This window comes from Micromonospora sp. NPDC023956, from assembly GCF_040639195.1.
GTDB lineage: Bacteria > Actinomycetota > Actinomycetes > Mycobacteriales > Micromonosporaceae > Micromonospora.
Genome location: NZ_JBEZZN010000002.1, coordinates 341396 through 451521, shown reverse-complemented (window position 1 = coordinate 451521; position 110126 = coordinate 341396). Strand labels below are relative to the sequence as shown.

The window sequence follows — 110126 nt, the reverse complement described above, 5'->3', positions numbered from 1 at the left end:
GATCCTGGCCGGCGCGGGGGCGACCCACCGGTTGCCGGCACTGGTCGGCGAGGCGCGGGCCAAGGAGCTGCTCTTCACCGGCCGTCGGGTGGACGCCGAGGAGGCCCTGCGGATCGGGTTGGTCAACCGGGTGGTGGCGGAGCCGGACGGGCTGCTGGCCGACGCGCACGAGCTGCTCGACGAGATGGCGAAGGGCTCGGCGCTGGCGCTGCGGCTGACCAAGCTGGCGGTCGACGCGCCGGCTGCGGCCCACCCGCATCTGGACCTGGTCAGTCAGGCGGTGCTCTTCGAGGACGACGAGAAGTACCGGCGGATGACCGACTTCCTGGAGCGGCGGCGACCGCGGTAGCCGTGGAGGTGGGGGCGGACACCCGCCCCCACCGTCGTCACTGCTGGATCCGGACGCCCGCCTCGTCGAGGGCGACGATCACCGCTGCCGACTCGGCGTAGCCGATGAGCAGGACGGCGTCCGCGCCGAACTTCTTGATCTCCCGGGCACCCGCGCTGAAGTCCACCGGCGGGGCGTCGGCGTCCGCCGGGGGCTCGTAGGTGAGCAGCTTGACCTTGTCGCCGCCGAGACCGGCCCGCTCCAGCTCGGTACGGACGTAGCCCTGGAGGCCCTCGCCGTAGGAGTCCTTCCGGGCGACCAGGGCGACCTTGCGCGGCCCGTCGCGCAGGATCACGTCGGCGAGTGCCCGCCCCTGGAGGCTGTCCGGCGGGGCGGTGCGGAAGTACAGGCCGTTGTCCTCGATCGTGGTCAGGCTGGCGTCGGTGTTCGCGGGGGAGAACATCACCAGCCCGGCCGCCACCACGTCCGGCAGCACCGCCTTGGAGACGCCGGACGCGCCCGCGCCGATGATGACGTGCACGTTCTTCCGGACGTGCGAGGCCAGCGTCGCCTTGGCGACGGCCGGGTTGGTGCCGTCGTCGCCCGGGATCCAGACCATCGGTTCGCCGAGCACGCCACCCGCGGCGTTGATCTCCTTCAGCGCCAGCGCGGCTGCGGCGGCCTGCGGCGGGTAGGCCAGCGAGAGCGCCCCGGTACGCGGCATCAGGCCGCCCAGGGTCAGCGGTGCGCCGGCGTCCCCGCTGGGCTTGCGCGCCTTCGGCGGGGCCTTGGTGCTCGCCTGGGAGTCGTCACCGGCCCCGACGAACTCGGTCTTGGCGTCGTTGAGCTTCTGGTCGTCGAAGTGCAGCGTTCCGTAGCTGGCGGTGGCCGGCTCACCGGCCTCGGTGAACCCGGCCCGGGTCAGCGAGACGCCCCGGTACTCGATGTCCTGCCCGGCTCGGGCGAGCTTCAGGCAGCCGACCGCGTTCTCGCAGCGCTGGCCCTCGTTGGTCACGCCGATGATCTGCTTGGCGATGGCGGTGGGAGCCGTGGTGCCAGCGAGCTGGGCGGCGAGTGCGGTGATCATCACCGCGTCGTACGTCTCGGCGGCGTAGAGGTAGTCCCGCAGGTCCGGGTCGACGGCGCGGAGCCGCGACTTGAAGTCCTCCGGCAACGGGGTCATCGGGGTCGTGCCCTTCATCCCGTCGACGAGGTGGGCACGATCCTTCAGCTCACGGGGGAACGTGTTGAGCATGTTGCCGTCGTTGCCGTAGAGCCGCACCTGCTGACTCTCGTTCTGGGCTTCCTCGGGCTGCTCCGTCCCGCAGGCGCCGGTGGAGAGCAGGAGCGCCACGCAGGCCGCCAGCGTGGCGACTCGCGAGCCGCGTGATACGCGCATGATCGTCGTTCCCCTCAGGCGAAGGTTCGCTGCGCACATTAGCGTGCGTTCCCGATCGGCGGGACCGTGAGGGCGGATCGACGTGAAGGTCGACGGCGGCGACTACCTAAAGTGGTCGACCGGTCGGCGCTGAGTGGTGATCACTTGACGCAGTCCCGTACTCTTCGCCGCGTGACCGACTTGCCCCAACAGACGCGTGACGACGCGGCCGCCGTCCTGCACTCCGCCCTCGCCGGGGACGGCGACGCCGTGGTGGGAACCTTCGACGCCGTGGTCGACCGGTCCGGGGTGGCCGGGGCGTACGGGGTCGCCTGGTGTCTCGCCGCCACAATGGTCGGGGACGACGTGCCTGCCGGAACCGCCGCCCTCGACTTCCCCGGCATCGACCAGGCCAACTACGACACCCGCTGGGTGGCCCGCTTCCTCAGCGCGTACGCCAACCGCGACCCGGAGACCGGCGAGGCGCTCTTCGGTGCCGCGATCGCCGACGGGCTGCTCCCCGACTGCCTGCTCACCCTGGCCGGTTCGGCGGTGGCCACCCTCTACGGGCCGAAGAGCCCGTCCGCCGCTCAGTAGGCGTGGTAGGCCACCAGCGGTTCGTACTGGTAGTAGCTGTTCGAGAAGCGGACCTTGAAGTTGACCCCGTCCCGGACGTTGGTGGCGATCGTCGTCCAGCCGGAGTTGGCCGGTAGGTACGTCCAGTAGTTGCAGTTGCTGGTCTGGTCGATGAAGATCACGCAGGCCTGGGTACTGAAGGCGCTGGCGTTGCGGACGTTGATGTCGAGGCACCGGCTGCTGGTCCGGTACGGGCCGGCCTGCCCGCCCCAGCCGCCGGTCTGGAAGTAGGACCGGCTCGTGGTGCCGTAACAGGTCGACTGGCTGCCGAGGTTGGTGACGGAGGTGCCCTGCGTGCCGGCGACGACGGCCTGGGCGGGCGCGGCGACGGCCAGCAGCGCGACCGTGGTCGCGGTGGTCAGCAGGGGAGCGACCGGGAGTTTCATGGGCTTCTCCAACCGTGGACTGACCGCTGACGGTCGATCCTTCACGAACCGTGCCGATGGTACTGATCAATGTCGTGGTCCGCTGTCCCCGCTGGCCACCCGAGATGCCCGGTCCGCCCGCCCCGCCGTCGGTTGACGCGCTCCGGTCCGCCCGCCCGTGGCCCGGTCCGCCCGTGGTGCCGTCCGGTGCGGTCGGTACACCTGCCGGAGGGTGTGGTAGCTGTGGTGCCATGTCCGACGCCATGCTCAGCAAGGTGCGCAAGCTGCTCGCCAAGGCGGAGGATCCGGCCTGCACCCCCGCCGAGTCGGCCGCCCTGACCGCCAAGGCGACCGAGTTGATCGCCCGTTACGGGGTGGACCGGGCGCTGCTCGCCGCCCGGGACCCGGCCACCGACCCGGTGGGCGACCGGGTGGTGGACGTGGTCGCTCCGTACGCCCGGGACAAGGCCGGTCTGCTCGCGGCGGTGGCCGACCCGCTCCGGTGCCGCTGCGTGCGGCGACGCGACGGCAGCGGCTTCACCATGCACCTGTTCGGGTTCACCAGCGACCTGGAGCGGGTCGACCTGCTCTTCACGTCGCTGCTGGTGCAGGCCGCGCACGGGCTGGCCGGTACGGCGGTGCCGCCCGACGCGCACCCGGCCGCCTTCCGCCGTTCCTGGCTGGCCGGATTCGCGCAGGTCGTCGGGGAGCGGTTGCGGGTGGCCGAGGCGGCGGCGGTGGAGGGCGCCGAGGCGGGCGGGCCCTCGGTGGCGCTGGTGCTCGTCGACCGGTCGGAGCGGGTGCGACGGCGGCTCGACGAGGTGTACCCCCGGCTGCGTACCGCCGCGCCCCGGCGGTTGGCCGGCACCGGTTACTCCGTCGGTGCGGACGCGGGTCGTCGGGCCGACCTGGGTGGACGGACCGTCGGCGGGCCGTCCCGTCCCGCGCTCGGGGACCGCTGAGCCGAGCCTCAGGCCGAGTGCGGGCGGCGGCGGACGGAGTGGAGGTAGCGGGTGAGCATGTCCTGCCACCCCTCGGTCATCGCCTGCCGGTAGCCCTCGGCGGCGGTGCCGTGCCGGTCGAACTTCCGGTGCTCGACGGTGACCCGGGTCAGTCCCGGCCCGTCGGCCTCGACGACCACCTCGACCTCGCTGGCCCGGGACGGGTCCGGCACGGGCACCCGGTCCGGGCCGATCTGCCAGACGAACACCAGCCGGTGAGGTGGCTCCCAGGTGAGGACCCGGCCCCAGTCGGAACGGAAGCCGTGCGGGCCGATCTCGTAGAGCATGCCGCCGGGGCGGGGCTCGATGCCCAGGTCGGCGAGGAAGTCCGGCCCCGACCAGGTGTACTCGGCGACCCACCAACTGGTCAGGTGGGTGAAGGCGGTGAACGCCTCCTCCGGGGAGGCGGGGACGAGAAGAGTGCTGCGAAGGGAGAAACGGTCGACGTCCTGGTGGACGGCGTCCGGCTCGGCGATCTCCTGCCCCATAGGCCCGGACCCTACCGGCTGGTGCCGGGACGTGCAGCGACCTTTGTCCCTGGGACAGCGCGGAGCGACCTCGCGAAATCCGGATAAACAGCATCAGAAATCGTCGCTCCACGCTGTCCCGAAGGTGATCACCGCCGTCGATCACAAGTGCGTAAACCACCGCCCGGAGGGCGCGGCCCGTCCGGCGGGACGGGAACTCCACGGGTGTCTCCCGCCCGGTGGAGGCCCGGCGGTCGGTCCACCGTCGGGGCACTCTCTAGTACATTGGTACATGTACGTTAGTACCAGTACCAGCGGAGGGGCACACCGGTGGCATATCTCTTCCTCCTCGGCGCGATTCTGGCCGAGGTGCTCGGCACGAGCCTGTTGAAGGCGACGCACGGCTTCACCCGGCTGTGGCCCACCCTCGGGTTGCTGACCGCCTACGTCACGGCGTTCCTGCTGCTCGCGCAGGCGGTGAAGACCATCCCGGTCGGGATCGCCTACGCGATGTGGTCGGGGCTCGGCACCACCGCGATCGTCGCCATCGGGGCGGCCTTCCTCGGTGAACCGCTCAGCCTGACCAAGGTCCTCGGCGTCGGGCTGGTTGTCGCCGGTGTGGTCATCCTCAACCTGGGCGGTGCGCACTGAGCGCCGGAGGAATCCGCCGACCCGCCCGTGCCCGCGATCCGGAGGGCCGTCGTCGCGCGTTGACCGCCGCGGTCGTCGAGGTGATCGCGGAGGTCGGGATCGGCCGTACCACCCACCGGGCGGTGGCCGCCCGTGCCGGGGTGCCCCTCGGCGCGACCACCTACTACTTTCCCACCCTGGCCGACCTGGTCGCCGCCGGGCTGGCCCGGGCCGGCGCGGATCTCGACGCCGAGCTGGTGCGGTGGGCCGACCACCTGGGCGACGGCCTCGACCTGCCGGCTCGGCTCACCCGCCTGACCTGCGAGTATCTCGCGAACCGGAGCCGGGCGCTCACCGAGTTCGAGCTGTACCTCGCCGCCGCCCGGAGCCCGGAGCTACGTCCCCTCGCCCGGTCCTGGCGGGACCAGGTCCGCCGGCTCCTGACCCCGATGGTCGGTGACCGGGCCGCCGTCGCGGTCGCCGCCCTCCTGGACGGCGTCGCGGTGCAGAGCATCGCCACCGGCGAGCCGGTCGACCCGGCGGCCGTCGAGTCGGCGATCACCGCGCTGGTGTCGGGCGGGCCGCTCAGGTGACGGTGGGACTGCGGCGCTCGATCAGCGTGACGTCCCGCCAGCGGCCATGGTGGCGACCGATGCGCTGACGGGTGCCGACGGTACGGAAGCCGCAGGCCGCGTGCAGGGTGAGGCTGGCGGTGTTCTCCGGGAACACGCCGGACTGGATGGTCCAGATCCCGCCCTGCTCGGTCGAGGCGATCAGGGCGCGGAGCAGAGCCCGGCCGACGCCCCGACCCCGTGCGTCGGGGTGGACGTAGACGGAGTGCTCGACCACCCCGGCGTAGACGCACCGGTCGGACACCGCCGAGCAGGCGACCCAGCCCAGCACGGTGTCGTCCCGGTCGACGGCTACCCACCGGTGCTGCGGCATCCGGCTGGCGGTGAAGCTCTCCCAGCTGGGCGGCTCGGTCTCGAAGGTCGCGTTCCCGGTGGCGATGCCGAGGCGGTAGACCTCCAGGACCGCCCGGCGGTGCCGGTCGCCCATGGCCGTGACCGTGACGTCCCCGGTGGGGCGGGGCGGGGGTGCGGCGGTCACGCGAGGGCCCTGGCGGGGATGTCCAGCAGTGCGCCGAGTTGGCGGAACGCCTCAGGCCGCACCCGGTACCACACCCAGGTGCCGCGTCGGTCGGCGTCGACCAGCCCCGCCTCGCGGAGCACCCTGAGGTGGTGGGAGATGGTCGGCCCGGACAGCTCGAAGGCGGGGGTCAGGTCGCAGACGCAGATCTCGGGCACCGAGGCGATCATCGACATCAGCCGCAGCCGGACCGGGTCGCCCAGGGCCTTGAACATCGGCGCGACGGTTTCCGCCTCGTCGGCGTCGAGCGGGCGGGCAGCGAGCGGCGGGCAGCAGGCGACCGCGTGCAGATCCACCCCCGGCGGCGCTTGTTTCGACATCTGGCTAGGTTGACAGATGTCGAAACAGGGTGCAACGGTTGGGCTGCTTCGAAAAGCATCTAGGCAAGGCGCGGCGATGGTCGGCTGCCCGTACCACCGCCGTGCGTGAGCGCGCCCACGTCGCCGGGTCGGCCCGGCGCGTCCACCCGACCGGCCCAGGAGGAGAACCATGTCCCGCGTCCAACTCGCCCTGCGCGTCTCCGACCTCGAAGGCTCCATCGCCTTCTACTCCCGACTGTTCGACACCGAACCGGCCAAGCGCCGACCCGGCTACGCCAACTTCGCCATCGAGAACCCGCCGTTGAAGCTCGTGCTGCTCGAAGGCGGAGCCGACCAGCCGACCGCCCTGGACCACCTGGGTGTGGAGGTCTTCAGCACCGACGAGGTCGACGCGGCGACCCGGCGTCTCACCGACGCCGGCCTCGTCACCCTGGAGGAGAACAGCACGGAATGCTGCTACGCCCTCCAGGACAAGGTCTGGGTACGCGGGCCCGGCAACGAGCCGTGGGAGGTCTACACCGTCAGGGCCGACTCGCCCCGGGGAGAGAAGGCCATCCCGGACGCCTGCTGCACCCCGCCCACCGAGCGGGAACCGGCCCCCGGCGGTGCCGCCGGGAACTGCTGCTGACCGTCGTCGCACGCCCGCCCCCGGCCGGAGGCGACGGCCGGCCGGACGACGACTCAGCCGGCCGGACTGTCGGCCACCGTCACGGGGCCACGATCAGCGGCTCTTATTGCCGATGAGTGGCAACTGCGAAAAGATGGCAGATGGTGAACGGGTAGGTCACCCACCACGGGGGGTGGACGCCTCCGCGCCGCGATGATCCTGCGGAGGCGTTTCCCCCGGACCCGTCCCGGGCCGGCGCTCCCGGCGTGCCGGGCCTGCTCACTCTCCGCGCGGGGCGTACATGATGACCGCGACACCGACGAGGCAGATGGCCGCGCCGACGAGGTCGTAGCGGTCGGGGCGGAACTTGTCGACGACCATGCCCCAGGCGAGGGAGCCGGCCACGAAGATGCCGCCGTAGGCGGCCAGGATTCGGCCGAAGTTCGGATCGGGCTGGAAGGTGGCGACGAAGCCGTAGAACCCGAGCGCGATGACTCCCGCCGCTATCCACAGCAGGCCCCGGTTCTCCCGCCACCCCTGCCACACCAGCCAGGCGCCGCCGATCTCGGCGAGCGCGGCGAGCAGGAACAACAGGATCGACCGGGCAACCATCATGCGTCGGACCCTAGCGACACACCTCGTACCGAGGGCTGGTCGTCGCACCGCCTTCGACGTGGCCGGGCTGCCAAAAGCAAGATCCCCACCGACGTTTCCGCAGGTGGGGACCTCTGTAGCCCGGCGAAAGGCTATGTGGCCAGGGGCGGGGTCGAACCGCCGACCTTCCGATTTTCAGTCGGACGCTCGTACCAACTGAGCTACCTGGCCGTACCCGGGTGACTTTACCCCCCGGACGCAGAACGCCGCGCGGTGAGACGCGGCGTCAGCGTTGGCGGTCCTGACGGGACTTGAACCCGCGACCTCCGCCTTGACAGGGCGGCGAGCACTCCAACTGCTCCACAGGACCTAGCTCGTACTGCCTCCGGCTGGGCCGGATCGTGCCCCCAACGGGATTCGAACCCGTGCTACCGCCTTGAAAGGGCGGCGTCCTGGGCCGCTAGACGATGAGGGCGGCCCCGCCATCATTGCACACTCGCAACTTCTAGCGGACTTGCTCCCATCCGGCCCCGCCGGAGGCCTGCAAAGCATACGTGATGAGCCGCCGGCCAACAAAATCGGTATCGGCCCGACCGGAGTTCCCGCCGGAACCGCAGGTCAACGGGATTCAGCGCAGCTTGGCCACGCCGTACCGCCGCTTGCTCTCCGCGATCACCCCGGCGCAGGCGGCCACCGTGGCGGCCCGGTTTCCGCCCCCGTCGTGCAGCAGCACCACCGAGCCGGGGCGGAGCGCGTCCCGGACCCGCGCCACGATCGTCGCGGCCGGCGGCTTCGCCCAGTCCCTCGGGTCGACGTTCCAGTGCAGCGGGGTCATGCCGAGTTCCCGGGCCACCGCCACCACCTCGGGCGTCCACCGGCCGCCCGGCTGGCGGTAGAAGGGGACCTTCGCGCCGGGCACCGCCGCCCGGATCGCCCGGGTGGTGCGGTCCAGATCGGTGTGGATCTCGGACCGGGGACGCCCGCCCAGGTCCACGTCGTGCCGCCAACTGTGGTTGCAGAGCTGGTGCCCCTCACGCACGATCTGGGCCACCAGGCCGGGATGTTTGCGGACCCGGGTGCCGACCACGCAGAAGGTGGCGGTGACCCGGTGCCGACGCAACTGTTCCAGCACCTTCGGCGTCCAGACCGGGTCCGGACCGTCGTCGAAGGTGAGCGCCACCCCCCGGGTGCCGGTGCTCCGGCGCAGCCCTGCCGGCAGGGCGGTACGGGTCGGCTTCGGGGCGGCCTTCGAGGTGGACGGCGTGGGAGCCGGTGTGTCGGACGGCGCCGGAGTCCCGGGCGGTTCGGCGGACGGCGTCGCCGCCGGGTGGGAGAAGACCGGGGCGGTCGGGCCGTCGGTGCGGACCCCGGTCTCCCCACCGCAGCCGGAGAGGAGAACCAGCAGGGCGGCACCGGTCGCGGCCAGGGCGCGTGGCGTCATCGTCGTCGCTCCCGAGAGGGGGTCGGGGTCACGGAGGCCCCGACGTTACGCCCCGCTCCGTGCCGGTGACACCCCCGGTCAGCCGGGCGGTGACCCGTCCAACGAGTCCCGTACCGCGAGGGCCAGCGAGACCGCCTCGGCCAGCGACACCGGCCGGACCACCCCGGCGGGGAGGGTGTCGTCCCACCAGCCGGGGCCGGCGGCGAGCACCAGCAGGGGCCGGTTGGGGACCGCGAGCACTGCGGTGAGCTGGGCCGGGTTGGCGGTCGTCCGGAGGTGCGACCAGAGCACCACGGCGGCCGGGGCGGTCCGGGTCACCGCGGCCACCAGCGACGCCACCGGGACCCGCGCGCCGAGCATGCGGCAGCCGACGCCCGCCTCGGCGAGCGCGGCGGCGAGCGCCTCCAGGGGCAGGGTGTGCTGTTCGTCGTTGGTGCAGGAGAGCAGGATGCGGGGCAGGCCGCCGGTCGGGTTGGCCCGGGTGACCACCGCGAACGCCTCCGTCACGCAGCGCGAGAAGAGGTGCTCGACCTCGATCAGCGCGGCGGTCGCGGCGTGCCGCTCGCCGATGCCGGTGAGCACCGGCCGCAGCAGTTTTTCCCAGGTGGCGACGACCCCCCCGGTGGCGATCGACTCCTCGATCGTCCGGCCGACGCTGACCGAATCCAGCCGCATCGCGGCACGGGCCAGCCCTCGGGCGACCGGACCGGCCCGGCCGACCGGGATGGTCGCCCCGCCGCCGTCGCGCGCGGCAGTGGCGTCCCGGCCTGCCGTCGGCGGGACGTCGACCGGGGACTGCCGGGCCCAGCGGGCCGCCTCCGCCGGGGTGACCCCCTCGGCGGTGAGCCGGCGCATGACCTCCAGCCGGGCCAGGTCGGCCGGGGTGTAACGGCGGTGGTGGCCGGGGACGTGCTCGCCCGGCCCGAGTCCGTAGCGCTGGTGCCAGGTCCGCAGCGTGGTCACCGCGACCCCGAGCCGCCGCGCGACGGCTCCCGCGCTCAGCGCCTCATCGGCCACCCGACCGCTCCGACGCGTCGTCCGCCGGCGTACCGGACGGAGGTCCGGCCCGGTCGGGTCCGGACCCGCTGGGACGCAGCAGGCGGTTCACCACCCCGCCGAGCCACGGTGCGTACAGGCGGGGGTCGTCGTCGAGTTCCGCCTCCAGGTCGAGCGGGTCGACCCAGCGCAGCTCGGCGACCTCGGCGGTGTCCGGCCGGAGTACGAGGTCGGCGGGCACCTCGGCGCGCAGCACGTGGTCGTACTCGAACTCGACCCGACCGGTGGCCGGGTCCTCGGCGTAGTAGACGTAGACGCCGACCTCGGTCAGCTCGACCGGGCCGGTGCCGAGCTCCTCGCCGAGCCGCCTGTTGGCGGCCTCGGCCGGCGACTCGCCCGGAGCCGGGTGGCCGCAGCAGGAGTTCGCCCAGCGCAGCGGGAAGCGGGTCTTCGCGGCGGCCCGCCGTTGCAGCAGCACCCGGCCGGCCGGATCGACCAGCAGCACCGAGAAGGCCCGGTGCAGCCGCCCCGGCGGCTGGTGCGCCTCGGCCACGGTGGTCCTGCCGACGGCGGTTCCGTCGTCGTGGACCAGTTCGACCAGGTGGGCCTCACGGGAGGTCACGGGAGGCACCTTTCGGTGATGCGGCGGGCGGCGAGCTTGCCGGAGATCAGCACCATCGGCACTCCGACGCCCGGTTGGGTGCCTGATCCTACAAAAACGACGTTGGACAGTGTGCGGTGCAGGTTCGACGGCCGGAACGGGCCGGTCTGGAAGAGGCTGTGTGCTGCGGCGAAGGGCGTGCCGGCGGCCATGCCCTGCGCGGCCCACTCGGCGGGGGTGACCACCTCGCGCACCTCGACACCGTCGGCGAAGCCCACGTAGCCCCGCCCCTCCAGGGTCGCCATCAGCTCGTCGGCGTAGCGGCGGGACAGACCGCCCCGCCAGTCGAAGGGCGCCCGGTCGAGGTTCGGCACCGGGGCGAGCACGTAGTAGGTGTGCCGGCCGGCGGGGGCGACGGAGGGGTCGGTGCGGCTCGGGTTGGTGACCAGCAGGGACGGGTCGGTCATCAGCTCGCCCCGCCGGATCACCTCGTCGAAGGTGCCCTTCCAGGCCCGACCGAAGTGGATGTTGTGGTGCGCGATCCTCGAGTAACCCTGCGTCGAGCCGACGTGCAGCACCACGCAGGAGGGCGAGTAGGTGAGCCGGCGCTGACGGGCCGGGGGGAGCAGGTCGCGGTACGCCACCGGGAGGTCCGGGTTGAGCACCACCACGTCGGCCGGGACCCGCTCACCGTCGCTGGTCAGCACGCCGGTGGCCCGGCCCCCGGCGGTCTCCACCCGCTCGACCGTGGTGCCGTAGCGGATCTGGACGCCGTGCTTCTCGGCCGCGCCGGCCAGGCCCCGGGAGACCGCGTGCATGCCGCCACGGGGGAAGTACACCCCGGCCACCGAGTCGAGGTACGCGATGACCGCGTAGATGGCCAGCGCGTCGTGCGGGGCGAGGCCGGCGTACATCGCCTGGAAGGAGAAGATCCGCTGGGTACGGGGATCCCGGAAGAACTGGTTGATCTTCGTCTGGAGTCGGCGGAACGCCCCGCCGGCCAGCAGTTTCAGCAGGTTGCCGGTGAGCAGGTCGGTCGGCGCGTCGAGGTTGCGGTCGATGAAGTCGGCCCGCTCCAGCCGCCACAGCTCGCGGGCGTAGTCGACGAAGCGCAGGTACCCGTCGGCCTCCCGGGGCCCGCAGACCCGCGAGATCTCCGCCGCCATCCGGGCGGTGTCGGTGATCACGTCCAGCGTCGAGCCGTCCGGGTAGTACGCCCGGTACGCCGGGTCGAGCGGGGTCAGTTCCATCCAGTCGGACAGTTCCTCGCCGACCGCGCCGAGCGCCTCGGCGATCAGCTCGGGCATGGTGAGCACCGTCGGGCCGGTGTCGAACTCGTACCCCCCGACGCCGAGCCGGCCGGCCCGCCCGCCGGGCACCGGCTCACGTTCCAGCACGGTCACCTGCCGGCCGCTGCCCGCCAGGTGCAGGGCGCAGGCCAGCCCGCCAAGCCCCGCGCCGACCACCACGACCCGGTCGGTACGTCCGTCAACGGTCCGCACGCGGACCCCCTCCCTGGGTAAGAAGACTGCCTGTCACGCCCACCGGTGGGTGCTGGTGGCGGCGAGCCCGGTGAGCGCGGACCGCGCCGTCTCGTCGAGGTCGACGAGGTCGAGCGCGGCCAGCGCCTCGGCCACCCGCTCGGAGATCATCTGTTCCACCCGCCCCACCGCGCCGGTCGCCGCGACCAGCCCGGCCAGCTCGGCGACGTCGTCGGCGTCCAGATCGGTGCCGACCCGGTCGAGACGGGCGCGCCGGGCCGGGCCGGCGAGTTGCCGGGCGAGCATGAGCAGCACCGTCGGTTTGCCGCTGCGCAGGTCGTCCCCGGCCGGCTTGCCGGTGAGATCGGGATCGCCGTAGACGCCGAGCAGGTCGTCGCGGAGCTGGAACGCCTCGCCGACCGCCAGTCCGTACCGGGTGTACGCGGCGACCAGCGGCGCGTCCGCACCGATGCCGCCGAGGGCGGCCCCGTACAGCATCGGGTGCTGCACGGTGTAGCTGGCGGTCTTGTAGCGGGCGACGCGCAGCGCCCGCTCCAGCGACCAGTTCGTCGGGTCGTTCTCGCCGAGCACGTCGAGATACTGCCCGGCGATCGTCTCCACCCGCATCTGGTCGTAGCAGCGCCGGGTCTCCAACAGCCGGGCCGGCGGGAGCGCGGCGCGGGAGAGCAGGCGGTCCGCCCAGACCAGGCAGAGGTCGCCGACCAGCACGGCCGCCGCCTCGCCGAAGCGGTCGGGGTCGCCCCGGTGCCCGGCCGACCGGTGCCGGGCGGCCAGTGCGCGGTGCGCGGTCGGCAGGCCCCGGCGGGTGTCCGACGCGTCCATCACGTCGTCGTGGACCAGGGCGAAGGTGTGCAGCAGCTCCAACGCGGAGAGCGCGGGGAGCACCGGGGAGAGAGCGGCCTCGGGGCCGGCCACGCCGCGCCAGCCCCAGTAGGCGAACGTCGGGCGGACCCGTTTGCCCCCGGCCAGGACGTGATCACGGGCCGTGGTGGCGAAGTCGCCCATTGCCGCGTCGATTTCGGCGAGTGCGTCGATCTCCCCGGTCAGGAACGCGGCGAGGCTCTCCTCCACGGCCGTGACCAGGTCTCTCGTGCAGGCGGCGAGAACCGCAGTGACCGGATCGTCGTCCCCGGTCGGCCGGATCGTCGCCGTACGGGCTGCGTTGCCGGCTACTGCGTCGTTGGCCATGTGGGCGAGCGTACCCTAGGGTTACGAGTTGCGTCGATTGGTGCGTCGATTTCAAGGAGGGGCCGGTGGACACGGATCTCACCGCTGCCTACGACCGGTGCCGTGAGCTGCACAGACGTCACGGTCGCACCTACTATCTCGCCACCCGCCTGCTCCCCGCGTGGAAACGGCGGCATGTACACGCTTTGTATGGCTTCACCAGGTACGCCGACGAGATCGTCGACCGCACCGAGGAACTACCCCCCGCCGAACGCGCCACACGCCTCGAGGAGTGGTCCGCCCGCTTCCTCGCCGGTCTGCACGGGGAACCGGTGGACGACCCGCTGCTGCCGGCGGTCCTGCACACCATCGCCGTCTTCGACCTGGACCGGGCCGACTTCGTGTCGTTCCTGCGCAGCATGACGATGGACCTGACCGTCACCTCGTACCGCACCTACGACGACCTGCTCGACTACATGGAGGGCTCGGCCGCCGTCATCGGCACGATGATGCTGCCGATCCTCGGCAGCACCGACCCGGCCGCCGCCCGGGAACCGGCCCGGCAGCTCGGCCTGGCCTTCCAGCTCACCAACTTCGTCCGGGACGTCGCCGAGGATCTCGACCGGGGCCGCACCTACCTACCCGACGAGGACCTGGCGAAGTTCGACGTCACCCGGGACGACCTGCTCGCGGCGCGGGCCCGGGGCCGGAGCACGCCGAGGATCCGGGACCTCGTCGAGTACGAGGTGAGCCGCGCCCAGGCCCACTACGAGGCCGCCGCACCCGGGGTCGTCCTGCTCCACCCCGGCTCGCAGGCGTGCATGCGGACCGCGTACGCCCTCTACGGCGGCATCCTCGACGAGGTGGCCGGCCAGGGGTACGACGTGTTCGTCCGCCGGGCGCTCGTACCCCGGCGGCAGCGGCTGTCGGTGGCGGCGGGGGCGCTGCTCACCCCGACCGGCACCCCGGTCACCGTCCCCGGCCCCCGGACGGAGTCCGGGTGAACGGCCGTACCGCGATCGTGCTGTTCACCCGCGACCTGCGGGTGCACGACCACCCGGCGCTCGCCACCGCCGCCGCGGCGTTCGACCGGGTCGTCCCCCTGTACGTGCTCGACCCGGCCCTGGCCGACCTCTCCGCCAACCGGACCCGCTTCCTGCACCAGTGCCTCGCCGACCTGCGTGCATCGCTGCGCCGGCTCGGAGGCGACCTGGTGCTCCGGCACGGCGACCCGGTGGCGGAGACGATCAGGCTGGCCGGTGAGGTGGGCGCCGAGGCCGTCGGGCTCTCCGCCGACGTCAGCCGGTACGCCCGTCGCCGGGAACGCCGGCTGGGGGTCGAATGCGAGCGGCACCGGCTGCATCTTCGGCTCTTTCCCGGCCTCACCGTCGTCGAGCCCGGGGCGCTGCGACCGGCCGGCGGCGGCGACCACTACCGGGTGTTCAGCCCGTACCACCGGGCCTGGCTCGGCCTCGCCCGCCGCGCGGAACTCGCCGTGCCGCACCGGATCACGCTCCCCACCGGGGTACCCGTCGGTCGGCTCCCCGCGCTCCCGGCCGGCGAGTCGCCCGACGCCGCGCCCGGCGGGGAGAGCGTGGGCCGCCGCCGGCTCGGCGACTGGCTGCCGACCCTCGACCGGTACGACGACCTGCACGACGACCTGGCCGCCGACGGGACCAGCCGGCTCAGCCCCTACCTGCGCTTCGGCTGCGTCTCCCCGCTGGCCGTGGCGAACCGCGCCGGGGGCCCGACCGGGCCGTTCGTCCGGCAGCTCTGCTGGCGGGACTTCTTCTACCAGGCCACCGCCGCCTTCCCGGACATGGCGCACCGGGCGTACCGGCGGGGCGCGATCGAGGCCTGGCGGGACCAGCCGGAGGCCCTGGCCGCGTGGACCGAGGGCCGCACCGGCATGCCGATCGTGGACGCCGGCATGCGGCAACTGCGCGCCGAGGGGTGGATGCACAACCGGGCCCGGCTGATCACCGCGTCCTACCTGACCAAGCAGCTCGGCCTCGACTGGCGGGCCGGGCTGGCGGTCTTCCACCGCTGGCTGCTCGACGGGGACATCGCCAACAACGCCGGCAACTGGCAGTGGGTGGCCGGCACCGGCAGCGACACCAAGCCGTACCGCCGGTTCAACCCGGTGCGCCAGGCCGAACGGTACGACCCGCACGGCGTCTACGTCCGTCGCTGGCTGCCCGAACTGGCAGCCGTTCCGGACCGGGCCGTACACCACCCCGCCCCTCCGCCCGACTGAGAACGGGGCCGAGGCGGAGGTGCGTCAGCCCAGCGGCGCTGCCGGTGTGTCTCGGGCAGGCCGGGGCGTGGTGCCGCTCCGGCGTCGGCGGGGCACCTCTCCGGCGTCTTCGCGCCGGGCTACAGGCAGGAGTGCAGGGCGTCGACGAGCGCCTCGACCCGGTCGAACCCGGCCAGTCGCGCGGTGGTGTACGCCAGCGTGTAGCCCCGGACCGGGTCGGCCCAGGCGCAACTGCCACCGATCCCGCCCATGCCCCAGCTCCCGTCCTCCTCGTACTGCATGCCGAGGGTCCACCGGGTACGGCTCTCCAGGAGCAGGTCCGGGCCGTCGTACTGCACCCGGGTCGCCTCGGTCACCAGGTCGGGGGTGAACAGGCGTACCCCGTCGAGGGTGCCGCCGGCCAGCAACCCGTCGTAGAGCCGGGCCAGGCCGGTCGAGGTGGCGTGCAGGTTCACCGCCGGGATCTCCGCGCCGCGCCAGAGTGGGCTGTTCAGCACCGCCAGGTCGAGGCAACCGGCGGGGTTGGCCAGCGCCCGTTCCCGCAGCGATCCGGTCCCGCCCAGCGTGGTCACCGGCCAGCCCGGCACCCCGTACGAGAGGTCGGCGCAGCGCCGCTGGTCGGCGGCGTCCAGCCCGAAGCCGAGGTCGAGACGCCACGGCCCGGCGATCTCCTCGGCGAGGAACCGGCCGACCGACCGGCCGTCGACCCGGCGGACCAGTTCGCCGACGAGGTGCCCGTACGTCAGCGCGTGCTCGCCGGCGACGGTGCCCGGCTCCCACTCCGGCTCGGCGGCGGCGAGGTCGCCGGTGAGCAGTGCCCAGTCGCCCAGCGCGGCGGCCGGCCGGGGCACCGGGAAGACCGGCAGGCCGGCGGTGTGGGCGAGCACCTGCCGGACGGTGGCCGGGGTCCGGAACTCCGGCCAGTGCCGGGTCACCGGGTCGTCCAGGTCGACCCGGCCCCGGTCGACCAGGAGCAGCAGGCAGAGGGCGGCCACCGGCTTGCCGACGGAGTACACGTTGACCAGGGTGTCCGGTCGCCACCCGGAGGCACCGGCACCGGCGGCGGCCAGGTCGATCACCGGCTGGCCGTCGTACCGCACGGTCAGTGCCGCGCCGGTCTCCCGGCCGGAGTCGAACAGATCCCGGAAGCAGTCGTGGACCGCCGCGAAGCGTGCGCGCATCGAGCCACGGTAGGGCGTGCCGCGGCGGTTCCGCGCGGGTATTACCGGTGCGGCCCGGATCCGGTCGCACCGGGACCGCCGGGCCGGTCCGACGTGCGCCCTCCCGGTGGTCCGCCGCGATGGCTGGGGGATGCTGTCGGGATGACGCAGCCGCAGCAGGTGGACGTGGTCGTGATCGGGCTCGGGGTGGGCGGCGAGGAGGTGGCCGGGCGGCTCGCCGAGGCGGGTCTCGACGTCGTCGGCGTCGAGCGGGGGCTGGTCGGTGGCGAGTGCCCGTACTGGGGCTGCATTCCGAGCAAGATGATGATCCGGGCGGCGAACGCGCTGGCCGAGGCGCGGCGGGTCGACGGGCTGGCCGGGTCGGCCGAGGTCCGGCCGGACTGGGCCCCGGTGGCCCGCCGGATCCGCGAGGAGGCGACCGCCGACTGGGACGACACCGCCGCCGTCGCGCGCTTCACCGGTAAGGGCGGCCGTTTCGTCCGGGGCACCGGACGGCTGGCCGGCCCGGGGCGGGTCGCCGTCGGCGACCAGGTCTTCCGGGCCCGGTACGGGATCGTGGTGGGGGTCGGTACCCGGCCGTCGGTGCCACCGGTCGACGGATTGGCCGGGACGCCGTACTGGACCAACCGGGAGGCGATCGAGGTGGCCGAGCTGCCGGCGTCGCTGCTGGTGCTGGGGGGCGGCGCGATCGGGCTGGAGCTGGCCCAGGTGTTCGCCCGGTTCGGGGTGCGGGTGACCGTGGTCGAGGCGTCCGACCGGGTGCTCGCCGTCGAGGAGCCGGAGGCGTCCGAGGTGGCCGCCGCCGCCCTGCGCGCCGACGGGGTGGAGATCCACACCGGCGTCCGGGTGGAGCGGATCGACCACGACGAGGCGACCGGGTTCGCGCTGCGGGCCGGTGACGGTGCCCGGTTCACCGCCGAGCGGCTGCTGGTGGTCACCGGCCGGCGGGCCCACCTGGACGAGGTGGGGCTGGACACCGTCGGCCTCGACGGCGGGCAGCGCTACCTGCCGGTCGACGACCGGATGCGGGCCGGCGACGGGATCTGGGCGGTCGGCGACGTCACCGGCGAGGGGGCGTTCACGCACATCGCGATGTACCAGGCGGAGATCGTCGTCCGCGACCTGCTCGACCGGGTCGGCCGGGTCCCGGGCGCGCCGGACGCCAGCGGCACCGCCGGCGCGGACGGCGTCGCCCCGGAGGCGGCCGGTGGCGTGCCCCGGGCGGACTACCGGGCGCTGCCCCGGGTCACCTTCACCGACCCGGAGGTGGGGGCGGTCGGGTTGACCGAACGGCAGGCCCGGGACCGGGGGTTCGACGTCCGGGTCGGCTTCGCGCCGCTCTCCTCGTCCACCCGGGGCTGGATCCACCGGGTCGGCGACGACGGGTTCGTCAAGCTCGTCGCGGACGCCGAACGGGGCGTACTGATCGGCGCCACGTCGGTGGGCCCGGCCGGCGGGGAGGTGCTGTCCGCGCTGGTGGTGGCGGTGCACGCGGCCGTTCCGGTGGACCGGCTCCGGCACATGATCTACGCGTACCCGACCTTCCACCGCGCCATCCTGACCGCCCTGGCCGACCTGGCCTGACCCGGCCCGGAGGTGGGACGTGCCGCCGCTGGAGGGCCGGCTAGCCTTGCGCGGTGCCGAAGAACCCTCTCTCCCTCCGGCGGTTCCCCGGTCCGGTGCGGACACTGCTGAGTTGCCTCACCGCAGTGGCGTTGGCCGCCACCGGGATCTACCTGGTGGGTCCGTGGTCGAGCGGGTCGCCCGTGCCGACCGGTCGGCCCCGGCCGGTGGGTGCTCCGGTCGAGGTGCCCGGCCGTACGGTCACCGTGCTCGGCGCGGGTGACATCCTCGTCCACCCGGAGTTGTGGGACCAGGCCCGGCGGGACGGCCGCGGGCAGTTGGACTTCGCGCCGATGCTGGCACCGGTCCGCTCGGCGGTGGAGAGCGCGGACCTGGCGCTGTGCCACCTGGAGACCCCGGTCGCGCCGCCCGGCGGCCCGTACATCGGCTTTCCGCGGTTCAGCGTGCCCCGGGAGGTGGCGCAGGGCATCAGGGCCGTGGGGTACGACGGCTGCTCGACCGCCTCGAACCACAGCATCGACCAGGGCTACGACGGGGTGAAGCGCACCCTGGACGCGTTGGACGGCGCCGGGCTGGGGCACACCGGCACGTACCGCACCGCCCGTGACGCCACCCGGCCCCGGATCTATCCGGTGGACGGGGTGCGGATCGCGCACCTGAGCTACACCAAGAGCTTCAACGGGCTGCGCCCGGCGTCCGGGCAGGCCTGGATCGCCAACCTGATCGACACCGACAAGATCAAGAAGGACGCCGCGCGGGCCCGCGCGGCCGGTGCGGAGATCGTCCTGGTCAGCCTGCACTGGGGCACCGAGTACGAGCACGAGCCCGACGCCGACCAGCAGACCTGGGCCCGGGAGGTGGCGGAGCTGCGCAACGTGGACCTCGTCTTCGGTCACCACGCGCACGTCGTCCAGCCGGTCGAGCGGATCGGCGACAAGTGGATCGTCTACGGGATGGGCAACCAGCTCGCCCGGCACGCGGAGCCGGTCAACGCCAACCGCGACGGGGTCATGGTTCGGGTGACGTTCGGACCGGCCACGGCGACGAAACGGTGGAAAGTGGTGGCCGTCGAGGCACTACCCACGTTTGTGGACCTGAACCCCGACATCCGTCTGATCGACCTGGAACGGGCCTTGGCCGATCCCGCCCTGCCCCCGGGGCGTCGGCGGATCTACGAGGCGGCCGTCGAGCGTATCCAGGGGAATCTGCTGACGCGGGCGGCCGGCGAGGCCGGTCTGGTGGTGCGCGGAACGGGAGGATGAGCGACCTGCCCCGCCCGTCCCGGGGGCCCGGAGCGGCGCCCGACCCACGTCTCGTTGTCCGCGAGTATTGCTAACATTCGGCCCGCCGTCTGCTGTCCCAGGTCAGTGGCCTACGGCTGAGGTACGGGTGGATGTCACGGGGGAAGGCGAACGGTCGTGTCAGTGATGCCTGGGCACTTTCCGCACCCGCGCGGCGGTGGCGGACCGGACGACCGGGAGCAGCTCCTGCTCTGGCGGCGTCGGGCCCTGGAACAGCAGCTCCCGGCGGCGGCCTTCCCGGCCGGCAGCGGCGCGCCGTCCCTGATCTACCTCTGGGCCTCGATGTTCGTCGTCGTCGCGGTGGTGCTCGGGTTCGCGCTCAACGCCCAGCGGGGCGTCCTGCCCGCGGTGATCGACTCGCAGCGCGACGTGGTCACCAAGCTGGCGTCCACCATCTCGGTGGCCACCCGCGCCTGGTCCGACGAGCTGGACCGTGCGGTGGCCGGTCGGGGGACCGGCACCGACGCCGAACTGCTGGCGCGGGTGGTCGGCGACGGCACCTCGGTCAGCGGCGCCGCCGTGCTGGACACGGCGTCCCGGCGGTCGCTCGCCGCCAAGGGCACCGCCGTACCCGCCGACCTGCTCCCCGCCGAGATCCCGCTCGACTCGGCGTTCGGGGTGACCATGCCGGACGGGCCGGTGGTGCTGCGCGCGTACCGGCTGGACGGGACCCGGACGCTGGTGGCACTGCGCCCGCTCACCCTGCGCAACCTGCGGCTGAACCCCGACGCGGGGCACGGCGTCCACGTGCTCACCCGCGACGGCAGGACGAGCCTGATGCAGGGGGCCAACGCGGTCGGTGAGGAGCACCTGCCTGTCGTCTTCGAGGGCCTGGCCGAGACCACCTCGCGGCAGAGCCGCGAGGTGGTGATCAAGGAGTGGCCGGACCGGAGGCTGATCGTGTCCTCCGCGCCGGTCGGCGACACCGGCCTGGTCGTGGTCTCGCTGCTGGCCGCAGAGGTCACCGGGGGCGCCTCGCTGCGCACCGGGCTGCTGCTGGGGCTCACCCTGCTGATGTTCGCGGTGCCGAGCTTCCTGCTCATGCGGGTGTCGCTGGTCCGTCCGATCCGGGTCCTGCTCGCGCAGGCCAAGGCGGACGCCTGCGGCGGCCTCACCCCGCACCGCCGACCGGCCCGGATCGCCGAGGCGCACCGGATCGCCCGGGCCCTCGCGCTGACCTCGGGGGACCGGCCGCCCGCCGCGCGCCGGTGGCGGCCCACCGTCCTACAGGGGCTGACCGTCGCGATGGTGGTCGCGCTGCTCTGGCCGGCCGGGGCCGTGCTGCTGGCGCTCCAGACCCCCGCTCCCACGGTGCCGACGCAGCTCGTCCGGGACCAGGAGAACCGGGCGGAGGAAGCGGCCGTCGCGTTGGGCAGCGCCCTCGACGCCGGGCTGGGGACGGTGTCCCGGACCTCCCGGTCGGTCGACCCCGACGACCGGGAGCGGACCGCCGGGGCGCTGCGCCGGGAACTCGCCGAGGAGAGCCGGCTCCGGGCGCTCTACCTGGTGGACCGGGACGGGAAGGTCGTGGTCTCGGTGGGACGGGAACCGCTGCGTACGGCCGAGCCGCTCCCCGGCGAGGTGGGCGTCCACCTCGACGAGGCCGTCTCCCGACTGCCCGTGGTGTTCGCCTACAACCTGCGCTCCGACGGCTTCGCGGTGGTGGGCGAGTTCGACCCGGACCGCCTGGTCGGGCTGGTCCGGCGGGTCGACGGCCGGGTCCGGGTGGTGGACGCCGAACTGCGCACCATCCTCGACTCGGAGGGCTTCCGGGCGTACCAGCCGATCGGGGAGGACCTGGTCGCCTCGGCGGCGGTCGAGGCGCTGCCCGGCAACACCGTCGGCCGCTCGACGACCGCCGACGGGGCTCCCGCCCTGGTGGCCGCGTCCGGACTGACCGCACCGGCGACCGTGGCCCACCTGGAGTGGTCGGTGGTCGTGGAGCAGGACATCGCCGCCCTGCGCCTGCCGGAGATGGTGGAACGGCGGTGGACGCTGCTGGTGGCCGCCGCGATGGTGGGGATCATCCTGCTCACCCACATGTGGCAGCTCTACATCTACGTCCGGCCGCTACAGCGGCTGGCCCGCTTCGCCAACCGGATGAGCCGGGGCGAGATCGACGTGCCGGTGCCGCCGCAGCGCCACGACGACATCGGCGCGGTGGCGATGTGCCTGGAGATCTGCCGGCAGGTCCGGCACACCGGCTCCGCCCGGTTCGGTGGCGCCATCCGGATGCGCGGTTCGGAGCTGAACCGGACGACGGTCCTGCCCCGGGTCCGGCGGCCGCTCCCCGCTCGGGCGAAGAAGGGCTGAGATGTTCTACCTCTACACCGTCTACGCGCTCTGCTGTCTGTCGCTGCTCGTCGCCGGGGTCATCGAGCAGCGCAACCACTACCGCAACCTCGACCGCATCCCGCACCGGGTGCTGGTGAACGGGATCCGGGGCAAGAGCTCGATCACCCGGCTCTGCGCCGGTGCGCTGCGCGGTGGCGGCAAGGTGGTGGTCGCCAAGACCACGGGCACCGCCGCCCGGTTCATCTTCCCGGACGCCAGCGAGGAGCCGGTGCACCGGAAGTTCGGCATCGCCAACGTGGTCGAGCAGATCGGCATCGTCCGCCGGGCCGCCGTCTATCACCCCGACTCGCTGGTCATCGAGTGCATGGCGGTGATGCCCGCACTCCAGGAGATCAACCAGAGCAAGCTGATCCGGTCGAACATCGGGGTGCTCTGCAACGTCCGGGAGGACCACCTCGCCGAGATGGGACCGACCCTGGACGACGTGGCCCGGTCGCTGAGCCGGTCGATGCCGGTGGGCGGGATCTGCATCACCGCGGAGCGGGACCGGCTGGCGATCCTCGAACAGGAGGCCGCCCGACGCGACTGCCGGTTGATCGCGGTCGACCCGGAGTCGGTCAGCGACCGGGAGATGGCCGGCTTCGGCTGGATCACCTTCAAGGAGAACGTGGCGATCGCGCTCGCCGTGGCCGAACAGCTCGGCGTCGACCGGCGCAGCGCGCTCGCCGGGATGTGGTCGGCTCCCCCGGATCCGGGTGTCCTCTCGGTGGCCCGGGTGCTGTACGAGGGTAAGCGGGTCCGCTTCGCCAACATCTTCGCCGCCAACGACCCCGAGTCCACCTTCATGAACATCGAGCAGCTCGAGCGGCAGCGGCTGATCGGACGGCCGCTCACCATGGTGATCAACTGCCGCCCGGACCGGGTGGAACGCAACGGCCAGATGGGCGCGCTCTCCGGCCGCATCAAGCCGCAGCGCATCGTGCTGATCGGTGAGATGACCCGCAGCGCCCGGGTGACCGTGCCCCCGGATCTCCAGGAACGGGTGGTCGACCTCGGCGGGAAGCTGCCCCCGGAGCGGTTGCTCGCCGACGTGATGACCGCCACCTCGGCGGACGCGTCGATCGTCGCGGTGGGCAACATCCACGGTCAGGGCGAGGTGCTGCTGCACGAGCTGGCCGCACTGCCCAGCTGGAGTCCGCAGGGACAGGCCGGGTCCGAATCGATGCTGCGGACGCCGACCGTGCCGGGGTTCGACAACGATGACGAGACCGTGCTGTTGGAAAGGATCCGTCGGTGACCTTCGGAGGAGAGCTCAGCGCGCAACTCGCCACCGCCTGCCTCGGCATCGGACTGGTCTTCGCGCTGCTCTGCTATCTGACCACCAACCTCTCGCCGGGCGGCATGATCACGCCGGGCTGGATCGCGTTGGCGTTGATCGAGGACCCGCTCCAGGCGGGCGTGATCGTGGTGATGACCGTGGTCACGTACGGGCTGACGCTGCTGATGCAGCGGGTGGTGATCCTCTACGGCAAGCGGCTCTTCGCCGCGATCGTGCTGCTGAGCGTCTTCCTCCAACTGACGCTCTTCGTGATCGTGCAGAAGGACCTGCCGCTCCTCTTCGCCCACCAGACCCTGGGCTTCGTCGCGCCGGGGCTGATCGCCTACCAGCTCGTCCGACAGCCACCGAAGGCAACCGTCGTGGCCACCGCGATCGTCACCGCGATCACCTACGGCGTCGCGTTCAGCGGCGTCGTCGCCGGCCTCGTCCCGGTCACCTGACCGGCCGAAACCGAGGAACAGCCGATGAACTACCGGACCTACTCCCGGACCCAGGCCGCCCTGGTCACCCTCGCCGCGTTCGCACTGCTGACCGGGGCCGGCTTCGTCACCTACCTCGTCGCCCGCCCCTCCACCGACCGGATCGTGCTGTCGCTCGGAGCCGCCGCCGTGCCGCAGAGCGTGGTCCGGGCCGACACCGGGCACAGCTACCGTCGGCTGAGCGCTCCCGACCGGACCCAGATCGTCGACGCCTCGGGGCAGGTTCTCGCCACCATGACCGACGGAGCCCGGACGGTGCACCTGCACGGGCCGGAGCGCACCTTCGCGGAACCCCGGTTCACCAAGGCCAGGGTGCACACCGACCTGTGGGTGCGGCTCGCCCCGAAGGAGTGGTACGCCGGCGCGGAGCAGGACGCCTGGTTCACCACCTGGTTCACCAGGGCGCGCGCCGACCGCTCTCCGGACGTGCTCGGGGTGGCCATGGAGTACACCTACGTCTCGTCGCCGAAAAAGGACGATCAGGGCCTGCAGTACTCCGGCGACGCCGCCTTCGGACCCCTCTCCGACAAGGATCCGGACGGCCGGGCGGAGAACTCCGACTTCTACGACTACCTCGGGATCCCCTGGACCTTCCCCGACAAGAAGGAGAAGCCGGCCGCCGCGCACATCCGTAGCCTCGACTGCTCGGGGTTCCTGCGGATGGTCTACGGCTACCGGCTCGGCTACCCGCTGCGCGGGACGAACGAGGCGGGCCCGGGGCTGCCCCGGCGGGCGTACGCCATGGCCTCGGTGGGCCCCGGCGCCCAACTGATGCCGAACACCGGCAGACGGGCCCGGGAACTGGACCGGTTGCTCCCCGGGGACCTGCTGTTCTTCAACGCGGGGCCGGTGCAGGGGACGCACATCGAGCACTCCGGCATGTACCTCGGCGTGGACGACCGGGGGCACCACCGGTTCATCTCCAGCCGTACCACCGCCAACGGGCCGACCATGGGCGACCTGGGCGGCGAGTCGACGCTCGACGGCACCGGTTACTGGGCGACCCGGTTCCGTACCGCCCGGCGGGTCTGACCGAGGTCCGGGGCCGCCGGTCCGGTCGGGAGAGGTCGCCGGCCGGCGTGCTCCGGCGGGGCGGGACGATCTGCCCGCCGGCAGGACTCGGCGGGGCGGGGTGGACCGCCGGCCGGGAGGACTCGGCGGAGCGGGACGGTCAGCCCCGCAGCCGCTCCGCGAGCACCTGGGCGACCATGTCCCGGGCGACCGCGTCCCGGCGCACCGACCAGCTCAGTTCCAGGTGGACGAAGGCACCGTCCAACCCGTCGCTGGCCCGGCCCTGCACGTTCCGGGTGCCCTCCAGCTGACCGCACTTCTGCGACCAGGCCCGGCAGGTGTTCAGCCCGCTGCGGCTCAGTCCGTCGGCGATCCGGCGGGCCACCTGGCTGCGCGGTGCCGAACCGGTCGACACGACGGCGTCGGCCCCTTCCAGGTTCCGGTCGGCGAAACCGTGCAGCTGGATCTGGTCCAGCCCGCGTCGGGCGAACTCGACCGCCAGGGTGTGGAAGAGCGAGTCGCTGTTGTGCGCCACGTCCGCCGTCCCGCCGGCCGCCTCCCGGTGCGCGCCGGCCACCAGCAGCACGCTGCCCGGCAGTCGCCGGTGCAGGGCGAGCCCGAGCTTCTCCGTGTCCAGGTCGAATGCCGGGTGCGGGACCTGGACCACCTGCCGCGATGCCGCCGACCGGTCGAGCACCAGCGCCCCCCAGGTGCGCTCGTCCGAGCCGTCGGCGAGAAAGACGGTGACCGGGCGTCCGGTGGCCGGGTCGGTGCTCTGCCGCGCCGCGAAGCCCAGACCGGCGAGGAGTTCCTCCTGGCCGGCGTGGTCGTCGGGGTTGTCGATCAACAGCCGGGCCGCCCGGCGGGCCCGGGACCGTTCGTCCGCGTCCGGATCCCGGTACGGGCCGGTCCGGGACAGGCCGGCGGTCAACTCGTCGACGACCTGTGCCGGGTCGAGGTCCGGAAGCGCCGCCGGCGCCGCCGGCTCGTCCCGACCCCACCCGGCGGCGGTGGCGGCGGCGGTGGCGGCAGCCGCTGCTGCGGCGGCGGCGAGGATGACCGTTCGTCTGGTCGGACCGACGACGGAAGCGGATCTTGGCACGTGTGCAGGCTAACCGAACCGGGTCGGGTCGACGGGGCGGGCGTGCCGGCCGGCGCCGGCGGTGAAGGCAGCGACACCGGCCGCCGCCTCGGTCAGCGAATCGAGGCCGTAGGCCAGCTCGACGGCGATCGCCTCCGCCTCCGGGCGACCCGCGCCGGCCCGCACCGCGGCCCGGTCGTTGCGCAGGCAGCGCTGCGGCGCGCGGGCGATCTCGGCGGCCAGCCGCTCGGCCTCCGCGCGGGCCGTACCGGGCTCGACCAGCCGGTTGACCAGACCCATCGCGTACGCCTCGTCCGCCGGCACGGGTCGGCCGGTGAGGATCAGGTCCATCGCCCGACTCTCGCCGATCAGCCGGGGCAGGCGTACCGTGCCGCCGTCGACCAGCGGCACCCCCCAGCGCCGACAGAGGACACCGAGCACCGCGTCCGCCTCGGCGACCCGCAGGTCGCACCAGAGGGCCAGCTCCAGACCGCCGGCCACGGCGTACCCGGAGATCGCGGCGACGACCGGCTTGGTCAGCGACATCCGGGTCGGCCCCATCGGGCCGTCCCCCTCCGACTCCACGCGGTTGCCGCTCGGCGTACCGATGGCCTTGAGGTCGGCACCGGCGCAGAAGCTGCCGCCCGCGCCCCAGAGCACGGCAACAGCGGCGGCCGGGTCGGCCTCGAAGGCGCGGAACGCGTCGGCGAGCGCCCGCGCGGTCGGGCCGTCGACGGCGTTGCGGGCCGCCGGTCGGTCCAGGATCACCGTGGTCACCGGTCCGTCGCGTTCGACCCGCACACCCATCGGACCAGGATGCCCGGCACCGCCCCGCCGCGCCAGACGCCCGGCACCGTCGGCTCCCGGGCCCGTCGTGCCGTGCCGGTCGGATCCCGAGCCCACCGGCCCGGCCGGGGTCACCGCCATCCGGGCCCGCCGGCTTCCAGGGGCCGTCAGGTTCCGGGCCTGTCGGATCCAGGTTCCGGGCCGCCGGTTCAGGTCCGGTCGGGGCGGACCAGGGTGGCGCCGAGTGCGGCACCGACCACGCAGCCCACGCCGAGGAACTGCGGCCAGGTGAGCAGTTCGCCGAGGAGGACCAGACCGACCAGCGCGCCGATCGCCGGTTCGAGACTCAGCAGCACCGCGAAGACCCGGGCCGGCATCCGGCGCAGAGCGGACATCTCCGCCGAGTACGGCAGTACCGACGACAGCAGCGCCACGCCGACGCCGAGGAGCAGGATCCCCGGGTCGAGCAGTGCGCTGCCGCTCCCCGCGACGCCGAACGGCAGCACGGCGAGCGCGCCGACGGCCATGCCGAGGGCCAGCCCCCGGGTGCCGGGTACCCGCTTGCTGACCGCCCCGCCGAACACCACGTAGCCGGCCCAGCCGATCGCGGTGCAGACGCAGAAGAGCAGCCCGAGGCCGTCGACCGCCGTCCCGCCCAGGCCGCTGATCAGCAGGACGCCACCGCCGGCCAGCACCGCCCAGAGCACGTCGAGCAGTCGACGGCTGCCGGCCAGCCCCACCAGCAGCGGCCCGGCGAACCCGATGGTCACCGCCACGCCGAGCGGCACCCGGTGCAGGGCGGCGTAGAAGCTGAGGTTCATCAACGCGAGCATCAGGCCGAACCCGACCACCAGCCCGGCGGTACGCCAACCCAGCCGTAGTCCGGGACGGGCGATCGCGAGCAGGATCAGCGCGGCGAAGCCGAGCCGCAGCGTGGTGGTGCCACCGGGGCTGGTGGTGCCGAACAGGTGCTTGGCCACGGCCGCGCCGAGCTGGGTGGAGAACATCCCGAGCAGCATCAGCAGCGGCGGCGGTACGGCGTCCGGTCGACCGACCACACCGACGAGCCGGGCGACGGCGGTGGTGGGAGGCGGTTGCGGATGACGGAGGGCGTGCGCGTACATGGGTGCAGCATGCCGGCCGACCCGATCGGAGGGCGACCGTAATCCCGTCCTCCGGCTACCATGCTGGCGGCACGACACAGTGAGGTGCCCCGCGTGAGCGGGGAGAATCGGGAAGCCGGTGCGAATCCGGCACGGGCCCGCCGCGGTGACCGGGGAGCCACCGTCCACGCGCGAGCAGCGCAGCCACTGGTCCGGAAGGGCTGGGAAGGCGGACGGCACGGCGTCGATCCGGGAGTCCGAAGACCGGCCTCGCGTCACGCGCCCACCCCTGCCCGGGTGGGCCGAGCGCAGCGGGAGCCTGCCATGGACCTGTACGACGTCATCCACCGCCGTCGGGACGTACGCGCCCAGTTCACCGGGGAGCCGGTGCCCGACGAGGCCCTGCACCGGGTGCTGACCGCGGCGCACGCCGCACCGAGCGTCGGCTACTCCCAGCCCTGGGACTTCGTCGTGGTGCGCGACGACGACACCCGACGCCGGTTCCACGAGCACGTCCGGACCGAGCGGGACGTCTTCGCCGCCACCCTGACGGGGGAGGCGGCCGAACGGTTCGCCCGGATCAAGATCGACGGCGTGTTGGAGTCGAGCCTGTCGATCGTGGTCACCCACGACCAGTCGCGGGGCGGGCCGGCGGTGCTCGGCCGGCACGCCATCGCCGACACCGGCCTCTACTCGACCTGCCTGGCCATCCAGAACCTCTGGCTCGCCGCCACCGCCGAGGGGCTCGGCGTCGGCTGGGTCTCCTTCTACCGGGAACCCTGGCTGGCCGACCTGCTCGACATCCCGCCCGGCATCCGGCCGGTCGCCTGGCTCTGCCTCGGGCCGGTGACCCACTTCGAGGCGGTGCCGGACCTGGCCCGGCACGGCTGGCGGCAGGCCCGTCCGCTGGCCGAGGCGGTCCACCGGGATCGGTGGACGCCGCGCCCCTGAGGCGGTGACGCGGATGTGACCACGTCCGTCGGGTGGGGGCGGCCCGAGCAGGGAGCCGCCCCCCACCCCGGACCCGCTCGTGGCCAGTCGGTCACGGCGCCGGATCCCGGCCCCGTCCGCACGTGCGTCAGGCGGTGGGGAGTTCGTCACCGCCGCCCGGTTTGCGGGCCCCCGGACCGGGAAGTCGGTACGGGTGCGAGCACTCTTGATGAAGATCGAGCAGGCGACGGGGCTGGACCGGGTCGGCGACCGCCTCCAGCGGGCGGTGCAGGCCACCCTCCGCCCACAGCGCGTCCGTGACCTGCTGCACGGCGTGTGGCTGGGGCATCCGCTGCATCCGGCGCTGGTGCAGGTGCCGGTCGGGGCGTGGATCAGCGCCGCCGTTCTCGACGCCATGCCCGGCCAGCGCCGGGCGGCGACCGCGCTGGTGGCCGTCGGTACGGCCAGCGCCCTGCCGGCCGCCGTCACCGGACTCAACGACTGGGCGTCCCTGGACCGAGAGCAGCGCCGGGTGGGGCTGGTGCACGCCGCCTCGAACACCGTCGGGCTGGCCTGCTACGCCGGCTCGCTGGCCGCCCGGTTGACCGGTCGGCACAACCTCGGGCGGACGCTGGCCTACCTCGGCCTCGGCGCGGCGGGTGCCGGGGCGTACCTCGGCGGGCACCTGGCGTACAAGCAGGCAGCACAGGTCAACCAGAGCGTCTCCGAGGCGCACCGGATCCGGGAAGGCTGGCACCCGGTGGCCGACATGGCCACCCTGCCGGACCGGGAGATGGTCACCCGCGAGATCGAGGACGTCTCGGTGATCCTCTACCGGCACGGCGACGACGTCACCGTCATGCTGGAACGCTGCCCGCACCAGAGCGGGCCGCTCGGCCAGGGCGAGGTTCGGGAGATCGACGGTCACCCGTGCGTCGTCTGCCCCTGGCACGGCAGCGCCTTCCAGCTCAACAGCGGCGGCAAGGTCGTCCACGGGCCGGCCGCCAACGACCAGCAGGTCCTCGCCACCCGGGTCGTCGACGGCGTCCTCCAGACCCGCCTCGCCTGACCCGCGCCGAACGGCCCGGTGCTCCGGAGCCGGCGCGGGTCAGAGCCCGAGCAGGACGGGCACCGCGTTGATCGCGCCGTGCACGACGAGCAACGGCCACATCCGCCGGTACCGGGACCACAGGTAACCGAGGAAGAGGCCGGTCACGCCCTGGTTGACCGCGACCGACGCCAGGTCGTCCCCGACCCGGCCGGTGCCCTGGATGCCGACGTGCCAGGCCGCCCAGCACAGCGACGCCAGCACGATCGCCGGCCAGCGCCCCAGGATCGACTCCCAGCGGGTCTGCAACCACCGCCGGTAGAAGACCTCCTCGAGCAGCGCGTTGACCAGGAAGGCCACCACCAGCGTGCCGACCAGCACGGCGGTGTCGACGGTCCGGCCGTAGTCGCTGGTCGGGCGGGCCAGCGGGGTGGCGTAGCTGAGCACGAACCACACCGCCACCGGCAGCACCGGCCCGTACCGGTGGGCCGCGTCGCCGGGCGCTGGCGACGGCCGCCACGTCGGCCGCGACAGCCGGAAGACCAGCACCGGTACGCCGAACAGCAGCGTCACCTTCAGCAGCGTGTACCACGGTTCACCACCGAGCAGCGGCAGGGCGGTGGCGAAGACGACGCCGGCCACCAGCAGCGGCACAGCCTCGCGGTACGGGGCGGCGACCCGGTCCGGCCAGGCCGGCGAGGCGGCCGGCGGAACGAGCCGGACCGCCACGATGCCGACCAGCGCGGGCACCCATCCGGTCCACATCGGTACCGTGCCGTCGTGGTCAGCGGTGTACCGGATACCGCTCTGGCCGGTCGCGACCAGCCAGAGCGCAGCGCCGAGGATCAGGATCCCGCCGAGCAGGAGGACGGTCCGTCCCGCTCCGGGGCGTCGACCCGGTTCCGCCTCGGCCAGCATTGCCGGCACGGTACCAACCGGTTGCGACGGGCGGAGCTAGTCGCGGCGGTGCCGGCCGTTGCCGAGGGCGCGGGTGCCCGCCGACGGGGCCGGCCGACGGCGCAGGCCGAGCACCGCCCCGATCTGCGCGCCGATGATGCTCGCCACGGCCACCACGGCGGAGACGGCCAGCGGCCGGTTGACCCGGTCGTCCTGGCCCGGACGGGCCGCCCCGACGGTCATCGGCGGGGCCTCCTCCTGCGGCCAGTCGGTGGTCGGCGGCTCCGGCGTGACCTGGCGTGGACCCTGGTCAGGGGCCTGCTGGGGAGCCTGGTCCGGCACCTCGTCCGGAACCGGGGAGGCTGGCGGCGGGGTCGGACGCGGGGACGGCTTCTGCACCAGCCGACCGCTGGCGTGCGGTCGGGCACCGCCGTCGTCGGCCTGGTGGGGCAGCCTGATCAACTGTCCCGGGTGGATCCGGTCCGGATCGCCGAGCTTGTTCAGCTTGACCAGCACCCGGTAGCTCTGGAAGTCCTCCAGGTAGCGCTCGGCGACCTCGCCCAGGTAGTCGCCCTTGGCCACCCGGTACACCTGGGTCTGGTCGGTGGTCGTGGTCCGCTCCACCGCGCCGACCACCGGGGCCACGCCCCGGGCCACCGTGGCGGTGGTGACGGGACCCGTCGCCGGCCCCGATGCGGACACGGCGTAGGTGGTGGTGGGGGCCGACATGCCGTAGGTGGCGGTCGCCGCGGTCGCCGCCGGGCTGGCCGCGATGATCAGGGCCACCGAGCCGACCAGCGCCGCCGCCGCCCGTTGCTGGCTGCGCATGCCGGGCAGCGCCGGCGTCGGCCGGCGCAGTACCTGGGAGAAGAGTTCCACCAGGACGGAGAAGGCGAAGGTCGCCCACCCGAACCAGCCGAGCACCGCCAGCGCCCGGAGGAAGAGCTGCCCGTCGTCCCGACTGGTCAGGGCCGTGCCGACGGCGTCCAGCGTGGGCACCTCGGCGGGCAGTGGGTTACCGGCGAGGGCGACGAGGGCGACGGGACCCCCGACCAGTACCGTGCCGAGCACGACGAGCGCGCCGAAGCCGGTGAGGACCTGGCCGGTCCGCCGGGCGGAACGGGATGCGGCCATAACGGCCTTCCTCTCTACGGTCCGGTGATGGCGCGCGCGGTCGCCTCGCCGGAGACGGTCACGGAGTCGGTGAGGTCGAACAAGCCGAGCAGGTACCTGTCGTAGGTGATGCTGAGTCGGACGGTGATGCGCTTCTCGCCGTCGACGACGGGGAAGCTGACCGTGTGGTCGGTGACGCCGGCGGCGGAGAGGTAGTGCCGGACCGCGACGGTGGCGGCGGCCTCGTCGATCTCCTTCTTGCCGCCGTTGATCGCCTGCGCGCGGTCGATGGCCTGGCCGCCGGTGCGGGCCGCCTCGGCGGCGAGGTTGTCCGCCCGGTGCATGGTGCGCAGCTGTCCGGCGCCGTCGAAGGCGAGCCCGATGATCATGAGTACGCCGATCATGCTCACCGCGAGGAAGAGGCTGACCCGCCCCTCGTCCGCCCGGATCGACCACCCGGGCAACCCTTGCGGCGGCGACCGTCGGCTGCTCGGCCTCGGCCCCGGGTGCCGTCGGCGGCTCATTCCCGGCTCCGGTAGCTGTCCAAGGGCGAGGTGAAACGCGCCGACACCAGCCGGCCGGCCGGCATCCCGGGCAGACTCGACAGGTGGATGTCGGCGAACGAGACAGTGCAGCTGACCTGCACGGAGACTGCGGCCGGTTCCCCGGGGGCGGCCTGGTAGGCCGCCCCGAAGCTGGTTGCCCTGCCACCGACCGAGCCGGTGAAGCGGAACGACGGCGGGCCGACGCAGTCCAGTCCCTGCCAGTCGAGCTGTCTCCCGGCGGCGGCGACGGCGGCGTCCCGGCCGGTGCCGGCGTCCCGGGAGATCGAGGCGGCGCGGGCCGCGTCGTGTGCGGCGGCCTGGATCGCCTCCGCTCCCACGGCGGTACGCCCGGCGACCCCGGCGAGCACCATCAGCGCGATGAAGGCCGGGGCGAGGACGGCCACCTCCACCGACACGGATCCCCGCTCGGTGTCCCGTCCGCCCCGCCGACGGCCGGGGAACCGGCGCCCGGCGAACCCCCGGCTCACGGGTCGCCCGCCGTGGTCCAGCGCTCCACCGTGCCGTGGGCGGTCTGCGACACCGACAGGTGCACGCCGGGGACCACGGAGATCGATTTTCCGGTCACCGTGCAGGTGACCTCGGTGGCCGTGGTGACACAGCTCAGTTCCGGCTTGGCCAGCCAGTCCCCGGCGGCGGCGAGGAAGGCGTTGCCCCGCTCCACGCCCGCCCCGGCGGGCGCCTGGTGGACGCGTTGCGCGGTCACCCCGCTCTGGGCGGCGTGCATGGCGGTGCTCCGGGCCAGGAACCAGGCGGCGACCTGGATCGAGCCGAAGAGGAGCAGCAGGATCGCCGGCATCACCACGGCCAGCTCGACCGGGTTGGCCCCCCGGTCGACCCCGCCGGACACGAGCCGGAGCCGGGTGGCGGCGACCACCCGGCGACCGGGGAGAGAGAGGCGTAGGAGCACGTCGGTCAGGGCGTCGACCCGGGGCCCTCGATGGCGTTCATCCAGCCCTCGGCCTTGGTGGCGACGATCGCGGTGACGGTTGCGGCGGCGGCGACCAGGCCGAAGATGATCACTGCGGTGGGGACCGGGCTGTCGCCGCGTTCGCCGTCGCGGCGCAACTCGGCCAGGCGTGTGCTGACCGCCACGTGCAGGTAGGTGAAGAAGGCCATGACGTTCTCCTTGTCGTCGGGATGGCTCACAGTCGGGCGACGAACGGGTAGGCGATGAAGCCGAGCAGCACGAACACCAGCAGCGAGCCGGGGATGTCGAGCCGGCTGGTGATGCCCTCGGCGTGGGCCAGGTTGTCGGTGCGGATCTGGTCGCGCAGCGCGTCGGCGCGACTGCGCAGGGTCTCGTGCACCTGCGCGCCCTCACTGCCGGAGGAACGCATGATCGCGCCCACGTCGCCCAGCTCCGGGATGCCGATCTTGTCGGCGAGGTCGCGCAGCTCGTCCCAGGGTGAGTGCATCTGCATCTGGGCGATCCGCAACGCCTCGCGGATCCGGTCGAAGACCCAGCCGTCGCAGACCTCCGCCGCCCGCTCCAGGGACTGCACCGGCCCGTGCGCGGCGGAGAGTTGCAGGGCGACCAGGTCGAGGTAGGTGCAGACCGCCTGGCGGAACTCCGCCCGCGCCTTGTCCGCCTTCTCCAGTACCGTGCGGTGGGCGAGCAGCGCGGCGAGGAACGCGCCGCCCAGGCTGCCCAGCACCGGGACGACGAACGGCAGCCCCATCCCGAACGTGGACAGCGCGACGGCCAACATGGTCGGCGAGGCCAGCCCGATCAGCGCGGAGAGCAGCACCGAGAGGGCGTACTGCTCGGGGGTCTGGCCGATCAGCGCGAGCTGCCGGTGCGGCGGGCGCAGCCAGCGGGCCGCCCCGGTCAGCCACTCCGGGTTCCGGTCGGCGGACGCGGTCACCGGCCGGGCGGCGGCCGGCGGTTGGTGCAGCCGACGCAACGCCGGTCCCAGCGCCGGGGTGGCCGGCAACAGCTCCCGCACCACCAGGAACACGCCCAGCCCGACGGCCGTGCCGCCGACGACGGCCAGGGTGAGCTGCCAGTTGAGGATCATGCGAGCGCGTCCTCCGGGTCGGGGGCGGGCAGGAAGCGCGCCGGACGCGGAGGCTGGCTCATCGACCGTACCCAGGCCAGCAGGGCGACGAAGAGGCCACCGAGCACCACCATCACCACCTGCCCGGTCGGGGTGCCGTACGGGCGGATGTAGTCGGTGTTCAGCAGCCCGTACGCGATGGTGGCCAGGGTCATCCCGGTGAGGAAGCGGACCGCGAACCGGGGCTGGGTGCGTTTCGCCTCGATCTCCCGGCGGGTCGCCACCTCGGCCGCCGCCGCCCCGGCGATCGACCCGAGCACGTCGCCGAGGCGCTCGCCCCGGTCGGTGAGGTGCAGGATCAGCGCCGCCACCACCTGGTCGGCGACCGGGTCGCCGATGTCGTCGGCGAAGGCGAGCAGCGCGGGACGGGCCACCCAGCCGGCCTGGAGCCGGGCGGCGAGCAGCCGTACCTCCTCCTCGATCTCCGGGGGCGCGGTGGCGATGGTGCCGACGATGGCCTGCTGGAGGCCCTGGCCGGTGGCGGAGATGTCCTTGAGCCGACGGGTCCACTCGCCGACCGCCTCGATCCGGGCGATGGCCCGCTGTTCGGCCTGACCGACCGAGAAGAGCCACGGCGCGCCGGGCACCGCCACGGCGACCAGCAACCCGACCACGGGCAGTCCGGTGAGCAGGAACGCCAGCGCGCCGGCGACCAACGCCCCCACCAGCAGGGCCTGGTGACGCTGCCGCTCCCGGCGGCTGGTGCCGGAGCCCAGCCAGAGTCGGCGCAGCCCTCTCCCGCCACCCGGTCCGGGGCCCGGCGGGCGGGTGGTGCCGACCAGGGCGACCACCGCCAGCACCAGCCCGGCCACGCAGGCCGCCCCGGAGACCATGGCGATCAGTTCGACGTTGGCGATCACGGGACCACCCCCGGCCCCGTCCGGTGCCCGACCGGTCCGGCCACCGCGATCACCGCCGACCCAGCCGCGTCTGCACGGGCCGTCGCCACGCCCCGGTGCCCACCTCGATGTACGGGCTGAGCAGCCGGGCGTCGTAGCCGACCCGGAGGAGCTGTTGACGGATCCGCTCGGGCAGGTGCTTCGGCACCGCCCGGCCGTCCGGTCCGGGGCCGAAGACCTCGGTGGTGGTGATCCGGCTGCCCTCGCCGGCCCCGATCACCTCCTCCACGTGCGAGACGAAGCGGTGCTTGCGCCCGCCGATCGCGGTCTCGTCCTCGACGTTCACGTAGACGATCAGGTCCAGCGCGTTGCCGGCCATCCGGCGGGCCTGGTCGACGGTCATCTCCCGGCCGTGCGCGAGCGCCAGCTCGATGATCCGTTCGGTCACCCCGGCGGGGGTCCGGGCGTGGATGGTGCACATCGAGCCCCGGCTGGTCGTCATCGCCTGGAGCATCGGCACGATCTCCCGGGAGCGCACCTCGCCGACGACGATCCGCAGCACACCCATCCGGAGCGACACCGGGATCAGGTCGGCGATGGTCACCTCACCGGCCGGTCGGCCGTCCAGGCCGCGTTCGCCGTGCCCCTCCCGGGACTCGAAGCTCATCACCGCCCGGTGCCGGAGCTGGCGACGGGCCGGCAGCAGCTCCCGGCTCTCCTCCAGCAGCACGAACGGCTCGTCCGGTGGGATCTCGTCCATCAGCGCCCGGACCACGGTGGTCTTCCCCGCCCCGGCCAGCCCGGCGACCATGATGTTCAGCCCGGCGCGCATGGCCGCCCGGAGGAAGTCCCGGAGCAGCACGTCGACCATCTCGTCGAGGTCGGCGCGGAAGCCGGCGATGTCGTCCAGGCTGACGTCGAGGGTGTTGTGCTTCCGGATCACCGCGTACGGGCGGCTGCTGACCAGGTAGACGGCGGCGAGCCGGCTGCCGTCGGGCAGTTGCAGGTCCAGGGTGGGCTTGGCGGTGGAGAGGGACCGCTCCGTCGCCCCGGACCGGCGGGCGGCGGCCTGGAGGATCTCCACCAGTTCCTCGTCGCTGTCGGCGATCGGGTCGGCCCAGTCCACGCCGCCGCCGCGCCGGGTGACGCGCACCTGGTCGCAGCCGAGGATGTGCACCTCCTCGATGGTCTGGTCGACCAGCAGGGTCTGGAGCCGGCCGAGTCCGACCAGTTCGGCGGTCACCTGGTGGAGCAGCTGTCGTTCCTCGTCCGCCGGCATCGGCGTGCCGGCGCGGCGCACCGCGTCGGCGTACTCGGCGACCACGTCCACGGCGATCCGGGCCCGCTCGACGTCCTCCTCGTCGACGGTGAAGTCCCGGCCGCGTTGCCAGAGGGTGAGGCGTTCGCTCAGTTCCCGGCGCAGCTCCCGGACGACGGTGAAGTCGATCCGGGGGCGCGGCGGCGGGGTGGACGCGGGAGCCGGTGCCAGGGCCACTCCGCTGCCGCCACCGGGATGGTGGCCGTGCGGCCCGGCCGGATGCCCGTTCGGCCCGGCCGGGTGGGGGTGCCCGTTCGTCGGGCGACGGCCCGGCTGGTCCCGCGCCGCCGACGGGGGCTGCGGCGGCCCGTGCGGGCCGGGCGGGTGGCGGTGTCCGTTGGCGGGGGCCAGCGGCGGGGTGACCGAGGTCGCCGAGGCGGCGCGCGGGTCGTGCTGGACCGGTTCAAACCGCATGGGGCACCCCCTGGCCGGTGGGCCAGCCCAGGCGGGCCCGCCGCCGGTCGAGCAGCGCGCCGACCGGCACCTCCAGCGCGCCCGCCGCACGCATCAGCGGCCGTCCGGCGCGGACCGTGCCGCCGAGGCCGAGCACCCCGGCGGTACGCGGGTCGTCCGGCAGCCGGGCGATCACCGGCAGCCCGAGCGCCTTGCTGATGTCGCTGGTGGGGTGCCCGTCACCGACCACCAGCAGGCGCAGCGAGCCGGGGGCCACCCGGTGCTCGGTGAAGTCCCGCCCGATGGTCCGGACGAGCGACCGGGTCGCCGAGATGGCGGGCAGGGTGGCCCGGGTCACCACCAGCACGACCGCGGCGGCGCGCAGCACCGGCCAGGGCGGGCCGACCACGGCCAGCCGGCCGCAGTCGACGAGCACGTCGTACCCGGGGGTGCCGTTCTCCAGGGTGCCGAAGAAGTCCGCGAACCGCTGCCAGAGCGGGGTCACACTGCCGGCCTGGACCGGGTCGACCACGCCGGGCAGGAGCAGTCGCTCCCGCTTGGGCGCGTCCAGGTCGACCAGCTGCGACCAGAACGACGCCTCCAGGTTGCCGTCGCGCAGTTCCCCGACGGCCAGCTCGCCGAGGCCCCGGGGCCCGTCGAGCACCCCGCCCAGGTAGCCGGCGAGCACCGACCCGCCGGCCGGGTCGCACTCGGCCAGCACCAGCCGGCGGTGCCAGCTCAGCGTGCAGGCCAGCGCCGAGGTGGTCACCCCGGGCGAGCCCTTCGCCGAGACCAGCGCGATGACCGCCATGCTCAGACCGACCCGGTCAGCACGAGGGCGATCCGTTGTTCGGCGGCGAGCGCCACCACCGCCGGCACGTCCCGGACGGACACCGCCAGGTAGACCACGACGGTGCTGGTCTCCGGGGTGTCGCTGTCGATGACGGTGGCGGTGAACCGGGTGGCGGAATTCGTCGTCCGGCCGTCGCTGGTCTTCACCGGGGTGCTCACCAGCAGCACCCGGTCACCGGGGCGCAGCGTGCGGGCCGGCACCTCGCTGGGCTTGAGGCCGAGGGCGAGCTGCTGCTGGTCGGGACCGAGCAGCGGCTTGTCGGTGAGCTGGGCCTCGGTGACCAGGGTGCCCGGGGTGAGGGTGACCGCCGCCCGCTTGCCGATCACGTCGTCGATGTCGGCGGCTGGCACCGGCTTCAGGCCCTGACCGCCGGCCACCTGCACCGACGTCAGGTCGTCCGCGCTGAGCACGGTGCCCACCGCGACCGGGCGGGCGACGGCGAGGTACGTGCCGGTGGCCCGGACCGAGGTGACCGCGAAGGCCGCGCCGAGGCCGCCCAGCGCGATCAGGAGCACCGCCAGGCCGAGCAGGCCGGGTCGCATCCGTCGCTGCCGGACCACCCTCGGCGGGGCGACCGGGGCGTCCACCGGCCCCGGCCCGTTGCGCGTCGCCAGGCTCACTGGGTCACCACCTGAAGCTCGTTGATCTGGATCTCTAGGTTGCGGCTGGTCCGGGTGACCGGGATGGTGCCGCTCTCGTCACCGCCGTTCCACTCCACGACCCAGTGGGTGGTGGCGTTCACCTGGTACGTGCCCGCCTTGCGGTACCCGCGGTAGCCGCAGTCGGGCGACTCCTGACCGGCGCGCGGGCCGGAGGTCGAGTAGGGCGTGCCCGGCCCGGTGCACTCGACCGTCTCGCCGTCGCCCATGGCCCAGACGACCCGCTTCACCTTGGCCGTGATGGTCACGGTCAGGCCGCGTTCCGAGGCGGACGCGGACAGCTCGCCGAAGTAGTTCGGACCGGGGCTGGCCCACATCCAGACCGGGAGCCCGACCAGCCCCGGCCCCTGGCTCTTGCGCGGAGCCACCGAGATGCCCGGCGGGAGCAGGTCGATCGAGGCGAGCGCCCGGAACGCCAGCTCCTCCGGATCCGGCGGCGCACCGAATCCGGGCGGCGGGGCAGGCAGCTGAATGGTGACTGTCGAAGACAGGTCACCGCCCGGGTTGTAGCAGGTCTTGGCGTACCACTGCATGCCCTCGTCGGCCGGCGGCGAATTCGTGGCGAGCTTGTAGTAGCAGCCGTCGCTGTTGTTGAACCAACCCAGGACGTCGTCGTAGCAGGCGACGGGCTTGCCCTTCCACTGGCACTTGGCCGGGCCGCCACCGCCACCGTCGCCACCGCCGTCGCCACCGCCGGGGCCGCCCGGACCGCCCGGGGTGCCCGGTTCCTCGTCCCAGACGCTGCAGTCGGTCTGCCCCACCGGGCACTCGGCCCCCGGGTCGGCGACGGCGGGCGCGGGAGCGGTCAGGGTCATGGCCAGTCCGGTGAGGGTGGCGAGCAGAGCGGCGACCAGTCGACCGACCGGTGCGCGGCCGGTCCCGGTGCCCTCCCGGCGGTCCGTGGTCGCCTCCCGGGTCAGCACGGCTGGTCCTCGTGGGCGACCCCGGCGCTGATCAGCCAGCGCCCGTCGGAAGAGCGGGTCGCGGTCGCCGTGGCGAGGTGGCGTCCCGCCCCGGTGCCCGGGACGACCTTGCGGGTCTTCGCGTAGACCAGCTTGTAGTCCGTCGCGTCGAGACAGTCCTGGATCTCCACGGTGGCCGGGACGGTGTCCAGGCTGACCACGGTGACGGTCGGGTCGGAAACGAGCTTTCCGGTACGCATGGCACCGTGCTCCTTCGTCTCGCGAATGACCAGCCGAACCCTGGTCAGAAGGGGATCTGCCAGGTATTTGGCCAGCTCGGGATGATGTGGATCACTACGTGCACTGGCTGTCCGGGACGCCGTCAGATATCCGGCGTACGCCGCGAGAGCCGCCTTTCGGGCCGCCGTTTCCTCCGCTTTCCGGTCCTCGGGGATGCGGGGCTCCTGTTCCGCCGTGATCCGGCCGGGCCGCTCGGGATCCGCCCCGCAGGCGGCACCGGTGCCGAGAATCAGGAGCGCGACGAGGTAGGCCGTCCAACGCCGGGGATGCCGTGCTCGCAACGCCGCCCTCCTCGATGCGGAGCCCGTCCAGCCGGTTTCCGGGTATGCGGCAGCGCCTCCGGATGCCCCGGTCCGGATGATTCGATCTTCTATCTGTATTTACTGTTGCTGATATATGCCGATTTCTGCGTCGGGTCTCTGCCCGATCACTGGTCGACCTGTTCCGTCGACCGTTGCGTCCCACCCAAGGGGCGAGCATAGGCTGACGACGGCCGATGCAACAGAGGCAATTGGTGTGAATACTCTCCGTGGTCGGGGGTGGTGGGATGCAGCGGTCAGGTCGTCGCCTGTCGGGGTGCGTCGCCCGGCTCGTGCCGCCACCACGTGACGTGTCGGCCGGCCGGCCGGGCGCTCCGCGGCAGATTCCGGTGCGCGGCAACGGATCCGCTCGTCGGCGCGCTCGTCGGCGGCCCGGACGGTGGGTGGCGCCGGTCGACCGGTAGACCCGGTCGCGGATCGGCGCGCGGGGTTGCCCCCACGTCCGGACATGGCGCTCCGCCGATGATGAAACTACTTTGCGTGTTCGCCGTTCCGGTCCAACCCCAGGAGATCCACATGACGCTGACCCGACCGTCGGCCATCCGCCCGGTCTGGCTGCGCCTCGCCGCCGGCCTCGCCCTCACCCCGCTCCTGCGCCTGGCCGTGCTGCGGCACGCCGTACCGCCGGAGACGCCGCGCCGGAGTGGCTGCGTCGCCTGCGCCGCTCCGATCGGCCTGGACCAGCCGGTGCCGGCGCTCACTCCGCTGGCCCGCTGCCCGCGCTGCCGGGCCCGGGTGGGACCGCCGCCCGGCAGTGTCGAGGTGGCCGTACTCGCCGCGCTGGCGCTGCTGGTGACGCTGGACGCGCCCCCGTTCGTCCTGCTCGCCACGGGCTGGTGGCTGGGCTGGGCGGTGCCGCTGGCCCTGGTGGACGCGGCGGTGCACCGGCTGCCGGACCGGCTGACCGGTCCGGCAGCCGCCGGCACCTGGCTGCTGCTCGGGGTAGCCGCGCTGACCGGCCCCGGGCCGGGCCCCTGGCTCCGGGCCACCGTCTGCGGCCTGGCCCTGGCCGCCGGCTTCGCCGCCACCACGCTGCTGCTCGGGCGGCGCGGCTTCGGCCTGGGGGACGCCAAGCTGGCACTCGGTACGGGCGCGTTGCTCGGCTGGTACGGCTGGCCCGCACTGGTGCTCGGGCTGATGCTGACCTTCCTGCTCTCCGCGCTGGTGAGCGGGATCCTGTTGGCCGCCCGACGGGTCCGCTGGACCAGTCACCTCCCGTTCGGGCCGTTCCTGATCCTCGGCACCGCCCTCACCCTGGCGCTGCTCGGCTGAACCGACCCGTCCCGGCGGGGCGGAATCCGGATCGGCCGTCGGATCACCGGGCCCCGGTGGAGGTGGTCACCGGGCCCCGGTGGGGGTGCGCGTCTGCGTTGGCGGGCCGGTGCGGCGACGGTCCAGCAGGCGGGCGGCCGGTCCGGTCAGGGTCATCAGCAGTACGGTGCCGACCAGCGCGCCGAGCAGCACCCCGGCGACCACGTCGTGCGGGTAGTGCACCCCGACGAAGGTGCGGGAGAACGCGGCCAGCAGGGCGAGCGGGACGGCCAGCAGCCCCAGCCGGGGGCCGAGCACGAGGGTGGTGGCCGCCAGCGCCCCGGCGATCGTCGAGTGGTTGCTCGGGAAGGACCAGTCCCCGGTCGGGGGACAGTGCCCGGCCACGATGGTCAGGTCGGTCAGGGCGCGGCACGGCCGTTCCTGGTCGACGAGGGTCTTGATCCACTCACTCAGGCCGTAGGCGAGGACCACCGCCACCGGGGCGACCAGCACCGCCGCCCGGTCGCGGGACGTCCCGCCGAACCGCCGCCAGGCCGCCAGCAGGAAGAGCAGGCCGAGCAGGACGACCGAGCCCTCGGTGAAGTGCGCGGCGAACCACTGCACCGGCTCCGGGGTGCGGTCGGCGAACTCGACGGTGTCCCGGTACCAGTCCCTGCTGAACGGCGGCACGTCCGCCTGCGGGTCGACCAGCTGTAACGTCATCAATTGCTCATACCCCTTCCAGTTCGTACAGACTGTAGGAACAGGTGGTTTCCGGCACAGTGTGCGAAGGTTGGAGCTCACTCCTGACTTTCGTCTCAGCCGCCGCACAGGCGGGTACTGGACGATGGTCAGCGCACCTGAACACGGGGAGGCCGTGTGCCCGACACGACCATCAGCGACCAGCCGGAAGACCGCCGCGTCGAGGACGACGGCTGGCGGATCCGACGGACCGAGGCGGACGCCGACCGCCTCGCCGAGACCGAGTCGGTCTTCGCGCTGAGCAACGGCTGGCTGGGCTGGCGCGGCAACCTCGACGAGGGCGAGCCGTACGGCATGCCGGGCAGCTACCTCAACGGCTTCCACGAGCGGCGGGAACTGAGCTACCCCGAGGACGGGTACGCCTTCCCGCAGCTCAGCGACACGGTGGTCAGCACGCCGAACGCCGCGCTGATCCGCCTCTGGGTCGACGGCGAGCCGCTGGACGTGCGTACCGGCACGCTGCACGAGCACGAGCGGGTGCTCGACCTGCGCAACGGCCTGGTGGAGCGGCACACCGAGTGGACGTCCCCCGGCGGGCACCGGGTCCGCGTGCGCAGCACCCGGCTGGTCTCGCTCGCCCACCACTGCGTCGCCGCCGTGCGGTGGGAGGTGGAGGCGCTGGACGCGCCGGTCGACGTGCGGGTCTGCTCCGACCTCGTGGCCAACCAGCGGGTCCCGGAGCGCTCCGACGACCCCCGGGCCGCCACCGTCCTGGACGAGCCGTTGGTCGCCGAGTACCGCCGGTCCGACGGGCCGGACGGGGTGCTGGTGCACCGAACCGGCCGCAGCGGGCAGCGGGTGGCCGTTGCCGTCGCGCACCTCGTCGACGCCCCCGACACCACCGCCACCGACACCGACTGCCGGCCCGACCGGATCCGGCTCGCCCTCAGCGGTCCGCTCCGTCCCGGGCAGCGGCTCCGGCTGACCAAGTTCGCGGCGTACGAGTGCACCCGTACCGATGTCGTCGACGACCCGACGGAGACGGCGGACCGGTCGCCGGACGACCCGGGGGGAACCGGGGCGGAGATCCCGACGGAGCTGGCCTCCCGGGCGGTGCACGCCGCCACCGAGGCCCGTGCGGTCGGCTGGGACGCCCTCCTCGTCGAGCAGCGCACCTGGCTCGACGCCGCCTGGACCACCGCCGACGTGGTCCTCGACGGCGACCCGGAACTCCAGCAGGCGACCCGGTTCGCCCTGTTCCATCTCATCCAGGCGGGACGGGCCGAGAGCAACCGGACCATTCCCGCCAAGGGCCTCACCGGCAACGGCTACGACGGCCACGTGCTCTGGGACACCGAGGGATACGTGCTGCCGGTGCTCACCTACGTCGCCCCGGCCATGGCCCGGTCGGCGCTGTACTGGCGGCACACCCACCTGCCCGAGGCGCGGGAACGCGCGGCCGAGTTGCGGTTACCCGGCGCGAGCTACCCGTGGCGGACGATCGGCGGCCGGGAGTGCTCCGGCTACTGGCCGGCGGGCACGGCCGGGCTGCACATCAACGCCGACGTCGCCGACGCGGTGCTGCGCTACGTGGCGGCCACCGGCGACGAGGAGTTCCTCGTCGACGCCGGACTGGAGATGCTGGTGGAGACCGCCCGGCTCTGGCACGGCTTCGGGCACTGGTCCGACACCGGCTCGTTCCACCTGCGCGGGGTGACCGGCCCGGACGAGTACACCGCCCTGGTCGACGACAACGTCTTCACCAATTTGATGGCCCGGCGGAACCTGCGGGGTGCCGCCGACGCCGCCGAGGCCCACCCGGAGGTGGCCGCCCGGTTCGGGGTGGACGCCGCCGAGGTGGCCGCCTGGCGGGCCGCCGCCGACGCGGTGCACCTGCCGTACGACTCGAAGCGTGGGGTGCACCAGCAGTCGGCCGGTTTCACCGACCTCCCCGAGTGGGACTTCGACAGCACCGACGAGGACGACTACCCGCTGCTGCTGCACTTCCCGTACCTGGAGCTGTACCGCAAGCAGGTGGTCAAGCAGGCCGACCTGGTGCTGGCCATGCTGCGCAGCCCGGGGGACTTCTCCGCCGAGGAGAAGGCCCGTAACTTCGCGTACTACGAGGCCCGCACTGTCCGCGACTCGTCGCTCTCCTCGCCCGGCCAGGCGGTGCTGGCCGCCGAGGTCGGCCACCTGGACCTGGCGTACGACCACTTCGCCGAGTCGGTCCTCCAGGATCTGGAGGACCTCGGCGACAAGACCGCCGACGGGCTGCACCTCGCCGCGCTGGCCGGGGCGTGGATCGCCCTGGTGCAGGGGTTCGGTGGGCTGCGCGACGACCGGGGCGAACTCTCCTTCGTGCCCCGGCTGCCCCGGCGGCTCACCCGGCTCGCGTTCAGCCTGCTCTGGCGGGGGCAGCGGCTCCGGGTCACCGTCACCCCCGACGAGGTCCGCTACGACCTGCCCGGGGCCGGTCCGGAGGTGGAGATCCACCTCTGGCACGACGGTGAACACGTCCGGGTGACCGGGGGGAACCCCTGTGTCCGCCCGCTGCCCACCCCGCCGGACCCGGGCCCGGAGCCGTCCACGCCGTCCGGCCGCCGTCCGGCCCGCCGCTCAGCAGGCTGAGTCGACCGACGGGCCGGGCCCGTCGCGGTCCGCCCGACCGGCCGGTGACGGACTATCCGGACGTCTGCCAGGTGGCGGCGGCCCGCCGCAGCCGGTCGTTGATCGCCCGGCCGAGGCCGGTGTCCGGCACCCGCTCGGCGACGATCTCGGTCACCCCGGTCGCGTCGAGCCGGTGCAGGGCGTCGAAGAGCCGGGCTGCCGCCCCGGTCAGGTCGCCGTCGGGGGCGAGCACCTCCACCGCCCCGTACGCCCCCGGCGGCACCTCGCGCAGGGCAAGGTAGCCGCGCGTACCGTCGCCCGGCCGGGTCGGCACCGGGGCGTCGACCACCCGCAGCGGGGTGCGGGGCGCGTAGTGCGCGGCCAGGGTGCCGGGCGCGACCGGCTGGCCGGAGCTGCCCGGCCGGACGCTGACCGGGCCGACCGCCTCGACCAGCGCCTCCACCGGCAGCGAGCCGAGCCGCAGCACGACCGGCTGGTCGCCGCGCGCGTCGACGATGGTGGACTCGATGCCGCACCGGGTCGGCCCGCCGTCGAGGACCAGGTCCACCGCGTCGCCCAACCCGGCCACCACGTGCTCGGCCCGGGTCGGGCTGAGCATGCCGAACCGGTTCGCGCTCGGCGCGGCCACCGGCAGCCCGGCCTGCCGGATCAGCTCCCGGGCGACCGGGTGGTCCGGCACCCGGACGGCCATCGTCGCCAGCCCGGAGGTGACGATCGGCGGTACGGCCGGCGGCCGGTCCACGATCAGCGTCAGGGGGCCCGGCCAGAACCGCTCGGCGAGGGCCGCCACGGTCGGCGGCAGCGCACCGACCAGCGCGGTCAGGTCCTCGACGTCGGCGAGGTGGGTGATCAGCGGGTCGAAGCTGGGCCGGGCCTTGGCCGCGAAGATCCGGGCCGCCGCCCGTGCGTCGAGCGCGTTCGCGCCCAGGCCGTACACCGTCTCGGTGGGGAAGGCGACCAGCCCGCCGGACCGCAGGACGGCGGCGGCCTCGGCCACCCCGCTGGCCGCCGGCAGCACCGGCGCGGACTTCGCGCTCATGCCCCGACGCTAACGTCCCGGGCGGGACGGGCCGCACGCGGGCGGTCTCTTGAACCGGGGGGTGCGCCGTGGTCCGATGGGAGGTGCCGGACGAGGGAACCGCGAGGTGCCCGTCCGACTGTTACTGACGCGAACCACCGACGCCCGAGGAGGCCGGGATGATCCCGACTCTGCTTCTGGTCGGCCTCCTCCTGGGACGGTGGTGGAAGACGACCCTGCTCCTCGCGGCGGTGGGTTGGCCGACTCTCCTCGTCGCCACCGGGGTGCTGGACGTCGGCCGGGACCTGGGGATCGCGTCCGCCCTGGCAGTCGTGAACGCCGGGGTCGGCGTGCTGGTCGCGCAGGGCCTCTACCGGGCGTTCCGGGAACTGCGGAAGCCGGCCGCGACGGAATGACGCGCTGACGCCACGGTTCCTGCCGGTCGCGCTGGCGGTACGCGTCCCGTGCCCACCTGACCGGCCCGTCCGACGCGTCGGACGGGCCGGCGTCACGGGATCGGAGGCGGCGTCCAGTCGGCGTGCCGGCTCATCGACCGCAGGGCGACCCGGGGCGGAGTCAGCCGCATGGCCGCATTGCGCAGACCGACGGCAACGGGATGGCGCAACTGCTGTCCGAAGCGGGCCACCTGGAGGGCGGCCCGGGCGACCTGCTGGGCGCGGGGCCGGCGTTCCCGGTCGTACGCGGCCAACGCGGCGTCCACGTCGCCGCCGGGCGTGCAGCGTGCGGCCAGCACCACGGCGTCCTCGATCGCCTGGTTGGCGCCCTGGCCGAGGTGGGGGGTCATCGCGTGCGCGGCGTCGCCGAGCACCGCGACCGCCCCGCGCCGGAACGAGGGCAGCGGGGTGTCGAGGTGGTACAGGTCGGTCCGGATCACCGTCGCCGGGTCGGTGGCGTCCAGGACGTCCGGGACGGGTGCGTGCCAGGTGCCGAAGCGGGCCCGGACCACGCTCATCCCGTCCCCCTCGGGGAAGTCCTGATCCGGGCCGGCGGTGACGGCCCCGTACCAGTACACCCGGCCGTCCCCGAGCGGTACGACGCCGAACTCGCTCCCGTGGCCCCAGGTGACGGCGGTGGGGATCTCCCCGTCCGGAGCGCCGGTGGTCACCCCGCGCCACGCGGTCGAGCCGACGTGGCGGGGGCGCGGATGGTCGGGCCACAGTCGGGAACGGACCAGGCTGTCGATGCCGTCGGCGGCGACGACCAGGTCGCATCGTTCGGTGGTCTCCTGCCCGTCGCGGCGGTACCGCAGCTGCGGCGGTGGACCGGGCGTGACGTCGACGACCTCGGCCCCACCGACCAGCACCGCAGCGGGCAACGCGTCCCGCAGGACCCGGTGCAGGTGCGCCCGGTGGATGCCGACGGCGGCCGTGCCGAGGACCCGGGTCATCGCCCGGCCGTCGACGCGGGAGATCCACCGTCCACTCGGTGTCCGTACACCGCCGGGCGCGTCGGCGTGACCCGCCCGGTGTACGGCGGTGCCGACGCCGAGGGCGTCCAGCCCGCGCAGTCCGTTCGCCATCAGGGTGAGGCCGGCGCCCACCTCGGCGAAGGCCGGGGCGCGCTCCAGCACGGTCACGTCCCACCCGCGACGGCGGAGCCCGATGGCCGCACAGAGCCCACCGATCCCCGCCCCGATCACCACGGCCCTGGCGCCGTCCATGCCCCCACCCTCTTCTTCTACAGATGTAGAAGTCGATACTACGACAACCGGAGGGAGACAGGCATGTCACGATTCGCCGTGATCACGGACGCCGCCATCGCGGTCGTCGCCGACCTCGGCATGCGCGGGCTGACGCATCGCGCCGTGGACGCCCGCGCCGGCCTCCCGCTGGGCACCACGTCCGCCTACTACCGGACGCGCAGGGCACTCATCGAGGCGCTCGTCCAACGGATCGCCGACCTGGACCGTGTCGACCTGGCGGAGAACTCGCTGCCGGCGGGCGACACCCCGGCTCTCGGGCCCGGACGACGCCTCGGCCCGTCCGACCTCGACCAGCTGGCCACGCAGATCGCCGCACTCGTCGACCGGTGGCTCACCGCCGGCCGCAGCCGCATGCTCGCCCGGTACGCGTGCCTGCTCGAGGCCACCCACCACCCCGAACTGCGGGTGATCCTCGACCACGGCACCGCTTCGCGTGCCCAGGCCCGGGGGATCCTCGCAGCGGCCGGGGCCACCGACCCCGAACGGGCCGGCGACCATCTCGTCGCCTGCCTCGACGGACTGCTGTTCGACCGTCTCGTCGGTGCGGGCACCCGGTCCGCACCGGAGCCGGGCACCCCCGAGAGCCGGAGCGACCTCGCCGCCGCCATCGCGACCCTGCTCCGCGCGATGAGCGGCTAGAGGCGCTTACGCATCCGCCCGGACGGTGGCCCCGACGTGGGCTCTCGTCGGTGGCACGGCCCGAGCGGATGGACACGTTCGGCCTGCTACATGTCGGATTCGTCGACCGGGTCGACCGTCACACTGATCTCGACCAGGTCGTCGTCGCCGCCGGGGCTGTCGACGACATTCATGCCCGCGCCCTGGCGGACCATCGCCATCAGTCGGCTGCCCACGTCGAATCCGCTGGCGAGCCCGCGGCGGATGCCCAGCGCCGGATTGTCACGCAGCAGTTGCAACGACTGCGACCAGGCGATTCCGGTCACGCCGGTGGTGAGTTCGGGAACGTTCTTGTTGCTCTTGGCGAAAGCCCCCATCAGCGCGCCGAAGGTGTGATGCATGGTCGAGAAGACCAATCCGGCGGTACGGTTGTTGAGTTTGTCGATACCCCACACGTTGTTGCGGCCACCGCCGACGGCCATGAAACTCGTGGTCTTGTCGCGCTTGTCGTAGACCTGCATCCACAACGCCTCGCCGTCGAGGGCGTGCACGTCCGAGGTGCTCATCAGCGAATACCGGACGACGTACAGGTCGTTCTCCACGATATTGCCCTGGCTGGCCTTGACGAAGACGTTGCCCAGCGCGATCGGCCCGGATACCGGAACGTTCTCCGCCCAACGCTTCTGCCGGTACTCGACAAGCGCCTTGTCGTGCTCGAACTCCTTGCTCAGGTCACTGTTGGCCGAAGAGTCGTCGATCACCGGCTGACTGATCCGCGGGACCTGCGGTACCTCACCGCCGGACGGTGGGAACACCGACAGCAGCCCGCGGAGCGGCATCCAGGACCGGGTGTTGCCGAACAGCGGCTGGAACAGGGTGGGCACGGGCACCGCGTTGCTGACGTGCGTGTACATGTGGAACTTCTCACCCGACAGACAGTCGGTGAAGCCGGACGCCCCCAGCTTGTTCGACTCCTTGCTGTAGGGCGTGGCCTCCTTGACGAACTCCATCACCTTCTCGCCGTTGTTGGCGGTCAGATCACGGACTGCCTGCTCCGGGTTGTCGTAGTTCCACTTGATGACCGAGCTGCCGAGCGAGGCGGTGTGGAAGCGATCACGCTGGTAACTGCGGATCTTGATGCCGGTGGCCAGGTCGAACTGATAAAGGGAGACCTGCAGGTAGAACAGGGAGTTCCTGCGGGCGATCTCACGGATGGTCGGCGGCTTCGGGTCTTTCGGCTGCTCTGGCTGCATGATTGTTTCCTCTCGCACCGGGCGCACCCCCACGGCTCGCGCCCCGAACTGAACCCGGCAAGCATGCGGCAGGAATGGGAATTTGGGCGAAGCGAAACCTACTCAGATTCCGTGTCGACGTGTCGGGTTTCTTGCACACGTCTTCGGCGTTGTGGTGCGCAGAGAACCCGGTCCGGGCAAAATGGCAGATCAGGCCGTTCGCAATGCCCTCTGACGTACGAATGCGTGGTGACCCGGCGGTCCGGCAAGCGGTGAGGCCGACGGCGGGCCGACCCGAGTCGCCATGTCGACAGGGAGCGGGTACGGCGACGACCGAGGCGTCGGGGATAGTTGCGAGGGTGGCGAGCGACGAGGGCGACGACCCGTACCTGTGGCTGGAGAACCTCGACGGCGACGATGCCGCCCGGTGGGTGCGGGACCGCAACGCCGAGACCGTCGCGGCGTTGACGGGCAGCGAGACGTTCTCCGGCCTGCGGGCCGACATCCGGCAGGTGTTCGACTCCGACGAGCGCATCTCCTACCCCGGTTGGTGCGGGGACGGCTTCTACTACGACGTCTGGCGGGACGCGGCGCACCCGCGCGGACTGTGGCGCCGCACGACCCTGGACCAGTACCGCCGACCCGAGCCCGAGTGGGACGTGTTGCTCGATGTCGACGCGCTGGCCGCGCGGGAGGGGGAGAACTGGGTCTGGAGCGACGTCCACCGGCTGCGGCCCGGTCACCAGCGCGTCCTGATCAGCCTGTCCCGAGGCGGTGCGGACGCGGCGGTGGTTCGCGAGTTCGACCTCCACCGCCGTTCGTTCGTCGGGGACGGCTTCACGGTTCCGGAGGCCAAGAGCCGCGTCTGCTGGATCGACGAGGACCACGTCTACGTCGCCACCGACTTCGGGCCCGGGTCGCTGACCACCTCCGGTCATGCCCGGACCGTCAAACGGTGGCGGCGCGGCACCCCGCTGTCGGAGGCCGAGGTCGTCTACGAAGGGCAGCCGGATGACGTGGAGGTGTTCGCCTCGCATGATCCGACACCCGGTTTCCAACGTGACTTCGTCGTCCGGAGCCTGGACTTCTACCGGGCAGAGAACTACCTGCTGACGGCGGCGGATGAGCTGGTCCGGATCCCGGTGCCGGAGGACGCCCAGTGGAACGTACACCGGGAATGGCTGGTGATCCGGCCTCGTTCGCCCTGGACGCTCGACGGGGTCACCCACCCAGCAGGGGCGCTGCTGGCGACCAGATTCGACGCGTTCCTCGCCGGTGCGGGGGAGATGACCGTGCTGTTCACGCCCGACGCCCGCACCGCGTTGAGCTACCACGTCTGGACCCGGCGCCACCTGATCCTGGCCACCACCGTCGACGTGCGGAGCCGGCTGGAGGTGTGGACGCCCGGCGACACGGGTTGGCAGCGGGCACCGCTCGCGGGCGTGCCGGAACACGACCACAGCGTCGTCACGGACACCGACCCCGACCACAGCGACGCCTACCTGCTCGCCTCGGCAGGCTTCCTCCAACCGGCGACGCTCCGGCTCGGGCAGGTCGGGGGACCGGTCGAGACGCTCAAGCGGGAGCCGGCGTTCTTCGACGCGGACGGCATGGCGGTACGCCAGTTCTTCGCCACCTCGGCCGACGGCACGAGGGTGCCGTACTTCGTGGTGGGGGATCCCGCCGCCACCGGCGTGCGGGCTCTGCTCACCGGCTACGGCGGATACGAGGTGTCGCAGACCCCGCGCTACAGCGGCGCCATCGGTCGGGCCTGGCTGACCAGGGGTGGCACCTACGTCGTGGCGAACATCCGGGGTGGCGGGGAGTACGGCCCCGAGTGGCACCGCGCCGCGCTGCGGGAGAACCGGCCCCGGGCGTTCGAGGATTTCGCGGCGGTGGCGGCCGATCTGGTGACGCGCGGCATCACCACGCCGGCACAGCTCGGGATCGAGGGCGGCAGCAACGGCGGACTGCTGATGGGGGTGATGCTGACCCGCTACCCGGAGCTGTTCGGCGCGGTGGTCGCCCACGTGCCGCTGCTGGACATGCGGCGCTACCACCGGCTGCTGGCCGGCGCCTCCTGGATGGCCGAGTACGGCGACCCCGACCGGGAGGCGGACTGGGCCTACCTGCGCGAGTACTCGCCGTACCACAACGTCCGCGCCGGTCGACCGTATCCGCCACTGCTGCTGGTCACCTCGACCCGGGACGACCGGGTGCACCCGGGGCACGCCCGCAAGATGGCGGCCCGGCTACGCGAGCACGGCTACGACGTGTCGTACTACGAGAACATCGAAGGCGGGCATGGTGCCGCGGCCAACAACGAGCAACGAGCCTTCCTCTGGGCGCTCACGCTGGAGTTCCTGTGGCAGCGGCTGGCCGGGCGACCAGGGGAGCGCCTGATACCGCGTCAGTCGGCGGTGCCGGACGGCACGACGCAGGTCGTGAGCTGACCGGCTCCCGCTACGTCCGGCGTCGCCTGGCCAGCGCGTGGACCAGGATGACCACCCAGCCGATCGCGGCAAGCGCGCCGCCCACGGCGAGCCCGGTGAAGAGCAGCCACGTGCTGCCGCCCTGGGCGGCGAAGACACCCCTGCGGGCACCGGTGTCGCGGGCCGCCACGGTGGCCCCCGGGGTCAGCCCGTCCGGCCCGTCGTAGACGATGACGTCGTTACGCGGCGCCCCGTCCCCGTCCGGGACGAAGTCGCCGTGCCAGGTGCAGTTGCGGCTGCAGGTCTCGTAGCGCGCGGTGAAGGTGCCCGACGTGCCGTCGCCGGACCTCGCCCGCCAGGCCGCAGCGACGTCGGGTACGGCGAGGGCCAGCCCGAGGAGGGCGAGGAAGGGAAGGCCAACCCAGAGCAGGAACTTCATTCCCCAGCCAGCTGTCCCGTTCGCCACGAGCACACCATAACGAGGTCGTTCCAGCCGTCACTGCCGCGCGGCCCGAGCAGATCGCCCGGCAGCGGCACTGGTCCGTGCGCAGGCGGCGGCGCAAGCGGCCTCCACGCAGGGGCGCTGACCCCTCATCGCATCGACACGGCTTCAGCATTGATCCTCATGTCTGCGTCCGGCAGGGGTGCCGGTGCAATAGCCGCGATTCGCTGCTCTTCATCTCCGGTGTTCCGCGTTGGAGACGGCGGTGGAGCACCGCCAGCGCGTCATGCCGTCCCCCGGGGACGGCCGCATCGACATCTTGGTGGAGCTGGCGGGGCAGGGATCAGGTGATCTGACGAAGGTCGCTGCCGTAGTCGAAGACGATCCGCATCCGGGCCCCGGCGCTCGTGCATACCGGCTGAGGGTCGCCATTTCGTTGGCCCCCAGATCGCCGTTCTCGATCTGACGATCCGGGCCTTGGCTTCCGCGACGGGGAGTGGTTCCCTGCGGCGCACCCGGGAGCTGGAGGACAAGCCGGTCCGCGCGGCCAGGCAGAACCGGGCCGATGAGCAGGCCGGGCCGGGCCCGCTAACCTCTGCCGGCATGTCTGCCTTCCGCAACTCGCCCAACATCCTGTTCGAGACAACCGTGACGGCGACCCGGCGACTGTCGCCCGGGTTCGTCCGCGTCACGCTCGGCGACGAACGACTGCGGGATCTGGCCCCGCACCAGCTCGACCAGCGCATCAAGATCATGCTGCCGACCACCGGCGACTACCCGGCCGGACTGCGGGCGGGGCTGCCCGAGCAGGTGTGGCGGCGCGAGTGGCGGTCCGTCCCCGACCGCGAGCGTCCATGGCTGCGCAGCTACACCGCGTACCGGACACGGCCGACGGCGGGTGAGTTGGACCTCGACTTCTACCTGCATCAGCCGCACGGTCCGGCAAGCGGCTGGGCGGCGGGGGCCCGACCGGGCGGCCGACTGATCCTGTCGGGTCCGCACGTCCAGGCCGGCCAGCCCAGGTACGGCGTGCAGTGGGAGCCGGGGCCGGCGACGCGGGTGCTGATCGCGGCGGACGAGACGGCGTACCCGGCGGTGCGGGGCATTCTGCCCAGCCTCGGGCCGGGGGTGCGGGCGACGGTCCTGCTGGAGGCCGGCGCCGCGGCGGATGCCGCCACCCTCGACGACGTGACCGCCGGCCACTCGGTCGAGGTCGGGTTGCGGGGCGGGGCCCGGGGCGGGACGGTGCTGACCGCCATGGTGGGTGACTGGCTGGCCGAGCACGGTGCTGCGGCGGCCGGGTTGGGAAACCACTTCTACGCCTGGGCGGCTACGGAGAGTAGCAGGATTACGCAAGTGCGCCAGCTCTTCGCCGAGGTGCGCATCGCCCCGGAGCGGGTTCACACGCAGGGGTACTGGCACGATCGCCCAGCCCGTGAGGAGGTGGCAGATTAGGTTACGCTAACCTAATCCCATCGCCCGGCCATCACCGTAAGTCACCAGACGGGAACCCTGCACCATGTGCTCGACACCCCCTCGAACAACCCGCCGACGCCTCCTCGCCCTCACCGTCGCCTCGACGATGGCGCTCGTCGTGGCCGCCTGTGGCTCCGCCGACTCCGACCCGGCGAGCAGCGTTGGCGACACCAGAACCGTCGAGCACGCGCGCGGCAAGACCGACGTACCGGCCGCGCCGACCCGAGTCGTCGTCCTCGAACCGGTACAGCTCGACACCGCCATCGCCCTGGGGATCACCCCGGTCGGCGCGGCCGTACTCAACGAGGCCGCCGGCGTGCCCAAGTACCTCGGGGACAAGGCCGCCGGCATCACCACCGTCGGAACCGTCCAGGAACCCAACGTGCAGAAGATCGCGGCCCTCAAGCCCGACCTGATCATCGGCACCGAATCTCGGCACTCCGCCCTCTACGCCCAATTCAGCGACGTCGCCCCGACCGTCTTCATGGCCTCGCAGACAGACCCGTGGCAGGACAACGTCCGCTTCACCGCGACCACGCTCGGCGGCGCGGGCTCCGCGGACAAGCTCCTCACCGGCTACCAGCAGCGGTGCGCGGAAATCGCCAAGAAGTTCGGCACCGCCGGCAAGACCGCACAGCTCATCCGCCCCCGTGACGGCGTCCTCACGCTGTACGGGCCCACCTCCTTCGCCGGCAGCACGCTGGAGTGCGTCGGCTTCACCACCCCGCAGCGCGACTGGGAGAACTCCATCTCGGTCGACATCTCCCCCGAGCGGGTGCTGGAGGCCAAGGCCGACCACGTCTTCGTCACCACCGTCGACGTGAACGACCGCAGCACCATCCCGGCCTCGGTCAGCGCCAACGCCGCCGCCTTTCCCCGCCTGCACCTGGTCGACCAGTCCTTCTGGATCACCGGGGTCGGCACGGTCGGTGGGCAGACCGTCCTCGACGACCTCGAACGCCTCCTCGCCGCGTCGAGTTGACCACCACCGCATCCGCGCGCGCGGCACCGCCGACCACCGGCCGTGCCGCGCGCCGTCGTACCACCCGGCGCTGGCTGGCCGGGGCGGTCGCCGTACTCATGGGGTCGCTGGTGTTGTCGGTCTTCGTCGGCGCGAACCCGGTGCCCCCGTCTGACGTGTGGGCGGCGCTGCGGGGCGCGGGCACCGAGACCGCGCAGTACGTGGTCTGGGGACAGCGCCTGCCGCGCACCCTGGCCGGACTGCTGGTCGGCGCCGCGCTCGGGGTCGCGGGCGCCCTGATGCAGGCGTTCACCCGCAACGCGCTCGCCGAACCGGGCATCCTCGGCGTCAACGCCGGAGCCGCCGCGTTCGTCGCCGTGGGCATCGCCTTCTTCGGGTTCACCTCACCGGCCGCCTACATGTGGCTCGCCCTGCTCGGCGCGCTCCTGGTCGCCATCGCCGTGTACGCCGTCGGCGGCGCCGCCGACCTGCGGGCCACCCCGACCCGGCTGCTGGTGACCGGGGTGGCGACGGGCGCGGTGCTGGCCGGACTGACCACCGGAGTCACCCTCACCCACCCCGACACCTTCGACCGGATGCGCGGCTGGAACGCCGGCAGCCTGCTCGAACGCGACACCGCCGTGGTGCTCCCGGTGCTGCCACTGATCGCGGCCGGACTGGTCGCGGGGCTGCTCGCGGCGCGCAGCCTGAACGCACTCGCGCTCGGCCCGGACCTGGCGGCCGCGCAGGGAGTCAGTCTCGTCCGGACCCGGCTGCTCGTGCTGGGCGCGGTGACCCTGCTCGCCGGTGGGGCGAGCGCCGTCGCCGGCCCCATCTCGTTCGTCGGGCTCGTGGTGCCGCACCTGGTGCGCTGGGGCGTCGGCGCCGACCAGCGCCGGATCCTCGCCGGATCCCTGCTGGCCGGCGGGGTCCTGGTGCTGCTCGCCGACGTACTCGGCCGGGTCGCCGTCCTGCCCAGCGAGATGCCGGTCGGCATCGTCACCGCGTTCATGGGCGCACCGGTCCTGATCGCGTTGGCCCGACGCCGACGGGCGACGGCGCTGTGAGCCGGCCACCACACCGCACCGAAGGACGCCGCCGGCTGGTACTCGGCACCGACCGCGCACACGTGGCCGTCGGCGCACGCGAGGCCGCCGTCTGCGTCACCGCCGCGCTCCTCGTCACGGCGCTGGCGGTGATCGGCCTCTGGGTGGGTGACTTCCCGCTCCGCTTCGACGAGGTCCTCGGCGTGCTCGGCGGCCGGATCGGCGGGCTGACCCGCACCGTCGTGCTGGAGTGGCGGCTGCCCCGCATCGCCGCCGCCATCGCCTTCGGCGCGGCGCTCGGCGTCGCCGGTGCGATCTTCCAGACCATCACCCGCAATCCGCTGGCCAGCCCGGACATCATCGGTCTGGCCAACGGCTCGTTCTGCGGAATGCTGATCGCCCTGCTGCTGCTCGGCGGCGGCTGGCATCTGCTGATGCTCGGCTCGCTCGCCGGTGGCCTGCTGGCCGCCCTGGCGATCTACCTGCTCGCGTACCGGGACGGGCTCTCCGGGTTCCGGTTCATCGTCGTGGGCGTCGGGGTTTCCTCGATGCTCGCCGCCACCAACACCTGGCTGCTGCTCCGCATCGATCTGGAGGCGGCACTCTTCGCCGCAGCCTGGGGCGCTGGCTCCCTGAACACCGCCACCGCCGAGGTGGTCTGGCCCGCGGCCGGGGTCATCCTGGCGCTGCTGGCGGTCACTCCCCTGTGGTCGGCGGCCCTGGCCCAGCTGGAACTGGGCGACGACGTCGCCGCCGCCAGCGGAGTCGCGGTCGACCGGGACCGCGCCGCCCTCGTGCTGGTCGCGGTCGTCCTGGTCAGCGCCGTCACCACCGTGGCCGGTCCGATTTCCTTCGTGGCCCTGGCCGCCCCGCAGATCGCCCGCCGGCTTGTCCGGGCACCGGGCCTGCCGCTCGCCGCCACCGCCGTGGTGGGGGCGTTACTGCTGCTCGGCTCCGACCTGGTCGCCCAGCACGTGATCCCGCTGACCGTACCGGTGGGGGTGGTGACGGTCACCCTCGGCGGCGCGTACCTGCTCTGGCTGCTCGTCCACGAGTTCAGGAGGACCAGATGGTCGACCAACTGAACGCCCGACTCCGCGCGGACGGCGTCACTCTCCGCTATGACCAGAGGACTGTCAGTGAGGAGCTGTCGTTCGCGGTGCCGGACGGCTCGTTCACCGTGCTCATCGGGCCCAACGCGTGCGGCAAGTCGACACTCCTGCGGGCCCTCGCCGGGCTGCTCCGCCCCGCCGTGGGGCGGGTCCTGCTCGACGGGTCGGACCTCGTCGCCCTGCCGGCGAAGGAACGCGCCCGCCGGATCGCGCTGCTACCGCAGACCATGACCGCGCCTGAGGGGATCACCGTCCGGGAACTGGTCGGCCGGGGCCGCTACGCCCACCAGCGGGTGCTACGCCGCTTCTCCCGGGCCGACGAGGAGGCCGTCGAATCGGCCCTGGCCTCGACCGGCACGACCGACCTGGCCAACCGCCGGGTCGACGAACTCTCCGGCGGGCAACGACAGCGGGCCTGGATCGCCATGGTGCTGGCTCAGGAGACGCCCCTCGTCCTGCTCGACGAGCCCACCACCTACCTGGACGTGGCTCACCAGATCGACGTGCTCAACGTGCTGCACCGGCTGGTCACCCAGGGCCGCACCGTCGTGGCCGTGCTGCACGACCTCAACCACGCGGCCCGGTACGCCACCCATCTCGTGGCGATGCGCGACGGCCGGATCGTGGCCGAGGGCCATCCCGCCTCGACGGTGGGCGCCGGACTCGTCGCCGAGGTCTTCGGGATGCCGAACCAGGTCGTCCCCGACCCGGTCACCGGAGCGCCGCTGGTCGTACCAGCCGACACCCGGGAGCCGGCCGCCGGCTGAGCCGGCCCCGGCGCCACGATCGACGGTGATCCCTGACCGCCGACTTTGGCCAATCCCGGTCATGACCAATCCAGCAAGCCGGGCGGAACCCTTACCCACGAGGCGATGCCTCGGTCATGCGAACCACGGAAGCGCAGGTCAACAGCGGGATAACACTATGCGGTGGGCCGCCAGGGACTCGAACCCCGAACCTATGGATTGTCGGCGAGGCGGCTGGATGGGGTGCCGTCCGAGGTCACCCGGCCTGCTGGGGGTCGTCTCGGTCGGGCTCGGTCGGCTCGGTTGCGGTACTCCGCTGCTGTACTTCCTCGGCTGCGCGGAGGACGTTGCGGGCGGCGGTCGCCACCGGGCAGGCTGCGGTCCGGCAGATCGGACAGCGGCCGTCGGGTCCGCGTCGGTGGTCACGGAGGATCGCACGGGCGGTGAGGATCAGCCGGTTGCGGATCTGCGCCAGGGACAGGAACGGCGCGGTCACCGCTCAGCCCACCCCGAGAGTGGCGGCGAGCTGGATGAGCGTCGTCGGGGCGGCGGGGTCGCGGGCGACCTGGGCGAGGACGTCCCGGCCGGCTGGTCGGTGGCGGATCTCGGCGGGTGCTATCCGGTCGGCCTCCATCAGGACCCGGCCGGCGTTGATCGGGTCGTCGGCGTACTGGTAAGCGCGGGCGGCATCGATCAGGTGGGCGGCACGGTGCTCGGCAGGCAGCCACCGCCACCCGTCCCGCGTGGTCGCCTTCTCATGCCAGGCCACGGCTTCCTCTGCGTCGCCTGACTCCACCGTTGCGGCGACGCGGGCGAGCTGAACCGCTGTCGGCCCGAATCCGGTGCGATGGTGGTCGTGACCGTCCCCTACCCGCGCCGCCATGTCGGCGGCCTCGTTGATCAGCTCGGCGGCGGTCTGCGGGTAGCGGGCGTGCTGGAAGGTGGTCCACGCGTGCGCGACTTCCCGCACCAGGCGGTCGGCCGGCAGCACGCGGCGGGCCGCCGGGCGCTCCAAGGCGATCTCGTACGCCGACAGAGCTACGCGGATCCGTTCCACACCCTCGGCGCGCTCGGCCACCCCGGCCGGCTGGGCGTTCCGGCCGAGCAGCACTGCCGTGTCGATCCGCAGCACCGCAGCGATGTCCTGAAGGGTCGACACCCTGTCCAGCGACCGAACACCCCGCTCGACCTTGTCCACCCAACTCTTCGACTTGCCGAGCCGATCGGCAAGCACCTGCTGTGACAGCTTTCGTCGACCCCGCCAGTACGCCACCCGACGACCGACCGGCAACAGCTCAGTGCTGTCCACGACGCCACCGCCGATCCGGCACCGCCCGATCCGTCTCCTCGGCTGGTATTCGATCCGCTTCGGCCTGCGCGAGAATCCGTTGCCGGGCGGCCTCGCGTTCCGCTGCCTGGATCTGCTCGCCTCGGCTCTCGGACGGATCTTCCTCGCTCATCCCTACCTCCGCTGGTAGGGGCGCGGCGGCGTGCTCTGGAAGGACCGACACCGCCGCACCCGGCTCCGAGCGGGTCGCACTCGTCCCCGTTGCCGGTCTGTACGCGTCGATCCCGCCCTCGATCACAGCATCGAGTGATCGGGCGGTTACCTGAAGGTGCCGCGTGTCCTCTGGACGCACCGGCTGTCCGCTGTCAGGCGGCGGGCCGGTACGTCTCGTAGACCTCGCGCAGCGCCGATGCCTCTGCCGCACCGGCCTGCTCGACCCGCCGGAGCACCTCTCGTGCCCGCCACCAGTTCGACGACGCCACCCGCCCAGAACGGATCGCCTCAGCAGCGACCGCACTGGCTTCGTCGGGCTGGTCAGCCGCGACCAACGCCAAGGCCAGGTCGAGACGCGCCGAAGCGGAGCGTCGGGGCCTGTCGCCACCGTCCCCGTGCGGATCCAACTCCGCCAACGCGACCCGGGCGACCTGTGCCGCAGCCGGGTCGCCCGCCCAGGACAACGTCGTCGCCGTGTACGCCAGCGCCTTCGTCGGGTCGTACCGGTAGTGATGTTCGGCCCGCTCCGGCACGGGCAGGTTCGCGGTCAACCGCTCCAAACGGTCCAGCGCATCGCGGGTCCGCCGGACATCACCCACCCGCGCCCACACCCGCGCCTCCTGCGCCGTCGCCTGAATGTGCGCCGAGCTACCCCGAGGTGCCACCCGCTGAGCCTGCTCAGCCAGCTCGACCGACTGCCGGTGCTCGCCCCGGGTGAGCCGGTCCCACGCCTGGGTCTCCAGGCACCACGCCTGAATCTCCGGATGCTCGCCGTGTTCAGCGAGCTTGGCAGCGGCGGCCAGGTGCGCGCCGGCTGCGGAACGCTGCTGAAGATCGATATGCACCGTCGCCCGCAGCACGGTCAACCAACCGCCGGCAACGATCAGACGCCGCCGCTGCGCAAGGGTTCCCCGGCCGTCGAGCAGCCGGCCCACGTACGCCAGATGCCGCCGCACCATCGGAAGCAGGTCCACCGGCCGCGTTGTGGCGTACGCGCTCGCCAGATCGTCGACGCCCGCCTCGATCCGGGTCAGCGTCTCGGCGCTCACATCGCTGGCACGCACCCGAGCCAGCAGCTCATCGGCCTCCGCGTCGTGGTCGACAGGTTGACCAACAAGCCGCGCAAGCGTCCCGCCAGCCCGAAGAACCTCATCCAGATGCCGGGCCGTCTCAGGCGTCGGAGCCTTGGCACCCGTCTCCAGATCGTGCAGGTGGCTCTTACCCCGATGCGCGAGCTGCCCGAGCGCCCGCAGGGACAGACCCCGTTCGGCACGCAGGGCCCGCAGCCGGACCCCGAAACGCGGATCGACGTGCGACACAACGACGCTCCCGGCGTAGGAAGGAGGAACGCGCCCCAGCTCTCGTCGGCAAACAACCACTACGGACGGTACAACGCGCCACCCTCGTCCGGGACGCCCGGCGGACCTGCGCCTCACTCCTGGCGGACCTGGACGTGCATCCTCGGGTGGCGATGCAGATCCTCCGGCACGCGCAGTTCGCCATCACCATGGAGATCTACACGGCGGTCTCCTCAGCGGCCACCCGCGATGCCCTCAAGCGGCTCGGCAGTGCGCTGGACCGGTAGGACGTACTGATTCGGTCGGGGCGGCCGCCGCCCCTGGTTCCAGTCCGGTCCGCTACCGGTCGACGTAGTGGTATCGGCAGGCGATGATCTCGACGTCGTTCTTGGTGATCCGATACACCAGCCGGTGTTCGCGATCGATCCGGCGGGACCAGAAGCCGGACAGCTCTCCCCGAAGGGGTTCCGGTTTGCCGATGCCCTCGTATCCGTTGCGCATCACGTCCGCGATGAGGTCGTTGATGCGCTTGACCAGCTTCCGGTCGGTGTGGCTGAGGTACTGATCCCAGGCGGTCGCGGTGAAGACCAGCCTCACGCGACGTCCCGGACGGTGGCCGGGTCGACCAGATCCCGCTCGGCCGTGTCGCCCTGCTCAAGCTCCGCGATCGATCGGCGCAGAGCTGCGGCGTTGCTCGGGCTGCGCAGGAGGTACTCGGTTTCCTTCATCGACTCGTACTCGGCGAGCGACACGATCACCACAGGCTCGTGTCCGGACCGGGTCACCACCACCTCCTCCGCGTCGTTGATGACGCTGTCGAGTTCGGCGGCCAGGTTCTGTCGTAGTTGGGTGAAGTTCACGGTGCGCATGACCACCTCCGAGGCAAGTACAGAAAACTGTACCTCAGGTGGGGTCTGCGTATCACTCCTGGTCGACCTGGCGGTGCACCCACGGGTACTGCTGGCTGCTGTACGAGCCGAGAGCGCGGCTCAAGCGGACCCGCGAAGGGGCGCTGACCTGGATGGAGTGGGCCGCCAGGGACTCGAACCCTGAACCTATGGATTAAAAGTCCACAGCTCTGCCATTGAGCTAGCGGCCCGCGCGCTCAGGCTACCGGACGACGCGTGTTGATCGCTCGTCGCTTCCGGTGGGGTGTCGGCCCTTGCCGGGGCGGGGTCGGCGGCATGCACCGGGTCGTCCACGGGAACCGTGGGAGGCATGAAACCGACCAGGACCGCCGCCGTGGCCGCCTCGGGCGAGGTGGCCGGGGACGACGCGCGTCAGCCGGCGGGCGAGGTGCACGCCTGGCTGCCGGGACAGAACCAGACCCTCTGCGGGCTGCCGTTGAGCCGTACCCGACTGCGTCGTTTCCCGCACGTGCCCTTCGACTACTCGGCCACCGACCAGCTCACCGGGGCCGACCGGGTCGGCCGGATCTGCCCGCGCTGCCTGGCCGCCGTCGGTGGGCGCGGCGGACGCCGCCGGCAGAGCTGGGAACGCCACTCACCCCGGCCCTGAGCACTCCTCCCCGCCGTACAGGGCCGGCCGAGCGTCGGCGGGCACGGTTGGAACGGGCCGTACCGGGTACCGGACCGGCATGCGGATCGTGGTGGTGGGGGCCAGCGGGAACCATGGCACGGCTCTGTTGCGCCGGTTGCGTCGGGAGTCGGGGCTGGAACTGGTGGGGGTGGCGCGCCGCCTGCCCGACCCGTCGGCCGGATCGCCGTACGACGCGGCCGAATGGCACTCCTGCGACATCGGTGAACCGGGAGCAGTCGACCAGCTCGCCGGGATCTTCGCCGGAGCGGACGCGGTGGTGCACCTGGCCTGGCAGATCCAGCCCAGCCACGACCAGCGGCAGCTGCACCGGACCAACGTCGGCGGGAGCCGTACGGTGGTCGACGCGGTGCTCCGGGCGAAGGTGCCGGCCCTGGTCTACGCCTCGTCGGTCGGCACGTACGCGCCCGGCCCGAAGGACCACCCGGTCAGCGAGCGCTGGCCGACGACCGGGGTGCGCGCGTCGTCGTACAGCCGGGACAAGGCGGCGGTCGAGGAACTGCTCGACCGGGTCGAGCGGGAGCACCCGGGGCTGCGCATCGTCCGGCTCCGGCCGGGGCTGGTCTTCCAGCGGGACGCGGCCACCGAGATCACCCGCTACTTCCTCGGGCCGTTCGCGCCGGTCCGGCTGCTGCGGTACGGCCGGCTCCCGCTGGTGCCCACCCACCCTCGACTACGCATGCAGGCGGTGCACGCCGACGACGTCGCCGACGCGTACGCCCGTGCGGTCCTCGGCGACGCGCGCGGCGCGTTCAACGTGGCGGCCGATCCGGTGCTCACCCCGGAGTTGGTCGCCCGGCACTTCCACGGCTGGACGGTGCCGGTGGCCGCCCCGGTGCTCCGGACGGCGGCGGCGTTGACCTGGCGGGCCCGGTTGCAGCCGGTCGATCCGGGCTGGGTGCAGTTGGCCCTGGGTGTGCCGCTGATGTCCAGCGAACGGGCCGAAACCGAGCTGGGCTGGCGGCCGGAGACGGACGCGCTGACCGCGCTGCGGGAACTCTTCGCCGGAATGGCCGACGGTGGGCACACGCCCAGCCCGCCGATGTCCGCCCGGAACGATCTCGCCGGCCGCCCCGGTGCGCTGCTGCTGGGCCGCCCCGCCGGGCACGGCAACCCGTACTGACTCTCCGCCGCCGGCCGAGACGACCGACGCCCGACCCGGCGAGCCGAGTCGGGCGTCAGCCCGTGACGATCCGGAGTGACCGGTCACGCGTCAGGCCTGACGACCCCGGCGGCCGGTCACCGGCCGCCGGGATCTGCGCGGTCAGGACTCGAAGGTCCTGCGACGGTAGAGGAGAAGCAGTGCCGCGCCGGTGGCGACGGCGATGCTGCCGAGGGCCGTCAGGACGGGTATCCGTCCGCTGCCGCCGCTAGTACCGGTCACCGGAAGTTCGGTACGGGTCGGCGTCGGGGCCCCGGTCGGCGTCCCCGTGGGCTTGCCGGTGGGCGTGCCGGTCGGGGTCGCCGTCGGGGTGCCGGTGGGGGTCGCCGTGGGCGTGCCGGTCGGAGTCCCGGTGGGCGTGCCCGTGGGTGTCGCCGTCGGAGTCCCGGTGGGCGTGCCCGTGGGTGTCGCGGTCGGGGTGCCGGTGGGCGTCGCGGTAGGTGTGCCGGTCGGGGTCGCGGTGGGCGTGCCGGTCGGGGTGCCCGTCGGGGTGGCGGTCGGACTGCCCGTCGGTGGGAGGCAGACGGGAGCGGTGATGACGTTGGAGTCGAGCGTGACGGCACCGGTCTGGGCCAGGGCACGGCCCTGGAGGGTCGCGCCGGTGTTCATGGTGATCGAGGTCTGGGCCAGGATGTTGCCGACGAACTGGGAGCCGGTGCCGATCGTGGCCGAGCTGCCGACCTGCCAGTAGACGTTGCAGGGCGAGGCGCCGTTGATGAACACCACGCTGCTGTTGGATGCGGTGATGAGGGTCGAGGCGATCTGGAAGATGAACGTCGCCCCCGCCTCACCCTGCGAGTCGAGCGTCAGGGTGCCGGTCAGTTGGGCGGCCCCGATCCGGTAGATCCCCGGAGTGAGCGTGGTTCCGCCGAGTTCCGAGGGGAGGCTGGTGAACGGGGTCCTACCGGCGGCGTCGTTGTAGGCCGTGGTCAGGTCGTTCTTGGCCTGGAGGGCGGCGGCGTCACCGAGGTGGATCTCGCCCGCGACCAGGCCCGGCGGGAAGCCGGGAGCGGTGTTGCCGGGGTGGACGCCGAGGTTCTGCCCCAGGAAGGTCGGGCCGGTGTTGGTGACGGTGGAGCCGGCCAGTACGGAGTAGTTCGCCGCCGTGCCCAGGCCGACCGGTGCCACCTGGGCGTTGGCGCCGGTTCCGCTGAGCAGCAGTACGGCGGTGGCCGCGCAGCCGGCGGTGACGGCCGCGAGTGCCGGCAGCACGACGCGGCGGCGGAGACGGAGTCGACGACGAAGGATCGAAATGACTGTCACGATGTGGCCCTCTCATGGTGCGTCCTCCGGCAGCGCCGTCACGACGGCGGCCTCGGCGTCACCCGGAAGTACAGATGTCCTTAATCGGACTTTTGCACACAAATCTGGGCGAGAGGGGCTGAACATCCAAAACTGCTGAGGGGGTCGCAGGTCGTGGCCGGAGCGCCGGCTCGGGCGTCAGCCCAGCTTCGATCCGCTCACCGTGGGGTTGCGTGCGCCGAGGAAGAAGATCCCCGGATAGCCGCGCGTCTCGAATCCGGCGCTGGGGTTCCGCCGCAGCGTGGACCTCTCGATCGTCATCGTGCCGGTGCGGTCGTTGCTGACGAAGAAGACCGCGCCGCCGCCCTCGTTGGCGCGGTTGTCCTCGACGATCGTGCCGGCGATCCGGACGCTGAACCCGTTGCCGTCGCAGTAGATCGCCCCGCCGCTGCCGCCGCCGGGCGTGCCGGCCCGGGCCGGGTTCGCCCCGGCACCGACCGCCCGGTTGCCCCGGAACACGCTGTTCAGCACCGACCAGCTGACGCCGATGCTGCTCAGCGCGCCGCCGTTCGCACACGAACCGCCGGTGAAGGTGCTGTTCACCACGTACACCGGCTTGTTCTCGTACTGGCTGAGCACCCGCAGCGCCGCGCCGCCGAGATCCGGTCCGGTGCGGTCGCAGCGGTTGTCGACGAACCGTGCGTTGACCACCTTGAACCGGCCGCCCCGGACGAAGATCGCGCCCCCGCCGCCACCCTCGGCACCGTCCCCGGTGGAGTTTCCGCCGGTGAGGGTGATGTTCTGCACGGTGAGCTGCGGGTGGTCCTGGTTCTGGCAGTGCGAGGTGGTCCAGCCCTGAGCCTGGTCGCAGGTGTTCATGTAGAGGATGCGTCGCTCGCCGCCGCCGCTGAGGGTGACCCTGCCGCCGCCGTCCAGCACGATCTTCGGCCCGTTGGCGTTCCGCACCTTCGCGGTGGCGCGCATCCGGATCGTCACCGGATCCGGGCCGCAGTCGAAGGTGATGGTCCCGCCGGCCGCGACCGCCTTCACCACCGCGTCCGAGGTACAGCTCGCGGGGGTGCCGGTGCCGATCACCCGGGTCGGGCGGGAGGTGTCCGCCGCCCGCGCCTCGGCCGGCACGGAGGCGCCGCCGCCCGGGTTGCCGGCCCGCAGCACGCCGCCACCGGAGGGCTTCGGGGTCGGGCTCGCGCTCCGACCGCCCATGCCGACCGACGCCCCCGGTACGGGGCTGGGGCCCGCGGCGGCCGGGGCGGACCCGGTGGCGACCGGGATCTCGGTGGCCGGCTCGCGGCCCGGCCCGGACGAGCCGCAGCCGGTGACGGCGACGGCCGCCAGGGCGAGGAGGGCGACGGCGGATCTCATGCGCACCGGTCGATGCTAGGCGCTCCGGCGCCCGTGACGTACTCCGGTCCGGTCGGCACCGTCCGGCGGATGCCGGAACCGGTCAGAAGCCGGCGCAGAGGTACGGCAGCTCACGCGGGAAGAGGCGACGCAACTCCGGCATCGCGTCGACCGGTACGTCCCCGAGCCCCCGCACCACCACCTCGGCCGGGTCGAGCGCCCCGTACACCAGCGCGGAGAGCCCGGCGGCGGTGAGCGTGGCGGACGGCGGGTCGACCGCGCCGACGGACGCCCCGGCCCGGAGCTCCACCTGCCCGGTCGTCCCGTCCAGCAGGTACGTCCCGGCGAGCCAGCGGTCCCCGGTCAACTCCACCCGGCAGCGCCCGGCCCCGGCGGGCAGCCCGACCAGCGCGTCCATCGAGAGCAGCCGGGCCATCGGGGCGGACTCGTCCGGCCGGGTCACCCGGGTCTCGCAGACCACCCCCAGGTCGGTGGCCCAGAGTTCGGGCAGGTCGTCCGGGGCGACCACCACACTCACCCGCGCCACCTGGTCGACGTGCCGGGCGAGGAACTGCAACAGCAGCGCGCGGGCGAGCGGGCTGGTGGCGAGCAGGTCGCCGCCGTCCAGGGTGCCGCCGTAGCCGTCGATCCGGTATGTGAGCAGGCCCTCGGTCACCCCGTCGACCCGTGCGGTCACCAGCCAGCGGTTGTCGTCCTCGCGTACCCGGATCCGGCGGTAGTCGGGAAGGACCGCGAAGCCGTGCCGCTGCACCAGGCAGCGGTCGTGGAAGGCGGCGTACTCGTCGTAGCCGGTGCCGGTCCGTTGCCAGACCACCTCGCCCGGCAGCTCCACGCGGAGCAGCGCGGCGAGGTCGTCCGGGGGGAAGGTGGCGGTCCGTGGCGCGGGCAGGCCGACGTAGCCGAACCGCTCGTAGAACGAGGGCCGGAACGGGTAGAGCGCGGAGAGCAGGTGTCCCTCGTCGCGCATCTCGTCGAGCAGCTGGTGCATCAGGTCCCGGACGTGTCCCTGGCGACGGGCGAGCGGGTGGCTGGCGAGCCCGGCGATCCCGGCCATCGGCAGCACCGCGCCGCGCAGGTTCTGCCGCATCGGGATGGCCGAGGCGCAGGCCAGGGTGGTGCCGTCCGTTTCGGCGACGAGTGTCCGGTTGCCCTCCTGGTACGGCAGCCAGTCCCGCATCGCCTCGGCGTCGTCGGCCGGGCGGGGCGTCTCGTCGAAGGAGTATGCCTGGAGCGGGAAACTGGTGGTCAGGCGTTCCCCGGGGGTGAGACGACGGATGCTCATCCGTCCATCCCAACCCCGCCCCCGGGGCCCCGCAACCCGGTTCGCCGTCATCAGGACGCCACCGGGAGCGGTGACGACGACCGGCGCGGCGGAGCACGTGGCACCAGCGGAGGCCGCGGCTCCGGCAGAACGCCCCGGACTGGCGGCGCTCCGCGCCGGCCGCCGGGTGCCGCTGCGCCGGGCGGTCGCCGGCCTGCTCGACCCGATCGCCCGGTACTACCTGCTCCGCCGAGGATGCCCCACGTGAACCGCGGTTCAGACCTCGGCGACGTCGGAGACCACGACGGTGACGTTGTCCGGCGCGCCCGCCTGGTGGGCCAGCTTCACCAGCTGCTCGGCACACTGCTGCCGGTCCCCGTAGGTGAACACGGTGTTCGCGACCGTACCGTCGTCGACGTAGTCGGAGAGCCCGTCGCTGCACAGCAGCAGCCGGTCGCCGGGCAGGACGGTGTAGCGGGCGACCGACGGGGGCGCGTCGATCCCCTGGACCGCCCGGGTGACCAGCGCCCGCTGCGGATGCTGGCGGGCGGCGGCGGGGGTGAGCGTTCCCTGGTCCACGAGGGCCTGGACGAAGGTGTCGTCCTTGGTGAGCTGGTGCAGCGCACCCTCACGGAGCAGGTAGCACCGGGAGTCCCCGACCTGGGCGACGATCAGCACGTCCCCGGCGAGCAGCGCGGCGGTCAGCGTGGTGCCCATGCCCTCGCGGGCCGGATCGGCGTCGATGGCGGCACGGATGCGCTGGTTGGCGGTCTGCACGACGGCGCGCAGCGCGTTCTCCGCCTCGTCCGGCGCCACCGGGGGTATCAGCTCGTCCAGGATCCGGATGACGATCTCGCTGGCGACCTCCCCGGCCGGCAGTCCACCCATTCCGTCCGCCACCGCGACCAGCCGTTCTCCGGCCAGTGCGGAGTCCTCGTTGTTGTTCCGAACCAGGCCGACATCGTTCAGGATGGCCGAGCGGAGGATCAGCGTCATGGGTGAAGTCTGCCAAGAAGACCACACCCACGTCTCCACCCACCACCGCCTCGGACGGTGTGGCGGCGTCGAACGGGCCCGGTTGCCGGCCGCGCGCGCCCGGACGGCGGCCCCGGCGTACCGTCCGACATCCAGCGTGGACGGAGCGCGACGCCCGGATCAGTCGCGGGGGTAGCGCAGCAGGAGACTCGCGGTGACCTCCTCGTCACCGATCGCCGCGTAGCCGTGCGGGACGTCCGACGTCCAGCGCAGGTGCCCACCCTCGGCGGCGGTCAGCGGCGCGTCCAGCGGACCGGCGCGGAGCACGCCCGCGAAGACGGTGACGTGCTCGGTGACCCCGGGCCGGTGCGGGGGCGACACCTGGCCCGGCCCGGGAGCGACCCGCAGCCGGTACAGCTCGTAGGTCGCCCCGGCCTCGGTGAACACCTCGAGCAGGGTGGCGCGCACTGCCGCGCCGCGCACCGAGGGCGCGTTCGCCGGCCCGGCCAGCACCGCACCCAGGGGTACACCGAGCTGCGCGGTCACCGCGTAGAGCGTCTCCAGGGTCGGGTTGCGGGTGCCGTTCTCCAGGCCGGAGAGGGTGGCCTTGCCGACCCCGGCCGACCGGGCCAGGGCGGAGAGCGAGAGGCCCCGTTCCTCCCGGAGGAGGCGGACCCGGCGACCGATGGCGGCGGCACCCTCCTCGGGGTGTCCGGGCTCGGCGGCTCCCGGCCGGGGGGCCGGTGGTCGATGGTCGGTCGGCATGCCGCTATCGTGCATCACGCTGCTGTTCCGTATACGGAACACTGTGGGAGGGAGACGGAATGGCCGGGGTCCTGCAACCCGTGCTGGCCGGCGTGGTGACCGCCCTGGTCGGCTTCGCCAGCTCGTTCACCGTGGTCCTGGCCGGGCTCCGGGCGGTCGGCGCCACCGAGACCCAGGCAGCCTCGGGGCTGCTCGCGGTCTGCGTCGTCTCCGGGGCCAGCGCCGTCTGGCTCGGTCTGCGGCACCGGCTGCCGATGAGTGTCGCCTGGTCCACGCCGGGGGCCGCGCTGCTGGTGGCGACCGGTCCGGTGACGGGCGGCTGGCCGGCCGCGGTCGGCGCGTTCGTGGTCTCCGGCCTGCTGGTCGTGGCCGCCGGTCTCTTCCCGCCGCTGAGCCGCGCGGTCGCCGCGATCCCGAAGCCGATCGCGGGCGCGATGCTGGCCGGTGTCCTCCTGCCGCTGTGCACGGCACCGGTGCGGGCGCTGGTCGAGGTGCCCGCACTCGCCGGGCCGGTGGTGGTCGTCTGGCTCCTGCTGCACCGGTTCGCCCGTCGCTGGGCGGTGCCGGGCGCGCTCGCCGTCGCGGTGGTGGCGATCGCGGCGACCGCACCGTCCGGTCGGCTCGGGGACACCCGGCTCTGGCCGGTGTTCGACCCGACGTCACCGGCCTGGAGCCTGCCGGCCCTGGCCGGACTGGCGGTGCCGCTGTTCCTGGTCACCATGGCCGCGCAGAACGTACCGGGCATGGCGGTGCTCACCGGGTACGGCTACCGCCCACCGTTCGGCTCCGCCCTCCGGACCACCGGGCTGGCCAGCGTGGCCGCCGCGCCCGTCGGTGGGCACGCGGTCAACCTGGCGGCGATCACCGCCGCGCTGGCCGCCGGACCGGACGCCCACCCCGACCCGGAGCGACGCTGGATCGCCTCGGTCACCGCCGGGGTCGGGTTGGCCCTGCTCGGTCTCGGCGCGGGGGTGGCCACCACGCTGGTGCTGCTCTCGCCGCCGGTGCTGATCGAGGCGGTCGCCGGCCTGGCCCTGCTCGGCGCGCTGGCCACCGCCCTGACCGCGGCCGTCGCCGAGCCGGAGGCCCGCGAGGCGGCGGTGGTCACCTTCGTGGTCACCGCCGCCGGGGTCACCCTGCTCGGCATCGGCGGGGCCTTCTGGGGACTGCTGGCCGGCGGGGCGATGCTGCTCCTCTTCCGCATCCCCGGCCGGCCCGGCCCTCAGCCGCCGGTCCCGTCCCCGCCCCGTCCCTCGTCGTCCGTCCCTGCTCCACCCGGACCCTCGTCGTCCGTCCCTTCCCCGGTCGGACCCTCGTCGTCCGTTTCCTCCCCGGTGGGGCCCTCGTCGGCGGGTCGGCCGGCGGGCACCGGATCGAGGCAGGATCGGAGTCGGGAGCGGGAGGTGCCGGCGGAGCGGGCAGGTGACCGTTCGCCGGAAAACGCCTGTGGAGCTGCCCGCACGGACGGGGCACCGGGAGGCTGATCGCCGAGCCGGCAGCCGATCACCGGTACCGGGTGGTCCGGGGGCGGTGTGTTGCCGTCGGGGCTACTCCTCGCGGGCCAGGTCGGTGGCGGGGACGGTGAGGCGTACCTGCTGATCGGCGACGTCGGCGATCTGCTCGGCGAGGGCGTAGACCGCCGAGCCGGCGGAGGTGATCTTCAGGTAGCCGCTGCGCAGCAGCCGGGCCGCCAGGTCGGCCGGCACGTCCGGTTCCTCGACCGCCACGGACTCGATCAGCTCGTCGAGGCTGCTGCCCGGGTCGGCGGTCGGCGCCTCCACGGCCACCGCGTTCGGGTCGCCGCGCTGGACGAGGTCGACCGTGCCGACCTCGGTGCCGCTCGCGTCGACGACCCGCATGCCGGTGGTGACCCGTCCGATGACCGTCTGCGCGTCCGTGTCCTGTCGCGTCATGGTGGGGCGGTTCCCGGCTCGACGTCCGGCTAAACGCGGGGCGGACGCCGAGAGAGCTCGCGCCAGGTGTCGATGCCGGCGAGCAGGGCCCGGACCGTCTCCTCGGCCTCCTCGGCGCTGCCGTACTCGTAGAACCGGGAGACGCCCTCGGCACCACCGGCGCGTTGTTCGACGTGCCACCGGTCGGCGTCCACCCGGAGGAAGACGTCCCGCCGGGCCAGCCGCCCCCACTTGCCGTTCCACCAGTGCTTTCGTTGCTCCATCGCGGCACTGTATCGAACATGCGTACGAAACAATCCGGCCCCTGCGGGATTCCTGCAGGGGCCGGTGTGCGTGGTCGGATCAGCGCGCGGTCGGCGGCTCCGGCCGGCGACCGAGCACGTCGTCCAGCGCGCCGCGCTGCTGCCCGGGGGTGGTGTGCCCGGCGGCGAGCAGGGCGTCCCGGATCTCGGTGAGCAGCTTGACCTCCTCGCTCGGGGCCTTCGGCGGCGGCTCCTCGCCCCGCTGGCGCCGCTCGGCGAGCTTGTTCATCGGGAAGACCACCAGGAAGTAGAGCGCCGCCGCGGTGAGCAGGAACGTGATCAGCGCGTTCACGAAGGCCACCCAGTCGAAGGGGATCTCCCGGTACATCGGGGTCGAGCCCTCCAGGCCCTTCGGGTTGCCGGTGATCAGCACGATGAGCACCCGTACCAGGGGCTCCAGGAACGACTTCGTGAGCTGCGTGACCACGCCGGTGAACGCGGCGCCGATCACGACGCCGACCGCCAGGTCGACGACGTTGCCCCGCATGATGAAGTCCTTGAAACCTTTGAACATCTGCCACTCCCGCTGTCCGGTGCTCGATCCCGGACAACCTATGCCCCGACCTGGTGCTCCAGGAACGCGCCCGCCTCGTGCGCGGCCCGCGCCGGGTCGCCCGCCCGGATCGCCGCCACCAGTCGACTGTGGTCGACGTACCGGTCCGGTTCCAGCGAACCGACCGCCTGGGCGACGGAGGCCCGCATCGCGGTGCCCACCGAGGCGTACAGCTCGGCGAGCATGGCGTTGTGGGCGGCGGCCACCACCACGACGTGCAGCCGGGCGTCGGCCTCCACGAACTCCTCGAACCGGCCGTCGTGCCAGGCCGCCTCCCGCTGCGCCAGCGCCGCGTCGAGCGCTGCCAGGTCCTCCGGGGTGCGCCGAAGCGCGGCCAGTCGGGCGGCCTCCACCTCGAACGCGCGGCGGACCTCGACCACCTCCGTCATCCGGTCGTCGGCGAGTCGGCGGGCCACCACCGGGGCCAACTCGTCGGTCGACACCACGTACGTGCCGGAGCCCTGGCGGCACTCCAGCACTCCGGCGTGCACCAGCGCGCGGACCGCCTCCCGGACGGTGTTCCGCCCCACCCCGAGCGCGGCGACGAGTTGCGGCTCGGTCGGGATCCGTGCGCCCAACGGCCACTCCCCGCCGAGGATCCGGGACCTGAGCTGCTCGATCGTCTCGCTCACCCGTCGACCCCGGGGCGGCACGGGCGGGGAATGGTCCGACGGTGTCACTGGTTACAACCCACGCCGAAATTCATCCCATGATTGTAGGTTCGAGGTCATGACCCCGCCAACAGCCGCCCTCGCGGGACCCGACGTGGCCCCCGGCGTCCCCCCGGCGACCCCCGTCGACGGGCCGCCCGACCCGCCGGCCGCCACCCCTGCCGCCACCCCGGCCCGACCGGGAACCGGCGGGCTGCTGGTGCTCGCCGGGATGCTCCTGGTGGCGCTGAACCTACGGGCCGCCATCACCAGCCTCGGCGCGCTCCTCGACGAGGTCCGCACCGGCCTGGCGCTCTCCGGCGCGATGGCCGGGTTCGTGACCACGCTGCCCACCATCGCGTTCGCCGTGTTCGGGGCGTTCACGCCGTGGCTGGTGCGGCGCGTCGCCCCGGCCCGGGTGCTGGTGGTGGCGATGGTCACCCTCGCCCTGGGGCAGTTGCTGCGGGTCCTCACCGGCTCGGCCGTGGTCTTCCTGGTCGCCAGCGCGCTCGCGCTGGCCGGGATCGCGGTGGCGAACATCCTGCTGCCGATGCTGGTCAAGCAGTACTTCCCGCACCGCACCGGGCTGATCACCGGGGCGTACACGGTGGCCCTGACCCTCGGTACGACGGTGGCCGCCGCCGCGGCGGTGCCGATCGCCCACGCGTTCGGGTCGTGGCGGGCCGGTCTCGGCGTCTGGGCCGCACTGGCCCTGGTGGCCGTACTCCCGTGGGTGCCGCTGGCGCTGCGGGCGCGGGCCGCCGCGCGGCGGGCGGGGCGGACGGCACAGGCGTCCCCCCGGTCGCGGATCCGGCCGGAACGCACCCGGCTCGGGTGGGCCATGGCGACCTACTTCGGGGCCCAGTCGCTCAGCGGGTACGTGGTGATGGGCTGGCTGGCCCAGCTCTTCCGGGACGCCGGCTACCAGCCGCAGGACGCCGGGCTGCTGCTCGCCGGGGTGACCGCGTTCGGGGTGCCGGTGGCCCTGGTCATGCCCGCCATCGCCACCCGGCTGCGCACCCTGCGCCCACTGGTGCTCTTCCTGTCCCTGTCGGCGACCCTGTCCTACCTGGGTCTCGCGTTCGCGCCGCACGACCTGGCCCTGCTCTGGGTGATCCTGCTGGCCGTCGGTCAGGGCGCGTTCCCGCTGATCCTGACCACCATCGGCCTGCGGGCGCGCACGGCCGAGGGAACGGTGCAGCTCTCGGCGTTCGCGCAGAGCACCGGGTATGTGATCGCCGGGCTCGGCCCGCTGCTCGTCGGCATCCTCTACGAGGCGACCGGCGGCTGGCAGGTGCCGATCGCCTTCCTGCTGCTCGCCCTGGTCGTGCAGACCGGCGCCGGCCTGGCGATCGCCCGCCCCCGCTACATCGAGGACGAGTGACCCGGCGGGCGACCCGCGTCGGGGTGGCTCAGGAGGCCGGGGTCGGCTCCCCGGCCACCGCCTCGTCCACGGTCGGGTAGGTCTGCAGGACCTCGACCAGTCCGCTGACCTCGAGGATGCGCAGCACACCGCGCTGCGGTGCGGCGAGGCGCACCTCGCCGCCGGCCTCGTCGCAGCTGTTCTTGGCGCGCACGAAGACCGACAGCCCGGTCGAGTCGCAGAACGAGACTTCCGCCAGGTCGAAGACCAGCCGGCTGCGCCCCTTGTCGAGCAGGTCGGTGATCTGGTCCTGGAGCTGGGGGGCGGTGGCCATGTCCAGCTCGCCCGCGACCGACACCACGACCACGTCGCCGCGCTGTTCCGTGTGCACCGTCAACGACATCCGCCAGACCTCCTGTTGTCGGTGGAACCGTATCCCACCGACGGGGTGCCATGTAGAACGGGAGCCGTTCGCGGGGGCGGACGTCAGGTCTTTGCTCTGCAACAACTAGTCTGGCCGGGGCCGGTGATAGAGTCCGCCCCGGTCAGGGTGGAGGGGGAATCCGATGGCGCTGAGCACGGAAGTGAGTGGACGGCTCGCCGGCCTGCTCACCGAGCATGCCGACGTGGTGACGCAGCGCTGGACGGAGGCGATCGCGGCCTCGCTGCGGGGTCGGCTCAGTCAGGCGGAACTGCGCGGTCAGGTGCAGGATCTGCACCGCAGCATGGTCGTCGCCGGTGAGGGCGGGGCCATCGACCTGGAGTCGGAGCGGGCCGCCGAACTGCGGGCCGTGCTCGCCGAGCTGTCCCGGGGCCGGGCCCGGCAGGGCTTCACCGCCACCGAGACGGCGATCAGCATCTACGCCCTCAAGGACGTGCTGCTGGAGCTGATAGAGGGCCTCCCGGACGACGGCACCCGGCTCCGCGACTTCGTGGGCTTCTCCCGCCTCATCGACAAGATGGGGCTGTTCACCTTCGAGAGCTACGTCCGCACCCGGGAGAGCCTGATCGCGGACCAGGCCGAGCAGCTCCTCGAGCTCTCCACCCCGGTGGTGAAGCTCTGGGAGGGCGTGGTCGCGGTGCCGCTGGTCGGCACCCTCGACTCGGCCCGGGCCCAGGTGGTGATGGAGCGGCTGCTCCAGACCCTGGTCGACACCGGCTCGCCGTACGCGATCATCGACATCACCGGTGTGCCGGCGGTGGACACCCAGGTCGCCCAGCACATCCTGAAGACGGTGGTGGCCGCCCGACTGATGGGGGCCGACTGCATCATCTCCGGCATCCGGCCGCAGATCGCGCAGACCATCGTGGCGCTCGGCATCGAGTTCGGTGACATCGCCACCAAGGCCAGCCTCGCCGACGCCCTGCGCCACGTGCTGCGGCTCACCGGCGTCGAGACCCCCCACCGCCGCGCACGCCGGGAGGCCTGATGGAGCGGGTGCCGGTCCTCAAGATCGGTGACATCCTGCTGGTCTCGATCCAGGTGGACATGGAGGACCAGACCGCCCTGCAACTCCAGGAGGACCTGGCCGAACGGATCGTCGCGACCGGTTGTCACGGGGTGATCATCGACATCACCGCGTTGGACATCGTCGACTCGTTCATCGGCCGGATGCTCTCCACCATCGCGTCCATCTCCAAGGTGCTCGACGCCGAGACCGTGGTGGTCGGGATGCGTCCCGCGGTCGCCATCACCCTGGTGGAGCTGGGCCTGTCCCTCAACGGCATCCGGACCGCCCTGAACGTCGAACGGGGTATCGAACTCATCGCGGCGGCCCGAGCCGAGGACGACGACCTCGACATCGATCCCACCGACGCCGAACCGGCGGCGACGTCGCCATGACCACCGGTATCGACCTGGGCCGTCCGCAGGCGCAGGTGATCCGGCGCGACGAGGACGTGGTCCGTGTCCGTCAGCTGGTGCGTACCGTCGCGGTCGCCGTCAAGCTCTCCCTGGTCGACCAGACCAAACTGGTGACCGCCGCCAGCGAACTGGCCCGCAACACACTGGTCTACGGCGGTGGTGGCGACGTCGAGGTGACCGTCGTCGACAACGGCGTACGGCGCGGGGTGCGGATCGTCTTCGCCGACACCGGGCCGGGTATCGCCGACCTCGACCTGGCTCTCACCGACGGCTACACCACCGGCGGCGGCCTCGGGCTCGGGCTCAGCGGTGCCCGTCGCCTGGTCGACGAGTTCGACATCCGGACCGCGGTGGGCGAAGGGACCGTGATCACCGTGACCAAGTGGTCTCGATGATCACCGAGCCCGTCTCCGACGAGGGCCTCTGGTTCCGGGTCGAGACGAGCAGCGCGGCCAGCGCGGTACGCCGGGCCGCCGAGCGGCTCGGCCAGCAGTTGCACCTCGGCGACCGGCGCACCGCCGACCTGGCGATCGTCGCCGCCGAACTGACCAGCAACCTGGTCAAGCACGCCCAGGACGGGGTGCTGCTGCTCCGTCCCACCCGGCGCGACGGGGAGGCCGGCGTGGAACTGATCGCCGTCGACTCCGGACCCGGCATGGCCGACCTCACCGTCTCCTCCCGGGACGGACACTCCACCACCGGCACCCTCGGCATCGGTCTCGGCGCGATCGCCCGGCAGGCCAGCCGGTACGACGGCTACTCGCAGACCGGTCGGGGCACGGTGCTCGCCGTGCAGGTGTGGCCGTCGGCCGCACCGCCTGCCGACTGGGCGGCCGGTATCACCCGGCCGCTGACCGGGGAGGCCCGGTCCGGGGACACCTTCGCCGCGCGGCTGGCCGACGGACGTCCGCAGGTGCTGGTCTGCGACGGGCTCGGGCACGGCCCGCTGGCCGCCGCCGCCGCCGACGCCGCCAGCACCGCCTTCCGCGCCGCGCCGGCCGGCTCGCCGAAGGCCGTGGTGGAGCACCTGCACCGGTCGCTCACGCACACCCGGGGTGCCGCGCTCGCGGTCGCCGAGTTGGAGCCGTCGGCCGGGCGGTTGCGCTACGCCGGACTGGGTAACATCGCCGCCGCCGTGGTCGAGGACGGCCGGCGGCGCGGGCTGGTCTCGCTTCCCGGCATCGCCGGCCACCAGCGGCCCGTGGTCCGGGAGTACGAGTACCCGTTCGGCGAGGACGCCCTGCTGGTCATGCACAGCGACGGGGTGGCCGACCGCTGGCAGCTCACCGACTACCCGGGGCTGGCCGACCGGTCCCCGCTGCTGGCCGCCGCCACCATCCTGCGCGACTACGGCGTACGACGCGACGACGCCGGTGTCCTCGTCGCCCGGGCCCCGGCATGAGCTCCCCGGTCTCCGCCCCGCTGTTGCAGATGACGCTCCGCGCCGAACCCGACATCTTCGTGCTGCGGCAACGGGGGCGGGAGGTGGCGCTCGCCGTCGGTCTGGAGTACCAGGACCAGATCCGCATCGCCACCGCGCTCAGCGAGGTCGCCCGGGACCTGGTCCGGACCGTCGGCGGCGCGGACGTCGCCTTCTACGCCGCCGGGGTGGAGGAGGGGCGGCCGGTCCTGAGGGTCGACCTGGCCCCGCTGCGACCGTTCGGGCCGGCCGGGTACCAGCCGGTCTCCGGCGCGGTCGCCCGGTTGGTGGACAGACTGGACCTGCCCCCGGCCGAGGGGGTTACCGTCATCCGGATGTCGCGACGCATCCCGGCCCACGCGGAGGCGCTGACCCCGCAGCGTCTCGCCGCACTGCGCGCCCGCCTCGCGCAGAGCACGCCGGGTAGCGCACTGGACGAACTCACCTTCCAGAACGAGCAGCTCATCACCGCCCTCGACGAGGTACGCAGCCAGCGTGACGAGCTGCGCGTGCTCAACGAGGAACTCCAGGAGACCAACCGGGGCGTGCTCGCGCTCTACAACCAGCTCTCCGAGGAGCTGGAGGAGACCAACCGGGGCGTGGTGGCGCTCTACGCCGAGCTGGACGAGAAGTCGGCGCAGCTCAAGGCGGCCAGCGAGTCGAAGAGCCGGTTCCTGGCCAACGTCAGCCACGAGCTGCGCGCACCGGTCACCGCCGTCATCGGACTGGCCCGGCTGCTCGCCGACTCGGCGTCGGACCCGCTCACCGGCGAGCAGGCCCGCCAGGTGGGGCTGATCCGGTCCTCCGCGACCGACCTGCTGGTCCTGGTCAACGACCTGCTCGACCTGGCCAAGGCCGAGTCCGGCCGGATCGAGCCGGACTGGACCGAGGTGGACCTGCGGGTGGTCTTCGGTCAGCTCCGGGGCACGCTTCGGGCGTTGGCCACCCGGCCCGGGGTGGAACTGACGATCGAGGAGCCGCCGCACCCGGCGACCCTCCGGTCGGACGAGACCCTGCTGACCCGGGTGCTGCGCAACCTGCTGCACAACGGGCTCAAGTTCACCGAGGCGGGCGAGGTGCGGATGCGCGCCGACCTGGTCGACGGCCGGTGGCGGATCGTCGTCTCGGACACCGGCATCGGCATCGCACCGGACCTGCACGAGCGGATCTTCGAGGAGTTCTACCAGGTGCCCGGAAGCGCGAGGGGCGCCGGCACCGGCCTCGGCCTGCCGTACGCCCGACAGTTGGTCATGCTGCTCGGCGGAACCCTGAGCGTGACCAGCGAGCCCGGCCGGGGTAGTGCGTTCACCCTCCACCTGCCGTTGAACGGGGCGTGAGGGTGGAGGGCGGTCCCGCGACAGTGCTGGTGGTCGACGACAGTCGCACCAAGCGCTACCTGCTGGTGAGCTGGCTGACCCGGGCCGGCTTCCAGGTGCTGGAGGCGGAGACCGGCAAGGAGGCGCTGGAACGGGTCGGCACCGACCCGGTCGAACTGGTGGTGCTCGACGTACGCCTGCCCGACCTGAGCGGCTTCGAGGTCTGCGAACGGATCAAGGCCAGTCAGCCGGCCCTGCCCGTCATCCACGTCTCCGCACACGCCGTCGACGTGGTCGACCGGGCGCAGGGCCTGACCCGGGGCGCGGACGCGTACCTCGCCGAGCCGATCGAACCGGACGAGCTGGTGGCCACCGCCCACGCGGTGCTGCGCTACTACCGGGCCCGCAGACGGGCCGAACTCTTCGCCGAGCGGCTCGCCCGGCTCGCCGAGACCACCGTCGCGGTGCACGCCGCGCCGACCTTCGTCCGCCTGCTCGAGGAGGCCGCGGTCGGCGCGGCGGAGATCTTCCGTACCCCCGCCGCCGTGGTGGCCGAGACCTTCGACGGGGACTGCCTGGCCGGGGTCTGCCCCGGCCCCGGCGAGGCGGGCGGCGTCGTCCCGTGGACGGTGGACGACGCCGGTGTGCCGACCGGGACGACGGTACGCATCGACGAGCCGTCCGACTGGAACCTGGCCGACTGGCCGGCCGGCGACCGGCTGGCGGTCGCCGCCGCCCGGCTGCGGGAGGACCGCGCCCCGCTCTACGTGGTGGTGCCGGCCGGGGTGCAGGTCCCGGGCATGCCGGTGCTGGTGCAGCTCGCCCAGGCGGTGGCGGCGGCCGTCGAGGCGCAGCGCTCCTACGACGAGGAACACCGCATCGCGGTCACCCTCCAGCGCAGTCTGCTGCCCCGCCGGATCCCGGTGATCAACGGCCTGGACCTCGCCGTCCGGTACGAGCCGGCGAGCGCGCAGACCGAGGTGGGCGGGGACTTCTACGAGCTGGTGATGCTCGACGGGCACCTGCTGATGGCGATCGGCGACGTCGCCGGCCACTCGTTGCACGCCGCCACGGTGATGGCCGAGCTGCGCCACGCGGTGCGCGCGTACGCGGTCGAGGGGCACCAGCCGGGGGAGATCCTGCACCGGGTCAACGAGCTGATGCGGCGACTGCTCCCGCACGAGCTGGCCACCATCTGCGTGCTGCTGCTGGAGCCGACCACCGGTCACGTCCGGATGGCCAGCGCCGGTCACCTGCCACCGCTGCTCGCCGTGGACGGGCAGGTGGACTTCCTCCAGCACAGCGCCCCGCTGCTCGGGGTCCGGGCCACCCGTCCGCCGGACCTGGAGTTCGTGGTGCCACCCGGGGCGACGCTGGTGCTCTACACCGACGGGCTGATCGAGCGCCGGGACGCCACCATCGACGAGGGACTGGCCGCCCTGTCCGCGCAGGCCGCCCGGGTCGAGCCGGACCTGGACGCCTTCTGCGCGCGCCTGCTGCGCGAACTCGCCCCTCCGGAGATCCACGACGACGTCGCCGTGCTCGCCCTCCGGCGCCGCTGAACCACCCCACGCGCTACCGGGGGTGCAGGGAGCGGACGTAGGCGGTCGGGGTGACACCGGTGACGGCGGTGAAGTCGCGGACCAGGTGGGCCTGGTCGCTGTAGCCGAGGTCGGCGGCGAGCGTCGCCCAGTCCGGCACCCCGACGGCGGCCTGCTCGATCGCCTCCTGGAGTCGGTAGCGCCGGATCACCCACTTCGGTCCGACCCCGACGTACCCGACGAAGAGCCGCTGGAGACGGCGGGTGGAGAGTCCGTGCCGGCGGGCCAGGTCGTCCACCCGGAGGATGCCCCGGTCGGTGCGGATCTCGTCGGCCAGCCGCATCGCCTCGTCGGCCGACGGGTCCGGCTCCGGTGCCCGGCCGAGGAGGAAGTCGTCGAGCGCGCGGCGCCGGTCGTCGTCGTCCCCGGCACAGACCTCGGCCGGGTCGGGCGCCGGCACGAGGGGGAGTCGACGATCGGTCAGCTCGGCGACCGGACGCCGCCAGAACGGCCGGAAGCCACCCGGCCGGAACTGGACACCGCAGACCCGGCCGCTGCCGGCCAGGGTGATCGAGAAGAGCCGCCGCGCGACGCCGGAGACCTCGACCGAGCCGGGGGCCCGGACGGATGCGGAGCCGTCCTCGGAGCCGGGGGACGGGACCGGGCCGGAGCGGTCGTCGTCGTGCCGGAACACCAGGTTCACCGCCGGATGCGGTACGACCCGTTGCGTGAACGCCGCGGTCACGTTCCAGTCCACGAACCAGTAGTGCTCGACGTACCGGCGCAGCGGGGCGGCGGACAGGTACCGGCGGAAGCGCAGATCACGGTGGAGCCGAGCCGGGTCGAGGATGCCCCGGTCGTCGTTCCGCGGCTCGTGTCGCATTCCTTCAAGACCACCCTCATACGCTGCCCGTATGGCAACAAAGACTAGTGACCTGCTGACCGCCGCCGCCCCGGAGACGGTGGCGGTGGTCCGGGGCATCTCCGACGCCCACCTCGACCTGCCCACCCCGTGCCGGGAGTACGCCGTCCGCGACCTGCTCGGCCACCTGTTCCAGGTGGTGGTCAACTTCCAGGGGCTGGCCGCCCGCCGCCCCGTCGACTGGTCGGCGCAGCCGGACCTGCTGACCGGCGACTGGCGGGACCGGTTCGCTGTCGAGACCGAGCGCGTGATCCGGGCCTGGTCGGAGCCGTCCGCTCTGGAGGGGGTGTCCCCCGGGATGGGCCTGCCGCAGGAGGTCGTCGGGGGCATGCTGCTGCTCGACCTCACGGTGCACGGCTGGGATCTGGCCCGGTCGACCGGCCAGCCGTACCGGGGTGATCCCGCGGTCGTGGCCGAACTGCTCGACCTGGTCGCCCGGCTCGCGCCGACGGCCCGCGAGCGGGGCGTGTTCGGCCCGGCGGTGGAGCCCGGCGACCCCGGCGACGACCTCTCCCGTCTGCTCGGCCTGACCGGCCGTGACCCGGCCCGGTCGCCGGCGGGCTGACCCGGTGCCCGTCCGGCGGGCAGTATGGCGGGATGGACCTGGTCTCGCTCGCCGACATCCGCGCCGCCGCCCACGCGGTCGCGCCGACCGTGCTGCGTACCCCGTTGTTGCGAACCCGGTGGGACGACCGGCTGTGGTTGAAACCGGAGAGCCTGCAACCGGTCGGTTCGTTCAAGCTGCGCGGCGCGGCGCACGCGGTGGCCCGCCTCGACCCCGCCGGACGGGCGCGCGGTGTGGTCACCCACTCCTCCGGTAACCACGGTCAGGCCCTGGCGTACGCGGCGCGGGCGGCCGGGGTTCCCTGCACGGTCGTGGTGCCGGAGGGCGCGCCCACGGTCAAGGTCGACCAGATGCGGGCGCTCGGGGCCGAGGTGGTGCCGGTGGCCCGGGAACGGCGGGGCGCCGAGGCCGACCGGATCGCCGCCGCGACCGGCGCGGTCCTCGTGCCGCCCTTCGACGACCGGCGGGTCATCGCCGGCCAGGGCACCGTCGGGCTGGAGATCGTCGAGGACCTGCCCGACGTGGACGTGGTGCTGGTGCCGGTGGGCGGCGGTGGCCTCTCCTCCGGGGTCGCCACGGCGGTACGGGCGTTGCGCCCGTCCGCCGTGGTGGTCGGGGTGGAGCCGGCGCTGGCCGCCGAGGCGCGGGACTCGCTCGCGGCGGGTGAGGTGGTGGTCTGGGGCGAGGAACGCACCTACCGGACCTGCGCCGACGGACTACGGCTGCCGCTGTCCCCGCTGACCTTCGCCCACCTGCGGGACCGCCTCGACGGCATCGTCACCGTCACCGAGGACGAGATCCGGGCGGCGATGGGGCGGCTGGCCCGCGACGCCCGGCTGGTGGCCGAGCCGAGCGGCGCGGTGGCGCTCGCCGCCCGGCTGTTCCACGCCGACGACCTGCCGGCCGGTCGTACCGTCGCGGTGGTCAGCGGCGGCAACGTCGACCCGGACGTGTTCGCCGCCGCACTCTCCGCCCCACCTCAGCCGTGACCCGCTCCGTCGCCCCGGCGGCGGTTACGCCGGGGTGACGGGGCGCGGCGGGGCGGGCAGCAGGTCGGTACCCGGGGGCGCCGGCTCAGCGGTGCCCGAGGCGGTCGAGGATCCAGGCGTTGACGAAGGCCTCCTCTTTCCAGGCGTCGTACCGGCCGCTCGGGCCGCCGTGCCCGGCACCCATCTCGGTCCTGAGCAGGTAGTCGCCCTGCGGCGCGACCGCGCGCAGTCGGGCGATCCACTTGGCCGGCTCGTGGTAGAGGACCCGGGTGTCGTTGAGGCTGGTCACCGCGAGGATCGCCGGATAGTCGACGGGCGCGACGTTCTCGTACGGGGTGTACGACTTCATGTAGGCGTACACCTCCGGGTCGGCCAGCGGGTTGCCCCACTCCTCCCACTCGGTGACGGTCAGCGGCAGCGACGGGTCGAGGATGCTGGTGAGCGCGTCCACGAAGGGCACCTGCGCGACGATGCCGGTGAAGGCGTCCGGGGCGAGGTTCGCCACCGCGCCCATCAGCAGGCCACCGGCGGACGCGCCGCGGGCGACCAGCCGGTCCGGAGCCGTCCAGCCCGCCTTGACCAGGTGCTGGGCGCAGGCCACGAAGTCGGTGAAGGTGTTCTTCTTGGCCAGCAGCTTGCCCTCGTCGTACCAGCGCCGGCCCAGCTCACCGCCGCCCCGGACGTGGGCCACCGCGAACACCACACCCCGGTCCAGCAGGGAGAGCCGGGGAATGGAGAACCACGGGTCGATGCTCGCCTCGTACGAGCCGTAGCCGTAGACGAGGCAGGGGGCGGAGCCGTCCTTCGGGGTGCCGGCCCGGTAGACCAGCGAGATCGGGATGCGGGTGCCGTCGTCGGCGAGGGCCCAGTCGCGGTGCTGCTCGTACCCGGCCGGGTCGTACTCCCGCCCGTCCGGGCCGGGCAGCACCGGCTTCCGCTTGCGCAGGACCATCTCGCGGGTGACCAGGTCGAAGTCGTAGACCGACTCGGGGCTCACCAGCGAGCTGTAGCGGAACCGGATCTGCCGGGTGCGGTACTCCGGGTTCGCGTCGAGGCCGACGCTGTAGAGCGGCTCGGGAAAGTCGATGTCGTACCAGTCGGTGCTGCCGTCGGTGAGCACCCGCAGGCCGGTGAGCCCGTTGCTGCGCAGCGAGATGACCAGGTGGTCGGCGAAGGCGTCCACCGCCTCCAGCCGGGTGCCGGGGGCGTGCTCGATCATCGGCACCCAGTCGCCGGGGGCGTCCGCCGAGGTGTACGCCAGCGCGAAGTCCTCCGCGCCGTCGTTGTGCAGGATCAGGAAGCGGTGCCCGTGGTGCTCGACGGAGTACTCGACGCCCTGCCGGCGCGGGGCGATGACGGCCGGTTCGCCGGTCGGGTTGCCGGCCGGGATGACCCGTACCTCGCTGGTGACCTTGCTGTGGATGTCGATCAGGATGAACCGCTCGGAGCGGGTCAGCTCGACGCCCACCCAGAACCGCTCGTCAGCCTCCTCGTGGACGACGACGTCCGCGCTCGCCGGGGTGCCGATGGTGTGCCGCCACACCCGGTTCGGCCGCCACGACTCGTCCACGGTGACGTAGAAGAGGGCGGAGCCGTCGGCGGACCAGGCGGTGCCGTAGAAGGTGTCCGGCACCTCGTCGGTGAGCACCTCGCCGGTGGTGAGGTCCTTGACCCGCAACGTGTACCGCTCGTCCCCGGCGAAGTCCGTCGAGTACGCCAGCCAGCGCCCGTCCGGGCTGACGTCGTACGCGCCGAGGGAGAAGAAGTCGTGCCCCTCGGCGAGCTGGTTGCCGTCGAGCAGCACCTCCTCCCCGTCCAGGGGCGCGCCGTCGACGCTGACCGGGGGCTCGGTCTCGCCGTCGCGGACCGGCCGCCGGCACTGGATGCCGTACTGCTGGCCCTCGACGCTGCGGCTGTAGTACCAGTACCCGCCCTTGCGGGCCGGCACCGAGAGGTCGGTCTCCTGGGTGCGCCGCCGGGTCTCCTCGAACAGGGTGGCGCGCAGGTCGGCCAGGTGGGCGGTGCGCGCCTCGGTGTAGCTGTTCTCGGCGGTCAGGTGGGCGATGGTCTCCGGGGCGTCCTTGTCGGCGAGCCAGGCGTACTCGTCGACGACCGTGTCTCCGTGGTGGACACGCTCGGTGGGGACGCGCCTGGCGACGGGCGCGGGGGTCTCGGTGGTCACGCCGTCACGTTACCGGCCGGGAAGCCGGGACCGGGGTGCGTGTCGACGTCCGGTTTCGCCCCACGGCTGTTCGTACACCTGTACGATTACCGTCATGTCGGGATCCCTGCCTTCGGCCCTCCGTGCCGGTTCGGCCGACGTCATCCGTCGGCTCGTCGAGATCTGCGGTCCGCCCTTCGCCCGCCCCGCCGGCCCCGCCGACGAGGTCGCCGGGCGGCCGGCCGGCTGGGTGGCGGTGCCGGGCGACGCCCGCGCCGCGGCCGAGGTGCTGCGGCTGGCCGCCGCGCATGACCTGACCGTGGTGCCCCGGGGCGCCGGCACCAAGATCGACTGGGGTGCCGTGCCGGACCGGGTGGACATCATGCTCGACACCGGCCGGCTCGCCGGTATCCGTTCCCCGACCGGTCCCGGCTGGCACGGGTCGATTGGTGCCGGCCCGGCCGGCGCCGGCCAGCCGGGCCCCGTCGGGCGGTTCGGTGGCCGGCACCGCCGGACCGAGAGCGGTGCCGACCCGTCCGCTTCGGTGGTCGAGGTCGGCGCGGGCACCCCGCTGCGCGCCGTGCAGGCCGCGCTGGAGCGGACGGGCCGGCGTCTGGCGCTGGACGCCCCGTCGCCCGGGGCGACCGTCGGCGGTGTGCTCGCCGCGGACGAGGCCGGTCCGCTGCGCCTGCGGTACGGCACCCCCGGCGACCAACTGGTCGACCTGCGCTACCTGACCGCCGACGGTGAACTGGTCGAGTCCGGCGGCGGCGCGTCCGGCCCGGAGCTGGCCCGGCTGCTCTGCGGCTCGCACGGCGGGCTCGGCGTGCTGGTCTCGGCCACCCTGCGGGTCCAGCCCCTGCCACCCCGCCGCGTCTGGGTCACCCGGCCGGTCTGGACGCCGCTGGAGGTGCACGAGCTGATCCGCGCCGTGCTGTCGGCCGGGCTCCGGCCCGCCGCCATCGAGCTGGACCTGCCCGCCTCGCGTCGCCTCCCGGCGCCCCGCACCCCTGTCTCCGGCCCCGCCTGGTCGGGCCATCCGGCGGGCTCGGCCCGCGCCGCCCACCCGGCCGGTTCCGGCCGCGCCGCCCACCCGGCCGGCGCGGCGCGTTCCTCCCCGCCCGCCAGCCGGTCCGCCCCGCCCGCCGCCGGTGACCTGGTGATGCTGCTGGAGGGCGGCTCGGCCGACGTGGTCGAGCGGGCCCGCCACCTGGTCAGGCTGCTCGGTGCGGAAGCCACCGTCGCCGATGTCCCGCCCGACTGGTGGCGGCACTATCCGTTCCGGCCGGACGACATCGCGCTCCGGGTCGACGTCCCCCTCACCGACCTGCACGCCGCCATCTACGCGCTGCGGGACGCGGTGGGCGCCCCGGTTCCGGTACGCGGCTCGGTCGGTCGCGGCGTGGCCCATGCCGTGCTGCCCGGCGACACGCCGGTGGAACGGGTGGCCTCGGTCCTCACCGCGGTCCGGCAGGTGCTCCTGTCCCGCGAGGGCCGTTGCGTGGTGCTGTCGGCGCCGCCCGCCGTCCGGCAGGGTGTCGACCTCTGGGGCGACCTGCCGGCCCGGTCCCGGTTGCGCGCGGCCAAGCAGCACCTCGACCCGCACCACCGGCTCGCCCCCGGCCGCCTCCCCGGCGGCCTCTGACCCGACGACCGGCCGGAGCCGACCTCCGGCCCGATGACCGGCCCGAGCCGATCTTCCGGCCCGGCGACCGTTTCGAGCCGGCCTCCGAGCCGGCGACCGTCCCGAGCCGGCCTCCGGCCCGGCGACCGTCCCGAGCCGGCCTCCGGCCCGGCGACCGTCATGAGCCGGCTCTCGGCTGGCGGCTCAGACCGCGTCGTTCCTGATGACCAGCACGGCGATGTCGTCCCGGGGCGGCTCCGGAGAGAAGTTGATCGCGGTGGAGCGCAGCCGCGCGGCGACCACGTCCGCCGAGTATCCGGCGAGCGGGGCGGCGGCCTCCCGCAGTCGGTCGGGGCCGAAGAGTTCCCGGCCGCGCCGCCGTTCGGTCACCCCGTCGGTGTAGAAGATCAGCGCGTCGCCCGGTTCGAGCGGGAGGACCGAGGCCGGCGAGGTGATCGCGTCGAGCAGCCCGAGCGCGGTCCCGCCGGTGCCGACGAAGGACGCCCCGCCCGCGCTGCGCAGCAGCACCGGCCGGTCGTGCCCGGCGAGGTGCAGCGACACGTCGAGCTGGTTGCCCTCGCCCGGCCCGATCGCCGCCAGCGCGAGGGTGCAGTACCGTCCCCCGCCCCGCTGGACCAGGGTCTCGTTGAGCCGGGTCAGTGCCTCCGGCAGCGGCTTGCCGTCCCCGACCAGTACCCGGATCACGTCGCGGACCAGCCCGGTCACCGCGGCGGCCTGGACACCCTTGCCGGAGACGTCCCCGATCACCACCAGCCAGCGGCCGTCCGGCAGCGGCAGCACGTCGTAGAAGTCGCCCCCGACCTCGGCGTCGTCCCCGGTCGGGACGTACTCGGCGGCGAAGCCGATGCCCTCGATCACCGGCAGCACCGGCGGCAGCAGCGACTGTTGCAGGGTCTGCGCCACCCGGCGCCGCTCGGCGTGGATGCGGGCGTTCTCGATCGCCAACGCGGCCCGCCGGGCCACGTCCTCCAGTACGGCGACCTCGTCCGGATCGTGGCGGTGGCGCTGGTGCCGACCGACAGCGAGAGTGCCGAGCCGCTGCCCCCGGGCGACCAGGGGCACCGCGAAGCCCTCCATCGGCCCGTTCAGCGGCACCTGTGAACCGACCCGGATCGCCTCGCGCAGCCGGGCCTGGATCGACTCCGGGCCGGTCTCCCGGAAAACCTGGTGCAGGTGGGGCAGGACCGACTCGTCGACGTGACTGGCCGCCGCCAGGTTGAGCCGCCCCCACTCGTCGGTGATGTGCACCGCGCACCACTGCCCGAGCCGGGGCACCACGAGCTGCGGGACGAGCGCCATGGTCAACTCGACGTCGAGGGACTGGGCGAGCAGTTCACTCGCCTCGGCCAGGAAGGTCAACCAGGCCTGCCGGCGGACGTCGGCCCGGCGCAGCCGGTCGTTCTCGAGGTGCAGGGAGAGTCGTTCGGCGGTCAACGCGGCGAGCGGGTGCGCGTACGCCGAGGGCACCGCGTCCAGCTCCAGCTCCCCGGAGTACGGCCGCTGCACCGACAGCGGCACCCGGAGCAGATCGCTGTCGGTGCGCGGCGGCCGACCGTACCGGCCCAGCACCTGGGTGCCCTGACCGTCGCCCCGGTCCAGCCGGACCAGCCCACCGGTGGCCCCCACCATCGTGGCGACCCGGGCCAGCAGGTCGGTGGCGAAGTCGGGGAGCGGATCGTCGGCGTACGGGTCGGGGCGGGTCTGCATCAGTTCGCTCATCGCGGCGGCGCTCGGCCCGCTGGTCACCACCGGGTTGCCGTCGCCGTCGGTCCCGGCCGAACACGGGGAGAGCCGCCGGCCCTCGGCGAGCGCGTCCCGACGCGGCGGGGAGCCGTCGGGACGGTCCAGCCGGAACCAGACGCCCTTGCCGGAGGGGAGGTAGGTCGTCCCCCAGCAGCTTGCGAAGTGGTCGACCAGGAGCAGGCCCCGGCCCCGCTCGGCGACCTCGGCGATGTCCGCCGAGTCGTTGCGCATCCCGACGGTCAGTTCGTCCACCGGCCCCGGCGCGTAGTCGGAGACCATCACGCTCAGTCCCACCTGGTCGGCGACCACCTCGATGTCCAGCTCGGTACGGGCGTGCTCGACCGCGTTGGTGGAGAGTTCGGTGGTCAGCAGGAGCGCCTCGTTGAGCAGCTCCTCCAGGTGCGCCTCGGCGAGCACCGAGCGGACGACCGCCCGAGCGGTGGCGGGTGTGCGGCGGTCGGCGGGCAGTCGGACCCGTCGCACGTGCTCGTTCGGGCCATCGGTCGTCGGCCCCGCCTCCGCTGCCACCCTCGTATCCTCCCCTTCCGTTTGCCGGGAAGCCAAGCGGGTCGACGCCCGCTCGTGCCCCGGGCGCGTCGTTCCGCCCCCGGTGTCACCGCGACCGGTTCCGTCCGGGTCGCGCCGGGCGGTGCCGGCTCGGCGGGCGGCAGCGGCGGGAGCGGCGGGGGAGATGCGCAGCTCTCGTGCGGGCACAATGATGGGATGGCCGGCACGAGCCTGGAGGCCCCCGAGCTGAGCGAGGAACGATGACGACGGCGAGAACCCCGGTCGGCGCGGACTCCGCGGCGTACGACCACGAGGCTGTCCTCGGCGAGCTGGCAGCGGCGCTGCGGCGGGTCGGTCAGGGCGATTTCAAGGTCCGGCTGCCCCGGCGGGCGGGCGTGGTCGGTGACGTGGTCGACGCCTTCAACGACGTGGTGTCGTTGCAGGAGCGGCAGTACTTCGACATGCGCCGGATCAGCCGGATCGTCGGCCGGGAGGGCCGGCTCACCGAGCGGCTCGACGAGGAGGGGCTGGACGGCTCGTGGGCGGAGGGGCAGCGGGCGGTCAACTCGCTCATCGACGACCTGGGCCGCCCCACCACCGAGATCGCGCGGGTGATCGTGGCGGTCGCCGACGGTGACCTCTCTCAGCACATGGCGCTGGAGATGGACGGCCGCCCGCTGCGGGGCGAGTTCCTGCACATCGGCCGCACCGTGAACACGATGGTGGACCAGCTCTCCTCGTTCTCCAGTGAGGTGACCCGGGTGGCCCGCGAGGTGGGCACCGAGGGCAAGCTCGGTGGTCAGGCGGACGTACGCGGCGTCGCGGGCACCTGGAAGGACCTCACCGACTCGGTGAACACCATGGCGTCGAACCTCACCGACCAGGTGCGGTCGATCTCGCAGGTGGCCACGGCGATGTCCCGGGGCGACCTGTCGCAGAAGATCACCGTGTCGGCGAAGGGTGAGGTCGCCGAGCTGGCACACACCATGAACGGGCTCACCGACACGCTCCGGCTCTTCGCCGAGCAGGTGACCCGGGTGGCCCGTGAGGTGGGCACCGAGGGCAAGCTGGGTGGTCAGGCCGAGGTGCCGAACGTCGCCGGCACCTGGAAGGACCTGACCGACAGCGTCAACTCGATGGCGTCGAACCTGACCGCCCAGGTGCGGAACATCGCGCAGGTCTCCACCGCGGTCGCCCGGGGCGACCTCTCCCAGAAGATCACCGTCGCCGCGCAGGGCGAGATCCTGGAACTGAAGGACACCGTCAACACGATGGTGGACCAGTTGTCGTCGTTCGCCGACGAGGTGACCCGGGTGGCCCGTGAGGTGGGTACCGAGGGCAAGTTGGGTGGTCAGGCCCAGGTGCGCGGCGTCTCCGGCACCTGGCGGGACCTGACCGAGAACGTCAACCAGCTCGCCGGCAACCTGACCAGCCAGGTCCGGAACATCTCCCAGGTCTCCACGGCCGTCGCCAAGGGCGACCTCAGCCAGAAGATCACCGTCGACGCCCGGGGCGAGATCCTGGAGTTGAAGAACACGGTCAACACGATGGTGGACCAGTTGTCGTCGTTCGCCGACGAGGTGACCCGGGTCGCGCGCGAGGTGGGTACCGAGGGCAAGCTGGGTGGTCAGGCCCAGGTCAAGGGCGTCTCGGGTACGTGGCGGGACCTGACCGACAACGTGAACTCGATGGCGTCGAACCTGACGTCGCAGGTGCGCAACATCGCCTCGGTGACCACCGCCGTGGCCAAGGGCGACCTGTCGCAGAAGATCACCGTTGACGCCCGGGGCGAGATCCTGGAGCTGAAGTCGACCGTGAACACGATGGTGGACCAGTTGTCGTCGTTCGCCGACGAGGTGACCCGGGTGGCCCGCGAGGTGGGCACCGAGGGCAAGCTCGGTGGTCAGGCCCAGGTCCGGGGCGTCGCCGGCACCTGGCGGGACCTGACCGACAACGTGAACTCGATGGCGTCGAACCTGACCGCCCAGGTGCGGAACATCGCGCAGGTCTCCACCGCGGTCGCCAAGGGTGACCTGTCGCAGAAGATCACCGTGGACGCGCAGGGCGAGATCCTGGAGTTGAAGAACACCGTCAACACGATGGTGGACCAGTTGTCGTCGTTCGCCGACGAGGTGACCCGGGTCGCCCGCGAGGTGGGCACCGAGGGTAAGCTGGGTGGTCAGGCCCAGGTCAAGGGCGTCTCGGGTACGTGGCGGGACCTGACCGACAACGTGAACTCGATGGCGTCGAACCTGACGTCGCAGGTGCGCAACATCGCCTCGGTGACCACCGCCGTGGCCAAGGGCGACCTCGGCCAGAAGATCACCGTGGACGCGCAGGGCGAGATCCTGGAGTTGAAGAACACGGTCAACACGATGGTGGACCAGTTGTCGTCGTTCGCCGACGAGGTGACCCGGGTCGCCCGTGAGGTCGGCATCGAGGGCAAGTTGGGTGGTCAGGCCCAGGTGAAGGGGGTTTCCGGCACCTGGCGGGACCTCACCGAGAACGTCAACCAGCTCGCCTCCACCCTGACCACCCAGCTCCGGGCGATCTCCCAGGTCTCCACCTCGGTGACCCGCGGCGACCTGACCCAGCGGATCGCGGTCAAGGCGCAGGGCGAGGTCGCCGAGCTGAAGGACAACATCAACCAGATGATCGTCACCCTCCGGGAGACGACGAAGAAGAACGCCGAGCAGGGCTGGCTGGACTCCAACCAGGCCCGGATCGGCGGTCTCCTCCAGGGGCAGCGCGACCTGGGCGAGGTCTGCCGCATGATCATGATGGAGGTGACCCCGCTGGTCGACGCCCAGCTCGGCGCCTTCTTCCTCGCCGAGACCTCGGACGGCGTCACCCGGCTGCGGCTCACCGCCTCCTACGGGTACGTCGCCCGGGGACACGAGGTCACCTTCGGTCCCGGTGAGGGCCTGGTCGGGCAGGCCGCCCTCTCCCGCCGCACCATCCGGGTCAGCGCGGTTCCGGACGGCACCATCACCCTGCGGTCCGGCCTGGCCGAGACGAACCCGGCCGACCTGGTGGTCCTCCCCGTCCTCTTCGAGGGGGAACTGCTCGGGGTGATCGAGTTCGCCAGCGTGGCGACCTTCTCCGACCTGCACCTCTCCTTCCTGGAGCGGCTGGTGCTGACGATCGGCATCGCGGTCAACACCATCCAGGCCAACCGGCGTACGGAGGAGCTGCTCTCCCAGTCCCAGCGGCTCGCCCTGGAGTTGCAGGAGCAGTCGGCGGAGTTGCAGCGCACCAACGCCGAACTGGAGGACAAGGCCCAGCTGCTCTCCGAGCAGAAGGGCAACATCGAGACCAAGAACCGGGAGATCGAGCTGGCCCGGCTCGGCTTGGAGGAGAAGGCGCAGCAGCTCACCCGGGCCTCGGCGTACAAGTCGGAGTTCCTGGCGAACATGAGCCATGAGCTGCGGACGCCGTTGAACTCGCTGCTGCTGCTGGCCCGGCTGCTCGCCGAGAACTCGGAGCAGAACCTCACCCCGAAGCAGACCGAGTTCGCCCGGACGATCCACAGCGCCGGCTCGGACCTGCTCTCGCTGATCGACGACATCCTCGACCTGTCGAAGATCGAGGCCGGCCGGATGGACGTCCAGCCGGTCGAGGTGCGCTTCTCCGAGATCCGGGGCTACGTCGAGCAGGCGTTCAAGCCGCAGGCCGAGGAGAAGGGGCTCGACTTCCGGGTCGAGATCGCCCCGGATCTGCCGACCACCGTGGTCACCGACGCCCAGCGGTTGCAGCAGATCCTGCGCAACCTGCTCTCCAACGCGGTCAAGTTCACCGACACCGGGACGGTCACCCTCCGGATCGGGCCGGCGGCGGAGAACGTGGTCTTCGACGTGCCGGCGCTGACCAACGCCCGGCAGGTGATCGCCTTCATGGTGGTGGACACCGGGATCGGCATCCCCGACGACAAGCTGTCGTTGATCTTCGAGGCGTTCCAGCAGGCCGACGGCACCACCAGCCGCCGGTACGGTGGCACCGGGCTCGGGCTCTCCATCAGCCGGGACCTGGCCCGCCTGCTCGGTGGCACGATCGCCGTCGCCTCCGCGCCCGGACAGGGGTCGACCTTCACCCTCTTCGTCCCCGACGTGCTGGCTCCGGACGCGGTGGTCGCCCCGCTGCCGCCCTCGCCGGCCCGCGCCGGGCTGCCCTCGTCGCTGCTGATGCCCCCGCCGGAGCTGCCGAAGCCGCCGGAGGGCCCGACGACGCGGCGGCTGGAGGGGGCCACCGTACTGATCGTCGACGACGACGTCCGTAACGTCTTCGCCCTGACCAGTGCGTTGGAGCTGCACGGGATGGCCGTGCTCTACTCGGACAACGGCGCGGACGGGGTCCGGCTGCTCGCCGAGCACCCGGAGGTGGACATCGTGCTGATGGACGCCATGATGCCGGACCAGGACGGGTACGAGACGACCCGCTCGATCCGGCGCAACCACCGCTTCGCCGACCTCCCGATCGTCTTCCTGACCGCGAAGGCGATGCCCGGCGACCGGGAGTCCGCCCTGGCGGCGGGTGGCAGCGACTACATCACCAAGCCGGTCGACCTGGACGAGTTGATCGAGCTGATGTCGTCCTGGATCAGCGGCAGCCGACACGAGGAGAAGCAGTGAACCCGATGGCCAAGGCGCTGCTGGTCGACGACCGGCGGGAGAACCTGATGGCCCTGGAGGCGATCCTCCAGGGCCTGCCGGTGCAGTCGGTGGCCGTCGAGAGCGGCGAGGCGGCGCTGAAACAGCTCCTGGTGGACGACTTCGCGGTGATCCTGCTCGACGCCCAGATGCCGGACATGGACGGCTTCGAGACCGCCGGGCACATCAAGCGTCGCGAACGCACCCGGCACATCCCGATCATCTTTCTCACCGCCGCCGACCGGGACGCCCAGCTCGCCCTGCGCGGGTACGCCGTCGGCGCGGTCGACTACCTGACCAAACCGTTCGACCCGTGGGTACTGCGGGCCAAGGTGTCGGTCTTCGTCGACCTGTGGTCGAAGACCCGGCAGCTCGCCGCCCAGTCCGAGCTGGTCCGCGACCGCGAGGCGCAGTGGCGGGTGCTCACCGACGCGGTCGACGAGGCGACCACGCTGCTGCGCTCCGACGACCCCGAGGCCCGGGACCGCGCCGTCGAGCTGCTGGAGCAGGCCCGCTGGGGCACCCCGCTCTGAGGCTCAGAGCGGAGAGTGGTTGTTGCGGATCATGAGGGCGGAGCGCAGGCCGGTGATGTCCAGGACGCGCAGCAGGAAGTCACCGACGTGGGTGAGCACCAGCAGGCTCTGGGCGTGACTGGCCTTGCGGCTGAGCACCACGAGGGTGCCGAGCCCCTGCGAGTCGCAGAAGGTGACGCCACCGAGATCGAGGACGATGCGGGGCGGCGGATCGGAGAGGACCTCGTTCACCGCGCTGGAGAGCTGGACTGCGGTGAGCATGTCGATCTCACCGACCAGGCGCAACATCACTTCGTCGGCCGTCCGGTGTACCGTGATGGATAGTTCGGCACGATCCACCCGGTCAGCCTAGCGCGAACCGGGTGGCCTGGCCTGCCGAGGCCGATCCGGCCCCCCCCGGCCGGGACCGGGCCGGGGCCGGGGTGAGTCTGGTAACCCTGACCAGGGGTGGTTGTCGATCGGCCCCCTGGCGCTGACACAATGGCCGCATCGTGACGGATACGTACCCTGCCGGATCCGGCCGTTACCCGGCCGACGCACCGGCCTCCGAGGCCCTGTTCGACCGCGCCCGCGCCATCGTGCCGGGCGGGGTGAACTCCCCTGTGCGCGCCTTCCGTGCCGTCGGTGGCACCCCGCGCTTCATGGTCCGGGGGGAGGGTCCCTGGCTGTACGACGCGGACGACCGGCGCTACGTCGACCTGGTCTGCTCCTGGGGGCCGCTGATCCTCGGCCACGCGCATCCCGGGGTGGTCGAGGCCGTCCGGGCCGCTGCCGCCCGGGGCACCAGTTTCGGCACCCCGACCCCGGGCGAGGTCGAGCTGGCCGCCGAGATCGTCGACCGCACCCCGGTCGAGCAGGTCCGGCTGGTCAACTCCGGCACCGAGGCGACCATGTCGGCGATCCGGCTGGCCCGGGGCTTCACCGGCCGGTCCAAGATCGTCAAGTTCGCCGGGTGCTACCACGGCCACGTGGACGCGCTGCTCGCCGCCGCCGGGTCCGGCGTGGCCACCCTCGGCCTCCCCGACTCGCCCGGCGTGACCGGCGCGGCGGCCGGCGAGACGATCGTGCTGCCGTACAACGACCTCGCCGCGGTGGAGGAGGTCTTCGCCGCCGAGGGGCCGCACATCGCCGCGGTGATCACCGAGGCCGCCGCCGGCAACATGGGCGTGATCGCCCCCCGGGACGGCTTCAACTCCCAGCTCGCCCGGATCGCGCACGCGCACGGCGCCCTGCTGGTCGTCGACGAGGTGATGACCGGTTTCCGGGTTTCCCGCTCCGGCTGGCACGGCCTCGACCCGGTCGACGCCGACCTGTTCACGTACGGGAAGGTCATGGGCGGTGGGCTCCCGGCCGCGGCGTTCGGCGGACGCGCGGAGATCATGACCCGGCTGGCCCCCGCCGGCCCGGTCTACCAGGCCGGCACCCTCTCCGGTAACCCGCTGGCCTGCGCCGCCGGACTGGCCAGCCTGCGGCTGGCCGACGACGCCGTCTACCGTCGGCTCGACGAGACCGCCGCCACCGTGGGCAGGCTCGCCGCCGACGCGCTGGCCGCCGCCGGGGTCCCGCACCGGCTGTCGTGCGCGGGCAACATGTTCTCGATCTTCTTCACCGACGCCGACGTGGTCGACTACGACAGCGCCCGCACCCAGGACGTGCCGGCGTTCACGGCGTTCTTCCACGCGATGCTGGCCGGCGGGGTCTACCTGCCGCCGAGCGCGTTCGAGGCGTGGTTCGTGTCGGCGGCGTTGGACGACGCCGCCCTGGAGCAGATCGCCGCCGCCCTGCCGGGCGCGGCGAACGCAGCGGCGTCGGCAGGCCACGGGGGGTAGGTGCGGTGAGCAGCAAGACGGTGGTCCACGTGCTGCGGCACGGCGAGGTGCACAACCCGGACAAGATCCTCTATGGCCGGCTGCCCGGTTTCCGCCTCTCCGAGCTGGGCGTGCAGATGGCCAAGGCCGCCGCGCAGGGCCTGGCCGACCGGAACGTGGTGCACGTGGTGGCCAGCCCGCTGGAGCGTGCCCAACAGACCGCCGAGCCGATCGCCGCGCAGTTCGGTCTCCCGGTCGGGGTGGACGAGCGGCTGATCGAGAGTGCCAACTGGTTCGAGGGCAAGAAGGTCTCGCCCGGTGACGGCTCCTTCCGCGACCCCCGTAACTGGTGGGTGCTGCGTGACCCGGTCACCCCCTCCTGGGGCGAGGCGTACCGGACGATCGCCGAGCGGATGTTCGCCGCCCTGCACGCCGCCCGGGTCGCCGCCGAAGGGGGCGAGGCGGTCTGCGTCTCCCACCAGCTCCCGATCTGGACGCTGCGCCGGCACGTCGAACGCAAGCGGCTCTGGCACGACCCGCGCCGCCGGCAGTGCGGGCTGGCCAGCCTCACCTCGTTCCACTTCGAGGGAGCGAAGATCGTCGGGGTCGGGTACTCCGAGCCGGCCGCCCACCTGATCGCGATGTCGCCGACCGCCAGGACAGCCAAGGGAGCCTGATGAACGCCCGGAGGTGGACCGCCGCCCTGCTCGCCACCGCCACGACGGTGGTGCTGGCCGGCTGCGCCGCCGGGGGCGACGAGCAGCGTTGCGTGACCCGGGACGGCTTCCTGGAGTGCGCCCCGGACCAGCGCGGCGCCGCACCGAAGGTCTCCGGGGAACTGCTCGACGGGAGCAGTTACGACGTCGCCCGGGACCGGGGCACGGTCGTCGTGATCAACTTCTGGGGTTCCTGGTGCAACCCCTGCCGGGCCGAGGCCGACGACCTGGAGAACACCTACCAGGCGACGAAGGCGGCCGGGGTCACCTTCGTCGGCATCAACGTGACCGACAGCCGGGACAAGGCGAAGGCGTTCGAGAAGACCTACAAGGTCACCTACCCGAGCCTCTTCGACCCGCCCGGCCGGACCGCCCTGGACTTCGAGATCGCGCCGAACGCGATCCCGGCGACCATCGTCCTCGACCGGGAGGGACGGGTGGCGGCGTTGCGTCGCGGCGCGGTCATCCAGGAGGCCCTGCAACCGGTCGTCGAGCGGATCGCCGCTGAGGACGCCCGCTGATGGGTGAGACCTTCCGCACCCTCGCCGAGAGCGGTCCGCTGCTGCTGGCGATCGGCGCGGCGGCCCTCGCCGGGCTGGTCAGCTTCCTCTCGCCCTGCGTGCTGCCCCTCGTTCCGGGTTACCTCTCCTACGTCACCGGCCTCGCCGGCGCCGACCTGGAGGGCGGGGCCGGTGGCAGCAGCGGCCCCCGGTCACCGGAGCCGGCCGAGGACGGGTCCCCCGGCGGTGGCGGCACCGCGCTCGCGGTGCGGCAGCGGGCGTCGACCGCCGCCGTGAAGGGACGGGTCCTCGCCGGCACGTTGCTGTTCATCGCCGGCTTCACCGCGGTCTTCACCGCCACCGCGATCCTCTTCGCCAGTGTCGGCAAGGTCCTCTTCGCGTACGAGCGGGCGCTGGAGATCGGCATCGGTGTGCTGGTCATCGTGCTGGGGTTGGCGTTCGTCGGGGTGCTGCCCGGCCTGCAACGGGAGTTCCGGATCCACCGGCTGCCGTCGGCCGGCCTGCTCGGCGCACCCGTCTTCGGCGCGGTCTTCGCGCTGAGCTGGATGCCCTGCACCGGGCCGACCCTCGGTGCGGTACTCGGCATGGCCGCGGCCGGTGGGCAGACCGACCGGGCGGTGGTGCTCGCCGTGGCGTACTGCTTCGGGCTGGGTCTGCCGTTCGTGGTGTTCGGGCTGGCGTTCCAGCGGCTGCTCGGCGTCTTCCTGCTGATCCGCCGCAACAGCCGCTGGGTCACCCGGATCGGCGGGGCGCTGCTGGTCCTGATCGGCCTGGCCCTGGTGACCGGAGGGTGGCAGAGCTTCGTGATCTGGTTGCAGACCACCTTCGGGGTGGGCGAGGTGAGCATCTGATGACGGCCGTCGACGACCGGCCCGCGACGTCGCCCCCGCCGACCCCGCGTCGCCCCAACCCCCTGCTGGCCCTGCTGCGCAACTCGTGGCGGCAGCTCACCAGCATGCGTACCGCGCTGGTGCTGCTCTTCCTGCTCGCGGTCGCCGCCGTCCCCGGCTCGGTGCTGCCGCAGCGCGGGGTCAACCCGGAGGACGTGGACGACTTCTTCGTCGAACACCCCGACCTGGCCCCGGTGCTCGACCGGATCGGCGGGTTCGAGGTCTTCGGCTCGGTCTGGTTCTCCGCGATCTACGTGCTGCTGTTCACCTCGCTGGTCGGCTGCATCGTGCCCCGGCTCCGCGACCACGTGCGCGCGCTGCGGGCCGTACCGCCGGCCGCGCCGAAGCGGCTGGAGCGGCTGCCGCAGCACGCGGTCCTGGCCGACCACGACGGCGGCCCGGAGGCCATCGCGGCGGTGCTGCGCCGCCGCCGGTGGCGGGTGGTGGTCCGGGGCGACGAGGTCTCCGCCGAGAAGGGGTACCTCAAGGAGACCGGCAACCTGCTCTTCCACACCTCGTTGATCGCGGTGCTGGTCGGGGTGGCCCTCGGCTCGTGGTACGGCTGGAGCGGAAACCGGCTCCTGGTGGCCGGCGCGGACAACGCCTTCTGCAACACCCAGTTCCAGTACGCCGAGTCGAAGCTCGGCTCCCGGGTGCAGAGCCCGGACCTGCCGCCGTTCTGCATGACCCTGGAGGACTTCGAGGCCCGGTTCCTGGAGTCCGGGCAGCCGGAGTTCTACAACGCCACGGTCACCGTCACCGAGGACGGACGCGAGCCGCGCCGGGAGGAGTTCTCGGTCAACTCGCCGCTGCGGCTCGACGGGGCCAACGCCTACCTGCTCGGCCACGGCTACGCGCCGATCATCCGGTACACCGACCGCAACGGCGACACGCAGACCTCGACGGTGCCCTTCCTGACCATGGACACCACCCTCACCGGTGAGGGCCTGGCGACGTTCCCGGACGTCAACGCCGACCCGACGACCGGGAAGCGGGACCCGAACCTCCAGATCGCCTTCGAGGGGCTCTACCTGCCGACCGCGCCGGGCGCCCCGCCGTACGTCCGGTCGGATCACCCGACCGAGCGGAACCCGGCGGTCTTCCTGATCGCGTACCGGGGGAACCTCGGGATGGACGCCGGCATCCCCGGCTCGGTGTACCAGCTCGACCAGCGGCAGGTCCGCAACGGCAAGCTCACCCAACTCGGCGACGCGAAGCTGCTCAAGCCGGGCGAGAAGTGGACGCTGGACGACGGCACCACGGTCGAGTTCCTCGGCACCGAGCCGTTCATCACCCTCTCCGTCCGGTACGACCCGGGCTCGACGCTGATGCTGGTCAGCTGCGGGGTGCTGCTGGTCGGCCTGATGGGCTCGCTCTTCGGCCGGCGGCGACGGGTGTGGTTCCGGGTGCTCCCGGCCGGTGCGCCCGCGCCCGAGGTGGCCGGGCGGGATGTCACCGCCCCCGCCGGGACATCCACGACGCGCGGTAGTAGTTTGGTGGAGGCCGGGGGGCTGCCGCGTACCGAGTACCCCGGGTTCGCCGCCGAGTTCACCCAGCTCGTCGACGAGATCCGGGGTGTCGGTGGAGCCGGTGGCGAGCACCGGCCCGGGGGCGGCGACGACCACCCTGCCCCGGTCGACGGCGACGTCGGCCGGACCACCGAGGCCGGCGGCACCGGTCGGGCCGCCCCGGGCCCGCGAGAAGGGACCGAGTGATGTCCGCGCTCTCCGATCAGCTGGTGACCTTCGCGATCCTCGCGTACCTGGTCGCGATGATCTGTCACGCCGTCGAGTACGCCCTCGGCAACGCCCGCACCCGGGCGGTGGCCCCGACGCCCGCCCGCGAACTGGTCGGCGCGGCGGTCGGCGGCTCCGGCGCCGGCCCGGCCGCCGGGGAAACCCCGGCCGGTGGAGACGCCCCGGCCGGTCCGACGGTTCCCGCGCGTTCCGCGCGTCCGGGCGGACGTGCCCGGCTCGCCGGCCGGCTCGCGGTGGTCGCCACCGTGGTCGCCGCCCTGCTGCACCTCGCCGGCCTGGTCACCCGGGGCATCGCCGCCGACCGGATGCCCTGGGGCAACATGTACGAGTTCGTGCTGACGGTCTCGTTCATCGGCGTCGCCGGCTGGCTGGCGGTGCTCTGGAAGCGTCCGTCGCTGCGCCGCCTCGGGCTGTTCCTGACGCTGGTCATGGTGCTCCTGCTGGCCACCGCCGAGCTGGTGCTCTACGTGCCGGTGGTGCCGCTGGTGCCGGCCCTGAACTCGTACTGGTTCGTCATCCACGTCTCGACGGTGGTCTTCGCCTCCGGCCTCTTCCTGCTCGGCGTGGTGCCGGCGGTGACGTACCTGATGCGGGCCGGGTACGAGCGCGGCAAGCGCAGCTTCCCGTACACGCTGGCGAAGCGGATGCCGGCGGCGGACAGCCTGGAGCGGCTCACCTTCGCCCTGCACGCGTTCGCCTTCCCGGTCTTCACCTTCGCGGTCATCGCCGGGGCGATCTGGGCCGAGGCGTCCTGGGGTCGGCCGTGGGGCTGGGACCCGAAGGAGACCTGGTCGTTCATCTCCTGGGTGATCTACGCCGGCTACCTGCACGCCCGGGCCACCCCGAGCGTGAAGCGCAACGTGGCCACCTGGATCGCCGTGGTGGGCTTCCTGACCATGCTGATGAACCTGTTCGGTGTGAACATCTTCTTCGAGGGCCTGCACTCGTACGGCGGCCTGGACTGATCGCGTCCGGACGGCACTTCTCGGCCCGGGTGGGCCTGGTGCGCCCTGGCTAGGCTGCCCGCATGGCCCAGCCGCAGTCGTCGCGCCGTCCGGAGGTCGTCCTCTCCCTGCCGTTCACCGGACCGTGGTCGGTCAGGAACAGCCCGGCTCGGCGGATCCCGAGTCACGGGACGGAGCTGTTCGGCCAGCGTTACGCCATCGACTTCGTCGCGGTGGACGATCGCCGCCGGACCGCCGACCGCCGGGACTGGCGGACCGTCCTCGCCACCGAACCGGCGGATCGGTTCTTCGCCTACGGCCGACCGCTCCTGGCACCCGTCGACGGCACCGTCGTCGAGGTGCACGACGGCGAGGTCGACCACGCCGGACGACGGTCCCAACTGGCTCTCGTGCCCTACCTGCTGGGGCAGGCGGCACGGGTCCGGCAGGGAGTGCGCGCGGTGGCCGGCAACTACCTGATCATCGCGGTCGGAGCCGGTGGCCCCTTCGTCGCTCTCGCCCACCTGCGGGCCGGTGCCATCCGGGTCACCACCGGCGAGCAGGTGACGGTGGGGCAGCACGTCGCGGACTGTGGCAACTCCGGCAACTCGACCCAACCGCATCTGCACCTCCAGGTCACCGAGAGCCGGGACCTCTCCGTCGCCGAGGGGGTCCCGATGGCGTTCCGGCGGTTCCGCGAAGGGTCCCGCGACGGGAAGCAGTTCCGGATCAGGGAGTACGCCCTGCCCGCCGAGGGGGCGGTCGTCGAGCCGCTACCGACCGCCGCTGCCTGAACCGGGCCGGACGGCCCGCTCCGCCGGCCGAACCCGGGTCGGCTCCCTCCGGGTCCGCTCGACCGCTCCGGGTCCGCTCGACCGCTCCGGGTCCGCTCGACCGCTCCGGGTCCGCTCCAACCGCTCCGGGTCCGCTCGACGGCTCCCCGGTCCGCTCGACGGCTCCCGCGGGTGGTGGGGGTCGGGTGGGGTGGTGCTTCGGCCGGTGCGGGACACTGGGGGTATGGCGGTTCGTGGCTTCCCGTACACCGATCTCAAGGACTTCCTGAAGGCGCTGGAGCGCGCGGGGGAACTGCGGCGCGTGAGCGTGCCGGTGGACCCCTCGCTGGAGATCAGCGAAATCGTCACCCGGACGGTCCGGGCGGACGGGCCGGCGCTGCTCTTCGAGCGTCCCACCCGGGGCGAGATGCCGGTGGCGGTGAACCTCTTCGGCACCGAGAAGCGGATGGCGATGGCGCTCGGCGTCGAGTCGCTGGACGAGATCGGCGACCGGATCGGCGCCATGATCAAGCCGGAGCTGCCGGTCGGCTGGTCCGGCATCCGGGACGGGCTCGGCAAGGTTATGCAGCTCACCTCGCTGCCCCCGCGCAAGGTGAAGACCGCCCCCTGTCAGCAGGTGGTGTACCGCGGCGACGACGTCGACCTCAACCGGCTGCCGGGCTTGCAGGTGTGGCCCGGGGACGGCGGGATCTTCCACAACTACGGGCTGACCCACACCAAGCACCCGGAGACCGGCAAGCGCAACCTCGGGCTCTACCGGCTCCAGCAGCACAGCCGCAACAGCATCGGCATGCACTGGCAGATCCACAAGGACTCCACCGCCCACCACGCGGTCGCCGAACGGCTCGGCCAGCGGCTGCCGGTGGCCATCGCCATCGGCTGCGACCCGGTGGTCAGCTACGCGGCCAGCGCCCCGCTCCCCAGCGACATCGACGAGTACCTGTTCGCCGGCTTCCTGCGCGGCGAGCGTACCGAGATGGTCGACTGCCTGACCGTGCCGCTCCAGGTGCCGGCGCACGCCCAGGTGGTGCTGGAGGGCTACATCGAGCCGGGTGAGCGGCTGCCGGAGGGGCCGTTCGGCGACCACACCGGCTTCTACACGCCGGTCGAGCCGTTCCCGGTGATGCACGTCGAGACGATGACCATGCAGCGCGACCCGGTCTACCACACGATCGTCACGTCCAAGCCGCCGCAGGAGGACCACGGTCCCGGCAAGGCCACCGAGCGGATCTTCCTCCCGCTGCTGCGGATGCTGATCCCGGACATCGTCGACTACGACATGCCGGCCGCCGGGGTGTTCCACAACTGCGTGATCATCTCGATCCGGAAGCGCTACCCGAAGCACGCGCAGAAGATCATGAACGCGGTCTGGGGCGCTCACCTGCTGTCGCTGGCCAAGCTGATCGTCATCGTCGACGAGGACTGCGACGTGCACGACTATCACGAGGTGGCGTTCCGGGCCTTCGGTAACGTCGACTACTCCCGCGACCTGCTGCTCACCGAGGGGCCGGTGGACCACCTGGACCACGCGTCGTACCAGCAGTTCTGGGGCGGCAAGGCGGGCATCGACGCGACCCGCAAGCTCCCCACCGAGGGCTACACCCGGGGCTGGCCCGAGGAGATGACCATGTCGCCGGAGGTCGTCGCCCTGGTCGACAAGCGCTGGAAGGAGTACGGCATCCGATGACCGCGGTCACCGAACGACCCGGTCGGGTGACCTCGTTCCTCCGGCTCGTCGCGATCGAACACTCGGTCTTCGCGCTGCCCTTCGCGTACCTGTCCGCGCTGACCGCGATGCGCGTCGACGGGGGGCGGGTGCGCTGGGTCGACCTGCTGCTGATCACCGTGGCGATGGTCGGCGCGCGGACGTTCGCGATGGCCGCCAACCGGATCATCGACCGGCGGATCGACGCGCGGAACCCCCGTACCGCCGGGCGGGAGCTGGTGACCGGGGCGGTGAGCGTGCGGACGGCCTGGACCGGCGCGGTGGTCGCGCTGGTGGTCTTCCTCGCCGCCGCCGCCCTGCTCAACCCGCTCTGCCTGGTGCTCGCGCCGCTGGCCGTGGTGCCGCTGGTGCTCTACCCGTACGGCAAGCGGTTCACCGACTGGCCGCACGCGATCCTCGCCGTGGCCCAGGCGGTCGGCCCGGTCGGCGCGTGGCTCGCCGTCACCGGCACCTTCGCCGGCTCCTGGCCGGCCTGGCTGCTCGGCGTCGCGGTGGGCCTCTGGATCGGCGGGTTCGACCTGATCTACGCCTGTCAGGACGCCGAGGTGGACCGGGAGATCGGCGTCCGCAGCGTCCCCGCCCGGTTCGGGCTGCGCTTCGCCCTGCACGCCTCGACGGTGGCGCACCTGGTGACCTTCGCGCTCTTCGTCTGGTTCGGGGTGCTGGTCGGCTTCGGCTGGCCGTTCTGGATCGGACTGGCGCTCACCGCGCTCGCCTTCGGCTACCAGCACGTGGTGGTCGGCCCGACCGACCTGAGCCGGGTCAACCGGGCGTTCTTCACCGCGAACGGGTTCGTCGGCATCGCCCTCTTCCTCTTCGCCCTGCTCGACCTGGTGCTCCGGCTGAACCTGCGCGCCTGAGCCGCCTGCGGCACGTGCTCTCGGCGCGGGGTGCCCCAGCCCCGTGACCACGGCGGCGGGCGGCGGGCGGTGGGTCAGGACACGGGGTAGCGGGCGCTCTCCCGGGACCAGTCGATGGTGCCGCGGACCGAGTTCGCCACCGCGTCCAGGTGGACGGCGACCGCTGCGTCCAGCCCCGGGCCGAACGACGGCACCGCCGCGCGCAGCGCCACGAAGCGGTCCATCGTCGCCTGCCACCGGTCGGCCACCACGGAGACCGCGGTCCCGACCGGCACCCCGTGCTGGTGCGCGGTGACCAGCACCAGGTTGTGCCCGCCGGCACCGGCCCGGTCCCGCTCCAACGAGACCACGTCGTTGAACCAGGAGAGCAGGTCGTTCGCGGTCTCCGCGATCCGGACCAGCAGCGGGTGGTGGTAGACGGCGTCCGGCAGCACCTGCCCGGTGGCGAACTCCACCAGCGCGTACGAGACGTACGCCGCCGAGGTGGCCCGGCGCAGCGGCAGGTACTCGTCGACCGTCGGCACCCGACCGGCGGCCTTGTTGACCGACTCGCGCCACACCCCGTCCAGGTGGTGCGACATCGCGTCGGTGAAGCGGACCCGCCACCGGCCGGGCATCCGCGCCCGGGGCGCCCGCCAGGCGTCCACCAGCATCCGGCGCAGCGGACCGGTGAAACCGGGGTGTCGCGAGCGTGGGCCGGTCCGCAGCAGCCTCAGCACCCCCTGCCGCAGCCCGTCCACCTCCTCCGGGGTGGAGCGGCGCGGCCCGTCGCAGAAGTCGTCGACCAGGAAGAACCAGGTGAACAGGGCGGCGAGGGTGCGCAGGTCGGTCGCGCCGGCGTCCGGGTAGATCCGGCCGGCGTACCGGGCGATGCCGGCCCGGTCCAGCCGGTCGAGGGCGACCCGGTCCAGCGGCAGGTCGAACCGGGCGACCCAGCCGGCCAACCACTCCTGGGTCGCGTCGGCGTGCGGGGACAGGCGGGGCGGGATGGGGCAGTCGAACCGTGGCGATCCGAGGGATCCGTCGGTCATCCCCGATTCCTTCCCCGCTGTACGTTATGCACCCCGCAGCATGCCAGGTGCAAACGCTCTCCCGTCAGCCGGCCCGGCGGCGGTGCCGGGTTCGTCCGGGCGGGGCGGTGGGCACCCCGGCCGGGCGACCAGGCACGCTTGTCGGTATGCGCGAACCATGGGTGGTCGGGGTCTCCGGGGCGTCCGGTACGCCCTACGCGGCGGCGGTCCTGCGCGGGCTGCTCGACGCCGGGGCGGCCGTCGACCTGATCGTGTCCCGGGCGGCCCGGTTGACCGTCCTCGACGAGACCGGCCGGCCGTTCCGGGACGGGCACTGGCGCGACGACCTGGGCGACTGGCTCGGACGCGACCTCGACGGGGCGGACCTGCGGTACTGGTCCGCCGGCGACCTGGCCGCCGGCCCGAGCAGCGGTTCCTACCGGGTACGCGGCATGGCGGTGGTGCCGGCCAGCACCGCGGCCTGTGCGGGCATCGCGATCGGCCTGTCCAAGGATCTGTTGCAGCGGGCCGCGGAGGTCAACCTCAAGGAGCGGCGGCCGGTGGTGGTGGTGCCCCGGGAAACCCCGGTGACCCGCAGCCACCTGGAGCACCTCGTGGCGTTGCTCGACGCCGGGGCGGTGGTGCTGCCGGCCAGTCCCGGCTTCTACGGTGCCGGGGCGTCCGCCTCCGCCCAGCAGTTGGTCGACTTCGTCGCCGGCAAGGTGCTGGACGCGTTGGGCGTACCGCACACGCTGTTCCGCCGGTGGTCCGGAGAACTCGGCTCGGCCCTGACCTGACCTGCCGGCCCGACGGACGGGGCACGCGGACCGGCGGCGTGCGTCCGGTGCGCGTGCCCCGTCCCCCGGTCAGTACATGCCGGCGTTGGCCGGACCCGGGCCGGTGGAGGCCGTCGGTCCGACGTTGCGTGGCCGGTTCGCCACGTCCTCCCCCTCGTCGAGCATGCCCTCCCCCTCCAGCAGCGCCCGCACCTCGGATTCCCGAAAACGGCGATGCCCGCCTGGAGTCCGGATGCTGCCGATCCGGCCGGCCGCCGCCCATCTCGTCACGGTCTTCGGGTCCACCCGGAACAGCGCGGCCACCTCGCCCGGTGTCAGCAGGCGATCTCCAGTGTCCACAGCCCCCTCCTCGCATCGACGAAGCCCTCGGCTGAACACACTGCCCCCGGCCGGTGCGAGCCCAGAGCCGTCATGAGGGACGTATGGCAATTACAGCACCGGCGAGGTGACGCGGTCCGCCAAACGCGAAAAAAGCACTGGTTGGGAACGGAGGAACGGTCGGACGTCCTGGACCGCCCCGACGCCGCCGTTCGTCGTCCGGACACGTGACGTCAGGATGCCCCACGCCCGCCGGTTCCGGGCACGCTCCGACGACTAGGGTCACCTTCTGTGGACGCCATCGACCTGAGGCTCGTGGAGCTGCTGCGGGGCAACGCCCGCCTGTCGTACGCCGAACTGGCCCGCCAGGTGGGTCTCTCCGCTCCCGCCGTGCACGAACGGGTCGGCAAGCTGGAGGCGAGCGGGGTCATCCGGGCGTACCGGGCGGAGGTCGAGCCGGAGTCGATCGGGCTCGCCGTCACCGCCCTGATCGGCATCGTCGAGGACTCCGCCGCCGACACCGACGACGTGCTGGACGCCCTGCGGCAGATGCCGGAGATCGAGTCCTGCTACTTCATGGCCGGGGTGGAGTCCTTTCTGCTCAAGGCCCGGGTGACCACGATCGCCGAGCTGGAGCGGCTCATCGTCCGACTCAACCGCACCCCCGGGGTGGCCTCCACCCGCACCGGCATCGCCCTGTCGACGAAGTGGGAGAACCGCCCCCAGCCGGGCACCCCGCCCGCCGGCTGACGCGACGCCCGGTAGGCCTGATCCACTCCAGTCCGGCAAGGTCGCGCCGTCCGGAGCGCCGGTTGCCACCGTTACGCCAGAACGGAGTGGGTCGAGGCCCGCCGCGCGGTGGCGCGGTACGGTGCGGCGCTGGCCGTCGAGGCCGCCACCCGCGCCGGCGGGCCGCCGGTACGTGAGGTGACCGGTACCGCCCGGACGGGATGGTTGCTAGTTTCTCGGCGTGACTCATCTCGACCGGTGCGACGAGGCTGTCCGGGCGTGGGTGACCGAGACGATCGCTGCCGTGGAGGCGGACGCGAACCGGTCGGCCGACACACACCTGCTGCCGTTCCCCCTGCCGAAGGAGTGGGGGGTCGACCTCTATCTCAAGGACGAGTCGGTGCACCCGACCGGCTCGCTGAAGCACCGGCTGGCCCGCTCGCTCTTCCTCTACGGGCTCTGCAACGGCTGGATCGGCCCGAACACCACGATCATCGAGGCGTCCTCCGGCTCGACCGCGGTCTCCGAGGCGTACTTCGCGCGCATGCTGGGACTGCCGTTCATCGCGGTGATGCCCGCCTCCACCTCGCCCGAGAAGATCAGCCAGATCGAGTTCCAGGGCGGCCGGTGCCACCTGGTCGACGACCCGGCCAAGGTGGTCGTCGAGGCCCGCTGGCTGGCCGAGGACGCCGGCGGGCACTTCATGGACCAGTTCACCTACGCCGAGCGGGCTACCGACTGGCGGGGCAACAACAACATCGCCGAGTCGATCTACGCCCAACTCGGCCTGGAGCGGCACCCGGTGCCGGCCTGGATCGTGGTGGGCGCGGGCACCGGCGGCACCGGTGCCACCATCGGCCGCTTCACCCGGTACCGGCGGCTGTCCACCAAGCTCTGCGTGGTCGACCCGGAGAACTCCGCGTTCTACCCCGCCTGGCAGGCGGCGGACTGGTCGGTCCGTACCGGCCGGGGTTCCCGGATCGAGGGGATCGGCCGGCCCACGGTCGAGGCGTCCTTCCTGCCCAGCGTGGTCGACCGGATGGTGCAGGTGCCCGACGCCGCCTCGCTGGCCGCGATGCGGGCCGGTTCGGCGGTGCTCGGCCGGCGGGTGGGTGGCTCGACCGGCACCAACCTCTGGGGCGCGTTCGGGCTGATCGCCGCCATGCTCGCCGAGGGGCGGACCGGTTCGGTGGTGACGCTGATCTGCGACGCCGGTGACCGGTACGTCGACACGTACTACGCCGACGACTGGGTGGCCGCACAGGGACTGGACCTGACCCCGCACCTGGCCACCGTCGAGCGTTTCCTGAAGTCCGGCGCCTGGCCCACCGACTGACCCCCGGTCGTCGCGCCCGCGAAGTCCCCGGTCGTCTCACGCAGGTCGGCACGGTCCGGGCCAGGTGACAGGGCAGGGACCGGCCGCCGGCCGCCGTCGATCAGTGGCCGGCATCGATCCGGTCGGCGAGGCCCGGGTAGTGGCGGACGTAGCCGTCCTGGTCGACGTCCAACTCGGCGGTGAAGTCGCCGCTGGCGAAGCGGACCCGGCCCCCGCCGAGCGCGGTGTAGGTCTGTTCGGCGGGCAACACCAGCAGACTCGGCACCAGCACCCAGACGACCTCGATCTGCCGCTCGGTGCCCGGCGCGGCGTCGCGCAGCCCGAGCCGGCGGACCGGGAGGCTGTTGAACAGTGGCGATGCGCCGAGGTCGACGTCGACCGCGTCGGCCAGCCGGTCGGGGTCGTCGGTGCCGGGCAGTCCGACGGGTGGTCGGCCGGCGGCACGGAGAGCGGCGTCGAGGTCGCCCTGCTCGTTGGTCACGACCCGCCAGCGGTCGGGCTGCCGTTCCAGCCGGACCCCCCGCGACCAGCCTGCCCCCTCGACGTCGACCTCCAGCCGGACGGTCGCCCACTCCGGCGTGGTGGTCAGGGTGTAGCGGCAGGTGTACGGGAGGGTGTCGACGGCCAGCGCGGTCCCCCGGGCGGTGAGACCGTTCCCGTCGTCCAGCAGGGTGTGTTCGCCGCCGGCGGTGTCGACCCGGTTCCAGAACAGCGACTTCGGCATGGTCGGCATGAGCCGGACACTACGGCAGGACCGCACCGCCGGCACCCGGGTCGCGGGAGAGCATCGCGGTCGCACCGCGACGACGCGGACGCCGCCGTGGCATGTTGCACCACGGCGGCGTCCGATCGATCCGGTGGACCCGGAGTCTCAGTGGGTACGCGCGGGAGCCCGTCCGCCATATCCGCGCTGGTCGTCGCTGCGGCCGCCGTACCCCCGCTGGTCGTCGCCGCGACCCGGGTAGCCCCGGCGGTCGTCGGTCCGGCTGCGGTAGCCGGGACGATCGTCGGTGCGGCTGTGCTGGCCGGCGCGGTCGTCGCCGAAGCGCCGCTCGTCGCGACCGGTCGACCGGGTCTCGGGCCGGTCGGCCCAGCGCTGCCCGCCCGGACCCGCCCGGTGCTCGCCCTGGGCGCCGTAGCCACGGCCACCGCGGCTGTCGCGGTCGCCGAACCGGGCCTCCCGGTCACCACCGGACCGCTGTCCGCCGCGGCTGTCCCGCTCGCCGCCGAACCGCTGTCCGCTCCGGCCGTCCCGGTCGCCGAACCGCCGGGGGCCGCCCGGACGGTCGCCGAACCGGCGCGGCTCCTGCGGCTCGTTCGACACCGGCACCCCACTGGGCTGCCGGGCACCGGTCAGCTCGGTCAGCTCCGGGTCACCGGCCCGGACCCGCAGCTGGCCCGGCTCGACGCCGGCCTTCTCCATCATCGCCAGGGTGGTTCGGCGCTGCTTCGGCAGGACCAGCGTGGCCACCGCGCCGGACTCGCCGGCCCGCGCGGTACGCCCGGCCCGGTGCAGGTAGTCCTTCGGGTCCTTGGGCGGGTCGACGTGCACCACGAGCGAGACGCCGTCGACGTGGATCCCCCGGGCGGCCACGTCGGTGGCCACCAGCACGTTCACCCGGCCCTCGCGGAACTCGGCCAGGGTGCGGGTACGCATCCGCTGGGTCTTGCCGCCGTGCAGGCCGCCGGCCCGGACGCCGACCGCGCCGAGCTGCTCCACCAGGCGGTCCACCCCGAGCTGGGTACGGGCGAACATCATCGTCCGGCCGGAGCGGGCCGCGATCGACGCCGCCACCGGGAACTTGTCGTGCGGCGGAATCAGCAGCAGGTGGTGGTCCATCGTGGAGACCGCGGCGGTGGCCGGGGCGGTGGAGTGCGTGACCGGATCGGTCATGAACCGCTTGACCAGCGAGTCCACGTCGTTGTCCAGAGTGGCCGAGAAGAGCAGCCGCTGGGCGTTGGCCGGCGTCTTCGCCAGCAGCTCGGTGACCTCCGGCAGGAAGCCCATGTCGGCCATCTGGTCGGCCTCGTCCAGGACGGTGACCTCGACGTCGTCGAGGTGGCACACCTGCCGCGAGATCAGGTCGCCGAGCCGGCCCGGCGTGGCCACGATGATCTCCACACCGCGCCGGAGGGCGTCGATCTGGCGGTCGTAGGGGACCCCGCCCACGGCGGTCTTGAGGAACACCCCGACCGCCTTGCCCAGCGGCGCGAGGGCATCGTTGACCTGCATGGCGAGTTCCCGGGTGGGCACCAGCACCAGGGCCCGGGGGCGCAGCGGCCGGGCCCGTTCACCGGCGGCGATCCGGGCCAGCAGCGGCAGGCCGAAGGCAAGGGTCTTGCCGGAGCCGGTCTGGCCCCGGCCGAGCACGTCCCGCCCGGCGAGGGCGTCCGGCACGGTGGCCCGCTGGATCTCGAACGGGCTGGTGATGCCCTGCCGGGCCAGGACCCGGACGAGCTGCTGGGGGAGCCCCAGGGTGGCGAAGTCGACGTGCTCGCCGCCGTCGGCGGGGGCGGTCTGGTCGCCGGTGGTCACCAGCGGGGTCTCGAAGGCGGACGGGGGCGTGCTGAGGTCAGCAAAGGTCGTCAAGAAATACCTCTCCAGCGGGGCGCATCTTCGCGATGGCCCGCCGCGGATGGGTACGCCGCCGGTTCGCCCGCAAGATCGCCCAAGGGCACGCGACTACGCGCACCGGGTCAATGATCAATAGACAGTGTACGGCGACCCGCACGGTCGGCAACCGCACCGCGACGGGGTAGTGGGCGGGCTCACCCCGGAGCGGTCGGCTCCGGGGTCACCGCCCGCCACCGACTCACCCGTTGATCAGGTTGTCCATCAGGCCACCCATCGCGTCGTTCGCCATCAGGGCCACCACCACACTGATCGCCACCAGCAGCGCGAGCGAGGCGGCCAGCACGATCACCACCCGGGCCGTACGGGGTCGCTCGGTGGGGGTGT

At 72.9% G+C, this 110126-nt stretch carries 112 protein-coding genes, 4 tRNA genes, 1 pseudogene and 1 riboswitch (2 of these 118 running past the window's edge); of the genes and pseudogenes, 56 read left to right on the top strand and 61 right to left on the bottom strand.

The annotated features are described in order from the left end of the window. Window positions 1-349, top strand: the end of a protein-coding gene (locus AB0F58_RS04585) for an enoyl-CoA hydratase/isomerase family protein (protein ID WP_357137803.1). The gene continues 392 nt to the left of window position 1, outside the view; the window shows 349 of its 741 coding nt (coding positions 393-741); its start codon lies off the left edge, out of view; it ends in the stop codon at window positions 347-349. Between the two features lie 37 nt (window positions 350-386). Here the strand turns inward: AB0F58_RS04585 and AB0F58_RS04580 are convergent, their stop codons facing one another. Further along, a complete protein-coding gene (locus tag AB0F58_RS04580; protein WP_357137800.1) occupies window positions 387-1727 on the bottom strand; it encodes an ABC transporter substrate-binding protein in 1341 nt (446 codons plus the stop codon). Between the two features lie 171 nt (window positions 1728-1898). Between AB0F58_RS04580 and AB0F58_RS04575 the strand changes: the two genes are divergently transcribed. Beyond that, on the top strand, window positions 1899-2303 hold the full coding sequence (locus AB0F58_RS04575) for a hypothetical protein (protein ID WP_357137798.1): 405 nt from the start codon (window positions 1899-1901) through the stop codon (window positions 2301-2303). Here AB0F58_RS04575 and AB0F58_RS04570 read toward each other — a convergent pair. Further along, window positions 2297-2728 carry a hypothetical protein gene (locus AB0F58_RS04570; protein ID WP_357137797.1) on the bottom strand — a complete coding sequence of 144 codons (432 nt, stop codon included), beginning with the start codon at window positions 2726-2728 and terminating at the stop codon, window positions 2297-2299. The genes AB0F58_RS04575 and AB0F58_RS04570 overlap by 7 nt on opposite strands. Before the next feature lie 230 nt (window positions 2729-2958). On the opposite strand from AB0F58_RS04570, the gene AB0F58_RS04565 reads away from it, so the two are divergent. Continuing rightward, window positions 2959-3669: a DUF2786 domain-containing protein gene (locus AB0F58_RS04565; protein ID WP_357137793.1), complete on the top strand. Its 711-nt coding sequence runs from the start codon at window positions 2959-2961 to the stop codon at window positions 3667-3669. An 8-nt stretch (window positions 3670-3677) separates the two neighbouring features. On the opposite strand, the gene AB0F58_RS04560 is transcribed toward AB0F58_RS04565, so the two are convergent. Continuing rightward, the gene (locus AB0F58_RS04560; RefSeq protein ID WP_357137790.1) at window positions 3678-4196 is read right to left on the bottom strand and encodes an SRPBCC family protein; all 519 of its coding nucleotides are present in this window, start codon (window positions 4194-4196) and stop codon (window positions 3678-3680) included. Window positions 4197-4505: 309 nt separating this feature from the next. On the opposite strand from AB0F58_RS04560, the gene AB0F58_RS04555 reads away from it, so the two are divergent. Both AB0F58_RS04555 and AB0F58_RS04550 read left to right on the top strand, forming a co-directional pair. Beyond that, a complete protein-coding gene (locus tag AB0F58_RS04555; RefSeq protein ID WP_357137787.1) occupies window positions 4506-4826 on the top strand; it encodes a multidrug efflux SMR transporter in 321 nt (106 codons plus the stop codon). 59 nt (window positions 4827-4885) lie between these two features. Beyond that, the gene (locus AB0F58_RS04550) at window positions 4886-5398 is read left to right on the top strand and encodes a TetR family transcriptional regulator (RefSeq protein WP_357137784.1); all 513 of its coding nucleotides are present in this window, start codon (window positions 4886-4888) and stop codon (window positions 5396-5398) included. Here the strand turns inward: AB0F58_RS04550 and AB0F58_RS04545 are convergent. Then, window positions 5391-5864 carry an N-acetyltransferase family protein gene (locus AB0F58_RS04545; RefSeq protein WP_357138707.1) on the bottom strand — a complete coding sequence of 158 codons (474 nt, stop codon included), beginning with the start codon at window positions 5862-5864 and terminating at the stop codon, window positions 5391-5393. The genes AB0F58_RS04550 and AB0F58_RS04545 overlap by 8 nt on opposite strands. A gap of 47 nt (window positions 5865-5911) precedes the next feature. Beyond that, a complete protein-coding gene (locus tag AB0F58_RS04540) occupies window positions 5912-6274 on the bottom strand; it encodes a metalloregulator ArsR/SmtB family transcription factor (RefSeq protein ID WP_357137781.1) in 363 nt (120 codons plus the stop codon). A gap of 169 nt (window positions 6275-6443) precedes the next feature. Between AB0F58_RS04540 and AB0F58_RS04535 the strand changes: the two genes are divergently transcribed. Continuing rightward, window positions 6444-6902, top strand: coding sequence for an ArsI/CadI family heavy metal resistance metalloenzyme (locus AB0F58_RS04535; RefSeq protein WP_357137778.1), 459 nt, complete (start codon window positions 6444-6446; stop codon window positions 6900-6902). 258 nt (window positions 6903-7160) lie between these two features. Here the strand turns inward: AB0F58_RS04535 and AB0F58_RS04530 are convergent, their stop codons facing one another. The 9 genes from AB0F58_RS04530 to AB0F58_RS04490 form a co-directional block, all read right to left on the bottom strand. Beyond that, the gene (locus AB0F58_RS04530) at window positions 7161-7496 is read right to left on the bottom strand and encodes a YnfA family protein (RefSeq protein ID WP_357137775.1); all 336 of its coding nucleotides are present in this window, start codon (window positions 7494-7496) and stop codon (window positions 7161-7163) included. A 136-nt stretch (window positions 7497-7632) separates the two neighbouring features. Beyond that, window positions 7633-7706, bottom strand: a tRNA-Phe gene (locus AB0F58_RS04525). A gap of 62 nt (window positions 7707-7768) precedes the next feature. Continuing rightward, window positions 7769-7845: transfer RNA gene (locus AB0F58_RS04520), tRNA-Asp, on the bottom strand. Window positions 7846-7877: 32 nt separating this feature from the next. Next, window positions 7878-7950 (bottom strand) — tRNA-Glu (locus AB0F58_RS04515). Window positions 7951-8103: 153 nt separating this feature from the next. Beyond that, on the bottom strand, window positions 8104-8916 hold the full coding sequence (locus AB0F58_RS04510; protein ID WP_357137773.1) for a polysaccharide deacetylase family protein: 813 nt from the start codon (window positions 8914-8916) through the stop codon (window positions 8104-8106). Window positions 8917-8994: 78 nt separating this feature from the next. Then, the gene (locus AB0F58_RS04505) at window positions 8995-9933 is read right to left on the bottom strand and encodes a MerR family transcriptional regulator (protein WP_357137770.1); all 939 of its coding nucleotides are present in this window, start codon (window positions 9931-9933) and stop codon (window positions 8995-8997) included. Continuing rightward, window positions 9923-10534, bottom strand: coding sequence for an isopentenyl-diphosphate Delta-isomerase (idi, locus tag AB0F58_RS04500; protein ID WP_357137768.1), 612 nt, complete (start codon window positions 10532-10534; stop codon window positions 9923-9925). The genes AB0F58_RS04505 and idi overlap by 11 nt, the downstream gene beginning before the upstream one ends. Beyond that, complete coding sequence (crtI, locus tag AB0F58_RS04495; protein ID WP_357137766.1) at window positions 10531-12015, bottom strand: phytoene desaturase family protein; 1485 nt, start codon at window positions 12013-12015, stop codon at window positions 10531-10533. Before crtI ends, idi begins: the two co-directional genes overlap by 4 nt. A 33-nt stretch (window positions 12016-12048) precedes the next feature. Then, window positions 12049-13203, bottom strand: coding sequence for a polyprenyl synthetase family protein (locus AB0F58_RS04490; RefSeq protein WP_357137763.1), 1155 nt, complete (start codon window positions 13201-13203; stop codon window positions 12049-12051). A gap of 65 nt (window positions 13204-13268) precedes the next feature. Here AB0F58_RS04490 and AB0F58_RS04485 point away from each other — a divergent pair, with 65 nt between their 5' ends. Next, window positions 13269-14186, top strand: coding sequence for a phytoene/squalene synthase family protein (locus AB0F58_RS04485; protein ID WP_357137761.1), 918 nt, complete (start codon window positions 13269-13271; stop codon window positions 14184-14186). Then, window positions 14183-15439 (top strand): deoxyribodipyrimidine photo-lyase, encoded by a 1257-nt coding sequence (locus tag AB0F58_RS04480; protein ID WP_357137758.1) that lies wholly within the window; start codon window positions 14183-14185, stop codon window positions 15437-15439. The genes AB0F58_RS04485 and AB0F58_RS04480 overlap by 4 nt, the downstream gene beginning before the upstream one ends. A gap of 119 nt (window positions 15440-15558) precedes the next feature. Here AB0F58_RS04480 and AB0F58_RS04475 read toward each other — a convergent pair whose 3' ends face one another. Beyond that, window positions 15559-16620: a serine hydrolase domain-containing protein gene (locus AB0F58_RS04475; protein WP_357137755.1), complete on the bottom strand. Its 1062-nt coding sequence runs from the start codon at window positions 16618-16620 to the stop codon at window positions 15559-15561. A gap of 141 nt (window positions 16621-16761) precedes the next feature. On the opposite strand from AB0F58_RS04475, the gene AB0F58_RS04470 reads away from it, so the two are divergent. The 6 genes from AB0F58_RS04470 (at window position 16762) to AB0F58_RS04445 (ending at window position 24650) form a co-directional block, all read left to right on the top strand. Continuing rightward, complete coding sequence (locus AB0F58_RS04470) at window positions 16762-18204, top strand: NAD(P)/FAD-dependent oxidoreductase (RefSeq protein WP_357137752.1); 1443 nt, start codon at window positions 16762-16764, stop codon at window positions 18202-18204. A 53-nt stretch (window positions 18205-18257) separates the two neighbouring features. Next, window positions 18258-19466, top strand: a complete 1209-nt coding sequence (locus tag AB0F58_RS04465) for a CapA family protein (protein WP_357137750.1) — start codon at window positions 18258-18260, stop codon at window positions 19464-19466. 165 nt (window positions 19467-19631) lie between these two features. Then, window positions 19632-21818 carry a HAMP domain-containing protein gene (locus AB0F58_RS04460; RefSeq protein WP_357137747.1) on the top strand — a complete coding sequence of 729 codons (2187 nt, stop codon included), beginning with the start codon at window positions 19632-19634 and terminating at the stop codon, window positions 21816-21818. Between the two features lies 1 nt (window position 21819). After that, complete coding sequence (gene pgsB / locus AB0F58_RS04455; RefSeq protein WP_357137744.1) at window positions 21820-23097, top strand: poly-gamma-glutamate synthase PgsB; 1278 nt, start codon at window positions 21820-21822, stop codon at window positions 23095-23097. Beyond that, window positions 23094-23579 (top strand): poly-gamma-glutamate biosynthesis protein PgsC/CapC, encoded by a 486-nt coding sequence (locus tag AB0F58_RS04450; protein WP_088981188.1) that lies wholly within the window; start codon window positions 23094-23096, stop codon window positions 23577-23579. Before pgsB ends, AB0F58_RS04450 begins: the two co-directional genes overlap by 4 nt. 24 nt (window positions 23580-23603) lie before the next feature. Next, on the top strand, window positions 23604-24650 hold the full coding sequence (locus tag AB0F58_RS04445; protein WP_357137740.1) for an NlpC/P60 family protein: 1047 nt from the start codon (window positions 23604-23606) through the stop codon (window positions 24648-24650). A gap of 139 nt (window positions 24651-24789) precedes the next feature. Here the strand turns inward: AB0F58_RS04445 and AB0F58_RS04440 are convergent, their stop codons facing one another. The 3 genes from AB0F58_RS04440 to AB0F58_RS04430 all read right to left on the bottom strand — a co-directional run bounded on the left by AB0F58_RS04440 (window position 24790) and on the right by AB0F58_RS04430 (window position 27620). Further along, window positions 24790-25731, bottom strand: coding sequence for a hypothetical protein (locus AB0F58_RS04440; RefSeq protein ID WP_357137737.1), 942 nt, complete (start codon window positions 25729-25731; stop codon window positions 24790-24792). A gap of 9 nt (window positions 25732-25740) precedes the next feature. Beyond that, on the bottom strand, window positions 25741-26517 hold the full coding sequence (locus AB0F58_RS04435) for a crotonase/enoyl-CoA hydratase family protein (RefSeq protein ID WP_357137735.1): 777 nt from the start codon (window positions 26515-26517) through the stop codon (window positions 25741-25743). A 188-nt stretch (window positions 26518-26705) separates the two neighbouring features. After that, window positions 26706-27620, bottom strand: a complete 915-nt coding sequence (locus AB0F58_RS04430) for an EamA family transporter (protein ID WP_357137732.1) — start codon at window positions 27618-27620, stop codon at window positions 26706-26708. A gap of 65 nt (window positions 27621-27685) precedes the next feature. Next, window positions 27686-27887, top strand: a riboswitch (cobalamin riboswitch). A 36-nt stretch (window positions 27888-27923) separates the two neighbouring features. On the opposite strand from AB0F58_RS04430, the gene bluB reads away from it, so the two are divergent. Both bluB and AB0F58_RS04420 read left to right on the top strand, forming a co-directional pair. Beyond that, entirely contained in the window at window positions 27924-28550 is a 627-nt protein-coding gene (gene bluB / locus AB0F58_RS04425; RefSeq protein WP_357137729.1) for a 5,6-dimethylbenzimidazole synthase, read from the top strand. A gap of 193 nt (window positions 28551-28743) precedes the next feature. Next, window positions 28744-29598, top strand: coding sequence for a Rieske (2Fe-2S) protein (locus AB0F58_RS04420; RefSeq protein WP_357137727.1), 855 nt, complete (start codon window positions 28744-28746; stop codon window positions 29596-29598). Window positions 29599-29637: 39 nt separating this feature from the next. Here the strand turns inward: AB0F58_RS04420 and AB0F58_RS04415 are convergent, their stop codons facing one another. From AB0F58_RS04415 to AB0F58_RS04355, 13 genes are all read right to left on the bottom strand, one after another. Further along, window positions 29638-30495, bottom strand: a complete 858-nt coding sequence (locus AB0F58_RS04415) for a CPBP family intramembrane glutamic endopeptidase (RefSeq protein ID WP_357137723.1) — start codon at window positions 30493-30495, stop codon at window positions 29638-29640. Window positions 30496-30531: 36 nt separating this feature from the next. Next, window positions 30532-31608 (bottom strand): LysM peptidoglycan-binding domain-containing protein, encoded by a 1077-nt coding sequence (locus tag AB0F58_RS04410; RefSeq protein ID WP_357137720.1) that lies wholly within the window; start codon window positions 31606-31608, stop codon window positions 30532-30534. Window positions 31609-31622: 14 nt separating this feature from the next. After that, complete coding sequence (locus AB0F58_RS04405) at window positions 31623-32051, bottom strand: pilus assembly protein TadG-related protein (RefSeq protein WP_357137718.1); 429 nt, start codon at window positions 32049-32051, stop codon at window positions 31623-31625. A gap of 56 nt (window positions 32052-32107) precedes the next feature. After that, window positions 32108-32620, bottom strand: a complete 513-nt coding sequence (locus AB0F58_RS04400) for a TadE/TadG family type IV pilus assembly protein (protein WP_357137716.1) — start codon at window positions 32618-32620, stop codon at window positions 32108-32110. After that, entirely contained in the window at window positions 32617-33027 is a 411-nt protein-coding gene (locus AB0F58_RS04395) for a TadE family protein (RefSeq protein WP_357138704.1), read from the bottom strand. The genes AB0F58_RS04400 and AB0F58_RS04395 overlap by 4 nt, the downstream gene beginning before the upstream one ends. 38 nt (window positions 33028-33065) lie before the next feature. After that, a complete protein-coding gene (locus AB0F58_RS04390; RefSeq protein WP_357137714.1) occupies window positions 33066-33269 on the bottom strand; it encodes a hypothetical protein in 204 nt (67 codons plus the stop codon). Between the two features lie 26 nt (window positions 33270-33295). Continuing rightward, entirely contained in the window at window positions 33296-34168 is an 873-nt protein-coding gene (locus AB0F58_RS04385; protein WP_357138701.1) for a type II secretion system F family protein, read from the bottom strand. Beyond that, window positions 34168-35043 (bottom strand): type II secretion system F family protein, encoded by an 876-nt coding sequence (locus tag AB0F58_RS04380; protein WP_357138698.1) that lies wholly within the window; start codon window positions 35041-35043, stop codon window positions 34168-34170. Before AB0F58_RS04380 ends, AB0F58_RS04385 begins: the two co-directional genes overlap by 1 nt. A 76-nt stretch (window positions 35044-35119) precedes the next feature. After that, window positions 35120-36781: a CpaF/VirB11 family protein gene (locus AB0F58_RS04375; protein WP_357137711.1), complete on the bottom strand. Its 1662-nt coding sequence runs from the start codon at window positions 36779-36781 to the stop codon at window positions 35120-35122. Then, complete coding sequence (locus AB0F58_RS04370; RefSeq protein WP_357137709.1) at window positions 36771-37571, bottom strand: ParA family protein; 801 nt, start codon at window positions 37569-37571, stop codon at window positions 36771-36773. Before AB0F58_RS04370 ends, AB0F58_RS04375 begins: the two co-directional genes overlap by 11 nt. 2 nt (window positions 37572-37573) lie before the next feature. Then, on the bottom strand, window positions 37574-38155 hold the full coding sequence (locus AB0F58_RS04365) for an SAF domain-containing protein (protein ID WP_357138695.1): 582 nt from the start codon (window positions 38153-38155) through the stop codon (window positions 37574-37576). A gap of 74 nt (window positions 38156-38229) precedes the next feature. Then, the gene (locus AB0F58_RS04360; protein ID WP_357138693.1) at window positions 38230-39087 is read right to left on the bottom strand and encodes a hypothetical protein; all 858 of its coding nucleotides are present in this window, start codon (window positions 39085-39087) and stop codon (window positions 38230-38232) included. Window positions 39088-39188: 101 nt separating this feature from the next. Next, a complete protein-coding gene (locus tag AB0F58_RS04355; RefSeq protein WP_357137706.1) occupies window positions 39189-39755 on the bottom strand; it encodes a hypothetical protein in 567 nt (188 codons plus the stop codon). Between the two features lie 555 nt (window positions 39756-40310). Between AB0F58_RS04355 and AB0F58_RS04350 the strand changes: the two genes are divergently transcribed. Then, a complete protein-coding gene (locus tag AB0F58_RS04350) occupies window positions 40311-41066 on the top strand; it encodes an A24 family peptidase (protein WP_357137703.1) in 756 nt (251 codons plus the stop codon). A 66-nt stretch (window positions 41067-41132) separates the two neighbouring features. Here the strand turns inward: AB0F58_RS04350 and AB0F58_RS04345 are convergent, their stop codons facing one another. Beyond that, on the bottom strand, window positions 41133-41768 hold the full coding sequence (locus tag AB0F58_RS04345; protein WP_357137701.1) for a phosphatase PAP2 family protein: 636 nt from the start codon (window positions 41766-41768) through the stop codon (window positions 41133-41135). 156 nt (window positions 41769-41924) lie between these two features. Between AB0F58_RS04345 and AB0F58_RS04340 the strand changes: the two genes are divergently transcribed. Next, window positions 41925-44378 (top strand): glycosyl hydrolase family 65 protein, encoded by a 2454-nt coding sequence (locus AB0F58_RS04340; protein ID WP_357137698.1) that lies wholly within the window; start codon window positions 41925-41927, stop codon window positions 44376-44378. A gap of 52 nt (window positions 44379-44430) precedes the next feature. Here AB0F58_RS04340 and AB0F58_RS04335 read toward each other — a convergent pair whose 3' ends face one another. Next, a complete protein-coding gene (locus AB0F58_RS04335) occupies window positions 44431-45393 on the bottom strand; it encodes an L-threonylcarbamoyladenylate synthase (protein ID WP_357138690.1) in 963 nt (320 codons plus the stop codon). Window positions 45394-45575: 182 nt separating this feature from the next. On the opposite strand from AB0F58_RS04335, the gene AB0F58_RS04330 reads away from it, so the two are divergent. Next, a complete protein-coding gene (locus AB0F58_RS04330) occupies window positions 45576-45812 on the top strand; it encodes a hypothetical protein (protein WP_357137697.1) in 237 nt (78 codons plus the stop codon). 92 nt (window positions 45813-45904) lie between these two features. On the opposite strand, the gene AB0F58_RS04325 is transcribed toward AB0F58_RS04330, so the two are convergent. Next, window positions 45905-47077: an FAD-dependent oxidoreductase gene (locus AB0F58_RS04325; RefSeq protein ID WP_357137694.1), complete on the bottom strand. Its 1173-nt coding sequence runs from the start codon at window positions 47075-47077 to the stop codon at window positions 45905-45907. 63 nt (window positions 47078-47140) lie between these two features. Here AB0F58_RS04325 and AB0F58_RS04320 point away from each other — a divergent pair, with 63 nt between their 5' ends. Further along, entirely contained in the window at window positions 47141-47758 is a 618-nt protein-coding gene (locus tag AB0F58_RS04320) for a TetR/AcrR family transcriptional regulator (protein ID WP_357137691.1), read from the top strand. An 86-nt stretch (window positions 47759-47844) separates the two neighbouring features. Here the strand turns inward: AB0F58_RS04320 and AB0F58_RS04315 are convergent, their stop codons facing one another. Next, window positions 47845-48990 (bottom strand): hypothetical protein, encoded by a 1146-nt coding sequence (locus tag AB0F58_RS04315; RefSeq protein WP_357137689.1) that lies wholly within the window; start codon window positions 48988-48990, stop codon window positions 47845-47847. A gap of 338 nt (window positions 48991-49328) precedes the next feature. Here AB0F58_RS04315 and AB0F58_RS04310 point away from each other — a divergent pair, with 338 nt between their 5' ends. Continuing rightward, on the top strand, window positions 49329-51422 hold the full coding sequence (locus AB0F58_RS04310; protein ID WP_357137686.1) for a prolyl oligopeptidase family serine peptidase: 2094 nt from the start codon (window positions 49329-49331) through the stop codon (window positions 51420-51422). A gap of 10 nt (window positions 51423-51432) precedes the next feature. On the opposite strand, the gene AB0F58_RS04305 is transcribed toward AB0F58_RS04310, so the two are convergent. Further along, window positions 51433-51867 (bottom strand): hypothetical protein, encoded by a 435-nt coding sequence (locus AB0F58_RS04305; protein WP_357137684.1) that lies wholly within the window; start codon window positions 51865-51867, stop codon window positions 51433-51435. Window positions 51868-52446: 579 nt separating this feature from the next. On the opposite strand from AB0F58_RS04305, the gene AB0F58_RS04300 reads away from it, so the two are divergent. The 5 genes from AB0F58_RS04300 to AB0F58_RS04280 all read left to right on the top strand — a co-directional run bounded on the left by AB0F58_RS04300 (window position 52447) and on the right by AB0F58_RS04280 (window position 57205). Beyond that, window positions 52447-53298 (top strand): siderophore-interacting protein, encoded by an 852-nt coding sequence (locus tag AB0F58_RS04300; RefSeq protein WP_357137681.1) that lies wholly within the window; start codon window positions 52447-52449, stop codon window positions 53296-53298. Window positions 53299-53425: 127 nt separating this feature from the next. After that, window positions 53426-54301, top strand: coding sequence for an iron-siderophore ABC transporter substrate-binding protein (locus tag AB0F58_RS04295; RefSeq protein ID WP_357137678.1), 876 nt, complete (start codon window positions 53426-53428; stop codon window positions 54299-54301). Next, window positions 54298-55347, top strand: coding sequence for an iron chelate uptake ABC transporter family permease subunit (locus AB0F58_RS04290; RefSeq protein ID WP_357137675.1), 1050 nt, complete (start codon window positions 54298-54300; stop codon window positions 55345-55347). Before AB0F58_RS04295 ends, AB0F58_RS04290 begins: the two co-directional genes overlap by 4 nt. Before the next feature lie 62 nt (window positions 55348-55409). After that, on the top strand, window positions 55410-56411 hold the full coding sequence (locus AB0F58_RS04285; RefSeq protein WP_357137673.1) for an iron chelate uptake ABC transporter family permease subunit: 1002 nt from the start codon (window positions 55410-55412) through the stop codon (window positions 56409-56411). Beyond that, the gene (locus tag AB0F58_RS04280) at window positions 56408-57205 is read left to right on the top strand and encodes an ABC transporter ATP-binding protein (protein WP_357138688.1); all 798 of its coding nucleotides are present in this window, start codon (window positions 56408-56410) and stop codon (window positions 57203-57205) included. Before AB0F58_RS04285 ends, AB0F58_RS04280 begins: the two co-directional genes overlap by 4 nt. A gap of 235 nt (window positions 57206-57440) precedes the next feature. On the opposite strand, the gene AB0F58_RS04275 is transcribed toward AB0F58_RS04280, so the two are convergent. Together AB0F58_RS04275 and AB0F58_RS04270 are read right to left on the bottom strand one after the other, a co-directional pair. Further along, on the bottom strand, window positions 57441-57680 hold the full coding sequence (locus tag AB0F58_RS04275; RefSeq protein WP_357137670.1) for a hypothetical protein: 240 nt from the start codon (window positions 57678-57680) through the stop codon (window positions 57441-57443). A gap of 3 nt (window positions 57681-57683) precedes the next feature. Continuing rightward, window positions 57684-58493, bottom strand: coding sequence for a helix-turn-helix domain-containing protein (locus AB0F58_RS04270; RefSeq protein ID WP_357137668.1), 810 nt, complete (start codon window positions 58491-58493; stop codon window positions 57684-57686). On the opposite strand from AB0F58_RS04270, the gene AB0F58_RS04265 reads away from it, so the two are divergent. Then, the gene (locus tag AB0F58_RS04265; protein WP_357137666.1) at window positions 58483-58662 is read left to right on the top strand and encodes a hypothetical protein; all 180 of its coding nucleotides are present in this window, start codon (window positions 58483-58485) and stop codon (window positions 58660-58662) included. The genes AB0F58_RS04270 and AB0F58_RS04265 overlap by 11 nt on opposite strands. A gap of 175 nt (window positions 58663-58837) precedes the next feature. Here AB0F58_RS04265 and AB0F58_RS04260 read toward each other — a convergent pair whose 3' ends face one another. Further along, entirely contained in the window at window positions 58838-60043 is a 1206-nt protein-coding gene (locus tag AB0F58_RS04260) for a helix-turn-helix transcriptional regulator (protein WP_357138685.1), read from the bottom strand. A gap of 53 nt (window positions 60044-60096) precedes the next feature. Here AB0F58_RS04260 and AB0F58_RS04255 point away from each other — a divergent pair. Further along, window positions 60097-60270: pseudogene (locus AB0F58_RS04255) on the top strand (site-specific integrase); the annotation flags it as partial. A gap of 52 nt (window positions 60271-60322) precedes the next feature. Here AB0F58_RS04255 and AB0F58_RS04250 read toward each other — a convergent pair. The 3 genes from AB0F58_RS04250 to AB0F58_RS04240 form a co-directional block, all read right to left on the bottom strand. Continuing rightward, window positions 60323-60580: a Txe/YoeB family addiction module toxin gene (locus AB0F58_RS04250; RefSeq protein WP_357137664.1), complete on the bottom strand. Its 258-nt coding sequence runs from the start codon at window positions 60578-60580 to the stop codon at window positions 60323-60325. Beyond that, on the bottom strand, window positions 60577-60852 hold the full coding sequence (locus tag AB0F58_RS04245; RefSeq protein WP_357137661.1) for a type II toxin-antitoxin system prevent-host-death family antitoxin: 276 nt from the start codon (window positions 60850-60852) through the stop codon (window positions 60577-60579). Before AB0F58_RS04245 ends, AB0F58_RS04250 begins: the two co-directional genes overlap by 4 nt. Window positions 60853-61010: 158 nt before the next feature. After that, window positions 61011-61082 (bottom strand) — tRNA-Lys (locus tag AB0F58_RS04240). Between the two features lie 119 nt (window positions 61083-61201). Between AB0F58_RS04240 and AB0F58_RS04235 the strand changes: the two genes are divergently transcribed. Both AB0F58_RS04235 and AB0F58_RS04230 read left to right on the top strand, forming a co-directional pair. Continuing rightward, window positions 61202-61501 (top strand): hypothetical protein, encoded by a 300-nt coding sequence (locus AB0F58_RS04235; protein WP_357137658.1) that lies wholly within the window; start codon window positions 61202-61204, stop codon window positions 61499-61501. A 79-nt stretch (window positions 61502-61580) separates the two neighbouring features. Then, window positions 61581-62663 carry an NAD-dependent epimerase/dehydratase family protein gene (locus AB0F58_RS04230; protein WP_357137656.1) on the top strand — a complete coding sequence of 361 codons (1083 nt, stop codon included), beginning with the start codon at window positions 61581-61583 and terminating at the stop codon, window positions 62661-62663. A gap of 141 nt (window positions 62664-62804) precedes the next feature. Here AB0F58_RS04230 and AB0F58_RS04225 read toward each other — a convergent pair whose 3' ends face one another. The 3 genes from AB0F58_RS04225 to AB0F58_RS04215 form a co-directional block, all read right to left on the bottom strand. Next, a complete protein-coding gene (locus AB0F58_RS04225) occupies window positions 62805-63914 on the bottom strand; it encodes an ice-binding family protein (RefSeq protein ID WP_357137654.1) in 1110 nt (369 codons plus the stop codon). A gap of 228 nt (window positions 63915-64142) precedes the next feature. Beyond that, a complete protein-coding gene (locus tag AB0F58_RS04220; protein ID WP_357138682.1) occupies window positions 64143-65327 on the bottom strand; it encodes a hypothetical protein in 1185 nt (394 codons plus the stop codon). An 82-nt stretch (window positions 65328-65409) separates the two neighbouring features. Continuing rightward, entirely contained in the window at window positions 65410-66609 is a 1200-nt protein-coding gene (locus tag AB0F58_RS04215; RefSeq protein ID WP_357137650.1) for a GNAT family N-acetyltransferase, read from the bottom strand. A gap of 70 nt (window positions 66610-66679) precedes the next feature. On the opposite strand from AB0F58_RS04215, the gene AB0F58_RS04210 reads away from it, so the two are divergent. After that, window positions 66680-66856 (top strand): hypothetical protein, encoded by a 177-nt coding sequence (locus AB0F58_RS04210; RefSeq protein ID WP_357137648.1) that lies wholly within the window; start codon window positions 66680-66682, stop codon window positions 66854-66856. 8 nt (window positions 66857-66864) lie between these two features. Here the strand turns inward: AB0F58_RS04210 and AB0F58_RS04205 are convergent, their stop codons facing one another. Together AB0F58_RS04205 and AB0F58_RS04200 are read right to left on the bottom strand one after the other, a co-directional pair. Then, window positions 66865-67584, bottom strand: coding sequence for a protein phosphatase 2C domain-containing protein (locus AB0F58_RS04205; RefSeq protein ID WP_357137645.1), 720 nt, complete (start codon window positions 67582-67584; stop codon window positions 66865-66867). Window positions 67585-67743: 159 nt separating this feature from the next. Further along, window positions 67744-68328, bottom strand: a complete 585-nt coding sequence (locus AB0F58_RS04200; RefSeq protein WP_357137642.1) for an XRE family transcriptional regulator — start codon at window positions 68326-68328, stop codon at window positions 67744-67746. Window positions 68329-68387: 59 nt separating this feature from the next. On the opposite strand from AB0F58_RS04200, the gene AB0F58_RS04195 reads away from it, so the two are divergent. Then, window positions 68388-69812 (top strand): benzoate/H(+) symporter BenE family transporter, encoded by a 1425-nt coding sequence (locus AB0F58_RS04195; RefSeq protein WP_357137639.1) that lies wholly within the window; start codon window positions 68388-68390, stop codon window positions 69810-69812. Between the two features lie 63 nt (window positions 69813-69875). Here the strand turns inward: AB0F58_RS04195 and AB0F58_RS04190 are convergent, their stop codons facing one another. The 4 genes from AB0F58_RS04190 to AB0F58_RS04175 all read right to left on the bottom strand — a co-directional run bounded on the left by AB0F58_RS04190 (window position 69876) and on the right by AB0F58_RS04175 (window position 71776). Next, a complete protein-coding gene (locus tag AB0F58_RS04190) occupies window positions 69876-70241 on the bottom strand; it encodes a hypothetical protein (protein ID WP_357137636.1) in 366 nt (121 codons plus the stop codon). Window positions 70242-70270: 29 nt separating this feature from the next. After that, on the bottom strand, window positions 70271-70504 hold the full coding sequence (locus AB0F58_RS04185; RefSeq protein ID WP_357137634.1) for a hypothetical protein: 234 nt from the start codon (window positions 70502-70504) through the stop codon (window positions 70271-70273). Between the two features lie 79 nt (window positions 70505-70583). Continuing rightward, a complete protein-coding gene (gene mscL, locus AB0F58_RS04180; protein WP_357137631.1) occupies window positions 70584-71057 on the bottom strand; it encodes a large conductance mechanosensitive channel protein MscL in 474 nt (157 codons plus the stop codon). Window positions 71058-71095: 38 nt separating this feature from the next. Beyond that, window positions 71096-71776, bottom strand: a complete 681-nt coding sequence (locus AB0F58_RS04175; protein WP_357137628.1) for an FCD domain-containing protein — start codon at window positions 71774-71776, stop codon at window positions 71096-71098. A gap of 49 nt (window positions 71777-71825) precedes the next feature. Here AB0F58_RS04175 and AB0F58_RS04170 point away from each other — a divergent pair, with 49 nt between their 5' ends. Continuing rightward, entirely contained in the window at window positions 71826-73130 is a 1305-nt protein-coding gene (locus AB0F58_RS04170; protein ID WP_357137626.1) for an MFS transporter, read from the top strand. A gap of 28 nt (window positions 73131-73158) precedes the next feature. Here the strand turns inward: AB0F58_RS04170 and AB0F58_RS04165 are convergent, their stop codons facing one another. Beyond that, complete coding sequence (locus AB0F58_RS04165; RefSeq protein WP_357137623.1) at window positions 73159-73512, bottom strand: STAS domain-containing protein; 354 nt, start codon at window positions 73510-73512, stop codon at window positions 73159-73161. A gap of 163 nt (window positions 73513-73675) precedes the next feature. Between AB0F58_RS04165 and AB0F58_RS04160 the strand changes: the two genes are divergently transcribed. Genes AB0F58_RS04160 through AB0F58_RS04135 form a run of 6 tightly spaced genes read left to right on the top strand, consistent with a single transcriptional unit; the run spans window position 73676 to window position 79271 of the window. After that, the gene (locus tag AB0F58_RS04160) at window positions 73676-74539 is read left to right on the top strand and encodes an STAS domain-containing protein (RefSeq protein ID WP_357137620.1); all 864 of its coding nucleotides are present in this window, start codon (window positions 73676-73678) and stop codon (window positions 74537-74539) included. After that, the gene (locus AB0F58_RS04155) at window positions 74539-74952 is read left to right on the top strand and encodes an STAS domain-containing protein (protein ID WP_145820836.1); all 414 of its coding nucleotides are present in this window, start codon (window positions 74539-74541) and stop codon (window positions 74950-74952) included. Before AB0F58_RS04160 ends, AB0F58_RS04155 begins: the two co-directional genes overlap by 1 nt. Then, a complete protein-coding gene (locus AB0F58_RS04150; RefSeq protein WP_357137616.1) occupies window positions 74949-75368 on the top strand; it encodes an ATP-binding protein in 420 nt (139 codons plus the stop codon). The genes AB0F58_RS04155 and AB0F58_RS04150 overlap by 4 nt, the downstream gene beginning before the upstream one ends. After that, entirely contained in the window at window positions 75365-76375 is a 1011-nt protein-coding gene (locus tag AB0F58_RS04145; protein WP_357137614.1) for a SpoIIE family protein phosphatase, read from the top strand. Before AB0F58_RS04150 ends, AB0F58_RS04145 begins: the two co-directional genes overlap by 4 nt. Then, window positions 76372-77730: a sensor histidine kinase gene (locus AB0F58_RS04140; RefSeq protein WP_357137611.1), complete on the top strand. Its 1359-nt coding sequence runs from the start codon at window positions 76372-76374 to the stop codon at window positions 77728-77730. Before AB0F58_RS04145 ends, AB0F58_RS04140 begins: the two co-directional genes overlap by 4 nt. Before the next feature lie 2 nt (window positions 77731-77732). Further along, window positions 77733-79271 carry a SpoIIE family protein phosphatase gene (locus AB0F58_RS04135; protein ID WP_357137609.1) on the top strand — a complete coding sequence of 513 codons (1539 nt, stop codon included), beginning with the start codon at window positions 77733-77735 and terminating at the stop codon, window positions 79269-79271. A gap of 13 nt (window positions 79272-79284) precedes the next feature. Here AB0F58_RS04135 and AB0F58_RS04130 read toward each other — a convergent pair whose 3' ends face one another. Next, window positions 79285-80133 (bottom strand): AraC family transcriptional regulator, encoded by an 849-nt coding sequence (locus AB0F58_RS04130; RefSeq protein ID WP_357137606.1) that lies wholly within the window; start codon window positions 80131-80133, stop codon window positions 79285-79287. A gap of 31 nt (window positions 80134-80164) precedes the next feature. On the opposite strand from AB0F58_RS04130, the gene AB0F58_RS04125 reads away from it, so the two are divergent. Both AB0F58_RS04125 and AB0F58_RS04120 read left to right on the top strand, forming a co-directional pair. Then, entirely contained in the window at window positions 80165-80737 is a 573-nt protein-coding gene (locus tag AB0F58_RS04125) for a TIGR03086 family metal-binding protein (protein ID WP_357137603.1), read from the top strand. A gap of 32 nt (window positions 80738-80769) precedes the next feature. Beyond that, window positions 80770-81726 (top strand): threonine/serine dehydratase, encoded by a 957-nt coding sequence (locus tag AB0F58_RS04120; RefSeq protein ID WP_357137601.1) that lies wholly within the window; start codon window positions 80770-80772, stop codon window positions 81724-81726. 85 nt (window positions 81727-81811) lie between these two features. On the opposite strand, the gene AB0F58_RS04115 is transcribed toward AB0F58_RS04120, so the two are convergent. Beyond that, window positions 81812-83908: a S9 family peptidase gene (locus tag AB0F58_RS04115; RefSeq protein ID WP_357137598.1), complete on the bottom strand. Its 2097-nt coding sequence runs from the start codon at window positions 83906-83908 to the stop codon at window positions 81812-81814. 94 nt (window positions 83909-84002) lie between these two features. Between AB0F58_RS04115 and AB0F58_RS04110 the strand changes: the two genes are divergently transcribed. Then, window positions 84003-85532, top strand: a complete 1530-nt coding sequence (locus AB0F58_RS04110) for an FAD-binding oxidoreductase (protein WP_357137595.1) — start codon at window positions 84003-84005, stop codon at window positions 85530-85532. Between the two features lie 183 nt (window positions 85533-85715). Here AB0F58_RS04110 and AB0F58_RS04105 read toward each other — a convergent pair whose 3' ends face one another. After that, the gene (locus AB0F58_RS04105; protein WP_357137592.1) at window positions 85716-87803 is read right to left on the bottom strand and encodes a SpoIIE family protein phosphatase; all 2088 of its coding nucleotides are present in this window, start codon (window positions 87801-87803) and stop codon (window positions 85716-85718) included. Window positions 87804-88042: 239 nt separating this feature from the next. Between AB0F58_RS04105 and AB0F58_RS04100 the strand changes: the two genes are divergently transcribed. Next, complete coding sequence (locus AB0F58_RS04100; RefSeq protein ID WP_357137589.1) at window positions 88043-92410, top strand: HAMP domain-containing protein; 4368 nt, start codon at window positions 88043-88045, stop codon at window positions 92408-92410. After that, entirely contained in the window at window positions 92407-92961 is a 555-nt protein-coding gene (locus AB0F58_RS04095) for a response regulator (protein ID WP_357137586.1), read from the top strand. Before AB0F58_RS04100 ends, AB0F58_RS04095 begins: the two co-directional genes overlap by 4 nt. Window positions 92962-92964: 3 nt before the next feature. Here the strand turns inward: AB0F58_RS04095 and AB0F58_RS04090 are convergent, their stop codons facing one another. Next, window positions 92965-93300 carry an STAS domain-containing protein gene (locus AB0F58_RS04090; RefSeq protein WP_357137584.1) on the bottom strand — a complete coding sequence of 112 codons (336 nt, stop codon included), beginning with the start codon at window positions 93298-93300 and terminating at the stop codon, window positions 92965-92967. 152 nt (window positions 93301-93452) lie between these two features. Here AB0F58_RS04090 and hemL point away from each other — a divergent pair, with 152 nt between their 5' ends. From hemL to mqnP, 9 genes are all read left to right on the top strand, one after another. Then, window positions 93453-94790 carry a glutamate-1-semialdehyde 2,1-aminomutase gene (hemL, locus tag AB0F58_RS04085; protein ID WP_357137581.1) on the top strand — a complete coding sequence of 446 codons (1338 nt, stop codon included), beginning with the start codon at window positions 93453-93455 and terminating at the stop codon, window positions 94788-94790. 20 nt (window positions 94791-94810) lie between these two features. Continuing rightward, window positions 94811-95446, top strand: coding sequence for a histidine phosphatase family protein (locus tag AB0F58_RS04080; RefSeq protein WP_357138680.1), 636 nt, complete (start codon window positions 94811-94813; stop codon window positions 95444-95446). Then, window positions 95446-96006 carry a TlpA disulfide reductase family protein gene (locus tag AB0F58_RS04075; protein ID WP_357137579.1) on the top strand — a complete coding sequence of 187 codons (561 nt, stop codon included), beginning with the start codon at window positions 95446-95448 and terminating at the stop codon, window positions 96004-96006. The genes AB0F58_RS04080 and AB0F58_RS04075 overlap by 1 nt, the downstream gene beginning before the upstream one ends. Continuing rightward, complete coding sequence (locus tag AB0F58_RS04070) at window positions 96006-96857, top strand: cytochrome c biogenesis protein CcdA (RefSeq protein ID WP_357137576.1); 852 nt, start codon at window positions 96006-96008, stop codon at window positions 96855-96857. Before AB0F58_RS04075 ends, AB0F58_RS04070 begins: the two co-directional genes overlap by 1 nt. Continuing rightward, window positions 96857-98611, top strand: a complete 1755-nt coding sequence (locus AB0F58_RS04065) for a cytochrome c biogenesis protein ResB (protein WP_357137574.1) — start codon at window positions 96857-96859, stop codon at window positions 98609-98611. Before AB0F58_RS04070 ends, AB0F58_RS04065 begins: the two co-directional genes overlap by 1 nt. Continuing rightward, window positions 98611-99618: a c-type cytochrome biogenesis protein CcsB gene (gene ccsB, locus AB0F58_RS04060; protein WP_357137571.1), complete on the top strand. Its 1008-nt coding sequence runs from the start codon at window positions 98611-98613 to the stop codon at window positions 99616-99618. Before AB0F58_RS04065 ends, ccsB begins: the two co-directional genes overlap by 1 nt. Window positions 99619-99680: 62 nt before the next feature. Continuing rightward, window positions 99681-100391 (top strand): M23 family metallopeptidase, encoded by a 711-nt coding sequence (locus tag AB0F58_RS04055; RefSeq protein WP_357137568.1) that lies wholly within the window; start codon window positions 99681-99683, stop codon window positions 100389-100391. A 223-nt stretch (window positions 100392-100614) separates the two neighbouring features. Next, window positions 100615-102078 (top strand): menaquinone biosynthesis decarboxylase, encoded by a 1464-nt coding sequence (locus AB0F58_RS04050; protein WP_357137565.1) that lies wholly within the window; start codon window positions 100615-100617, stop codon window positions 102076-102078. Next, window positions 102075-102977, top strand: coding sequence for a menaquinone biosynthesis prenyltransferase MqnP (mqnP, locus tag AB0F58_RS04045; protein ID WP_357137563.1), 903 nt, complete (start codon window positions 102075-102077; stop codon window positions 102975-102977). The genes AB0F58_RS04050 and mqnP overlap by 4 nt, the downstream gene beginning before the upstream one ends. 74 nt (window positions 102978-103051) lie before the next feature. Here the strand turns inward: mqnP and AB0F58_RS04040 are convergent, their stop codons facing one another. Next, window positions 103052-104008, bottom strand: coding sequence for a terpene synthase (locus AB0F58_RS04040; RefSeq protein WP_357137559.1), 957 nt, complete (start codon window positions 104006-104008; stop codon window positions 103052-103054). A gap of 146 nt (window positions 104009-104154) precedes the next feature. Between AB0F58_RS04040 and AB0F58_RS04035 the strand changes: the two genes are divergently transcribed. Then, window positions 104155-104784: a UbiX family flavin prenyltransferase gene (locus AB0F58_RS04035; protein WP_357137556.1), complete on the top strand. Its 630-nt coding sequence runs from the start codon at window positions 104155-104157 to the stop codon at window positions 104782-104784. A gap of 69 nt (window positions 104785-104853) precedes the next feature. Here the strand turns inward: AB0F58_RS04035 and AB0F58_RS04030 are convergent, their stop codons facing one another. Continuing rightward, window positions 104854-105123: a BldC family transcriptional regulator gene (locus AB0F58_RS04030; protein ID WP_088981116.1), complete on the bottom strand. Its 270-nt coding sequence runs from the start codon at window positions 105121-105123 to the stop codon at window positions 104854-104856. A 270-nt stretch (window positions 105124-105393) separates the two neighbouring features. Here AB0F58_RS04030 and AB0F58_RS04025 point away from each other — a divergent pair, with 270 nt between their 5' ends. Further along, window positions 105394-105852, top strand: coding sequence for an Lrp/AsnC family transcriptional regulator (locus AB0F58_RS04025; RefSeq protein WP_357137553.1), 459 nt, complete (start codon window positions 105394-105396; stop codon window positions 105850-105852). A 220-nt stretch (window positions 105853-106072) separates the two neighbouring features. Next, window positions 106073-107167 carry a PLP-dependent cysteine synthase family protein gene (locus AB0F58_RS04020; RefSeq protein ID WP_357137551.1) on the top strand — a complete coding sequence of 365 codons (1095 nt, stop codon included), beginning with the start codon at window positions 106073-106075 and terminating at the stop codon, window positions 107165-107167. Between the two features lie 100 nt (window positions 107168-107267). Here the strand turns inward: AB0F58_RS04020 and AB0F58_RS04015 are convergent, their stop codons facing one another. From AB0F58_RS04015 to AB0F58_RS04005, 3 genes are all read right to left on the bottom strand, one after another. After that, the gene (locus AB0F58_RS04015) at window positions 107268-107900 is read right to left on the bottom strand and encodes a putative glycolipid-binding domain-containing protein (protein WP_357137548.1); all 633 of its coding nucleotides are present in this window, start codon (window positions 107898-107900) and stop codon (window positions 107268-107270) included. A gap of 138 nt (window positions 107901-108038) precedes the next feature. Continuing rightward, entirely contained in the window at window positions 108039-109703 is a 1665-nt protein-coding gene (locus AB0F58_RS04010; protein WP_357138677.1) for a DEAD/DEAH box helicase, read from the bottom strand. 277 nt (window positions 109704-109980) lie between these two features. After that, a protein-coding gene (locus tag AB0F58_RS04005) for a hypothetical protein (RefSeq protein WP_357137545.1) crosses the window boundary here: on the bottom strand, window positions 109981-110126 show its 3' portion. Its footprint extends 211 nt past the window's final position; 146 of the gene's 357 nt are visible here — the last part of the coding sequence; its start codon lies off the right edge, out of view; its stop codon occupies window positions 109981-109983.

Coding starts and splice junctions, on each gene's coding strand:
- AB0F58_RS04295 (WP_357137678.1), top strand. CDS start 53,426: ATGGCGCTCGTCGTGGCCGCCTGTGGCTCCGCCGACTCCGACCCGGCG.
- mqnP (WP_357137563.1), top strand. CDS start 102,075: ATGACCGCGGTCACCGAACGACCCGGTCGGGTGACCTCGTTCCTCCGG.
- AB0F58_RS04110 (WP_357137595.1), top strand. CDS start 84,003: ATGTCGGGATCCCTGCCTTCGGCCCTCCGTGCCGGTTCGGCCGACGTC.
- bluB (WP_357137729.1), top strand. CDS start 27,924: ATGGACCTGTACGACGTCATCCACCGCCGTCGGGACGTACGCGCCCAG.
- AB0F58_RS04375 (WP_357137711.1), bottom strand. CDS start 36,781: ATGCGGTTTGAACCGGTCCAGCACGACCCGCGCGCCGCCTCGGCGACC.
- AB0F58_RS04570 (WP_357137797.1), bottom strand. CDS start 2,728: ATGAAACTCCCGGTCGCTCCCCTGCTGACCACCGCGACCACGGTCGCG.
- AB0F58_RS04325 (WP_357137694.1), bottom strand. CDS start 47,077: ATGGACGGCGCCAGGGCCGTGGTGATCGGGGCGGGGATCGGTGGGCTC.
- AB0F58_RS04415 (WP_357137723.1), bottom strand. CDS start 30,495: ATGCTGGCCGAGGCGGAACCGGGTCGACGCCCCGGAGCGGGACGGACC.
- AB0F58_RS04365 (WP_357138695.1), bottom strand. CDS start 38,155: ATGCGACCCGGCCTGCTCGGCCTGGCGGTGCTCCTGATCGCGCTGGGC.
- AB0F58_RS04170 (WP_357137626.1), top strand. CDS start 71,826: ATGACCCCGCCAACAGCCGCCCTCGCGGGACCCGACGTGGCCCCCGGC.
- AB0F58_RS04205 (WP_357137645.1), bottom strand. CDS start 67,584: ATGACGCTGATCCTCCGCTCGGCCATCCTGAACGATGTCGGCCTGGTT.
- AB0F58_RS04490 (WP_357137763.1), bottom strand. CDS start 13,203: ATGGCCAACGACGCAGTAGCCGGCAACGCAGCCCGTACGGCGACGATC.
- AB0F58_RS04035 (WP_357137556.1), top strand. CDS start 104,155: ATGCGCGAACCATGGGTGGTCGGGGTCTCCGGGGCGTCCGGTACGCCC.
- AB0F58_RS04130 (WP_357137606.1), bottom strand. CDS start 80,133: ATGCGACACGAGCCGCGGAACGACGACCGGGGCATCCTCGACCCGGCT.
- AB0F58_RS04040 (WP_357137559.1), bottom strand. CDS start 104,008: ATGACCGACGGATCCCTCGGATCGCCACGGTTCGACTGCCCCATCCCG.
- AB0F58_RS04530 (WP_357137775.1), bottom strand. CDS start 7,496: ATGATGGTTGCCCGGTCGATCCTGTTGTTCCTGCTCGCCGCGCTCGCC.
- AB0F58_RS04380 (WP_357138698.1), bottom strand. CDS start 35,043: ATGGTCTCCGGGGCGGCCTGCGTGGCCGGGCTGGTGCTGGCGGTGGTC.
- AB0F58_RS04230 (WP_357137656.1), top strand. CDS start 61,581: ATGCGGATCGTGGTGGTGGGGGCCAGCGGGAACCATGGCACGGCTCTG.
- pgsB (WP_357137744.1), top strand. CDS start 21,820: ATGTTCTACCTCTACACCGTCTACGCGCTCTGCTGTCTGTCGCTGCTC.
- AB0F58_RS04185 (WP_357137634.1), bottom strand. CDS start 70,504: ATGGAGCAACGAAAGCACTGGTGGAACGGCAAGTGGGGGCGGCTGGCC.
- AB0F58_RS04075 (WP_357137579.1), top strand. CDS start 95,446: ATGAACGCCCGGAGGTGGACCGCCGCCCTGCTCGCCACCGCCACGACG.
- AB0F58_RS04165 (WP_357137623.1), bottom strand. CDS start 73,512: ATGTCGTTGACGGTGCACACGGAACAGCGCGGCGACGTGGTCGTGGTG.
- AB0F58_RS04560 (WP_357137790.1), bottom strand. CDS start 4,196: ATGGGGCAGGAGATCGCCGAGCCGGACGCCGTCCACCAGGACGTCGAC.
- AB0F58_RS04065 (WP_357137574.1), top strand. CDS start 96,857: ATGACGGCCGTCGACGACCGGCCCGCGACGTCGCCCCCGCCGACCCCG.
- AB0F58_RS04470 (WP_357137752.1), top strand. CDS start 16,762: ATGACGCAGCCGCAGCAGGTGGACGTGGTCGTGATCGGGCTCGGGGTG.
- AB0F58_RS04460 (WP_357137747.1), top strand. CDS start 19,632: ATGCCTGGGCACTTTCCGCACCCGCGCGGCGGTGGCGGACCGGACGAC.
- AB0F58_RS04145 (WP_357137614.1), top strand. CDS start 75,365: ATGATCACCGAGCCCGTCTCCGACGAGGGCCTCTGGTTCCGGGTCGAG.
- AB0F58_RS04160 (WP_357137620.1), top strand. CDS start 73,676: ATGGCGCTGAGCACGGAAGTGAGTGGACGGCTCGCCGGCCTGCTCACC.
- AB0F58_RS04475 (WP_357137755.1), bottom strand. CDS start 16,620: ATGCGCGCACGCTTCGCGGCGGTCCACGACTGCTTCCGGGATCTGTTC.
- AB0F58_RS04220 (WP_357138682.1), bottom strand. CDS start 65,327: ATGAGATCCGCCGTCGCCCTCCTCGCCCTGGCGGCCGTCGCCGTCACC.
- mscL (WP_357137631.1), bottom strand. CDS start 71,057: ATGTTCAAAGGTTTCAAGGACTTCATCATGCGGGGCAACGTCGTCGAC.
- AB0F58_RS04200 (WP_357137642.1), bottom strand. CDS start 68,328: ATGCCGACCGACCATCGACCACCGGCCCCCCGGCCGGGAGCCGCCGAG.
- AB0F58_RS04510 (WP_357137773.1), bottom strand. CDS start 8,916: ATGACGCCACGCGCCCTGGCCGCGACCGGTGCCGCCCTGCTGGTTCTC.
- AB0F58_RS04015 (WP_357137548.1), bottom strand. CDS start 107,900: ATGCCGACCATGCCGAAGTCGCTGTTCTGGAACCGGGTCGACACCGCC.
- AB0F58_RS04155 (WP_145820836.1), top strand. CDS start 74,539: ATGGAGCGGGTGCCGGTCCTCAAGATCGGTGACATCCTGCTGGTCTCG.
- AB0F58_RS04435 (WP_357137735.1), bottom strand. CDS start 26,517: ATGGGTGTGCGGGTCGAACGCGACGGACCGGTGACCACGGTGATCCTG.
- ccsB (WP_357137571.1), top strand. CDS start 98,611: ATGTCCGCGCTCTCCGATCAGCTGGTGACCTTCGCGATCCTCGCGTAC.
- AB0F58_RS04410 (WP_357137720.1), bottom strand. CDS start 31,608: ATGGCCGCATCCCGTTCCGCCCGGCGGACCGGCCAGGTCCTCACCGGC.
- AB0F58_RS04070 (WP_357137576.1), top strand. CDS start 96,006: ATGGGTGAGACCTTCCGCACCCTCGCCGAGAGCGGTCCGCTGCTGCTG.
- AB0F58_RS04390 (WP_357137714.1), bottom strand. CDS start 33,269: ATGGCCTTCTTCACCTACCTGCACGTGGCGGTCAGCACACGCCTGGCC.
- AB0F58_RS04190 (WP_357137636.1), bottom strand. CDS start 70,241: ATGACGCGACAGGACACGGACGCGCAGACGGTCATCGGACGGGTCACC.
- AB0F58_RS04350 (WP_357137703.1), top strand. CDS start 40,311: ATGACGCTGACCCGACCGTCGGCCATCCGCCCGGTCTGGCTGCGCCTC.
- AB0F58_RS04245 (WP_357137661.1), bottom strand. CDS start 60,852: ATGCGCACCGTGAACTTCACCCAACTACGACAGAACCTGGCCGCCGAA.
- AB0F58_RS04540 (WP_357137781.1), bottom strand. CDS start 6,274: ATGTCGAAACAAGCGCCGCCGGGGGTGGATCTGCACGCGGTCGCCTGC.
- AB0F58_RS04445 (WP_357137740.1), top strand. CDS start 23,604: ATGAACTACCGGACCTACTCCCGGACCCAGGCCGCCCTGGTCACCCTC.
- AB0F58_RS04360 (WP_357138693.1), bottom strand. CDS start 39,087: ATGACCCTGACCGCTCCCGCGCCCGCCGTCGCCGACCCGGGGGCCGAG.
- AB0F58_RS04370 (WP_357137709.1), bottom strand. CDS start 37,571: ATGGCGGTCATCGCGCTGGTCTCGGCGAAGGGCTCGCCCGGGGTGACC.
- AB0F58_RS04235 (WP_357137658.1), top strand. CDS start 61,202: ATGAAACCGACCAGGACCGCCGCCGTGGCCGCCTCGGGCGAGGTGGCC.
- AB0F58_RS04150 (WP_357137616.1), top strand. CDS start 74,949: ATGACCACCGGTATCGACCTGGGCCGTCCGCAGGCGCAGGTGATCCGG.
- AB0F58_RS04195 (WP_357137639.1), top strand. CDS start 68,388: ATGGCCGGGGTCCTGCAACCCGTGCTGGCCGGCGTGGTGACCGCCCTG.
- AB0F58_RS04125 (WP_357137603.1), top strand. CDS start 80,165: ATGGCAACAAAGACTAGTGACCTGCTGACCGCCGCCGCCCCGGAGACG.
- AB0F58_RS04320 (WP_357137691.1), top strand. CDS start 47,141: ATGTCACGATTCGCCGTGATCACGGACGCCGCCATCGCGGTCGTCGCC.
- AB0F58_RS04140 (WP_357137611.1), top strand. CDS start 76,372: ATGAGCTCCCCGGTCTCCGCCCCGCTGTTGCAGATGACGCTCCGCGCC.
- AB0F58_RS04345 (WP_357137701.1), bottom strand. CDS start 41,768: ATGACGTTACAGCTGGTCGACCCGCAGGCGGACGTGCCGCCGTTCAGC.
- AB0F58_RS04330 (WP_357137697.1), top strand. CDS start 45,576: ATGATCCCGACTCTGCTTCTGGTCGGCCTCCTCCTGGGACGGTGGTGG.
- AB0F58_RS04545 (WP_357138707.1), bottom strand. CDS start 5,864: ATGGGCGACCGGCACCGCCGGGCGGTCCTGGAGGTCTACCGCCTCGGC.
- AB0F58_RS04565 (WP_357137793.1), top strand. CDS start 2,959: ATGTCCGACGCCATGCTCAGCAAGGTGCGCAAGCTGCTCGCCAAGGCG.
- AB0F58_RS04300 (WP_357137681.1), top strand. CDS start 52,447: ATGTCTGCCTTCCGCAACTCGCCCAACATCCTGTTCGAGACAACCGTG.
- AB0F58_RS04215 (WP_357137650.1), bottom strand. CDS start 66,609: ATGAGCATCCGTCGTCTCACCCCCGGGGAACGCCTGACCACCAGTTTC.
- AB0F58_RS04120 (WP_357137601.1), top strand. CDS start 80,770: ATGGACCTGGTCTCGCTCGCCGACATCCGCGCCGCCGCCCACGCGGTC.
- AB0F58_RS04315 (WP_357137689.1), bottom strand. CDS start 48,990: ATGCAGCCAGAGCAGCCGAAAGACCCGAAGCCGCCGACCATCCGTGAG.
- AB0F58_RS04430 (WP_357137732.1), bottom strand. CDS start 27,620: ATGTACGCGCACGCCCTCCGTCATCCGCAACCGCCTCCCACCACCGCC.
- AB0F58_RS04580 (WP_357137800.1), bottom strand. CDS start 1,727: ATGCGCGTATCACGCGGCTCGCGAGTCGCCACGCTGGCGGCCTGCGTG.
- AB0F58_RS04055 (WP_357137568.1), top strand. CDS start 99,681: ATGGCCCAGCCGCAGTCGTCGCGCCGTCCGGAGGTCGTCCTCTCCCTG.
- AB0F58_RS04535 (WP_357137778.1), top strand. CDS start 6,444: ATGTCCCGCGTCCAACTCGCCCTGCGCGTCTCCGACCTCGAAGGCTCC.
- AB0F58_RS04050 (WP_357137565.1), top strand. CDS start 100,615: ATGGCGGTTCGTGGCTTCCCGTACACCGATCTCAAGGACTTCCTGAAG.
- AB0F58_RS04100 (WP_357137589.1), top strand. CDS start 88,043: ATGACGACGGCGAGAACCCCGGTCGGCGCGGACTCCGCGGCGTACGAC.